At 75.4% G+C, this 80772-nt stretch carries 15 protein-coding genes and 2 pseudogenes; 14 read left to right on the top strand and 3 right to left on the bottom strand.

Annotated features, from left to right (window positions below; all coding sequences use genetic code 11):
* Positions 1-423 (bottom strand): annotated as a pseudogene (locus tag IEZ20_RS40185) (hypothetical protein); the annotation flags it as partial.
* Between IEZ20_RS40185 and IEZ20_RS36230 the strand changes: the two are divergent.
* From IEZ20_RS36230 to IEZ20_RS36260, 7 genes are all read left to right on the top strand, one after another.
* Positions 391-50028: a DUF8616 domain-containing protein gene (locus IEZ20_RS36230; protein ID WP_189306767.1), complete on the top strand. Its 49638-nt coding sequence runs from the start codon at positions 391-393 to the stop codon at positions 50026-50028. The pseudogene IEZ20_RS40185 and the gene IEZ20_RS36230 sit on opposite strands and share 33 nt — an antisense overlap.
* Positions 50025-50684, top strand: a complete 660-nt coding sequence (locus tag IEZ20_RS36235) for a type VII secretion system-associated protein (protein WP_189306769.1) — start codon at positions 50025-50027, stop codon at positions 50682-50684. The genes IEZ20_RS36230 and IEZ20_RS36235 overlap by 4 nt, the downstream gene beginning before the upstream one ends.
* 371 nt (positions 50685-51055) lie before the next feature.
* Complete coding sequence (locus tag IEZ20_RS36240) at positions 51056-52528, top strand: amino acid permease (RefSeq protein ID WP_189306771.1); 1473 nt, start codon at positions 51056-51058, stop codon at positions 52526-52528.
* Positions 52529-52943: 415 nt separating this feature from the next.
* Positions 52944-53093, top strand: coding sequence for a hypothetical protein (locus IEZ20_RS36245; protein WP_189306773.1), 150 nt, complete (start codon positions 52944-52946; stop codon positions 53091-53093).
* Between the two features lie 202 nt (positions 53094-53295).
* Positions 53296-53679, top strand: coding sequence for a hypothetical protein (locus IEZ20_RS36250; RefSeq protein WP_189306775.1), 384 nt, complete (start codon positions 53296-53298; stop codon positions 53677-53679).
* 53 nt (positions 53680-53732) lie between these two features.
* Positions 53733-54932 (top strand): cytochrome P450 family protein, encoded by a 1200-nt coding sequence (locus tag IEZ20_RS36255; protein ID WP_189306777.1) that lies wholly within the window; start codon positions 53733-53735, stop codon positions 54930-54932.
* Positions 54933-55238: 306 nt separating this feature from the next.
* Positions 55239-56804 (top strand): ABC transporter substrate-binding protein, encoded by a 1566-nt coding sequence (locus IEZ20_RS36260; protein ID WP_189306779.1) that lies wholly within the window; start codon positions 55239-55241, stop codon positions 56802-56804.
* 61 nt (positions 56805-56865) lie between these two features.
* Here the strand turns inward: IEZ20_RS36260 and IEZ20_RS36265 are convergent, their stop codons facing one another.
* Positions 56866-59712 (bottom strand): non-ribosomal peptide synthetase, encoded by a 2847-nt coding sequence (locus IEZ20_RS36265; protein WP_229896441.1) that lies wholly within the window; start codon positions 59710-59712, stop codon positions 56866-56868.
* A gap of 259 nt (positions 59713-59971) precedes the next feature.
* Between IEZ20_RS36265 and IEZ20_RS36270 the strand changes: the two genes are divergently transcribed.
* The 5 genes from IEZ20_RS36270 to IEZ20_RS36290 all read left to right on the top strand — a co-directional run bounded on the left by IEZ20_RS36270 (position 59972) and on the right by IEZ20_RS36290 (position 76446).
* Positions 59972-63910 (top strand): non-ribosomal peptide synthetase, encoded by a 3939-nt coding sequence (locus tag IEZ20_RS36270; protein WP_229896442.1) that lies wholly within the window; start codon positions 59972-59974, stop codon positions 63908-63910.
* Positions 63910-73632, top strand: a complete 9723-nt coding sequence (locus IEZ20_RS36275) for a non-ribosomal peptide synthetase (protein ID WP_229896443.1) — start codon at positions 63910-63912, stop codon at positions 73630-73632. The genes IEZ20_RS36270 and IEZ20_RS36275 overlap by 1 nt, the downstream gene beginning before the upstream one ends.
* A gap of 88 nt (positions 73633-73720) precedes the next feature.
* On the top strand, positions 73721-74761 hold the full coding sequence (locus tag IEZ20_RS36280) for a GSCFA domain-containing protein (RefSeq protein ID WP_229896444.1): 1041 nt from the start codon (positions 73721-73723) through the stop codon (positions 74759-74761).
* Entirely contained in the window at positions 74727-75491 is a 765-nt protein-coding gene (locus IEZ20_RS36285) for a hypothetical protein (RefSeq protein WP_189306783.1), read from the top strand. The genes IEZ20_RS36280 and IEZ20_RS36285 overlap by 35 nt, the downstream gene beginning before the upstream one ends.
* A 79-nt stretch (positions 75492-75570) precedes the next feature.
* Positions 75571-76446 (top strand): TauD/TfdA dioxygenase family protein, encoded by an 876-nt coding sequence (locus IEZ20_RS36290; RefSeq protein ID WP_189306785.1) that lies wholly within the window; start codon positions 75571-75573, stop codon positions 76444-76446.
* Between the two features lie 12 nt (positions 76447-76458).
* Here the strand turns inward: IEZ20_RS36290 and IEZ20_RS36295 are convergent, their stop codons facing one another.
* A complete protein-coding gene (locus IEZ20_RS36295) occupies positions 76459-77244 on the bottom strand; it encodes a SpcZ (RefSeq protein ID WP_189306786.1) in 786 nt (261 codons plus the stop codon).
* A 279-nt stretch (positions 77245-77523) separates the two neighbouring features.
* Here IEZ20_RS36295 and IEZ20_RS36300 point away from each other — a divergent pair, with 279 nt between their 5' ends.
* Positions 77524-79173 (top strand): hypothetical protein, encoded by a 1650-nt coding sequence (locus IEZ20_RS36300; protein WP_189306789.1) that lies wholly within the window; start codon positions 77524-77526, stop codon positions 79171-79173.
* Between the two features lie 311 nt (positions 79174-79484).
* Positions 79485-80621, top strand: a pseudogene (locus tag IEZ20_RS36305) (alginate lyase family protein); the annotation flags it as partial.
* Between the last annotated feature and the right edge of the window lie 151 nt (positions 80622-80772).

Below are 80772 nucleotides of genomic sequence, written 5' to 3' on the forward strand. Positions count from 1 at the left end.
GTGCGTGCCGGGGTTCCGGGTGACGGCGGGAACGTGCGGCCGGGTGCGTTGGGCGAGGTGACCGGTCCCGGTGCACGGGGTGTCGGTGAGTCGTCGGCGGCGGGTCAGGGTGCCGGTGTGCGGGCGGACAGTGTGGCCCGTGGTGGTGCGGATGCGCGGCCGGGTGTGGTGGCGGAGCGGGGTGCGCCGGGCGTGCGTGCCGGGGTTCCTGGTGACGGCGGGAATGTGCGGCCGGGTGCGTTGGGCGAGGTGACCGGTCCCGGTTCGCGGGGCGCCGGTGAGTCGTCGGCGGCGGCGGGTCAGGGTGCCGGTGTGCGGCCGGACACCGCGGTGCGTGGCGGCGGTGGTGATGCCCGGCCGGGCGCAGCCGCTGAGCAGGGTGCGCCGAACGTGCGTACCGAGAGCCCGGGGGACGGCGGCCACGCTGGACCGGGCGGCGAGCGGACCGAGGTGCGGGCGCAGCCCTCGGCAGCGTCCGGCCGCGAGGGGGAAGCCGGCGGTCCGGGCGCGGCGTCCGCCGACCACGCGACGGCGCGGCGGCACCCGGAGCAGCCCGGGGACCAGGCGTCCCCGGCCCGGGACGGCGACGGTGACGGCGGGGACGGAAAACCGCCCACGTACCAGGGCGGCGGTGAACACGACGCCGGCCTCGCGCCGGGCAACGGCACCGGGCGCTACGAGCCGTACACGTTCCACGGCGACGACCAGGGCCGCGCCCAGCGGTGGGGCCGGGAGCAGGAACGCCTGCTCGACACGCACCGGGACCGGTTCGAGGAGGAGCAGGACCGGTTCCGGCAGCAGCAGGAGGCCGACCGCCGGGTGGAGGAGGCGTTCGCCGGGCGCCTCGCCGACCCCGACCCCGTCTTCCGGGGCCCCGACGACATCGACGCGATCCGTCTCCGGATCGCCGAGGCGGAACAGCAGCGCGTCATCGAGGAGCGCGCGGCGCTCGCGGAGGACGGCGGCCGTGGCACGGCGGACGGCGAGCGCGGCGCCGGAGCGGACGTCCCCGGGCGCGCCGAGGTCACGCCGGAACTCGTCGAGCAGGTCCGCCGCCAGTGGATGGAGGAGGTGAAGTCCCGGTTCGACGAGCGCTGGCAGGAGTCCTACGCCGAGTACCGGCGCGGCGAGATCTCCCGCTCCGAGTTCGCCGAGACGTTCGACCGGCTGTCCGCCGGGCTGCACGACGAGTTCGAGCTGTCCGCCGCCGCCCACCTGGCCCGGCGCACGGCGAACGAGGTCTTCGACGGTGAGACCGCCGGACGCCGCCAGCCCATGTCGGAGGAGGAACTCCGGCAGGTCCGAGAGGACTTCGCCGACGCCGCCGCCAGCGAGGTGTACCGCGCCGCCGAGGACATGTGGCGCGACGGCGAGCGTGTCGACTCCTTCGACTGGTCCCACCTGTACCGCACGCAGGATGCCGGGATGCGGGACCTCACCCGCGGCCTGCGCACCCGCCTGGAACTGGCGGCCGAGGCCGCCGACACCTTCGACTTCCTCAGCAGGCGGGTGGGTGCCGACGGGGAGACACCGTGGGTGCGTGAGATCCGTACCGACTTCCGCGAGGAGTTCGAGGTCACGACCCGCACCCTGCCCGGCGGGGACGGCACGCCGACCCGCTGGATGGAGTACGAGCGTTTCCGGGAACAGCGCCACGCCCTGCGCGGCCAGCTGGAGAACTTCCGCGACCGATGGGAGGCGCGGCTGCGCGCCCGGGTCGCCGAGGAGGACCTGAAGGCCGCGACCGGCCGTGAGGTCGAGGCCCGGCGCGCGGAATGGCAGCGGTCCACCCGGCACGACCCGGCGGACGCCGCCGCTGTCGACACCGAGGCGGTGATCGCCTCCCACCGCGCGGATCTGACTGCCGAGGGCGAGAAGCTTCTCGCGGGCAGGCACCCGCGCGCGCTGACCCGCGAGCAGTGGGAGGAGTACGCCGCACAGCTGCGCGAGACCCAGGAGCGGCTGGCCGCCGAGCTGCCGACCCGGTTGGAGTACCAGGTCGGCCTGGACCGCGCCCTGGCCGAGGCGGACCGGATGTTCGACCGTCTGGAGGCGGAAGGGCCCGGCGCCCAGCGCGCCCGCGAAGGACTGCGGGAGGACGTCACCCGGGTCTTCCGCGAACTCGCCGGGCGCACCGAGGACGGCGCGTGGGACCTGGAGCGGGTCGCGACGGGCGTGGCGACCGTCTTCCGTGAGTACCTGCCGTCCGCGGAGCGGTCCCTGTCGGACCGGCTGCGGTTCGAGTGGGGCATGGAGCGTGCGCTGCGCGACGGCGGCACCGCCTTCCACCGGCTGTCCGGGCCGGGGCTCGACGAGCTGACCGAGCGCCCCGTGCGCGGTTACACGGTCACCGACGAGACCTTCGACCGGCTGGCGGGGGACTTCCGCGGCGACTGGGCCCGCGGCTACCACGACATCTACGGCCCCTCCGATCGCGATCTGCGCGGCTGGCTGGAGCGCGAGAAGGAGCGCGGCGACGCGTTCGGCAGCACGGTGCGCGACGAGTGGGAGGCGGACAGCGCCGCACTCCGGGAGCCGAGGGACGCCGAGGTGCGCGAGCGCGCCCAGGCGGAGAGCCTGCGGTGGCGGCAGCAGGTGGCCGCCAACTTCCAGGGCATGCTGGGCAAGGGCGCGGTGCTGGAGGACCTGGCCCGCCAGGTCGAGATCCCGCAGGCCGAGATCCGCTCGGCCCGGGTGGCCGGCGACTACCAGCGGGGTCTTTCGGAGCTGAGGTCCTGGTTCTCCCAGGAGTGGGACGCCGCTGCCCGCACCTCCTCCCCGGACGGCGAGGCGACGGTCCGCGCCGCCCTCGCGGACGAGGCACGGCAGCGGTGGCAGCAGCTGAGCGACCGGACCCGGACCGAGGACGAGGCAGTCCAGGCGTGGCAGCGCGAACCGCGGTGGACACTGGACCTGGCCCGGCTGGAGATCACCCGCGACACCCGTACCCCGTCCGAGACGCCGGCCACCGCCGACGGTGCGGTCCGGACGGCCCGGGACGGCGACGGGGACGGCCGGCTCCAGGCCCAGGAACTCCTCACCGCCCGCGAGGAGCAGCCGCCACCACCCCCGCTGTCCGCCGCCCCGCCCCGAGCGGCAACCAGCCGGACCGACGAGCCCTCGGCGCAGGCACCCGCTCCCGAGGCCCTGGCCGGGCTCCGCGACGCCGTCGAGGCGCGCGACCGGGCGTACGGCGAGTTCGAGACGCGGCTGACGCCCTACCCCGAACTGCGCACCCCGCAGGCGGCGGAGCAGGTCGCCGCCGCCCGGGAGGCGTTCGCCGACGCCTGGACCGGGGACCGTACGGCCACGGGCCCCGGCGAGCTGACCACTGCCCGCGGCGCGGCCCTGGCGGACCTGACCGCGCGGCTCACCTCCGTCCGCGAGCGGCTGGCCGCCGAGGCGGAGGCGGCGGAGGTCTTCCACCGTGACGTCGCCTCGACCGTGCCGGACACGCGGCACGGCGAAGCCTTCGCGAACGCCCAGCCGGCGGTGGCACTGGCGGAGGAGTTCCAGCGGGAGGCCGCCGGACAGCCGTCGGCCCGCCTGGCCGGCCTGGTCCAGGAGTTCGGGCGGCGGTACGCCGAGGCGCACGCCGCCTGGACCGCCGAGCGGCAGGCCCGTGCCGCCTTCGACACCGTCCTCCGCGGCGGTGCGGGCGGACGCGCCGACCTGACCGACGGCCGGGCGGAGTGGCACGGCCCGGCACGCCGCTGGTACGCCGGACAGCTGGCCCGGCTGCGACAGCAGTACGTCGCCGAACGCGCCGAGGCCATGGCCGTCGACGACGAGGCCGGGCGCCGGGAACGGCTGGCGCGGCTCGACGAGGACGTGCGCCAGGCCGCGCTGTACGCGCAGCGGCGGGCACGGACCGCAGCGGCCCACAACAGCGCCCTCGCCGACCACCTGGCGCGGTTCACGGCCGACTCGGCCTGGGACCGTGAGCTGACGGGCTGGTACGAGGAGCGGCGCCGGGCACTCGCCGCACCGCTGACCGACCGGCTCCACCTGTACAGCCCGCAGGCCCGCGAACAGGTGCTGGCCCGCTTCGACGCGCAGGCCGCCGCGCTGCGCGAGGTCGCCGCCTCCCGGCACACGGCGTACCTGGACCTCGCCCGTCAGCTCGGCGGCGCCGCCCACGACAGGGTGACGCTGTCCCACGCCGCCACGGCCGACTGGACCCGGCGCCACATCGCCGCACTGCGCGACGCCCACCTGGCCACCGCCGACCAGACCCGGTACACCGCCCTGCCCGCGGAGTTCCTCGCACCGCACCCCCAGGCCGCCGCCGAGGACGACTGGCGGGTCCCGGCGTGGCAGGAAGCGCAGCGGGAGCTGCACCGCCGCTACGCCGACCTGCTGGCGCAGGACCGTACCGAGGACTCCGCGGCCGCCACCGACGACGACGGGGCATCCTCGGGCGCCACGACGACGGAGCCGGACAACGCCTTCGACGAGGCGTTCCGCCAGTGGGCGCGGGAAGAGGCCCCGGGCGTGTCCCAGGAACGGCTGGCCGCGGTCCGCGAACGGGTCCGGGAGAATGCGGACCGGTTCGACGAGCCGGCCACGGACCGTCCGGCGACGGAGCGGCTGTGGGACGCCTTCTCCCTGCGGGCGGCCCGCGAACTGGCCGTGGTCCGTGGCGAAGAGGCGTTCCAGCGTGCCTTCCACGACTGGGGCCTGCGGCTGACCGATGCCTGGCGGGGCCGGCTGGCCGACGGCACGCCGGAACCCTTCGAGCTGGTCCTCGACATGGCCGAGTCGGTGCGCGAGCTGGCCGCCGGCGACTTCCGCGACCGGTGGGAGGGGATACTCGAGAACACCCTCGTCTCCGGCACCGAGGTCCGCACCGGTGACAGCCTGGTGGTGCGGCAGACGGCCCGGCTGCTGCGCACCCTCGTCTCCGGCCTGGACGGGGAGTTCGAGCGGTACGCGCTGCTCTTCGGCCAGCTCTCCCGGATCGACGCGGTGGTGGAGCAGCTGGCGGACGGAGCCTTCCGCGACCGGCTCGACCAGGGCACCCGTGACCTGCTCGCCGCCTTCGGCGCCGAGCACACCGAGGTGTCCGAGGCGGGCCGGAACCGGATCCGCGAAGACGCCCGCCGTTCGCTGCGGGAGGCGTTCGCCACGGTCTTCCCGAGCGCGGCGTCCGTGGCAGGGCTGGCCGACGGCGGCCGGGCGCTGCCGGGCGTCTGGCAGGACCGGGTGCGCACGGTCCTCGACGCGCTGCCCGGCCGGCTGGCCCTCCAGGCGGCGCGCGAGGCGGCGATCCTGCGCTCGCAGGAGGACGTCGCGGACGCCGTCGCCTCCTGGGCCGACTCCGCCACCGGCACGGGCCGGGCCTTCCTCGACCGGTTCCCGGTCTCCTTCGACCAGGTCCGCCCCACGCTCCGCCGCACCCTGGGCGTCTCCGTGGCCGCCGCCGTCGACGACCACTTCGAGCAGCTCTTCGGCCACGACGGCGTGACCGCCGGCCTCGAAGACGTCCGGGCCCGGCTGGAGCGCTGGCACACCGCGTACGCCGAACTGACCGGCCGGGACCGGCTGCACACCTGGCTCACCGTGCGGCACGCCCGGGACGGCGTGCTCACCGCCTCCGCGCGCCTCTTCGACGAACAGCTCGACCGGTGGCGCGCGGCCCACGGCCCCCAGGCGCTGACCGACGCCGACGTCGCCCGTGCTCGGTCCGGCCTGGACGAGCGGCTGCTCGCCGCCTTCGACGCGCTGTTCACCGGCCGCCCGGTCGCCGCCGACGAGCTGGCCGGCGCGGCCCGCCAGTGGGACGCCCTGCTTGCCGAGCAGGCCCGGGCGTTGCCCGCGCACCTCGCCTTCGAGTCCTGGTCCGACGCCGCCCTGTACGACGCCGCGCGGTCCTTCCACACCCTGCGCCCCGACGACGACACGGCCCGGCAGCGGTGGGAGGAGCACGCCGAGGACTTCCGGGCCGACTTCCTGGCCGCGTACGAACTGCTGTGGGCGCCCCAGGCGCTGTCCACGTCCTGGGCCGCCCACGAGGCCGAGTACACCGACGCGTTCGGCGTGGGCCTGGAGGCGGCGCAGCTGCTCACCCTGCGCGGCGACGACAAGGGCAAGGGACGGGCCCCGGGTGAGCGTCCGGCCGACGCGCTGCCGCCGGAACTGCGCGGCCTGGACCACGGCCGGCTGGCCGCCCTGATCGGCAAGGCAGGCCGGCTCATGCCGCCGAAGCGGACCATCAGCGGCGAGGCGGAGACCGAGGCGCTGCGCGAGGCCCACCGCCGGCGCGTGCTGGAGGTCGCCGCCGTCCTGCACACCCAGGACGAGCGGGCGGCCCGGCGTCGGGCCGCGGAACTCGGCGCCGATCCGGCGCCGGCCGGGATCCGGGCCGGCGCTCCGCTCACGGACACGACGCGGCAGCAGGCCGGTTCGTCGTCCTCCGGACACGGATCCCTCGGGCTGGTCACGCCGCATGTCGGCGAAGGCCGGCCGTCGGACGGCGGGGCACAGGAGCAGTCGGACACCCCCGTGACGGAGCTCTTCCGGGGAGACACCACCGACCCGGAGGCCGCCGAGCCGGCGCGCGCGGACGGTGACGGCATCGGCGAGACGGCCGGCGCGATGGAGCTGCGGCTGCGCCGGGAGTTCGGCCGGGACACCTTCGAAGCCCTCGCCCGCCAGGCGTCCGCCCTGCTCCAGCCCGCCGCGCTGGCGGCCGGCGACCCGGCGAGCGAACGGCTGAGGGAGACACAGCAGCGAGGGCTGCTGCGCATCGTAGAGACGCTAGGGCGGACGAACAGCGTGGCACAGGCCGTGGCACTGGCCGACCTGCTCACCGCGGAGACGCCGGGTATCCGGTCAACGGCGCAGATGCTGGGCGCCGGCGCCTTCGGCGGTGCGGCCCCGACGGAGTGGGAAGTGGGCCCGGAGGTCCGCGAGCTGCAACGCGGTCTCGCGTCCGGCTTCGACGTACGCCGTGGGCACGGCCTCGGCGGTGACCCGGACGCCGCCGCGATCGCGCGGATCCTCGGACCGGACGTCTACGGGCAGCGGCAGGCGCCCCCGGCGCCCGAGTTCCTGCGCGGCTACGACTTCTCCCAGCTGAAGGCCGCCCAGCGCGCGGCGTTCTTCGAGGCCGTGGACATGACCCGGCCGGCCCCGCGGGCGGAGGAGCTGCGGCCCTCCGCGCTGCCCCGGCGGCCTGAAACCGTGGTCGAATCCGGTCGGCGGTCGATGAGCCGTGCCACGATGCCCGTCCTGCCGAAGGCGACCAGGATCGCCAAGCTCACGCACGCCATCTGGCTCGGCGGACCGCTGCGCGACGAAGGGGCCACGAGCGGCTTCCGCTGGAACCTCGAAAGACTGGCGTCCTCCCAGCCGGACTTCACCGTCATCCTGTGGACCGACGTCACACGCGCCGAGTTCGCCGCCGCCGAGGCCGCCGCGAAGACGTCGGCCGACAGGAGGCACGCGAACCGCCGGCTGGCCGACGTGCTGGACATGCTCCAGTGGGCGCGTGCCGCACGGGTGAGACTGGTCAACGTCGACGAGATCTTCTCCGCGACGTCCCCCATGATGCTGGAGGGTATCTACCGGGCCGAGATCGCGCGGGCGGTGGGCGTGGCGTACGCGGCCGCCAGCGACATGCTGCGCCTGGAGGTCCTGGACCGGTTCGGCGGTGTGGCGAACGACCTGGACAACGCGATCGCCGGTGATCTGACCGGCGAACTCCGGCGAGTCGTCGACTCCCCGCACGGCTTCGGCATGGCGCGGCACGGAGGCCGGCCGTGGAACGCGGTTCTGATCGCACCCGCCGGGCACGCCTTCCTGGACCCCTACCGGGACGTGATCCGGGGGAACTACACACGGACGCCGGCCGAGAACATGCTGCGGTCCGTGCAGCTGCAGAACGAAGAGGTACTTCCGGACGAGCGGTCCGCACGGCGCCCGCTCGCCCCCGACGTGCTGTCCCACTCGCGGCAGACGATGCGGGACGAGGTGCTGATGCGCAGCGGTCCCAGCCCCACGGTCTGGCGGACGCTGGCCCGCCGCGTCGGCCTGCCGGACGGGCTGGACGGCGTGGTCACCATCTCACCCGCGGTGCTCACGCTCGCGTCCGCCCAGTCCTGGCTGCCGCCGCAGCCCGGGCAGGGCACGGCGGCGGGCGCGGCCACCGCGCCCGCGTACGACCGCGCGGAGGATCTCCGGGTCGCCCGCGCCGCGCTGGTCACCCTGGTCCAGGGCCTGTACCGCCAGCCCGGGAACCTCAACCTGGCCCAGGTCGCGCCGATGATCCGTAGCCGCCCCCGCCCCGACGACCTGTGGGACGCGGTCGTCGGATTCATCGCCGCCCGACCGGAACTCCGCGGCCTGGTGGCATCCGTCACCTTCAGCACGCTGGGCGGCAGCCCGCTCCAGCCGGTCGACACGGTCGTCCTCCCCCCGTGGTCACGGAGCCTGGTGCAGACCATGCCCGGTGCGCCCCGGAACGGTCTGGGCAGCCACGTCCTGCCGGCCCGGCTCCTCGACCCGGCCGAGACCGGTCCCGAGCCGCTCGACAGCGGGGCCAGGGGGCAGCGCGACGGCGTCACGAGGCCGGGCGGTGCGCCCTCGCGGCGCGCGCGCGGAGAGCTGCCCGACACCACGCCGGGGGCGGGGCCGTCGGGGCTGCGGTCCGGCGGGCGGACGGAGACGTCCGGACCGGCACCGCGCCCGGCGTTCATGCCGCGCTTCGACGAACCCCGGCCGGTGACCGGCGACGACCTGATGGCCGAGCTGTTCGGGAGAACCCCGGAGCCGGAGCAGCAGGCCCCGGACAGCACCCTCGCCGCACCGGTCGGCGCCGACCTCCTCACCGACGCCGGTGAGGCAGCGCAGTCGGAGGAGTGGCGGGCCAGGGCCTGGGACTCCACGGCAGGGCACCAGCCCTTCGAACGGCCCTTCTGGAGGCAGTGGCCGACGCAGGAACAGCGGGACGAGCTCTTCCGGTATCTCGGGGAACCACGGGCCGGCGCGGACGGGCAGCGGCTCACCTTCGGCGCGGTCGCCGACCGGGTCCGCGACACCCTGGGCCTGCGGCTGGACCGCGAACAGATGGAACGGCTGCACTGGGAGTACCGGCAGGCCTCCGTCGCGCCCCCGGCCCCGGCCCCGCGTGCCGCGCGGCGAAAGGTGTCGGAGGCGGAGTACCTGGCCGAGGCGGACGCCTATTTCCGGCGGCACGGGAACCTGGAGGTGCCGACCGATCTCGTCGTCACCACGGAAGCCGGCGAGGTGCCGCTGGGCAAGCACATCAAGAACCTCCGCGACCGCAGCCGGCGGACGATGTCCCAGCAGGACGTCGACCGCTGGGAATCGATCGGCATGCGCTGGTCGACCGCGGACGCCATGAAGGCCGCCGGGATCTATCTGAGGGACAGGGGCCGTCCCGACGCTCCGCCGCCGGACACCGAGATCCAGGCGGTGCGGGTGCCGGACTGGCCTGCTCCTCGCTTCGACCTCGCGCACTGGACCCGGACGCTCGCCCACGCCTCGCTCCTCAGCCTGACCAGACAGCAGCGCGAGACCATCCGGCAGACGCTCGGCGCAGGGTGGGCCGACCGGATCCTTCCCGGTCCCTCCGACAAGCCGGCCCGGCCGAGCGGGGCACGAAGGGCCGCAGGGCCGTCGGCGGCACCAGCCGTCGGCCGCGCCCTTCCGGCCGGAACGCAGCAGCCCTCCGGGACGTCCGCCGGGACCGTCGGCGATCCGTCCGCGAGCACCGTGCCGGGGCCGGCCGCGGAGGACCTGCGGCTCGCCGCGCTCGATGCGGTGACCCGGCAGTGGCGGGCGAGGCTCTGGGCGGCTTCCGCCCAGCCGCGCAGCGCCGACGCGGAGGCCCTGCCCCTGTCCGACGAACGGAAGAAGCGCCTGCTCGCGGACCTGCGCAAGCGGGAGCGTGACCACGCGGGGCAGCGACCGCTGACGTTCGGCTACGTCGCCGACTACGTCGGCGGTGTGCTCGGACAGCCCCCGGCGCCGGCAGCCCTGGAACGTCTCGAATGGGAGTACGTGCTGCGCTACCCGGAGCGGACGCGCCGCCCGGGTGCCCGGACCGGCCCGACCACCCCGGCGGCCGGGCAAGGGGCCGGCGACACCGGGCCGTCGGCGGCCGGTCCGTCCTCGGCCGGCACGGACGCACCGGCAGCGCCGGACGTCGCGGGCCGCCGTGCGGCTCCGCCACCCGGGGCACCGGCGGAGGACCGGATACCGCTCAGCCTGCGGAGGGACTGGAAGTACAGGGCCGCCGTGCGGTTCTTCACCGGCAAGGGGCACCTGGAGGCACCGCGCGAGTCCTGGGTCACCGACGCCTCGGGCACTCAGCGCGACCTCGGGCGCGCGCTGTACCAGCTGCGTCTCGACCGGAGGAAGCTGCCCCAGGACGAGGTGGACGCCTGGGACGCCCTGGGCATGCGCTGGTCCACTCAGGACGCGATGGCGGCGGCGAGGGCGTACATCGCGAGCAGGAACGGCGACCTCACGGTCCCGCCGCCGGACGCCGACATCGCGGCGGTGGACATCGGGCAGCGGGCCACCTTCGATCTCGCGGCGTGGATCAGGAGCCTGCAGCACAGGATCCGGCTGGGCGACGACGAACGCAGGGACATCCGGACCGCGTTCGGCGCTGCCTGGGGCGACTGGATCCTCGGCCGCCAGTCCGGGCTGCTGCCGGCCCCGGGGCAGTCCGGCGGTGTGCCGACGGCCGTCACGGCGCCGGGCGGATCCGGTACGGCCGCACGGGCGGCTGACGAGACCGCTCCCCAGGTACCCGGCCCTGGTACGGCGCAGGACAGCAGCCTGCGGGACGCCGACATGGAGATGGCACAGGACAGCAGCCTGCGGGACGTCGGCATGGAGACGGCGCAGGACTCCGGCACGGGCGAGGCGCAGGTCCTCGGCACGGGCGAAGCGGACGGCACCCTGTCCGGCCTTCTCCCGCCGGGGACGTCCGAGCCCGGCGACGTCCGGCACACGAGTGCCGGCCCGGCCGCGCCCGAGTTCGACGCCGAGGGGTACTTCGGCGCTCCGTCACTGCTCGGGGAGGCCGGTACGGTCGGCCCGTCCGGAGGTGTCCAGGAGCAGGACGCCGGGTTCGGCGGCATGTTCCCGCTGCCCGGCCAGACGGAGGCCGACCTCTTCACGCACGGGTGGCCGATGATCGGTGACCCCGTCGCCGACTACCTGGCGACGCTCGACGCGTACGCGCTGATGCCGGAGGAGGCGGCCGCCCTCACCGAGCTCGACGACTGGCTCGCCTCGCTCCCGCAGGGTGCCGACGAAACGGGCACCGGCGCGCTGCCGGACTGGCCGGCGGCGGAGCAGATGGATCTCGACGCCGTCCCCGAGCCGCTGGAGGCCATGGAGCTGCGGCTCCGCCAGGAGTTCGGCGACGCACGGTTCACGGAGCTGCTGACCGTGGCGTCCGGGATGGTCAACCCCACGCTGCTGTCGGACGGCGGCGTCGTGACCGAGCAGCTGATGTCCGCACAGCGCCGTGCGACGCTCCTGGTCCTGGAGGCGTACGGCCGGACGGGGAACGACACGTGGGCGCAGACCCTGGCCGACGAACTGGCCGCGCAGACCCCCGGCATCAGGTCCCTCGGGCAGGCGGCCCCGGGTGCCGCTCCGTCGGCCGCCACGTCCACCGCCGCCCAGCTTCCGGCACGCACGCGTCGGCTGCTCGCCGAGGCGGCCGGCCGGGCGCTGGAGGGCAGTGCCGCCGCGACGATCGGCCCCGACGCCCTGACCGACGCCCTGACCAGGGCCGCCTCCCGCAGCTGGCGCGAGGACTGGCCGGCCGCCGACCTCGCCCGGATGATCGCGGCCGACCCGCGGTGGAAGGAACCCCAGCACGCCCGGCTGCTCGACGCGCTGACCCATCCGGCTCATCTGCACGTGCTCCGGGCGGTCGTCCGGCAGCCCGTGCTGGGCGCGGTGCTCCGGGCGCGCCCGCAGCATCTGGAGGTGCTGTCCGACGCCGGCACGCTGCTGACCGGGTTGAGCCGGCTGCAGCCGGGCACCGTGAGGAGGTACGAGCGGAATCCCGAGTACCTGGACGACCTGCTCGCGCCGTCCGCCGACGGCCGACGGGAGCTGGTGGAGGCGATCGAGAGCCGGTCACCGGCCGCCGGCAAGCTGCTGATGGCGCCCGGACTGCCCAGGAGCCTCAACGGACAGGTCCCCCACATCCTCGCCGTCGCGGGCGCCGGTCCCGTCAGCGAGATCATCTCCCTCCTTCCCGGCCTCGCCGCGGCGGTGGCGGCCGGCTCCGTGGAGAGCGCGCGGGCTCTCTCCCACGAATGGACCCTGGCCCGCTCCCTGTTCGAGAACGCGTGGTCCGACGAGCCCGCCGCCGTCGACTACCCGGCGCTGATCGGCAACCGGAGACTGCGTGCCCGGCTCCAGTTGCACGCCGACCAGGTACCCCTGCTGATCCGTGCCCCCGAACTGCTGTCGGCTGTCACGCGCAACCCCGGCCTGCTGGACGTCCTGGCGCGCAGCCCGCGGCTGGTCGACATCCTCACGGACATCCCCCGTTTCGCGGAACGCCTGGCGGCCGACCCGGGAGCGCTCACGGCGGCGGTGGACAATCCGGCGGTCGCCGACTGGCTCTCGCGTGACCCGGCGCGCTTCGACGCGGTGCCGGAGGACCGTCTCGCGGATGCGCTGCGCGACGTGTCCGCGCCCGCGCCGGCCGCCACGGCGGGGCGCCGGCCGCGGGCCGCCGGAGACGGGCTGCTGCCGCGCGTCCGGGCCGCCCATCCCGGACTGGACGCCGTCCTGGCGGCCGAGCCGGGCCTGTCGGCGGTCCTCCGGGCCGACGACGGCCTCATGAAGGGTCTGCTGGACCATCCCGGTCTGCTGGCGGACCCCCACGAGTACCGGCGGCTGCTCGGTCCCGGGGCCGCGGAGCTGCGTCCGCTGGTGCGGCAGGGTTCCCCCCTGGTCGCTCCGAACCTGCTGCGGGCGGTGCTGCGCCACCGGTCGCTGCGGGACTGGTTCACCCGGGACCCGCAGGTCCTGCGAGCCGCCCCGGGCAATCCGCGCCGGGCACTCGCCGAGGCCGCCGAGGCCGATCCGCGCGTGGGGGAGATGGTCTTCTCCAACCCGGGGGCGGCCCAGTTCCTCACCAGCAGGTCGGTGCTCGCGCCCACCCGCGTGCTTCTCGACGTCTGGGCCGTGCGGCCCACCGACGAACGGCCCTTCACCCACCTCGGGCTGGCCGGATTCGAGGACATGGTGGCGCGCCCGGGGGACACGCGGCAGCTGCTGGACGTCCTGTTCCGCAACGACAGCGCCCTGATCCGGATGGCCGGTCACGACCGGCGCGTCCTGGACGTCGTCGACGACGAGGCGGTGGCGAACCTCCGCCCCCACCCGGCCGTCGTGACAGAGCTGGCCTCCCGGCCTCCGCTCCGGCTCACCACCGCCCACTGGAACACGTTCTTCCACTCCCCGGAGCTGCTCGCGGGCCTGAGCCGCAACCAGAACCTGCTGAGCCTGCTCGCCTCGGCGCCGGAGGCCCTCCGTGAGGCGATCGCGCGTCCCGGCCTCGTCGCGGCCCTGGACGACCCCGCGTTCCAGGCCGAGGTGTCGGCCGTCGCCGCGGAACGGAAGGCGCACAACGCCAGGAAGAAGAAGAGCAAGACCTGGGTGAAGGACCTGGAGAGGATCGTCACGACGTACGGCGGGGACGCCGTGCTGTCCCCCGAGGGCGTCTCCGTGACCGTGGACGACGGCTTCTGGGCCGATCTGTGGAACCTCCCGCAGGACGACGCCAGGAGCACGATCGCGAACACGGTGTCGGACCCCGCTCACCGGGAGTACCGGGACAGGTTCCTGGCCGCCGAGGACAGGGTCCGGCGGAACGCCCCCCTGCTGGCCGCCGCCCGGCGCAGCCTCGCCATCGGCTCCCGCCTGCTCGTCGACCCGGAGCTGGCGGACACCCTCGAGGCGCGGCCCGGCCTGCTGGAGCGGATCCAGGACGACACGTCCTCGCTCCTGGTCCCGCTCGTGGAGAACCCGGACCTCACCGCGGCCCTGCGGACCAACGACTACCTCTACCGGTACGTCATGCACGACCCGACCGCCGCCAGCGTCCTGACCTCCTTCCCGGAGTTCACCCGCGGGCTGGTCGACAACCCCGACCTGGCCAGGCTCTTCGTCGTGGAGCAACAGCGTTACAGAGAAGCGCGCAGGGACCCCGCCCTCGTCAGACTGGTGGACGAGGAGCCGGCCGTGACCAGCGTCCTCGCGGACGGCGGACCGGTCGCGGACCTGTTGCTGGCCACTCCCGCCCTGACCGCACAGCTGGTCCGGCACCTCACGGGCGCGGCCGAGGACACCGAGGTCATCCGGGCCGTGACGAGTGGCCTCCCGGTCGCCGAGACCGCCGCGCAGTTCCCGCCGGTGACGGAGATGCTGCGCCGGTTCACCGCCGTGGCCCGGGCGGTGGCCGACCATCCGGAGGCCTTCACCGACGCGCCCCACTTCAGCCGGTTCATGGGTGTCGGAGACCTGCTGACAGCGTTCGAACGGCACCCGGAGCAGGCGGAGGAGGTGCTGCGCTCCCCCGAGCTGCTGGAGACGGCGATACGGACCCCGGCCGTCGTGGCCGCGCTCGCGGCCGACCCCGGCCTGGCGCCCCTGCTGGCACGGCGTCCGCTCGGCGAGGCGGTGCACCGGCTGCTGCGCGGACAACCGGACCTGGTGGCGGCCCTGACGACCCCTCCGGACGGGGACGGCCGCGCGCTGCGCACGGCACTCGGCGCCATCCCCGGCCTGGCCGAGGCGATGGCCGCCGATCCCCGGATCGGTCAGGACCTGCGCGCCGCCCCGTGGCTGGAGCAGGCGCTGGTGCGTAGCCACGGACTGGCCGACCACGCGGTCCGCAACAGTCCGCTGTGGCGGGCGGCACGGGCGGCACGGGAGTTCGCCGATGCTCTGACGCCCAGGGCGGTGCGCCGGCTGGCCGGCCGTGACGCGCTCCTCGAACAGGTGCGGGAGCGGCCCGGCGACCTGGCCGGCATCGCTCCTCACGACCTCCGGCGGCTGCTCGCCGACCCCGGTCTGACCCGCTTCCTGGACGGCCACCGCTCGTTCGCCGAGCGGTTCTTCACCACACGCGCGTGGTACACCCGCGCGCTGGAGGTTCCGGACGTCGCCGGCCGGCTGAGGGACTTGGCACGCGACAGCGAAGGCTTCCGGCAGCTCGTCGCGGACCCCACCGGGGAGCGGCTGCCGGCGGCCCTGGAGTCCGCCGCCGCTCCCGGGCGGGAGCGGACGGCCCCCCAGGACGGCACGGCGCGGAACACCGCCGCACCGGCTCCCGCCCGCACCGACACGCCCAGGGTGGCGGACGTCGGGAGAGGAACGACGGAGCCCGAGCCGGGTTCCGTGTGGGCGGAGGCGCTGGCTTCCGTGCCCGAGGCCGCGGACCTGCTGCTGAGTGCGGAGGGTGCGGACGCGGCCGGTGAACTGGGCCGGCATCCGGAACTCCTGCCTCTGCTCCTGGCCGCCCCCGCGGTGCTGGAGGACCTGGCCCGGGACCCCGCCGCCTGGCGCGACTACGTCTTCGACACGTTCCTCACCCGGGACGCGAGCGCACTCACGGACTTCGACACCGACTTCCACCACTGGCTCGACCGGCTGGGCGCCGTTCTGGAGGGGGACTTCCACGGCCGTGTCAGGGACCTGGCACACCACGTATGGGACCGGGCACGCGCGCACCGGGAAGCCGAGCGGGCCGAGGAGGCGACCCGCGTCGCGGACCGGCTGGCCGCCTTCCAGCCCCACCGGCCCGACACCTGGGAGCACAGCGGCCGGCTGGTCCACGCCCGGCACGTCCGTACGGACCGGCTGACGCGGGAGCAGTCGCGGGTACTGCGGGAGGTCGCCTCGGGGCAGCGCCGGCCGCGGGAGCGGGAGAACGCGGTGGCGGCGAACCAGGCGCTGCACGTCCACCTGGACGGAGGCGACGGCGGTGCCTCGTTCGCGTACGTCCTCGCCGACGACGGCCGGGTGGACGTACTCGTGTACGCCGTCAGCACCGCGCGACAGGGGAACAAGTACCAGTGGGACGGGCACAGCGCCCGCTACGTGGACGGCCCGCTGGACATCGAGGCGGCGCGCAACGAGCCCGCCCTCGTGGCGTCGACGGCCCGCGTGAAGCAGGCGGCGGAGCGGGCCGGGCAGGTGCGCGAGGACCGCAAGGGCAAGGCCCCCGCAGGCGCCCGGGACACCCGGCCCGCCGACGAGGCGTCAGCGGCGCCGCCGGATGCCGGGCTGGCGCGGCTCGCGGACGCCCTGGCCGCGTACCACGCGGCCGTGGCCGGGCAGGACGCCGTCCGGCGGATGCGGGACAAGAGGGCCCAGTCGCGTGCGCAGGCGCAGGCGCTCGGGGCGCTGCGAGACGCCCGCCGGACACTGCGGAACCTGGGGCTGGACCCCGAGGCCCGTACGGACGCGGACGGCGTGACGGCACCGCCGCGGAACACCGAGCCGGTGCCGGCGGACACCGCGGCCTGGCTGGCGGCGCGGCTGGACCTCTCCGTCCCGGCCGCCACGGCGCTGCTGAGCAGGGCCAGCGGGTACGTGCGCACCCCGATGGTGATGGACTCCGAGACGGTGCGCGAGGAGCACCACCGGCGGCTGGCCGAGGTCGCCCGCGTCCTGCACACGGACGGCGAGGAGGCCGCCCGGCGGCTGGCCGGGCCGTACACGCGTCTCTTCCCGCCGGGCGCCGGCCCGCTCGCCGAGGCGGCGGACGCAACCGCCCGGGACGCGAACCAGGCCGGGCCCAGCACCGTCCCGGCCGAACCGGTCGTCGTGCCGGTCGACGGCACGGCGGCGGCGGAGCCGGACGCTGCGGTGTCCGGCCCGCGGCCGGACGAGCCGCGCAGTCTGGACGCCCCGCTCGACCAGGCCCTCCGCGACCGGCCGGCGGAGTCGCCGCCGGCGTCCGGGACCGGGGTGGCACCGGCGGTCGCCGTACCGGAGCCGGCGGTCGCCGCACCGGAGCCGACGGACGCCGTACCGGAACTGAGTGACCACGTCCGCACCTTCGGCTCGGCCTTCGACGGAGCCCAGGGCACCACCCACCTCGGCCTGGTGCCCGAGACGACCGTCGAGTGGCTGCGCGACCAGGTGGCCCGGCGACTGGAGGGGAGCACCGGGCGCGACGAGGACCTCCGACGGCGGATCGCCGCCAGGCTGACCTCCGCCTACCTGATCCACGAGTGGGCCGACGTGCGCAGCGAGACCGGGCTGCGGCTGCCGCTGGAACACCGTGGCGCGCGCCGGACCGTCCACGTACGGCTGCGGCTGGACGATCCCCGGTCCGCGCCCGAACTGCTGGACGGGCTGGCCGACGGCGTGCCCAACCGGGTGCAGCGCTGGGGCGCGGGCTACTCGGAGGCGGGCAACTCCTCCGGTACGGCCGACCTGCGGACCTTCCAGTTCAACTACAGCCACGTCTGGGACGTGCCGACCGCCGGTCCGCTGCGCCAGGTCGTGGTGCAGCCGCAGGTCAACGTGGTCCGCAACCAGCTGTCGACGTCCGTGAGCGCCGCGGGCGGCGCCCAGTCGCTGTCCATCACCACCACGCTCGGCGGCACGGTGCCGTTCGAGTACCGGATGCGCTGGCAGGTGCGGACCGATGCCGCGCAGGCGGCCGGTGACTGGACCGCCGAGCAGGAGCAAGGCCGGATCGCGGTCTGGTTCCCGGAGTTCCTTGCGCGGACCGAGACGGCGGACACGGGCCCGGACGCCGGTCAGGAGGTGCCGCAGGAGAGCCCGGCCGCCGTGGTCCGGTCCGACGCGGCCGAGCGGCAGGCCGCCCCGCTGCGGGCGGCGGTGCGTGAGACACCGCTGTACGCGGTGGAGACGGTGCTCGCCCCGGACCGCGTGCTGCACGCGGTGGAAGACTCCTTCGCGGATCACCTCGACGGGGCGACGGAGGCGTCCCGGGAGGACCTGCGGCGCTTCTTCGGCGCCCGCAACCTGCGCGACGCACTGCCCAGGATGCTGAGCGGATGGCACAGCTCACCGGTGCTGCTGACCGGCGACGGCTCCGTGCTGGGCCACTTCCGGGTGCACGCGGTCCTCACCGGCCACGAGGAGACCGTCGGCCCGGCGGCCCCCGAGGCGGACCTCATGCAGATGGTGGTGCGCACGGTACGGGTCACCGGGCAGGCGACCGTCACCAACGCGGCGGGCGCCGACCTGAGCGTCTCGCTGGGCTTCTCGGCGCCGCGGACCGAGAGCGTGACGGATCCGGTCGGCGGTTCGGTGTCGCTGAACGCCGGAGCACGCCACCAGGTGTCGTACGGCCTGGGCTCCGGCGGGGAGGTCACCAGATCGCAGGCGCTGGAGTGGGGCGGGCCCCTGTTCCGGGTGCGGGGCGGGGTGGGCCTCGTGGTGGAGCTGGTCCGTCCCGGCCGGGACCGGGCGTTCCCGGCGCCGGGCGGCCCCTTGGACACCCGCGTCGGACTCGGGTCGTACCCGGTGGTGTTCCAGGTGCCGTCCCGCGCCGCGCTGGAGGGCGTCACGGATGCCGCCCCGCGCCGGCTCCCACCCGAGGTGGCCGGGCTGCGCTCGCTGGGCATCTCCACCACGACCCTGCGCGTCGACGGCACCGGGCCGCTGTTCGACCTGGCCGAGCGCTGGCTGCGTGAGCACGGCTTCCTGCCCTCGGCGGCCGGGGACGGCTGGGCCGGCGAGGCAGCCCGGGCCCGCCGGCTGGTCAACGCCCGCACCCTGGATCACGCCCGCTCCGGCGAATCGCTGCGGGCCGCGGCGGACGAACTCATCGACGGAGGGCACACGGTCTGGTTCGAGCTGCCGACCGCGGCCGACACCCAGCGGGTCGCCCTCCGGCTGTCCGCCGAGCGCCGGGGCGACGGACCGGTCGAGGCGGTCCGGTCGCTGCCCGGCGTCCAGGTGAACAACTGGTCCGGGTTCGCCCGACCCGGCCAGGAACAGCGCACGGTGGCCCCCGTCGCCTGGTCGGTGACCGGGTCCGGCGCGCTCAGCAACCCGCTGGAACGCCATGGGGACCTGCCGTTGCAGGGCCTCGGATCCGAGTACTCGTACAGTCGGCAGACCGCCACGACCACCGGCACCGGTTCCCTGGTGGGCCAGGAGAAGTACGTGGTCTCCTCGGCGGACGACGGCCTTCAGGTCTTCGACGTCCCGGTGCGCCTGCGGCTGGAGCTGACCTGGAGCCACGGCCCGGCACCCCGGCCGGTCGTCGCGGACGGCACGCTGGGCCTCGCGCTGCCCACGTACCGCACCGAGACGGCACCTCGGACGGCCGGGCCCGCGCGACCCGCGCTCGAGCCCGCCGTGGACGCCTTCCCGGTGAGCGACGGGGAACTGGAGCGGCTCCGGGCCGCCGCCGACTCCGGCGAGCTGCAACGGCTTCCGGAGACGGCCTTCGTGGACCGGGTGTCGGGGGGCGGCGCCCTGGCCGACGCCGTGAGCCGGGTGCTGGGCACGGCCGCGGCCGCGCCGCGGACCGGGGAGCCGCTCGACCTGTCGGCGGCCCTCGCCGACGACCCGGAGACGGCCGAACGCCTCACCGGAGCCTGGGCGTCGGACGGCGCGGCGGGACCGCTGGGCCGTGTCGTGCGGGCCGCGGACGGGGCCTGGCGGTGGACGGCGCGCTCCGCGGTGGGCGGTTCGCTCACCGACGCGGACAGCATGGCGCAGCAGGTGCTGCGCTCCGCGCTCTCCTCGCAGCAGCTCACCGGCAACGCCCTGGCCGTGTTCGGCGACGGGTTCGTGCTGGAAGGGATCGGCAGCTACGGACTGGCCTCGGGCACCGACGTCTCGGTGACGGTCAGGGCCTATCTGACCGGCGTGCGGATGCGCGAGGAACCGCCCGCCATGAGCCTGGAGACCTGGCTGTACTCGGCGGACACCTCCTCGGTGACCCGGTCGGTGGGCAGCGGGCGGCAGCAGGGGCTGACCGTCAGCGGTGCCTACGGACCGACGGTCGGGTTCTTCCCGAGCGGGCGCTACGCGCACTCCTCGGGCACCTCGGCCGGTGTGACCGTCGCGGACAACGCGTCGAACGCGCGGGTCACCGCCGACAACAACACCCGGCTGCACCGCTTCACGGCCGACGCCACCTACGAGGTGACGGTCCGCGTGGGCCGCCGGAACGTGGTGTCCGGGACGCTGGCCGGCGGCCCCCACACGGAGCGGACCTTCGGCGTCAGGGCGCCGGACGCCGTGGAGTTCCTGCTGCCCGACAGCGAGCTGGCCGCGCACTTCCCGCTCACCCGCGTCCTCGGACTCACCCCGGCCGTGCCGGCTGCCGACCTGACCCTGCCGGCGTGGTACCGGGCGACCCACCAGATCGGGCAGGGCGCCGTCACCCGGACCGTCCTCGACGGTCCGCGCGGCGCCCTCCGGGACCGCGTCACGCGCGCCGTGGAGGCGGCGGCACCGGGGACGACCGTCCCGGGAAGCGCCGACTACGTGCCCGGCGTCGCCTCCTGGATCGCCGACCGCACCTCCCCGGTGGCCCTGCGCGCTCTGATCGCCGCGGGCCCCGAAGGACGCGTGGCGCTCCACTTCGTACACCGCGGCTGGCTGACACCGAGCCTGGTCGAGGTGCGGCTCGCGGCCCGCCCGAAGCCGGACGCCGACCTGGACGCGCTGCGCGGGTACCCGGCCCCGGACACCTCGGAGCTGACCCGCTCGGCCGCACACGGCAGCGGACGCGACGGCGACCTGCCGGTGCCCGGCGCCGCCGGACAGAGCGTCTCCCACTCCCGGGGTCACGAACTGGACGCGATGCCCGTGCTCCAGTACCAGGGCCGGCGGGTGCAGACCACCCTCGCGCTGTCCGCCGAACGCGCGGTGGGCGCCTCGGTGTCCGCCTCTCGGGAGACCCGTGTCTGGCGCCGGTCGGGCCGGCTGGTGGAGTTCCCCGACATCCCGTACGAGATCCAGGCGACCGTGCGCAGGACCCCGCTGACCGGGGCGCCCGTCGCCCGGCTCGCCGACGCGGTGGCCGGCGGCGTCGCCCTCGCGGACCTGCACGCCTCCGTCGACGCGCGCGTCACGCTCCGCTTCGACCGCACCGACCTGCCCGCCGAGCCGGGTGATGCCACCCGGCTGGCACGGCCCGTCCCCGACGTCCTCGCCCAGGACCCCTCCGCGTGGCGGGCGGCGCCCGGGGACGCGGTCGCGGTCGACGTGGAGGGCGTGCCGCTCGCCGTCCGCCCCGCCCTGACGGGCGGCCACTGGGTGCCGGAGCGGCCGTTCTCCTTCGAGGTCTTCGACGCCGCGGCGCAGCTCGCGGAGGCCCTGCGGCAGGTCGACCCGGCGCTCGCCGGTGTGGACCGGATGCACACCTCGCTGTCGCACGAGGCCCTGCTGATCCGGCTCGCCCGGCTGGTGCGGCCGGGCGACGACGACGCGGGCGTACTGCTCGACCGGAGCGCCGTCGGCCGTTTCATGGGACGCACGGGCACCAGTGACGCGACGTCCGTAAGGCTGCGGCTGTTCCCGCAGGAGGTCCTGGCCGAGGGCCCCACCGCCCTGGACGACGTCCGCGTGGCCTCCGACTCGTCCGGTACGAGCGCCTCCACCACGGTCGCCCCGGCGGTCAGCACCCGGTTCACCACACCGCTGACGCAGGACCAGACCCACCGCGTCCGGCTCACGCTGCCGAACGCCCAGAACCGCGCGGGCCAGGGCGGGTCCGCGGCGACCAACGCCTACCGGCGCGACTACCTGAAGTTCGGCGTGCCCGCGCCGGCCGGTGCCGCCGGTCCCACACCGGGCTACCTGGTCCGCTCGCTCGTCGTGCTGCGCGTCGAGGGGCCGGCCGGCACCCGCTGGGTGCTCGGCACCACGGTGCTGCGCACCCTGGACCTCCCTCCCGGCCTGACGGTGCCCCGCCCGGCCGGGGACACCGAGCGGGCGGCGCCGTCCGACGCGGAGCGGGAGACGCGGCCGGAGTCCGGGCGGACGCCGGGCGCGCGGCCCGGGCCGGTGCGTACCGAGGGCCCGGAGCCGGTACAGGACGACGACGGCCCGGAGCCGGTACAGGACGACGACGGCCCGGAGCCGGTACAGGACGACGTGCCGGGGCCGGAAGCGGTGCGTTCCGGGCGGTCCGGTGCGGCGGAGGACGACGCCGAGGGGCCCGTCGCGGCCCGGGAGGACGCCGACGGCCGGAGGACGGCACAGGACGCCGGGGCGGGAACGGTCCGGACGCCGGAGCCGGAGCCGGTACAGGACGACGCGCCGAGGCCGGAAGCGGTGCGTGCCGGGCGGTCCGGTGCGGCGGAGGACGACACCGAGGGGCCCGTCGCGGCCCGGGAGGACACCGACGGCCGGAGGACGGCACAGGACGCCGGGGCGGGAACGGTCCGGACGCCGGAGCCGGAGCCGGGCGTGGCCGGGGAACCGGGCTCGTCCCGCGCGGACGGCGACGAGCTGGTGATCGAGCTGGCCGGGGACGAACCCGCCCAGGGCTCGGCGACGGCGTCGGGCGGCGGCAGGTCCAAGCGGCGCAGGGCGGGCCGGACCGCGGAGCAGGGCACGGCCCCCGCCGCCGCGGGGCCGGCCACCGCCCCGCCGGCGGCGGAACCGGTACCGCTCACCCGGGAAGGGCGCCGGCGCCTGGAGGCGGCCGCGCGGGAGGCCGCCGTACCCGAGTTCGCGAAGCGCATCGTCGGTGAGCGGCTGATCGCCGTCGCCCAGCGGTCGGGCTGGCACGAGGAATGGCCGGTGCGGGCGATGGCCCGGCTGCTCGGCGAGGACGCCAGGTGGGCCGAGGAAGGCAACTCCCCGGCCGTCACCCGGATGCTGCGCCCCGACGCGGTCCATCTGGTCGAACAGGCCGCCGAGCACCCGGCCCTGACGCCCTTCCTGTTCGCCCACCCCGACATGCCGGAGGTGCTGGCGGTCTCGCCGGCCTTCCTCGACGTGCTGAAGACCCTCCCGGAGCGGGATCCGCACAGCGCGGCCGAGTTCGTCGACACGCCCGCCCACCTCGGCGCCCTGCTGGCGAAGTCCTCGTCGGGACGGCGGGAACTGGTCGAGGCGGTGGAGACCGGAGCGCAGTGGACCCGGTCGCTGTTCCACGTCCCCGGCCTGGCGAACGCGCTGCGCTCGCAGACGGACCTGGTCCAGGCCCTGCTGGCCGGTCAGGGCATGCATCTCGCCCTGCTCGCCGCCAAGGTGCCGGGCATCGCCGACGCGCTGCGCCGAGCCGACCGTCCCGTGCCCCGGGCCGAGGCCCTCATGCAGGAGAAGGCCCTGATCGCCGGCCTGTGGTCCGCCACCCGTACGGGCTCCGCCGCACACCTCGACCACCGGCGGCTCTTCAAGCACCATGAGGTGCGCGCCGCCCTGCGCACCCACGCCGACCAGGTCTACGCGGTCCTCCAGGTGCCCGGTCTCCTGGACCTGGCCATGGCCGACACCTCGGTGCTCGACGTCCTCGCCGGCAGCCCGCTGCTCGTCGACGTCCTGCCGGACACCCCCGGCTTCGGCTCCAGGATCTCGCGGTCCAGGGAGCTGATCGAGGCGGCGGCGGGGAACCCCGCGGTGGCCGAGGCCCTGTCGTACGATCCGCGCGCGTTCGACGGCGTCCCCGACGAGGCACTGGCCGGCGCACTGGGGGCGGCGCGTCCGCCGGCGCTGTCCCGGCCCGGCACCCCGGCTCTCGACGCGGTCCTGTCCGACCCGGAACTCGCCGGGGCCCTGCGGCGGCAGAAGGGACTGTCCGCGGTGCTCGTGCGCCGCCCCGATCTGCTCGTGTACCCGCACGAGTACCGCCGGCTGCTGCGGCCCGAAGCCGAACCCCTCCGGGAACTGCTGGCCGCCGGCGACGCCGACGAACTGCTGCTGCCCGGTGTCCTGCGCGCGGTGCTGCGTCACCCCGTGCTCAGCCAGGAGATCCACGGTCCGGGCGGTGGACCGACCCTGGAGCAGATCGGCGACGCCATCAGCAGCCACCCCTGGGTGCTGGGCGTTCTCCACTCCAACGCCGGTCTGGCGGAGTACACGGCCGCGAGCAACGACTTCCGGGAACTCGTCCTCCCGCTCGCGGGTCTGGCGCCGCGACTGGCCACCGACGACCGGATCGTCGGCTTCCTGACCGTGCCCGGCTCCGGCCTCCTGCTGCAACGGCTCGGCGCCGGCCCGGAGGTGGCGGACGCTCTCCTGGAGAACGGCAACGCGCTGCTGACGCTCCTCGGCGCGAACCCCAACGCGGTACCCGCCCTGGTCGACCGCGAGCAGCTGGACCATCTCCGGGCGCATCCGCGCGCGGTGGCCGAACTGGCCCGGCGTCACCGGCTTCCCCTCTCCGCCAACCACTGGGCGCGCCTGTTCCGGACGCCGGAGCTGCTTGCCGCGCTGGAGCGCGAACGGCCGCTCCCGGTGCCCGCGTCGGACCTGCTGCTCAGCGTGCCGGAAGCGTTCGCCGAGGCCATCGCCCGTCCCGGTTTCGCCGAGGCGCTGGACAGCGGCGGCCTCGACGCCGCTCTCACCCGCGTGGCGGAGGCCAAGGCGGCCGCGAGCAGAACGAGCCGCGCCTGGATCAACGACCTGCTGGCCGCCGTCAGGAGTACCGGCGAACCCGTGCTGTCCCGGGAGGGCGTCGCCTTCGAGGACGGCGACCTGCGGCTGGCGGGGCTGTTCTCCCGGCCCGAGGAGGAGGCGGCGCACGAACTCCGCGCGTGGTCCGGGCGACTGGGTCTGACGCCGGAGACGACCGAACGGCTGCTGACCGTCAACACGGCGATCCGCCGGCCGGACGCCCGGCCGCTCCTCGGACTCGCCACCACCCGGGAGGCGTTCGCCGTCGGCTTCCTGCGGAACACCGAGCTGTTCGAGACCCTCAAGGCCCGGCCCGCACTGGTCGACCTGCTCCTCGACCCGTCCCTCAACGTCCTGCCGCTGGTCCACGACCATCCCGAGCTGACGCGTGCGCTGCGCACCTCCGACTACTTCTACCGGGTGTTCCTCCACAGGCCCGGCACCCGCCAGTGGCTGCTCAACGCCCCCTCGGCCATCCCCTCCTACATCAGGAACCCGGAACTGAGCCGGGTGCTGCTGTACCGGCCCGAGGCCCTCGCCCACTTCACCCGCGGTGCCGAGCGCGACCTGCTGGTGAACAGCGAGGACGTGGCACGCGTCGTCGCCGACCACGGCCCGATCGGTGACGTACTGGTGACCGACCGGGCGCTGCGGCAGGAGCTCGCGCAGGAGCTGCGGCAGGACCGGGGCGCACAGACGGTGCGGGCGGCGGTGAGCAGCCTTGCGATGGTGAAGGCGCTGGCCCGGCAGCCGGACCTGCTGCTGATGCTCCGGGTCGTGCCCGGCATGGCGGAGGCCCTGGCGGACAACCCGGACCTGTTCGCCCACGAGGACGACTACGTGACGCTGCTGGGCGACAGGCCGCTCAGGCGCGCGCTGTCGGCCCACCCGCAGCAGGTGCGCACGGTACTGGGGGACACCGAACTGACCCGGACGGCCCTGGCCGCTCCCGCCCTGGTGGCGGCACTCGCGTCGGACGAGGGCATCCCCGCGCTGCTCGCGCGCCGCCCGGCGGTGCACCGGCTGCTGCGCCGGCAGCCGGAGGTGGCGGGCGACCTCGCCGGAGCGGGGCACGGGCTGCGCCTGGCCCTGACCGCGGTGCGCGGTCTCGCGGAGGCGATGACGGACCAGCCGCGGATCGCGGTGGAGCTGCGGCAGGCGCCGTGGCTGACGGACGCGCTGCTGCGCGGCCACGGCCTGCTGGAGCAGGCACGGACGGACGGTCCGCTGTGGCGGGCGGCGCGGGCCGGCCGGGTCGTCGCCGAGGCACTGACCGCTCGGCTGACGCGCCGGCTGGCCTCACGGGAGGCGCTGCTGCGCGTCCTGGCCGACCGGGCGCCGGTACCGCAGGAGACGTCCGCGGCGGAGCTGCGGCGACTGCTGTCGAACGCGGATCTCACCCACTTCCTGAACGACCGTCCGGCGTTCGCCGAGCGTTTCCTGGCCACGGCCGAGTGGCACGGGCCCGCGTCGCGGAACGCCGGCTTCACCGCCGCGCTGCGCACCCTCGCCCAGGACGCCGACCGCTTCCGGCAGCTCGCCGAGGACGCCTCACCACAGGCGCTGCCGGACGCGGTGTCCGGTGCCGCCGCCCCCGCGCGGACGACCACGGCCCCCCGGGAGCGTCGGCCCGAGGCCGCGGGCCGCGACCGGTCGGCACGGCCGGGCCCCACCGGCCGGCAGACGGCCCCGCGGCCCGCCCGGCCATCGGTCTGGGCGCAGGCGCTCGCCTCGGTGCCGGAGGCCGCGGAGCTGCTGCTGGGATCCGCGGGCGGGGTGGTGGTCAGGGCGCTGGGCGAGAACCCGGAGCTGCTGCCGCTGCTGATCGCCTCACCGACCGTGGCGGACGACCTGAGCCAGAACCCCTCACTCTGGCCGGACCACGCGTTCGGCACGTTCCTGCGCACCGGCGAGGCGGGACTGGAGCACTTCGAGAACGACTTCCGGACCTGGCTGGACCGGACCGGTGTACTGCTGGACGGCGACTACCACGACCGGGTGGCCGAGGTGGCGCGGCCGGTCTGGGCGCGGTCACGTGCGGAGCGGGAGGGCCGCGAGGCGGCGGAGGCCGCCCGGGTCGCGGAGCGCCTGGCGGCGTTCGCCCCGCTGCGGCCCGACAGCTGGGAGTACGGCGACCGGCTCGTCTACGCCCGGCACGTACGGCCGGACCGGCTGACGGAGGCACAGCGGACGGTGCTGCGCCGGGTGGCCGACGGCAGCCTGCGGCCCCGCGAGAGCGAGGTACGGGTCAACCGCGCCCTGCACGTGCACCTGGACAGCGGCAGCGGCGGTGCCTCGTTCGCCTACGTGCTGGCGCCCGACGGCCGCGTGGACGTGCTCGTGTACGCCGTCAGCACGGCGCGCCAGGGCAACCGGTACAAGTGGGAGGGACACAGCAGCCGGTACAGCGACGGACCGCTGGACCTCGACGCGGTGCGCAACCACCCCGCACTGGTGTCCTCCCTGGCACTGGTGCGCGAAGCCGCGCAGCGGGCCGAGGCGGACGCGGCGGCGGCCCGGGCCGCCGCCGGCAAGGGCAGGGGCAAGCGCAAGGACACCGGGGCGGCCCCGGCGGCAGGGCCCGCCGAAGCCCCGCCGCCCGTGGTGGACGCCGACCTGTCCCGCCTCACCGAGGCACTGGTGAGCTATCACACCGCCCTGGCCGAGGAGAACGCGGCGCAGTCGGCCCACCACACCCGTGTGCTGCCCAGGACGCGGGCCCGGCTGGAGGAGACCCGCGGCGCCCTGCGCGACCTGGGGCTGGACACCGGGGCCTACGGGGAGTCCGTGATCACGCTGGACGCGCCCGGGCGGTCGGCCGGGCGCGGGCCGTCCACGGTGCGGGGCGGCGACGCGGACGGCGCGGAAAAGGCCGTCCCCGCCTCCCCGGTGCCGGACGGCCACCTTCCGCCGGCCCTCGACGTCCGCCCCCTGTTCGACGGTTCCGGCGCCGTCGTGGGACTCGACCTGGGCGACCCCCACGAGGACCGCGGGGACGCGTCCCGTCTGCTGACGCCGCCGGACGGCTTCCTGCTGAGGTTCACATTCGACCCGGGCGTGGCACCCGAGGCCCCCGCCGTGGTGGGCCACCGGGGCGGCGAGCGGGTGCGGCTGTCGCTGGACGCCTTCGCACAGCTGGCCGCCCGCAACCGCGTCGCGGACCGCCCGCTGTGGCTGGTGACGAACGACGGTGCCAGGTACGGCCTGGACCTGGCCAGGGCGGTGGCGGACCGGGCCGGCGTCACGGTGTGGACGCACAGCGGCCGGGTCGACCTGGTCGGCAACGCCTTCGGGGCCCTGGAGATACGCACCGTCCTGGACGCGGACGGCGACCTGCCCACGGGCCACTGGATGCGCGTCGAACCCGACCCGGACGCCTCGTCGGCCGTGCCCCGGAACCGGGGTGACGACCCGGGCGACCACGTCCGGTCGGTGACCGGCGAGCTGTTCCACTTCCGTACGCTGCTGATGACGCCGTTCGCGGACCTGCGCACCGGCCGTGTCATCGGCCACGTGTCGCTGAGCCCCCGCGAGCTGGCCCGGGCCGAGTCCGCCTTCCGTGCCCTGCCGGACACCACCTCCTTCCACGCCGGGCGGGCCACGGACGGGGACACGGGCGTCACCGGCACCAACCCGTGGGGCGGCGGCGCCCCCAGGCACTTCCTCGTCGCCCACGGCCCCGTCGGCGGGGCCACCGTGCGCCTGCACACCCGGGACGGCCGCTCGGTGGAGTTCACCGGCGAGGAGACCGGGGCCCTGCTGCGCCGCCAGGCGGGATTCGAGGCGTTCCGGCGCGGCGCGGTGGACCGCGTGGACAGCGCCGTGGTGACCGTCGTCTGCTACACCGGACGTCCCGGCGCCCTGACCGAGACGCCGTACGTCCAGGGCCTGGCGGACAGCCTGGGGATGCCGGTGACCGGACCGACCGGCGCCGTCGGCTTCCGGTCCTCCGGCCGGCTGTACGTCGAGCCGTTCCGCGGCCGGGCGGGCTGGCTGACCGCGCTGCCCGGCACGGCGGGCACCACGTTCCAGGGCGACGGGACCGTCGACGTCCCCGACGGCACCGACGAGGCCTCCCCGGCCGGCGACCGGTCCGACGAGGACGTGGTGCGGCTGGCAGCCACACCCGGTACCCCGGAGGCGGAACGCCTCGACCACGCCCTGCTGGAGCCGCGCCCGGAGGCCGTGCCCAGCCTGGACACGCTCCTCGCCACCGGGGGCCCCGTGACCACCGGGGGCACCGCGTCCGCCGGGGGACCCGCCTCCGCGGCGGCCCCGCCCCCGGCCTCGCAGGAAGGGCAGACCGCGCCCGGTCCCGTCGCGCAGCCCGCGGAGGCTCGTCCCCCGCAGGCAACGGGGACGTCCGTGCCGTCCGCCGAGACGTCCGCGCGGGCCCGCGACCGCCGCGACGCCGGCCTGGTCTTCGCGCCGGCCGCCCACACCGTGTCCGCCGGCTTCCGGCACGGCACCGGCGCCGAGACGTACGCGTTCGCCGACGACCGGCTGCCGACGGCGATCCGCGAGGGGGTCCTGGCGCTGCTGCCGGAGCGGTCCGGAGAGCGGGCCGCCGACGCCCTGGCGGAGTACTTCGACAACGCCGGCCTCGCCGAAGTCCTGCGCCAGGCCGTCGCCGACCGGGTCTCCGTGGTGCTCGGGCTGCCCGGCGGCCCGGTGGCCGTCACCGTCCGGCTGCGGCTCGGCGACTGGACCCAGCTCACCGACCCGCACGGCGCACCCCTCGCCGAGGACACCGGCACCACCCCGTGGTCGAGCGGCGACCGGCGCACCCCCCAGGTGCTGGACTGGCGGGAGACGGCCTCGGCCAACCGCGCGGTCAACCACGGTGTCGACGCGGCCACCGCCCTGCCGTTCTCGCAGGCGCTCGCGCTCGTACCGCCCCTCGCCACGGCCGGCGCCGCACTGCGGACCCTGCTCGTCGGGTCCGGCAAGACCACCGACTTCACCGTCTCCTCCACCTTCGGCACCACCCGTACCCTCCGGCCGTCCTCGGACCGGGCCGTGGACTTCCGCTACGACGTGGGCGTCGACCTCGTGGTCCAGAGCCGCGGCCAGGACCCGCGGCGGTGGCAGACCGTCGTCGAGGGCTCCCTCGACGCCCGCCACCCGCGCGAGGCCGTACGCGAACTGCCGCGCCCCGACGGCGTACGGCACGCCACCGCCGCGCTGTGGCAGGAGTGGTCCGGCACGCCGGAGGCCGGCACCGCCGGGCTGCGCGCGGCCCTGGACGCCGTCCGGGACGGCCGCGCCCCGACGGCCGCCGCACACCACCACGGGGACCCGGCCGGCCGGGCGCCCCGCCCCGCCGCCGTCGGCGCGCCGATCGCCCTGCCGCCGGTCTCGTGGCTGGAGTCCGTCAGCGGCGCGGCCGAGTACCGGGCCGCCGTGTTCGCCGCGGTGGACCCGGCCCTGTCCGATCCGTTCTCCCCGGCCTTCGAGACGCTCGACGCCTTCGCCCGGGTGCGGACCCTGATGGCCGGACTGCACCAGGCCGCCGCCGGCGGATACCGGTCGGTGCCGGTGTTCTCCGGTACCGGCCGGCCCGACGCGGTCCGGGTGCGCGCCTCCTTCCACAACCCGCGCGTCGTGGCCGGCCTCGACGAGCTGACGCGGGCCGACGCGGACGACGTCCGCCTGGGCGCGGTCGGCGCGCCGGCCACCCAGTGGGACGCCTCCACCACCGGTGTCTCCGACGCCGTCTCCCTGGTGACGACCGCCGTGGGGCTCCCGATCCCGCTGCCCTCGCTGTCCTACGTGCGCACCGTGCGGTTCTCCCGGCCCGGCCAGCAGGCCGGCAGCGTGGAACTCAACCGGCTCCGTTACACCGACGAGCCCACCACCGTCGTCGAGTTCGACGTCCGGGTGGACACCCGGGGACTCGGCGGGCGCGGCGGTCCGGAGACCTGGCTCACCGCCCGGGTACGCATGCTCGTGTCCGACGCGGACCGCCTCGCGGTGCGGCGGCAGGACCCGGCCGCCCCCGAGGTGCTGGCCGCCACCGCCGCCACCCCCGACACCTCGGTCGCCGCCACAGCCGACCCCGACACCGCCGCCCGTACGGCCCCGGACCGCACCCTGCGCCTGCCCGCGCTGTTCCGCGACTGGCTGCCGCCCGCCAGCCGTGTCGACCACCTCGACGCGACAGCCGCCGAACGGGTGCGTCTGCGCGTGCTGGAACTGGTCCACGACCACTTCCCGGGCTTCCTGACGACCCGCGACCCCTGGGGAGACGTCCCCGCCCCCGAGGCCGCGGGCCCCCTGCTCCGGCGGCCCGCGGCGCCGGAGCGGCACCAGGTGCGCAACCAGCTGATCCTGGACGAGGCCCTGAGCGAGACCGGCCTGACCCGCCGTATGCACCACCTCGCCGGTCAGGGCCATGCCCTGGTGCTGACCCGCCCCGGCCCGGCCGGACCGGAACACATCAGGGTCACCGTCCGCGCCGCCTTCGACCCGGACGACTTCGCCTACGTCCGTTCCCGGCGCGGGCAGATGGACGTCTACTACGGCTCGTACTACGACCTGACCAGCTCGGCGACCCGGCTGTGGAAGCTCGCCGCGGGCGTCGAAGTGCCGCTGGCCGGGCTGCTCGCGGACACGGCCGCGGACGCAGCCGGCGGCCGTCTCGCGCCCGGCGCCAGCTGGAGCGGATCGGTCACCGAGGCCGGCGGTTTCCACGCGGGCGGGGCTTCCGGCGGCGGATCGCTGTGGGTGTCCGAGTTCAGCGGACCCGTACGGTTCGACGTCACCGTGGAGCGCCTCACCGGCCGGGGGGAGACGGCAGCCGATCCGGTCTCCTCCGGACCGTTGCCGGTCCGGGCCGGACTGCTCGTCTCCGAGGACCTGGTCATGGAGGACGACGGCGACGGCCGCGCCGTCCGGACCCTGGACCTGGAGAGCAGGTTCGACGACACGGGTGCCGCCGTCCGGACACCGCGTCCCACCAGCGGTGGTCCGGCACCCACCTGGACCCCCGGGGACGGCCGCCTGCCGCAGGACACCCTGCACATGGTGCGCACCGACCACCTGCTGCCGCACATCACCGATCTGCTGCGGCAGGCCGGCGTGCCCGTGCTGGCCCCCCTCGACGAGGCCTCGCTGCGCACCGCCGTGACCGGACTGGCGCCCCGGGTACGGGACTTCGCCGGAGCCCCGTACCCGCTGTGGACCCGACCGGTCGGCCGCAGCTCCCTCGGCCTGCCGCAGTGGGCGGAGGTGTCGGTGCGGGCCACGGCAGGCCCGCTGACCGCGCTCGGGGAGAGCGGGCACGCCTACCACTACGACCACACCCTGGGCACCGCCCTGGTCCGGCACGTGGAGACCGACGACAGCCTGTCCCTGTACGCGTCCGTCGGCACGTCCCTGTCCTTCGCCCCCGGCACGTCGGCGGACGGCGATCCCGTCGAGGGGCAGTTGCCGGACCTCAACCGTTCCGGGCCCGAGTTCCGGCACACGCGCCGGGGCCGGGTGTCCGGGGACCGCACCGCGAGCGGGCAGAGCGACCGGGTCGACCTCACGACCGGCGCGCACGTGTGGGCCGACGCACCCGTCACGTTCCACGTCACGGTGCGCCGCTGGACGGAGCGGCAGGTCGGTCTCCTCGGCCGTTCCAGCTCCCGGCGGACGGCCGAGCGGGAGGTCACCGGCGACCCGGTGACGGCGCCCGGACTGGCGCTGCTGCAGCGGGAGACAGCCCTGGACCGCGGGCTCGTGACCGCCCCGGCCGAAGCGCAGGCGGAACCGGCCCAGGAGCAGGAACCCGTACCGGCCCCCGCCCGGGCGCTGGCCCCCGCCAACGTGCTGCGCGGTGACGGCTTCGACCACGCCGCGCTGCTCTCGGTCCCCGACCTGAGGCCGTTCGTCCGGGACCTGCTGCCCAGGATCCGCGAGCTGCTCTCCCCGGAGCACGCCGAGGCGGTGGCGGCCGAGTTGTGGAAGACGGCCGCCCACCAGGGCACCAAGGCCCTGCTGGAGACCATGCTGGCGGGCCTGCCGATCCTGGTGCCCCACCGGAGCGGACTGTGGACGACGACGGCCCGGGTCACCCTCACGGCCAGGCTCACCCATCCGCGGGCGCTCGGCCAGGAGCCCGGCGGCCACGTCCTGGAAGGCCGGAGCCAGCGCGCCGTCGAGCGTGCGAGCACCCCGCTCCAGGACGGTGCCGGGCAGCCCGCCCTCGCCGACCAGCTGGCCCTGATCGACTCCGACGCCCCGCAGCGCGCCGTGTCGGGCTTCGTCCCCGCGGTCGGCCAGGCCGCCACTCCGGGCGGACAGGCGCGAACCGGCCACCGTACGAGCACCGGTTTCCAGCACGCCGCCCGCCCGTGGACGACCGCGTTCGACGTGGAGATCACCGCCGGCCTGGACCTGCACTGGGCGCTCAGCGCGTCCTCGCCGGCCATCGGCATCGGCCTGCCGCTGATCGGACGGCACCAGTACCACCGGCTCGCCACGCAGGTGCTGCCCGACTCCCTCCGCCTCGGCTACCGGGAAGAACTCACCCAGCCCCGGCCGCTTCCGGCCCCGCGCCCGCCGGCCCTGGTGGTGCCGAAGGCGCCGGTCGAGTACACACGACAGGGAGTGCGCCTGACCTCGGAGCCGCTCCGGGAGGCGTACCTGGGCACCGTCGGCGACCTGGCGGCGCTGCGGGCGGCGACGGAAGGACTCTTCGCGACGCGCGGGCCCCGCACGGGAGCCTCCCCGGCCGCCAACTCCTGGCAGGGTGGTCTCTTCGTGCTGCGGTCCAAGATCGCGGCGATCTTCAGCCCGCCCTACCTGAGCCGGTGGTTCCTCGATCTCGCCGCGCAGGGCACCCTGCACGAGCCGGTGACGGTGCCGGGCACCAGCGCCGACCTGCCCGGACACCTGGAGATCAGCGCGGACATCCGGGGACTGCGGGCGTCGGCACCGCGCGAGGACGGCGACGGCACGCTGCCCGGCACGACCGTCCAGGACGCCCAGGGCTCCCTCAGGGGCGCCGCGGGTACCGCCGGTTCGGGTGCCCGGATGGCACACGCGGCCGGCGGGTCAGCGGTCACCGGCGGGGCCTTGGTCCGGCAGGGGGACCGGACGTTCTCCCGGGTGGAGGCGACCTCGATCACCTGGCACATCGTCCACCGCCCGGCGACCGGCAGACCGCGCGCGGTCGACGTGACGGTCAGCGACGAGGCGGCCGTCTTCTACGTGCCCGTCGAGAACCTGGAGGCGCTCCTCGCCCGGGACGGCGGAGAGGACAGGTCGCGGCCCGCGGCGGACAAGGGCAAGGCGCGACAGGAGCAGGACGACGAGCAGGAGGCGGAACGGCCGCCGGGCACCGTCCGGGTCTCGCCCGACGAGGAGATCGCGGCCCGGGAGGAGCACGCCTCCGCGAACACCGAACTGTTCCGTGCCGAGTCGGCGCTCAGGGCTCTGGAGGAGCACAGCAGCACGGGTGCCCACCCGGCGGCCGTCGAACGCGTGGCGGCCGCCCGCCGCCGCGTGGCGGACGCGGAGGCCGCGACGGCGGACCTGGAATCCGGGTCCACGATGGAGCCGCTGACGGAGGAGCAGCTCCGGACCCGGCCCCGCCTGCTGGGCGGCACCCCGCTGGGCGGATTCCGCGAGCCGGACGAGGACGTCACCAGCCACCGGATCGTCTCCGACGCGGGCACCGTCGTCGGCCGAGCCTACCACAACGAGCAGGACTGGGCCGACCGCGCGCGGCACTGGGCCGCCTACGACCCCGCTTCCGAGGCCACCTACTTCCAGACCGGGCAGTGGGACAAGACCGAACGCCCGGCTCCGTGGACGGGGGACAGGCAGTACTTCCTGTCGGCGCACGGGAACGGCGGGATCCTCGCCGTCGAGGACGCCACGGGCAGCCAGCGGTACCTGTACGGCGCACAGGCGGCGCAGATGCTGCGCCGGCGTCCCAGCCTGCGGGCACTGCGGGCGCAGAACCCGCAGGCGGGCGTCGTCATGGTCGCCTGCGGGGCCGGCGCCTTCGACGACGGCCTCGCCCAGCAGTTGGCGGACCACCTCGGCGTCACCGTGTACGGGCCGACCACGTCCGTCGCCATCATGCGCACCCCGGGGGAGGCCGCCCGCCCCTGGCTGGACAGCGACGAGGGCGACGCCGAGTACCGCACCTTCCGCCCCCGGCCCGACGCCGCGACCACCGTGTCCTTCGCCGACGGCTCCAGCGAACTGACACCCGACCAGCTCACGGTCGTGGACGACCTGGCCGTCGATGTCGTCCGGTCCGTGCTGTCCGGGATCGGCACACCCTTGCTCAAGCCCGTCGTCACGGTCACCGGCTACGCCCCCGGCAGCGGCACGGACCTCCAGGGGATCGCCACCGCCCAGACCCGGGCCGACAACGTCTCCACGGCCGTCCGCAACGCCCTCGCCGACCACTTCACCGCCCTCGGACAGGACGGCGCCGAGCGCGCGGCGGGCGTCGTGGTGCTCGCGCTCTCCCGGGGCCGGGACGTGCCGGACGAGGACCTGGCGGGAGCCCAGGACCCGGCCGCCCTGCTGCACCGCGCCACGGTCACCGTCCACGTGCCCCGCACCCCCGCACCGGCGCCCCGGCCGGCCCAGGACGTGGCGGAGGACGAGGACGAGTTCGGGTACGACCGGGACCTGGAGTACGGGTACGGGTACCGCCGCCCCGACCCGCGGCTGCTCAACGCCGCGCCCACGGAAGAGGGCGAGCCGCTGTCCCACCGGATCGTCTCCGACGCGGGCACCGTCGTCGGCCGCGCCTACTTCGGTACGGCCGAATGGGCGGACCGCGCACCCGCCTGGGCGCTGTACGACCCGGCCACGACCGGTGTCTTCATGCGGCAGCGGCTCCCGTACGACCCGTTCGTCCGGGAGCCCGCGCCGTGGTCCGGCGCCGGCCACTACTTCGTGTCGTCGCACGCCGACGCGGCCTACCTCGCCGTCGAGGACGCGGCGGGCCGGCAGCGGCCCCTCTTCGGGCCCGAGGTGGCCGACATGCTGCGGCGCCGGCCCAGTCTGCGCGAGCTGCGGGCGCGGCACCCCGACGCGGGTGTGGTGCTGGTCGCCTGTGAGGTGGGCGCCCATGACGACGGCCTCGCCCAGCAGGTGGCCGACCACCTCGGCACGACGGTGTACGCGCCCACCGGGGAGGTGGACCTCAGCGGAATCGCCGAGCACGGTACGCCCCGGCCCTACGTGAAGGTCGGCGACAACGCGGCCCCGGGCGACTACCGCACGTTCCGGCCCCGGTCCGCCGTGGCCGCCACCGTGGTGTTCCCGGACGGCTCCGGCGAGGTGCCCGCCGACCAGCTGCCGGTGGTCGAGGGGCTGGCCGCCCGGGTCGCGCCGGACGCCGTACCGGGGTTCTCCGACCCGCTGCTGCGGCCGGTGGTCACCGTGACCGGCTACGCGGCGGGCACCGGTGCCGACGGACTGGGCCTGGACGCCGGCCGCCGCCGTGCCGAGGCGGTCGCCGCGCTGCTGCGTGCGTCCTTCGCCCGGCGTGCCGCCGCGCTCGGGTACGAGAACACGGGCACCAGGGAGCCCGTCGTGGTCCTCGCCGTCTCCCGCGGCGGGGAGCTGTCCGAGGACGACCTGGCCACCGGGCAGGACCGGGCGGCCCTGCTCAGCCGCGCCACGGTCACCGTGCACGTTCCCCGGGTGCCGCACGCCGGGGAGGACTTCCAGGACGACTTCCAGGAGGACTTCGGGGACGAGGACCTGGGCGAGATGTCCTTCGGAGCCCCCGGCGGCGCCGACACCGACAGTTCCGACGAGGAGTTCTCCGGCGGCACACCGCGCGGTTTCCGCCCGCTCGCCGCGCGGCCGGACGCCCTCCTCGCCGGGACGTCCGCCCTCCCGCCCACCGAGGTCGCGGAAGCCACCGGGACCCCCGAGGTCGCGGAAGCCACCGGGACCGAGGCCGCCGGGACCGTGGCGGCAGCCGACGCCGCCGAGATCCTCCGGCCCCGCCTCGAGTACCCCTGGTACCTCGACCACGGCCCGCTCGGGCACGCCTCCGTGAGCGGTACCGGCAGCTTCGACGACGCGGGCGCCCGTGACTTCGCCCGGCAGGTCGCCGCCGGGCTGCCGGACCGGAACCTCGCCGGTGACGTCGAGACCGCGCTGCACACCCTGCTGGCCACCACCGACCGGCACGCCTGGGAGGACCTCCTCACCCACGGCGTGACACTGGTCTCCCACGGCCGGCTGGTCTGGCTGCGTCCGCTCCTCGCGGAGCTGCGTCCCGCCGACGAGCGGGAGTCGGCCGTACGCGAGTACAGCGTCCGGTTCGCGACGACCAGCGGCAGCGGGGAACGCCACCGCGAGCGCACGCTCGGCGCCGACTCGGCCCTGCTGCTCGGCTTCAGCACCGCCTCCGCCGTGGCCTCCGCGATGATCCTCGGCGTACCGCAGCTGCGGGCGGAGTCGGCCGCCCGGCGCTCCGAGACCCAGCGGCGCAACGCCATCTCGGGCCGGACGCTGTTCATCGGCGGGACCAAGCCGTTCCTGGCCGGGGTGCGGGTGGACGTCTACGTGGACGGTGTCCGGCACCGCCCCGACGCCGTCCACGACCGTGGTCTGCGGGTGGAGTTCCCCGGCGAGTACACCGGCGTCGACGCGCCGCGTCCCCCCATGGACGAGCCCGCCGCGGCGCTCCCGCCCGGCGAGGCCCGGCTGGGACCGGACCGGGTCGTGCTGAACGCCGTCGACATGGGGCCGCTGCTGGCGGCGCTGCACCGGGCGGTGCTCGGGGCCGGGACGGGCGCCGGCACGGCCGAACGGTTCATGACCGAGGCGCGGGAACTGCTCAACGAGCGGGCCGCCCGCACCCGCGGCCGGTGGTGGATGACCAACGGCGACATCTCCGGGGAGATCCATGTGCCCGGCGCCGCCGGACGGCGGTCGTTCCGCGGCCGGCTGCGGGTGCGGGCCGAGATCGACGCCCTGGAGTTCGCCGGGACCACCGACGGCGTCCAGATCCGTGAGGACCTCGGCGGCGGTACGGCCCGGGGGGTCGGCAGGTCGGGCAGCGGCAGCGCGGGCATCTCCTTCGGCTACAACGCGTACGGCTTCGCCATGCCGGTCACCGACGGGGCCGCCGACCCGGCCGCCAAGGGCCTGCTGCCCCTGTTCGGCGTCGGCTTCGACCGCGGCACCGGCGCCGGCCTCACGGTCACCTCGCAGACCCTGGGCCACACCGTCCTCAACTTCCGTGAGACACAGGCCCGCTACCGGGCCCGGCTGCGGCTCACCGTCACCGTCGACTCCCCGACCCACCCGCGCATCGGGACGGTGTCCGAGACGGCCGAGGCGGAGATCGGGCTGCCCTGGCGGGACGGGCGGGGCGCGGCCGGCTTCGAGCAGCGGGTGCTGGGCGCCGTCCGCACCCCCGGCCTGGAGCCCGACGCGGCCACGGACCGGCCTGAACCGGTGCAGACCTCCGCCCCGGTTCGGGAACTGCTGCGGCAGTCGGGCACCGCGCCCGTACGGTCGATGGAGCCCCCGCGAGAGCTGCACCCCGCCCACAGGCGGGCGCCGGAAGCGGTGGACGGGGCCCAGGAGGGGCCCGCCGAGCCGCCGGCGCTGGCCGCGCGACGCGGCCTCGGCTTCGCCATGGCCGTGGACATGGCGGGCTCGGAGGTCGTCCTGGACCAGCTGAGCTGGGCACTGAAGCAGATGGTGCCGTCCGCGGTGCGGCGCTCCGCCGACTGGGCGGCGGTGGAGGCGCAGCTCGGCCTGCACTTCGGCAGGCCCGCCCTGGAGGGCAGGCTGCCGCTGGAGGAGACCGTGCACATGGTCACCGTGGGCGGGGAACGCTACCGCGCGTCGGTCAAGGCGATCCTGCTCGACCGCACGCCCGGGCGCAGCTACTCGATGACCGTCAACGCCCGCGCCGCCCGTACCGAGACGGTGACGGGCCGGCGGGGCACCGAGTGGAGCGCCGAGGCCGGCGCGGGCGGCGGCGTGCTGGTGCCGCTCGGCGGCTCCACCCGGCTGCGGGTCGGCGGCATGACGGCCCGTGGCGGTTTCGAACGGTCCGAGGAAGAGCAGTTCACCACGGCCAACACCGTCTACCGCCGGACCGAGGTCGAGGGCGAGGTCGACGAGGGGGTCTACCGCACGGTCTGGGAGCTGTCGCTGGGCCCGGAGCGCCCGGACCGGCGCCGTCCCGCGGAACGCTGGTGGATCGAACGGCCGTACCTCACCACCACGATCGTGGTGCCCCGGCACAACGCCCCCGCCGAGCCGCGCGACCCGGCCCGGATCGCCGAGCTGGGCCGCACCACCTACCTGCGCGCCTGGCCCACCGGGCAGCCGGAGGTCGACTTCGCGCGGGGCCACACCGGTGGCGTGTACCCCGCCTTCCTCGCCATGCCGCAGCTGACGCACCTGGCGGCCACCGGCTACGCCCGGCTCGCCGGACTGCCCGCGGGATGGCTGGCCGACTCCGCCAACTGGCCCGCGGAGCTGTCGGCCCTGACCGATTCCACCGCGCTCGCCGCCCGCCTCGGTGTCCTGACCGGCCCGGACGGACACGGCACCGTGCTGCCCAAGCGCGACGGCTGGAGCTACGAGGTGCGGCTGCGGCTGCGCGCGTTCTCCGGCAAGGACCTGGGCAGGACCGCGGGCGACACGGAGATCGAGCAGTACGCGCAGTCGACCGACCGCTACGCCCGCGCGGAGAAGAGCGGCTGGCAGGCGGGCCTGAGCGCGAACATCGGCCCGCAGTTCGGCGTCGGGGCCCTCGCGAGCGGCGGCGCGCACCACGAGGGCGGCTCGGTCCTGGCCCGGCAGGAGGGCGAGGAGACGGCCCCCGCCCACGGGAGCCACGGACAGGGCGGAACGGGGCTGCGCGCCGTCGCGCTGGCCCAGGCCGGAGTGCGCTGGGGACGGGGCCGCGGCCGGGAACGGATGCGGGGCGTGGTGGAGATCAGCCGCGCCACGTACCGGGAGGAGACGCACGTCGTCGAGGCGACCCCGGTCCTCCAGGTGCTGGTGCGACGCACCAAGGGCGGCAAGCAGGAGGAGTTCGTCCGCTATCTGCGCGTCGAGCACGGGCTGGAGATGCTGGTGCCCGAGCGCCGCGTGCCCGACCTGCTGCCGCCCCCCGCCGAGCCGGCGACCGCCGGGCCCGGGACCGCGGGTGCCTCCGAGGACGCCGCCCGGACCGTGCCGGACGACGCGCCCCAGGCCGGCCCCTCGCACCTCGCGCGGACGGAGAGCGGCCCCGCTCCGACCGAGCCGCCGCAGTCCGCACCGGAGCCCGGACAGGTGCGGGCCACGCCGGGGGAGTCCACGGCGTCCACGCCCGGCGTACTGGCCCGCACCCACCTCCTCGGCCGCCCCCTGCCCGGCGCCGCCCACGTGGAACGGCTGCGCGCCGACGACGTCCTGAAGACGATCGTGGCGCGGCTGGAAGGCCGCGGCGTGCTCGGCAGGAAGGGGTCGGCCCGCGAGCACCTGCTGCGGGCGCTCGGCGTCACCTTCTCCTCGGACGCGCTCCAGACCCAGTACACCGCCCTGACCGGTACCGGTGTCGCCCGCTGGTTCCCCGTCAGCGGCCCCTTCGGCAGCACCCGGTACGTGTGGGTCATGGTGACCGCCGACCTGGCCGCGCCGCACGCCCACCGCTCCCGCCCGAAGGTCAGGCTCACCCTGCGCTCGGAAGGGGTCACCGAGGAGAAGAGCGGCAGCGAGCGTTCCTTCCACGCCGGTGCCGGCCTCAGCACCCGCACCCGCATCGGCGACCACGAAGGCCACGGCGGCACCGAGATCGAGGCGTCCTACGGCATGAGCCGGGAGCGGTCGCACGAGACCGCCCGCCAGGTCGTCGACATCGCGCGGGCCAACACCCGGGAGGGCTCGGAGGAGTTCGAGCACCACCTCACCTTCCGTATCCGGCTGGGTGCGACCACCGAACCGCCCGCCGCGCTGGCGGTGCCGGCGCAGGCCGTGCGGGACGCGGCCCTGCGCGTGGCGGCGCTGCTGCGCGGTCGCGGCGCGGCCCGCCGGAGCGACCCGGTGCGGGTGTGGACCTGGCAGGACGACGGCCTCGGCGACCACGCACCGGTCACCGGCGACGTACGGCTGCTCGTCCCGACGCACCTGACGCTCCCCGTGGAACAGCCGGTGCCGCCGGTCGTCGCACCGGTGCGGCCCCAGGGGACGCCTCGCTGGACGGCGCCGGTCGAGGACCGGCCCGCGCCGCCGCCGGAGGCGCTCACCGACTACATCCACGCGTGGGACGTGCCGGCCGCGCACGCCGTGCAGCGGTGGGCCAAGGCCGCCGCGCTCACGTCCGTACGCGAACCCGACCTGGACCGCCCGGAGACGTGGGGGCTGACCGGCCTGGACCCCCTGACCACGGCCGGCATGAACTACGACCACCACACCTCGTCCACGATGCTGCGCGCCAACATCGCCGAGCTGCTGCAACACCGCTACCGGGTGCCGGTCGGCGGACGCACCGTCATCGTCGGCTTCGAGCTGACCTCGGCCAAGGTGATCGGCCCCGTCGAGGGCGTCGAGTTCAAGGCGCGCCGGTACCAGCAGGACCACACCAGCCCCAAGAGCGAGCAGAGCAGCTCCCGCGGCGGTGTGATCTCCCTCGGCCCCGAGGCGGGCGGCAGCGCGGACGGGCACCGCGTCTTCGACCGGCTGGGCTTCGACGTGTACGGCGTGCGCACCGGCCACAAGGAGGGCTTCGAGGCGGGCGGTACCCATGAGGAGAACCGGGAGGCCACCCGCCGCTACCGCCACCACGAGCTGGGCGTGACGGCGGTCGTCCAGCTGGAGAACGGTGCCCGCCGGGCGCTGCGCATCGAGGTGCCCGGCGGGCTGTACGCCATGCTCCCGCTGGACCGCGACGGGCGTCTGGCCGGCGGACTGGAGCAGGCCCTGCCGCACCTCTTCCCGCCGCCCCGGCCCACCGGCGTCCCCCGGGGCCCGGCGCTCGGCGAACCCCTCGACGTGCACCCCGCGGCCCGGACCATCGGCATTCCGCGTGCCGGACTGCCGTACGTCCCCGAGGTCGTCCGGACCCTGCGGAGCCTGGTCGGGCAGACCGGACGGAGCGTCCCGGAGACGGTCTGGGCCCAGTTGCCGCAGCGCCTGCTCAGCAACTACCGCTATCTGGTGCCGGGCGAGGGCGCGTTCGCGAACGCGGGCCTGCTCGTCCCGCTGGGCGGCGTGGAGGCGCTGATCACGCTCGACCCGCGGGACCCGAGGACGGTCACCCGGCCGGACGGGTCGTACGACGGTCCCTCGGCGCTGGAGACCATCCCGGAAGAGCCGGGGCCGGGGCCGGAGTCGGGGCCGGAGAACGCCGTGTCCGGCGAGTCCGGGGCCGACGTGCCGTCCGGCCCCCTGGGCCTGGTGCCGACCCGTGACACCGCCCCCGAACCGTTCCACGCCAACCAGGCCATCAACGCCTCCTACCTGACCGGCGCCCACGTGGAGACCCACGCGGGCCCGACCGGTGCCACACGCGCCGGGATCTCCCTCTCGTACGGCATCGGCCTCGGCCCCGGCGTGCTCCAGGTCGCCCGGGTCGGCGCGGGCGTCTCCGGCACGGCCAACGCCTCCAGCCGGTCCACCAGCCGGGTGGGCGACGCCGAGGGCGGTCACGTGGAGCTGGCCAACGCCGACTCCACGATGGTCGCCTACCGGCCGCACTGGACGGTGCGGGTCCGCACGGAGGCCCGGCGCCGCTGGGAGGACGTGCCGCCGGTCCGGGTCGCGACCGAGGGCGACCACAGGCTGCTGCTCTACGTGCCCGAGCACTACCTCCAGCAGGCACCGGAGCAGGTCGTCGCGACGGGCACCGGCGGTCTCGAACACCGGCTCCCGGCCGTGTACTACGCGTCCGGCCTCACCGGCCTGCCCGCCCTGTTCGACCGGATCGTCGCCGCCGCGCACCAGCAGGGGCTGGAACTGCCGGTCGGCAGCGTGCCCCGCGACGAGCTGCTCCAGAAGCTGTGGAACCTCGACGCCCACCTGGACGAGGCCGTCGGTGACGCCGCCGGCTACGCCTTCGCCCTGCACGACCGGCACGGCAGGCCGGTCGCGACCGTCCAGGTGCGCACGGTGCGGTACTCCCGCGGCACCCGGGTCGGCGCCACCAGCGAGAACGCCCCGATCGAGAACGTCAGGACCGCGATCGACGGCACCAGCGGCAGCCACACGATCGGCAACTCCACCACGGTCAGCCTGCCGTCGGCGGAACTCAACCTGGCCCCGCTGCCGTTCACGCACCCCGACTTCGGCCTGGGTGTCAGCGCCGCGCTGGCGATGACGTGGTCCAACTCCGACGGCAACAGCGCCGGCCGCACCGGTCTGTGGGTCGTGGTGCCCCGCTTCACCAAGCACACGAACGCCTACGAGCTGGAGTTCCTCCACTACGCCCTGGTGGCGGTGCGCGGTGACGCGGAGCCGGTCGCCACGCCTTCCGTCCTCGGCCGGGGCCTGGTGCGGGTCCGGGAGACCGAGGCGTACCGGCACGGCCTCCCGGTGGACGAGGAGGCGCTGTCGACGGACGACGAAGCCGCCACGGACGCCACGGACACCCCGGGCGCGGGGGCCGCCGAGGCCGCGGCGCTCACTCCCGCGCCGGCGCGGACCGTGCCGTACGAGCCCGACCGGATCCGCGGCACCGTCCCCCGCCCCGACGAGCACGTCGACGTACCGCCGCACGTCGCCGAGGGCCGCGGCATCGGCATGGGCATCGTCGAGTTCGAGGAGGGCACGGTGCGAGCCCTGCGGGACGGGCTGGCCCGGGAACTCGTCCGGCTCGGCTTCCTGCCCGCCGACGAGTCGACGCCGCTGGCCGGCGGGCGCTGGTGGACGCAGGCCGACGAGCTGGACAGCCTGCTGGAGAACCAGGAGAAGCTGAACAAGTGGATCTCCCTGCGCGGACTGGAGTCGCACTACGACCAACTGCACCAGTCCGGCCTGGTCATCACCATGTACCGGCGCCGTGGCGCCCTCGGCACCACCCTCGACCTGGACGCCGTCAAGATCACCCTGCGCGCGTCCAGGTCCGAGGAGAGGACGCCGGAGTACCTCGGCGCCACCGACGAGGTGGCCGTGGTGAACCTCGCCATGGGCATGGACACCGGCGGCCATTCCAGCGGCGGCAGCAGGTCGGTCGGGCTCAGCTTCCGGCTCAAGGGCCTGACCGGCCACCTCAGGGGCGCCGTCACCGGCTTCGACGTACGGCGCTCGGTGGGCGCCACCGAGGGCGTCTCCTACCTCAACAACCGTCCCGAACTGCTGGAGTACCCGGGCACCGTCCACAAGCACGCCCTGTACATCGACCTCACCGCGACCCTGGAACTCCAGCACAGCGGTCTGCGGGGCCGGATCCGGCCGGGTGCGCGCGACCCGCGGCCGATCACGCTCTCCGGGCAGCGGACCATCGCCTACCTCCCGCCGCTCGGCGGTCTCGACCACCCCGGCACGACGTCGCTGCGCCGCACGCCCGCCTCGGTGCTCGACCGTGCGGTGGTCTACCACGTCGACGTCACCGGCCTGTACGACGCGGCCACGACCGTACTGGGCGAACTCACCGGCCCGCAGGGGCACGCGGACCAGGAACTGACCTCGTCCCTCAGCACCACCTACCTGCGGGCCCACCTGAAGGAGGCGCTGAACGGGCGCTTGACCAGCGACCATTTCGTCGACACCGGCTTCCGCGACACCTTCGGCGCGATCGACGTACGGGGCCGCATGGGACGCTCCGTGTTCGCCGGGGCCACCCCGGACAAGTTCGTCCTGGGCGTGATCAAGCTGTGGATGACCCAGACCAACGCCACCGACACGTCGTCCGCGGGCGTGTCCTGGGCACAGGCCGGCGTCACCGTCGGCGGCGCGGCGGGCGACGTGTCCGTCCAGGGCGAGGCCGGCGCCTCCCGGAACTGGCAGTGGAACACCTCCGCGAGCCAGGGCCGCACCGGCGCCAAGGAGCTGATCCAGCTCGACTTCAACCGGGCGTACGCCTACCGCACCGAGGTGGACTTCGAGGTCCGCAGCCGCCTGGAGAAGACAGCGAAGCTGCTGCCGGGCACCCACCGGTCGGACCGGCAGGAGGTCACCGGCCGCACCGCCCTCTACCTGCTGTCCGAGCCGGACGCGCTGGAGCAGTACGCCAGGGACGTCCTGCCGGTCTCCGACCAGCAGCTCGTCGACGTCATGAACCGCTGGTACGACGGAAAGGTCAGGCTCAGCGGCAACACGGTCGCGGGCGTCCTGTCGCGCTGGGTGCTGGACGCGCCCGACGGCCCCGACGCCCCGGAGGCACTCGACGCGCTCAAGGCGAGCCGCCGGGACCTGGCCGGCCTGCTGGCCCGGCTGCACGACAACGGTGGCCTGCCGGTACTCGACGAGCGGACCCGCACCGCCTTCAACCGTCGCTTCCGGCACGACCTGAGGGAACCCGAGAGCCGCTTCCCCGACGTGGGCTTCCCCGAGTACCTGACCCGCCAGGACCGCGGCGGCCGGATCCTCGGCCACAGCGGGGTGCACGCGTTCGGCTACGACGACGGCCGGTCGACCTACGACATCGTGCGCGAGCTGGTGGACCGGGTCGCGCCCGGACTGCTGACCTCCCGGCCGGAGCTGTGGACCGGCGACGGGCGCAGGATCGGCCGGCTCCAGGCGAACTTCCTCCAGTCCCTGCTGGCGGAGGGCCGTGACTCGGCGATGCTGGAGGACCTGCTCTCGCCCCACGGCCACACGTTCCACCTGGTCGCCCCCGAAGGCTGGCTGACGACCGGCATCGTCGCGATCAACCTGTCCGTCGCCCTCAAGGCGGGACCGGAGGTGCGTGACTTCCGGCCCGAGACCGGCCTGGAGAACTACGGGCACGGCTACACCAGCACCGCGGCCGGCACCTCACGGGACGTCTCCCAGGCCCTCACCGCGGGCCGGCTCGGCGCCGGCGAGGCGCACACGTCCCACAGCGGCGGGATCGGCGTCGGACAGGGAGCGCACCGGGGCGTCACCCGGGCCGAGACGGGCACCACGGAACAGACGGCGTACGCGTGGAACGGCACCTATGTGGCCCGCTTCCCCTTCGACCTCACCGCCACCGTCACCCTCCTCGACATGGCCGGCCGGCCGCTGAACAACCTGCTGGCCAGGTTCTCCCGCGTCCTGTCCACCGGCCGCCCCACCACCGGCACCACGACCGCCTCCGGCGTGCTGGACCTCCAGGTGCCGCGCGGACTGGCCGAGTTCCACCCGCTGTACGGACCGCGGACCGACCGCGACCTGCGGCCGCTGCCCCCGCTGCCCGGCGACGCGTACGTCACCGGCGTCCTGCTGGACGACGCGCTGCCGGCCGCCCTGCGGCTGATGACCCGGCTCTTCGGCCCGGACGCGGACGGCGCGCGGGTGCGCACCAGCCTCACCGTCCGGCAGCTGATGAGCCGCGGCCACCTGACCAACCACCTGCTCCCGGCCACGGCCGGCGGACGCCACCTGCTCACCGACACCCTCTTCGTGCCGGGCCACTCCTCACGGCGGGCCCGGCTGTACCTGGAGGGCGACCTGTTCGACCTGGAGGTCCTCGGCCCGGTCCACGGCACCGGCACCGGCCGCTACACCAAGCACCAGAGCGGTACGACGGCCAGCGCGAGCAACGACCGCTGGCGCCCCTCCGCCAGCGCGGGCACCTCCGCGGCGGGCGTCCTGGCCCCGCACGACCCGGCACGGACACCGGACGGCCACGCCTACCCGCCGTACACCGGGTCGGGCGGCGCGTCGGCGTCCTGGAACACCGGCAGCAACCTGGGCGGCGCGGGCACCGAGAACTACCGGCGCGAGCAGCACATCAAGCAGCAGGGACCGGTTCACCTGGTGCGGCTGCGCGGGCGTTACCGGCTGGTGGCCGAGAGCTACGTCCGGAACCTGGTGGGCCGGGCGACCACCGAGGGCGACACCCTGCACAGCGACCCGTTCACCGGTGACGTGTACGCGGAGCTGTTCCAGGCCGAGGTCGAGGAGCTGCTGGACCGGCTGCGGCGGACGCCCCTCCCGCCGGCCCTCGGCGCCGGGCGCTGGGCGGCCCTGGACCGCGCCCACGCCGTCGACCTCGGTGCGCTGATGGAGCAGGCCGCGGACGAACCGGGCATGACTCCCGCCCGGCTGCACCAGGCCGTGGCCCGCGGCGTCCGGGACGCGGCCGCCGGCCCGCTCGACGCGGCGGTGCTCCGCCTGGACCGCGCGGCCCTGGAGGCCCGCGCCCGGCGCACCGTGCTGCGCTGGGCGGTGGACACCCTCCGCGCCGACCTGGCCGCCGCCCGCTCGGCGGACCCCGGCGCCGGGACACCGGAGAGCCTGGCACGGTACGAGCGCCTGCTCGACGGCGGCCGGGAGGAGCCGCCGGGCACGGACACCTCCGGCACCGCCCGCCCCGCTGACGACTCGGTCGACGCCGTGATCAGGGAGGTGAACCGGGTCCGGGATGCCCTCACCGCCCGCGAGGACCTCCCCGCGCGCCCGGCCCGCCTGCCGCTGCTGGTGCCGTTCACCGCGCTGTCCGTGGACCACCTGGTCCGCGACGTCGCCCACGAGCTGAACCTGCCGGTCCGCGTCGACGTCACCGGCCCGGACGGCCGGACCGTCAGCCGCTGGGCGGAACCCTTCGGCCGCGTGTACCCGTTCGACCCCCGGACCCGGCAGGCGGACGGCACGCTGACCGCCGGGCGCGCCCAGGCGGCCGGCCTGCTCACCCCGTCGTCCCGCAGGGCGGTCGAGGAGCTGGGACTCGACGCGACCGCACTGGGCGCGCTCCACCGGGCGTCCTGGCAGCCGGGCCTCACCCTCGACCACGCGGTCCGCACCGAGGCCGAACGCCGTCTCGGCCCCCTCCACCCCGGCCTGCCCGACCTGCTGTACCGGGCCTGGGAGGCGGCGGAACGGCCGGTCACGGAGCACACGGCCGGTGAGGCCCGGCTGGTCCTGGACGCGCTGCGTGGCGCGGTCCGCGACGCCCACGACCTCGACGACGGCACGGCCGGCCGGCTGGAGGGGATCCTGACCCGAACGGAGGCACTCCTCACCCCGTACCTGACGGCCGACGACCAGGCCCCGCAGGACGGTCCGCGGCCCGAACCCGCACCCGGCGGTGCGGGCACGCCGAGCGGGCCCCGCGCGCTCACCGAACCGGACCGCGAGGAGGCCCCGCCGGTGCGCCCGGAGCCGTCCACCGGTCCGGCGGTGGGCCGGGACACGGACGCGGCACCGGGACTGCGGGACGACCGGGTCACGCTCGCCGACGACGAGGAGGGCGGCACGGAGGTACCGGTGACAGCCGGCGCCACGCCGGATGACGGCTTCGCCGTCCTGTCCTCCGCGGAGCCCACCGGCCGGTCGGTGCCACCGGAGCCGGTCCCGGGACCGGCGGTGGCGGAGCGTCGGGTCCTGACGCGGTGGCAGAGGAGCGTTCCGGTACCCGACCCGGTGACGGTCGTGACGGACGCCGGCGCCCTGGGCCTGGACTTCCGGCAGCCCGGTGCCCGTCCCCTGGACACGGTCGCGCCGGGCGGCGACGAGGGGGAGGCCGCCCTGTGGGACTCCGCCTCGGCACCGGTGCCGTTCTTCGTCCTCGCCGGCGGCACGCCCCGGTCCGTCCTGGTACGGACGGCGACGGACCCGCAGTCCATGCGTCCGGAGGAGTTCGCGGACCACCTGGCGGCGCGTGCCGACGTGCAGGCGCTCCCCGCCGACGTGCCCGTGGTGCTGGTCATGTCACACGGCGGCGCGGGCGGTCTGGAACTGCCGCGGCTCATCGCCGCCCGCACGGGCCGTACCGTGTGGTCGTACACCGGCAAGGTGCGGCCCGGGCTCTCGACGGACAGCGCGGGCCGGCCGACCGTGGTGACGGGCGGCGGCGGTCAGCCGGACGCACGGTGGCTGCGCAGCCTGCCCGACGATCTCGTCAGCCGGACGGGAGAGGCGCGCGCCGACGTGCTCCCGCCCGGGCCCGCGCGGCTGACGACGCTGCAGGGCCGGCCGGTCGCCGAGACGGACATCGTCCAGTACACGATCCAGGACGAGCAGAACAGGCCGCTGGGACGGGCCTGGGTACCGCGGGAGGACTGGGCCGATCCCTTCGGGAACCAGGCCACCAGGTTCGGGAGCCGGAAGTCCTCCCGGGTGCGGGACCGGGTCGACGGCAGCCGCGTTCCCCGGCCCGACTCGGTCCGGAAGCTGCCGTGGAAGCGTGACCTGCCGGGGGTCACCCCGTACTTCATGTTGGTTCACGGCGCCCCCGGGCACGTCATGGTGCCCACCACGGCCGGGACCGTGCGGGTGGACGGGACCAATCTCGGCCGGTTCCTGAAGCGCCGGCCGAGCTTCAGCCGGCTGCCGGCGGAGGCCCCCGTCGTCCTGGTCTCCTGCCTCACGGGTGGCGACGCCGCGCAACCGGGCCGCAACGTGGCGCAGATGGTGGCCGACGAAATCGGCCGCGTGGTGTACGCGCCGAGCAGCAGGGCGATCGGCACCCTGGAGCTGGTGGCAGAGAGCCGCGACGAGGTTCCGGAGTGGCGGACCTTCCGGCCCCGGCGGGCAGACGCCGACGGACCGGCGCGGGCGACCGCGTCGGAGGCGTCCGGCGGGGCGGCACCGGTGGAGCGGGCCGCGGCCGACGGGGAGCGGCACACCCGGCCGGTGCCGTCCGAGGCGGTGCCCGCCCCCCGGGCGCCCTCGGCGCCGGCGCGTCCGCCGGCCGCTGTGTCCCGGCACATCGTGCGGTTCGCCGAGCAGGCGGAGGGCCTGTCGGCGGAACAGCGGGCGGAGGCGCACCGGTTCGCGCGGGAGGTCGCGCACCAGGCTCTGGCGGACCACCGGTCCGGGCTGCCCTGGCCGCGGGTGCGGGTCGAGGCCGGGGGCAACGGCGGTGTGCTGCCCCTGCCGGGCCGGGCCGACGCGGCGATGCGGACGAGCCTGCGCCGGGGCGAGGCGGTCCTGGCCGAGCTGCGGCAGGTGGTGCAGGAGACGCTGCGGGAGCTCCAGAGCGGGGCCGGCACCGTCGCGGTCATGGACGACTCCCACTTCTCCGTGGTGCCACGGGGGCGGTCGGCGAGCCGTGACGCACCGCAGGACCCGGGTGTGAGCCGTGAGGACCTGCGCCGGCAGGCCGTCGTGACGGTGCTGCGTTCCGGTGCGGGGAACGACGAGACGGGGCGCGTCGTCCAGGCACCCACGGCCCGCGCGGACCTGGGGCTGTCGCTCGCACCGCCGAGTGACCGTGACGAGGTCGCGTGGCCGGCCTTCCACTCCGGACGCCCCGAGCCCGCCGACCCCGCGTCCACGTCCGCGCCTGCACCCGCGCCTGCCCGCCGCCCGGAGCAGCCCCCGGACCGGCGGCCCCGTTCCGGTACCAGACTCCGGCCCCGCAGCCGTCACCACGACGACCGACACCGAGGAGACCGATGACGAACGCCGACGACCCATGGACGGCGCCCGGCCCGGAACAAGCGTCCGGCACGCCACCGCAGGACGACTCCCGGGCGGCCGGTGACCCGCGCGACGCCCCCGGGATACCGCCCGACCTGCGCGCGGCCGCCAAGCGGGCACCCGATCACTGGCTGGGCATGGTGGACCCGGCGTGGTCCGGTGAGGGGCCGCCGCCGTCCTGGGCGGTGCGGGGGGAGTGGCGCACGGACGCGGCGGGCGAGATCGTCGAGTGGCGGGAGAACGAGGAGTACCGGGCCTCGCCGTCGGCCCGCGGCTGGCCGCCGCCGACCGACGAGGTCGACGAGGCCGTCCAGCTCGCGGTCACCGGCTACGGCCCGGCCGAGGAGGTGACACGGCGCCTGGCGGAGGCCGAGGTGGCCGTACCGGTCGATCCCGAGGGGCGCCCGCTCCTGGCCGCCACCCCGGACGGCATCCCCGTCATCCCCGTCCACACCTCCGCCGCGCAGGTCGACGCCCTGGGACGGCTGGCCTACGAGGCCGTGCCGGTCACCCTGCTGCTCGACCTCCTGGAGCCGGAGCAGCGCCTGCTGCTCAACCCCGGCGGCGCGGCGAGTCTGCTGCTGGAGACGGACGCGCTGAGGCGGGCGGCGGCGGGGGAACGGCCGGCGGTCTGACGCGCCGGGAGCCGGGGGAGGGGAGGAGCGCCGCCCCGGCTCGCCCCCGCGGCAGTCCGGTCGGCGCTGTCCTGTCCACGGTCCGACACCTGCCGGTCACCATCCGTCCCCTTCGGGTACGCCCCCTGTCCCATCGGGCATCGCGGGACGCGGGACCGGGCGGACGGCGGCCGTCCGCCCCCAGACTGCTCCGAGCGGTGCGACCGGGACCCCTTGCGCAGCCCACGGCACGCCACCGGCGTCACGCCGTGGCACCCGGCACCGCACGTCATGAACCGGATGATCCGGCGGCCGCGTGGCGTCCGCCGGTTCCGCCCTGCGCGGACCCCGGTTCCCGCTCAGTGCAGACACCCCGAAGGTGAGCGACCACCATGAACGATCCCCTCACGACCGCGGCCGATCTCCCGCGGGCCGCCGCGACGCCGGCCGCCGGCACCCCCCACGTCGACGCGGGCGACGCCGGCTACCAGAAGGACCTGAAGTCACGGCACGTCAACATGATCGCGGTGGGCGGTGCGATCGGCACGGGCCTCTTCCTCGGCGCGGGCGGCCGGCTGCACAGCGCCGGCCCGTCCCTCTTCATCGCCTACGCCGTGTGCGGCGTCTTCGCCTTCCTCGTCGTGCGGGCGCTGGGCGAACTCGTGCTCCACCGGCCCTCCTCCGGCGCGTTCGTGTCGTACTCGCGGGAGTTCATGGGGGAGAGGGGCGCGTACACGGCCGGCTGGCTCTACTTCGTCAACTGGGCGACCACCGCCGTCGCCGACATCACGGCCGTCGCCACCTACGCCCACTTCTGGTCCGCCTTCTCCGACGTCCCGCAGTGGGTGCTCGCCCTGATCGCCCTGGCCGTCGTGCTGACGGCCAACCTGATCTCGGTGAAGTACTTCGGCGAGATGGAGTTCTGGTTCGCCGTCATCAAGGTCTCCGCCCTCGTGGTGTTCCTGCTCGTCGGCCTCTACCTGGTGGTCACCCGGCACGACGTCGGCGGCCACACCCCGGGGCTCGCGACCGTCACCGGCCACGGCGGTCTGTTCCCGCACGGGTGGACGCCGATGCTGCTCCTGATCCAGGGGGTCGTCTTCGCCTACGCGGGCGTCGAGCTGTGCGGCATCGCGGCCGGCGAGACCGAACACCCGGAGAAGATCATCCCGAAGGCCGTCAACTCGATCATGTGGCGCGTCGGCTTCTTCTACGTCGGGTCCGTCGTCCTGCTCGCGCTGCTGCTGCCGTCCTCGGTCTACGCCTCCGGGGAGAGCCCCTTCGTCACCGTCTTCACCAGGCTCGGCGTCCCGGGCGCGGCCGACGTCATGAACCTCATCGTCCTGACCGCCGCCCTGTCCAGCCTCAATTCGGGCCTGTACTCGACCGGACGCATCCTGCGCTCCATGTCCCTGTCGGGTTCCGCGCCCCGGTTCACGGGCGTGATGAACCGCGGCGGAGTGCCGTACGGCGGCATCCTGCTGACGGCCGGCTTCGGGGTCCTCGGCGTCGTCCTCAACTACGCGATGCCCGGCAAGGCGTTCGAGATCGTCATCAACTTCGCCTCGTTCGGCATCATCGGGACCTGGGGCATGATCATGATCTGTTCGCTGCTGTTCTGGAAGCGCGCGCAGGACGGCACCGTCACCCGTCCCGCCTACCGGCTGCCCTGGGCCCCCTACACCCAGGTGGTCACCCTGGTCTTCCTCGCCTCCATCGTGGTGCTGATGTGGCAGGACGGCGGTGTCTCCCGCACCACGGTCGAGTGCCTCCCGCTGGTCGTGGGGACGCTGGTGGGCGGCTGGTTCGTGGTGCGTAGGAACGTTTCCGCGCAGGCCGGGGCCGGCACGACGGGGCAGGAGTGACGCCTCGCTGCCCGAAAGGGCAAAGGGGCAGGCACGGAACGCCGCAGGCCGAGCGCGGTCGCATAGCGTCCTCGTGCGTCCGTCGATGCCGACCGGTAGCGGATGGCCGGGGCACGGATCCTCCCTCGTGACCTGACCCGCGGAAGGGCCGGCGGACGTACCCGGGTGCCCGGCGCCGCACAACGGTGCCGGCACCCGTCCCCGCCCCGGTCCGGCCGGGCGGAACCCGGGCGGGCCGCGCCGTGCGCAACCGTGCTCGACTGCGCCTCGTCGGCCTCGCCCACAGTGCCCCGTCGGGCGGCATCGCCGTCCCTGGGGGCACGCCCGGTCCTGCGGCGGTCCGCCGGGACCAGGACCTGCGCACACTTTCACATGCCCGAACAGGGCGTTCCCCGCACGACGAAAGGTCTGGACGATGCAAAGCAATCGCCGGAGGAGCCTCGGTGCTCTCGTGGGCGGTCTGATCGCGGCCGTGCTGGCGTTCGGCGCCGTGGCCACGGTCGCCGCGGTCGACCATCCCGGAAGCACGCACAGCACCGCCGGGGTCTTCCCCCCGTCCTGGTGACGACCGCCCCCGCCCGGCCGGGAGTGCGCATCTCCCGGCCGGGCGGGGTGCGTGGGGCCGGTTCGCCCGCCGGCGGACGGCTCATCCCTTCGACGCGGTCGGACGTTCCTCGTCGTGGGTGGCACTCCCCCAACGTCCCGCACATCGACCCACCGCCGGTATCGGCTGTTTTTGCGTACCACCGAACGGAACGGAGAACGTCATGAAGCTGACCTCCAAGGCGGCCCGCAAGGCCTCCCTGGCCATCGGTGCGGTGTCCTGCCTGACCGGAGCCGTGCTGGCGGGCACGGCGGGGCCGGCGTCGGCCGCCACCGCCCACACCTTCAAGGTCTGCGCGTACGGCAACTACACCGCCTACGCGACCCTCCCCCAGCAGGGCGGCATCTCCACCACGCTCATCTCGCCCGGCACGTGCGGGCAGCTCCCCCTCGTCTCCGGCAGCACGTACGGCAAGGTGTACGGCGTCTACAACACCAACCCCGACAAGAGCTTCTACGTCGGCACGGCCCACTTCACCGCCTCGAAGGGCTGGACGGGTGCCGCGAAGGGTACGACCACCAACCACTACCTGGTGGACCTCGGCTGACGCACCGCCCGCACCCGCACCCCTCCTCCGCCCCGCGTCTCCCAAGGAGCCCCATGCCGACGGCCGGCATCCTCGACCTCGCCGCGCTGGGCGAGGAGTTCGTCAACGACCCCTACCCGGTGTACGCGGCGCTCAGCGAGACCGGCCCCGTGCACCGGGTGCGGGTGCCCGAGGGCTACGAGGCGTGGCTCGTCGTCGGGTACGAAGCCGCGCGGGCCGCGCTCGCCGACCCCCGCCTCGTCAAGTCCTGGGCGCGGGCGGCACCCACCTTCTCCGTGGTGCGGCCGGCCTCCGGACCGAACATGCTCAACTCCGACCCGCCGGACCACGGCCGGCTGCGCAAGCTGGTCGCCCGCGAGTTCACCCCGCGCCGGGTCGAGCGACTGGCCCCGCGCGTCGAGGAGATCACCGAGGCGCTGCTCGACGCGATGCGGGCACGGCCGGACGGGCGGGCCGACCTCGTCGAGGCCCTGGCGTTCCCGCTGTCCATGACGGTGATCTGCGAACTGCTCGGCGTACCGACGCTGGACCGCGCCGCGTTCCGGACCTGGAGCACCGACGTGTTCTCCCACCCCGATCCGCAGGTGCGGGGGAAGGCGAGCCGGGAGATGGGCGCCTACCTCGCCCGGCTGCTGGACGACAAGCGCCGCGAGGCCGGCGACGACCTGATGAGCGCCCTGGTCCGCACCAGTGACGACGACGGCGACCGGCTCAGCCCGGAGGAACTGGTCGGCACCGCCTGGCTGCTGTTGGTGGCGGGTCACGAGACCACGGCCAACCTGATCTCCAACGGCGTGCTGGCCCTGCTCACCCACCCCGGGCAACTCGCCGCGCTGCGCGCGGACATGAGCCTCGTCGACGCGGCGGTGGAGGAGATGCTGCGCTACGACGGACCGGTGGAGGCGGCGACGTTCCGCTTCACCACCGAACCGGTCGACATCGGCGGCACGGTGATCCCCGGCGGCGGCGAGCCGGTCCTGGTCGTCGTCGCCGACGCCAACCGCGACCCGGCTCGCTTCCCCGACCCGGACCGCTTCGACATCCGCCGCCCCGCGCGGGGCCACATCGCCTTCGGACACGGCATCCACCACTGCCTCGGCGCCCCGCTCGCACGGCTGGAGGCCCGTACCGCCGTCCGGGCCCTGCTACGGCGCTTCCCCGATCTCCGCCTGGACACCAGCCCGGCGGCCGTCGCCTGGCGGCCCGGCATGCTCGTCCACGGCCCCCGGCGGCTGCCGGTGCGGTGGGGGTGACGGCACCGGAAGCGGGTGTCCGTGCACAACCGCTGCCTCTTCGGACAGTGCCTCCGCGGACGCGGGGTCCGGTGATCCGGCGGCCCTAGAGTGCTCTCGACCGGCCCTCCCGATCGGCAGTCCCGGGCGCCTTCCACGCGCTCCCGTGGCGATCAGGCCGTCCGCCCCCCCCCGTGATCCGCCGCGGTCCCCGACGGCCCGGAGCCCTTCCGGCCGGGGCCCTTCCGCGCGGCTGCGGACCGCACCCGCCCGAAGGCGACGAGCGGTCCGCGGATCAGTGAGACCCCAAGACGAGGCACACATTCGGTGAACATGCTCAACCAGTGGCCGGCCCGGCTCGCCCCCGCCGGACTGGCGCTCGCTCTGCTGACCGGGTGCACCACCCTCGGCGAGAGCCCCCGCGTGGTGGTCGGGATGTCCGACGGCGTGCTCGCCACGGACCCGGCCTCCGGCTACGACCCCGGCTCGTGGCTGTTGTTCAACAATGTCTTCCAGTCGCTGCTCAGTTTTCCCGCCGGAGGAACCGAACCCGAGCCGGACGCCGCCGACACGTGCTCTTTCACGGACGGCCACGCCAAGACCTACACATGCGTTCTCAAGGACGGTCTGCGATTCAGCAACGGAGACCCCCTGACGTCACAGGACGTCAAATTCTCCTTCGACCGCACCGTGCGCATCAACGACCCGGCCGGCCCGGCGGTCATGTTCGGTTCTCTGGACCGTATCGAGACGCCGGACGAGCGGACCGTCATATTCAAGCTGAAAGTCCCGGACGCCACGTTCCCCAGCAAAATAGCGTCCGGCGCGGGCTCCATCGTGGATCACCGGCAGTACGACCCGAGGGAGCTGCGCACGGACGGCGCGGCGGTCGGTTCCGGACCCTACAAGCTGGACCACTTCAGCAAGGGCGAGGCCGTCTTCTCGGTCAACGAGCACTACAAGGGGAACGCCAGGGTGAAGAACTCCGGCGTCCGGCTGAGGTTCTTCCACGGCGACCAGGACGCCCTCCAGCGGGCCCTCGTCGACGGCCGGGTCGACATCGCCTACCGGGGCCTGACCGCCCTGGACATCTCCGACCTCAGCCTCCAGATCGGCCACCGGGACGTCGAGGTGGTGGAGGGCAGCAGCGCCGAGGTCCAGCACCTGGTCTTCGACATGCGCGACCCCGTCGCCGGGAGACTCTCCGTACGCAGGGCCATCGCCCACGTGCTCGACCGGGACGCCCTCGTCAAGGAGGTCTACCGGGACACGGCGATCCCGCTCTACTCGATCGTCCCGGCCGGCATCGGCGGCCACACGACGGCCTTCTTCGACCGGTACGGCGGCCGTCCCTCCAGGGAGGCGGCCGCCGCCGTGCTGCGCGCCGACGGCATCACCGGCAAGGTGAGGCTGACCCTCTGGTCCACCCCCGTCCGCTACGGCCCGGCCACGGACCAGGAGATGCGGGCGATCGCCGCACAGCTCAACGCCAGCGGGCTGTTCGACGCCGACGTGAAGTCCGTGCGGTTCGACCGGTACGAGCGGGACATCGCCGCGGGCAGGTACGGGGTCTACGTCAAGGGCTGGGTGCCGGACTACCCCGACGCCGACAACTTCACGGCCCCCTTCTTCGGCAAGGGCAACGTCCTGGGCAACCACTACGAGAACCGCACCGTCACCGACGAGCTGATCCCGAGTACCGCCGCCGAGAGCCACCGCGAGGATGCCGACGAGGCGTTCGGCGAGCTGCAGGACATCGTGGCCCGGGAGATCCCCGTCCTGCCGGTGTGGCAGGCCAAGCAGTACGCGGTCGTCCGCGACGGCGTCCACGGCGTCGACTACTGCCTGGACCCTTCCACGGTGTTCCGCTTCTGGGAGATCAGCAAGGACTGACCGGGCCCCGGGGGCCTTCGCCGGTGCCCGGCCTGCCGTGCGGGCCCCGGCGAAGGCGGGGTCAGGGCCGGGTGCGCAGACCGGTGATCACCGTGGCCAGGCCCTGGACGGTCGGGGTGTCGAAGAACACGTGCAGCGGCACCTCGACGCCCAGCCGGTCCAGGATCCGTGCCGAGATCCGGGCCACCGTGACCGAGTGTCCGCCGAGGTCGAACAGGTCCTCGGTGTCGCCCACCTCCGGCACCCGCAGCACCTCGCACCAGATCCGCCGTACCGACTCCGCCACGTCCTCCTCCCGTTCCGCCCCGGAGGCCCCGTCCGTCCGGCCGGCCCCAGCCACCTGGTCCGCCCCGTCCGCGGGTGCCGGGTCCGGCGGGGACGGGAGCGCCGGGCGGTCGAGCTTGCCGTTCGGGGTGACCGGCAGGCTCCCCACGGAGACGAACACCTCGGGCACCATGTACGCGGGCAGCGACGCGGCCAGCGCGCGCCTCAGGTCGCCCGGGTCCGCCCCGCCGACGACGTACCCCACCAGCCTGTCCTCCCGTACCGCGGCGGCGGCCTGGTCCACCCCGGGCACGGCGAGCAGCCGGGACTCGATCTCGCCCAGCTCGATCCGGTACCCCCGCAGCTTGACCTGGCCGTCGGTCCGGCCGAGGAAGTCGAGCCGCCCGTCGTCGAGCCGCCGCGCCCGGTCCCCGGTGCGGTACATGCGGCTGCCCGGCGGCCCGAAGGGGTCCGGCAGGAAACGCTCCCGGTCCAGCTCCGGCCGGCCGAGGTAGCCGCGGGCGAGTCCGGCGCCGGCCAGGTAGAGGTCACCGGAGCCGCCCACCGGCACCGGTGACAGGCGCCCGTCGAGCACGTACGCCCGGGTGTTCGCCAGCGGACGGCCGATCGTCACCCGCTCCGGGTCGGGACCGACCTCGTCCGCCGTGGACCAGACGGTCGCCTCGGTCGGCCCGTACAGGTTGACGAGCCTGCCGACCCTCGGGCGCAGCCGCCGGGCCAGCGCCAGGGGGAGCGCCTCCCCGCCGGTGACCGCCGTGATCCCCGGCCCGCTGAAGCCGGCGTCCAGGAGCATCGCCCAGCCGGTCGGCGTCGCCTGCATGTGGGTCACCCGGGCCCGGTCGACCAGTTCGCGCAGCGCCGCGCCGTCACGCGTGCGGGTCCCGTCCGCCATGACCACCGTGCCGCCGGTGACCAGCGGCAGGAAGAACTCCGGTACGGACATGTCGAACGCCGCCGAGGCCGCCGCCAGCCAGCGGTCCCCCGGCCGGGAGTCCAGCAGGTCCCGCATCGACAGCAGCAGGTTGACCAGGGACCGGTGCTCGATCCGCACGCCCTTGGGGCGGCCGGTCGAGCCGGAGGTGTAGATGACGTAGGCCAGGTCGTCGGGGGACGGGGACGGGGGAGGGGACGCGTCGGCCGCCGGGGCGAAGGGCGCGGGATCCTCGGCGGCGGCCACCAGGTCGGCGTCCCCCAGTTCGCAGGCGGCTCCCGAGTCCGCGACGATGAACTCCAGGCGCTCCGCCGGGTACTCCGGGTCGAGGGGAAGATACGCCGCCCCGGCCTTGAGGACACCGAGCAGCCCGGCCGGCAGCAGCTCCGTCCGGCCCGCCCGCACCGCGACCAGATCTCCCGGACCGACGCCCTTGCCGCGCAGCCGGCCGGCGACGCGGGCCGCGACGGCGTCCAGTTCCGCGTAGGTGAGCCGGCGGTTCCCGTGGACCACGGCGACCGCGCCGGGCCCGCGGGCCACCTGCTCCGCGAACAGTTCCGGGACGGTCACCCGGGAACGGCCCGCGGGCGTGCCGCCGTGCGCGGCGAGCAGCCGGTTCTCCTCCTCCGCGGGGCCCGGCAGGGGCAGTCCGGCCAGCACCGTGTCCGGGGCGGTCGCGACATGGCTCAGCACGGCCAGCCAGTGCCGGGCGATGCCCCGGACGCCGTCGCCCGTCAGCGAGGCCGGCGGGTGGCGGAAGGCCGCCTCGATGCCGTCCGGGGTGTCCAGCACGGCGATGTCGAGGGCGTGGCGGACGGGGACGGCCCGCGCTCCCCGTTCCACCGTGGCGACGACACCGGGGAAGCGCGGCGCCGAGGTCCACCGCCGGTAGGCCAGCCGGACGGGGGCCGGGCCCGGCCCCTGCCCGACGCGGGCCGGCGGGACGTCGCGCACCCGGTGCAGTGCGCGCAGCCCGGCACCGACCTGGCGGGCGAACTCCGCGAACGGGGTGCCGCCCCGCGGCGCGGAGGAGAAGGGCAGCTCGGTGACGAGGGCACCGATGCGCGCGTGCTCGCCCGGGGTGCGCGTGTCGAGGTCGAGGGCCGTGGCCGGCGCCGTGTTGCCGTACCGGAACAGCACGGCGTGCACGGACGCCACCAGCAGCACGAAGGGGGTGACACCGATGTGCTCGGCCACCGCATGGAGCGCGTCCCGCAGCCTCCCCGCCGTCCGCACCTCCAGCGGCCCGCCGTCCCCGGCCCCCCGGACGCCCCCGGACGGCCCGGGGAGGCGCAGCTCGCCGTCGACCGGATGGTCCGCCCAGTACCGCCGCGCCAGCGGCAGGGCGGCGACGATCCGCAGCTCCTCGCTTCCGGTGGGAGGAAGCACCGGCAGGCCCGGATCGACGCGCAGCACCTCCGCGCGGTAGGACGCGGCGAGATCGCTCACGAACACGTCCACCGACCGCTCGTCGAAGACCCGCCGGGACGCGACGACCAGCAGCCGGTACGCGCGTGGTCCGACCGGCTGGAGCACCGAACGGAACAGCCGGCCACGGGTGAGGACCGGGTGCCTGCGCAGCACGGCCCCGCGGGCGCGGTCGAGTGCCGCGGTGTCGAGATCGCCGTGGAAGAGAACGGAGAACGACAGGAAGTGCTCGGCACCATCCTCGTCGAGCAGCTCATCGGGCATGGAAAAGGTCCTGTCACCGTCAGGGGAATGGAACTCGATCTGCCTGATCTTCGCTGCCGCGGGGACTATTTCGAGACTTCCGGCCGAGCCTGCCCGAATGCGCGATCGGTGTGCCCGAAAAGTCATTGACCGGCACTCCGGGCGGACCAATGATCGGTGTGTCGACGGGGCCGAAAATCGTTGCCCGAATCGTTTCCACCGTCCATAGCGTGCGTGCCCGACCGCACGAAGGTGACGAGCCCGAGGGGAAAAGCCGGCCTTGCCGCAGCACACCACCACCGCGTTCCCGTGCTCCTTTTCGCAGCGGCGGCTCTGGTTCCTGGCCCAGCTGCCCGGAGCGGGCGAGGCGTACCACATGCCGCTGGCGTACGAGCTGCGCGGACCCCTGGACCGGGGCGCGCTGGTCCGCGCGCTGGACCGGCTGGCCGACCGCCACGAGGCCCTGCGGGCCCGCCTGACCGCCGTGGACGGCGAGGTGTTCCAGCGGTTCGCCCCGCCCGGCGGGGGCTTCCCGCTGACGGTGCACGACCTGGCCGGCCGGCCGGACGCGGAGGACCGGCTCACCGCCCTCCGCCGCGAGGAGGCCACCGCCCCGTTCGACCTCGCCCGGGGCCCCCTGTTCCGCGGCCGGCTGGTGGTGCTGGCCGCCGACCGGCACGTGCTGCTGGTCACCGCCCACCACATCGTGTCGGACGGCTGGTCGACCGGTGTCCTCACCCGGGAACTCGGCGCCCTGTACACGGCGTTCCGCGCGGGCGGCGGCGATCCGCTGCCGCCGCTGCCCGTGCGGTACGCCGACCACGCCGCCCGGCAGCGGGGCCGGCTCTCCGCGGACGCGGCGGCCCGGCAGACCGCGTACTGGCGCGAGACCCTCGCGGACGCCCCCGCCCTGCTGGACCTGCCGACCGACCGTCCGCGCCCGGCCGAGCAGGACTACCGGGGTGCGCAGCTCCGCGTCGCGTTCGACGCGGAACTCACCACCGCCCTGCGGACCCTGGCCCGGCGCAACCGCAGCACCCTCTTCATGACCCTGCTGACCGGGTGGGCGCTGGTGCTCTCCCGGTGGTCCGGGCAGACCGACGTGGTGATCGGCACGCCGACGGCCAACCGCGGCCGGGCCGAACTCGAAGGGCTCGTCGGGTTCTTCGTCAACAGCCTGGCGCTGCGCGTCGACCTCTCCGGCGATCCGTCGGCGGCCGAGCTGCTCCGGCGCGTCCGCGTGGCGACCCTGGGGGCGCTGACCCACCAGGACCTGCCGTTCGAGCAGGTGGTGGAGACGGTCGGACCGCACCGCAGTCCGGCCCACACGCCGCTGTTCCAGGTGATGTTCGCCTGGCAGAACGCCGGGGGCGACGCGCCGGTGCTGCCGGACCTCGACGTGACTGCGCTGGACGCGCCCTGCGCCGGCGCCAAGTTCGACCTCGCCCTGTCGCTGGCCGAGGAGGGCGACCGCGTCACCGGCACCCTGGACTACGCGACCGCCCTGTTCGACCCGGAGACGGTCGAGCGGCACGTCCGGCACCTCCGGCGGATCCTGACCCAGATGGCAGCAGATCCGGAACTCCCGGTGTCCGCACTGGAGTTGCTGACCCCGCCCGAGCGGGCGCAGCTGCTGGACGACTGGGGGGACTCGGGCCGCGAGGCCCCCGCGGTGCCCTTCCCCGCGCTGTTCGAGGAACGGGTACGCGCCGCCCCGCAGGCCGTGGCGGTCGAGTTCGGCCCGGTGTCGCTGTCGTACGGAGAGCTGAACGCACGGGCGAACCGGCTGGCCCGGCACCTGGTCGGGCTGGGCGTGGGCCCCGAACGCCTGGTGGCGGTGGCCCTGCCCCGGTCGGTCCGGTGGCTGGTGGCGACCCTGGCGGTCCTGAAGGCCGGCGGCGCCTACCTGCCGGTCGACCCCGCCTACCCGGCCGACCGGATCGCGTACATGCTCACCGACGCCACCCCGGCCTGTGTCCTCACCGACACGGCCACCGCGCCCGCCCTGCCCGGCACGACCGCCCCGCTGGTCCTCCTGGACGACACGGCCCCGGCGGGCGCCCCGGAACCCGCCCACCCGGCGGACGCGGCCGACCTCACCGACGCCGAGCGCACCGCCCCGCTCCGGCCGGAGTCCCCGGCGTACGTCATCTACACCTCCGGTTCGACCGGCCGGCCCAAGGGGGTGGTCGTCACCCACACGGGCATCGCCGGCCTCTCGGCGAGCCAGCTCGAGCGCCTCGCCGTCACCGCGGACAGCCGGGTGCTCCAGTTCGCCTCACCGAGCTTCGACGCCGCCGTCTGGGAGATGTGCATGGCGCTCCTGTCCGGCGCGCGGCTGGTGATGGCGCCGGCGGAGCAGCTGCTGCCGGGGGAGGACCTGGCCGGGGTGCTGCGCCGGCACGCCGTCACCCACGCCACCCTGCCTCCCACCGCGCTGGCGGTGCTCCCCGACGACGCCCTGCCGGACGGCATGACCCTCGTGGTGGCCGGTGAGGCGTGTCCGCCGGCCCTGGTCGCGCAGTGGTCGCCCGGCCGCAGCATGGTCAACGCGTACGGACCGACCGAGACCACGGTCTGCGCCACGATGAGCGCCCCGCTGTCCGGAGCCGGGACCCCGCCCATCGGCACACCCGTGGCCGGCACCCGCGTCTACGTCCTCGACGCGCGGCTGCGGCCGGTCCCGCCGGGATTCCGCGGGGAGCTGTACGTCGCCGGCGCCGGCCTGGCCCGCGGCTACCTCGGCCGGCCCGGGCTGACGGCGGAGCGGTTCGTCGCCGACCCCTACGGGCCGCCCGGCACCCGCATGTACCGCACCGGGGACCTGGCCCGGTGGCGGTCCGACGGCCGGCTGGAGTTCGCCGGACGCGCCGACCAGCAGGTGAAGGTGCGCGGCTTCCGCGTCGAACCCGGCGAGGTGGAGGCCGCGCTGCTGGAGCTGCCGGGCGTCCCGGAGGCCGTGGTCCTGGCCGAGCCCGACGGGACCGGCGGCGCCCGCCTGGTCGCCGGGATCGGCCGGGGCGACGCCGCGCCCCGGCCGGCGGGCGAGTGGCGTGCCGCGCTCGCCCGCCGCCTCCCCGCCCACATGCTCCCCGAACGCTTCGTGGAGGTGCCGCGGCTGCCGCGGACACCCAACGGCAAGCTCGACCGCGAGGCGCTGCTGGCGCGGGCGCGGACGGCCGGACCGGCCCAGGTCAACACCTCGACCCCGCGTGACCACATCGAGCTGGCGCTCTACCGGATCTGGAAACGGCTGCTGCTCCACCCCGGCATCGGCGTCCGGGACGACTTCTTCGACCTCGGCGGTACGTCGATCTCCGCCATCAGACTCGCCCACGCCGTCCGCGAGACGTTCGGCGTGCCGCTGCCCGTCCGCGACATCATGCTGCACCCCACCATCGAGGCGCTCGGCGGACGGCTGCGCCAGGGTGCCACGGCCCGGCCCCCCGGCAGCCTCATCGCGTTCCGCGAGGGCGACGGGTCCCGCCACGTCGTCTGCGTGCACCCCGGCGGCGGCACCGCCTTCTGCTACCTCCCGCTGGCCAGGGCCCTCCCGGAGGACTACGGCGTCTACGGCATCCAGTCCCCGGGACTGAACCCCGGTGAGAGCTTCCTGCCCTCGGTCGAGGCCATGGCGGACGACTACCTGCGGCTCATCGAACCACTGCTCGGCGGGCCGCTCGTGCTCACCGGCCTCTCCTTCGGCGGCCTGGTCGCCCACGAGATGGGACGCCGGCTGGCCGAGGCCGGGCACACCGACCTGAGCGTGGTCCTCCTCGACACGCACGGCAGCGACGACGACGCCGCGCGCGCCGCGATCCAGCCGGTGGGGATGGCCGAGTTCCGGGAGAAACTCGTCCGGTTCAACGGCATGTACCCCGGCATCGAGGACGAGCAGATCGAGCGGTACTTCCACGTCTACAACCACAACCGGGCGGCCGCGGGCGCCTACCGGGCGCCGTCCACCCCGGCCCGGCTGGTGCTGCTGCAGGCCGCACGCGGACTCGGCGAACCGGAGCTGCGGGCGGCCGGTGACCACTGGCGCCGTCGCGCCGGCGGCGGGCTGCGCGTGGAGCGACTGGACTGCGACCACTGGGAAGTCCTGGAACCCGCCGGGCTGCCGGCCGTGGCCGGGCTGCTCGCGTCCGAGCTGGACCACCGGCCGGCGTCCCGTCCGGCACCCGACGAGGCCCGGCCCGGTCCGGCGCGGAGAACATGATGAAACCGACCCCCACCACCCCCGCCCCGCCCACCCCGGCCCCCGCCCCGTCCATGCCCGGGGCCCCCGCCTCGTCCGTGCCTGGGGCCGCCGTATCTGTCTCGGCCGCCGGGGCCGCCACCCCGGCCGCCGGCCCCTCCGTGCCCGTCCCGGCCGCCCCCGTCCTGGCCGCCGGGGCCACCGCCCCGTCCGTGCCCGGGGCCGCCGCATCCGTTGCGGCCGGCGGGGCTGCCGTCTCGGCCGCGCCGGGGGCCACCGCACCCGTCTCGGCCGCCGGGGCCCCCGCACCGTCCGTGCCCCGGGCGGCAGGTCTGGCCGCGAGTGTGCTCGCCCAGGCCCGCCGTACTCCGGACGCCGCCGCCGTGGTCGACGGCGCACGCCGCCTCGACTACGCCGGACTCGACTCCGCCAGCGCCACCGTGGCCGCCGCCCTGCGCCGCGCCGGTATCCGGCCCGGCCAGGCCGTGGCGGTCTGCCTGCCGAGGTCCTGGCAGCTGGTCTGCGCGATGCTCGGCATCCTGCGCCTGGGCGCGGTGGTGGTACCGCTCGACGCCCAGAGCCCACCCGGGCGACGCGACCACATCCTCACCGACTCGGCCTCCGTGGCCCTGATCCACACCGAGGAGCAGCCCCCCGACGGCCTGCCTGCCGGCGTGACCCCCCTCGCGGTGGCCCCCCTGCTCACCACCGCCCCGGCCACCCCGGCCGCGCCGACCACCCCAACCACCTCGACCCCGGCGGCCATGGACGTCACGGACGCCCCCCTCCCGCCCCGCACCGCGCCGGTCTCCTTCGTCTTCTACACCTCCGGCACCACCGGCCGTCCCAAAGGCGTCGAAGTACGCGACGCCGGAATCCTGCGGCTGGCCCGGCCCGGCTACCTCGATCTGCCCGAAGGCGCGCGCTACGCCTGCCTGTCCAACCCCGCGTTCGACGCGCTGAGCTTCGAGGTGTGGGTCCCACTGCTGACCGGCGGCTGCTGCGTGGTCTTCGAGGACGACGTCGTACAGACCCCCGACCTGCTCGCCGCCGAGCTGCGGCGCCGGCGCGTCGACACGCTCTTCATGACCGTGGCGCTCTTCAACGCCGTGGTCGACAGGGTCCCGGACTGCTTCGCCGGCGTCGGCCAGGTGCTGGTCGGCGGTGAGCAGCTCAACGCCCCGCTGATCCGCCGCTGGTACCGGGACAACAGCGCGAGCCCCACCCAGCTCCACAACGTCTACGGCCCCACGGAGGCCACCACCTTCGCCCTGTGCCACCCCATCCCGCGCGACTTCGCCGGCGACGTGGTGCCCATCGGCCGGACGCTGCCGGGCACCGAGGCACTCGTGGTCGCCGACGGCGTCCGCCCGGCCGCCACCGGCGAGGTGGGCGAACTCCTCCTCGCCGGGGACGCGCTGGCGGCCGGCTACCGCAACCTGCCGGACGAGACCGCGCGCCGCTTCGTACGGCTGCCCTGGCACGACGGAGGCCGCACCCGCTACTACCGCACCGGCGACCTGGTGACACGCGGCGCCGACGGTCTCCTCACCTACGTGGGGCGCGCCGACCGGCAGGTGAAGGTCCGCGGCTTCCGTATCGAGCCCGGCGAGCTGGAACGCCACATCCTGGCCCACCCGGCGGTCCGGCAGGCCCACGTCTGCACGCGCCGGGACGAGGAGCAGGGCGTCAACGAGCTGCTGGCCTACCTGGTGCCCGGGCCCGGCCTCGACTTCGACGACTTCGACCGCCACCTGGCGGCCGGCCTGCCGCCGTACATGCGGCCGCACCGCCTCCACCTGGTCGACGAACTCCCGCTGAACGCCAACGGCAAGACCGACCAGGCCGCCCTGCTGCGGCGCGACGACCACCAGCCCTGGCGGCGCGCCGAGGGCACGGCCACGGCCGCGACCGCCACCCCGTTGCAGCGTCAGGTGCTCGACCTGGCCGGCCGGGTGCTGGGCGTGGCGGGCCTGCGCCCGGACGACCGCTGGATCCCCAGCGGAGGCGACTCGCTGAAGGCCCTGCGCCTGCGCTCCGAGGTGCGCCGGCGCTGGGGCTGCGAACTGCCCCAGCGCCTGGTGCTGGGCGCCGCCATCGCGGAACTGGCCGCCGCCGTCGAGGCCGGACGCGGCACGGGCCGTTCGCCGTACCCGGCGCCGCCAGTCCCGGCCGGTGCCCGCTCCGCGCCGGCCACCTCCGAGCAGCAGCGGCTCTGGCTGCTGCACCAGCGCGACCCCGCGTCCTGCGCCTACAACGTCGGCCTGTCCTTCCGGATCCACGGCACCGTCGACAGCGCGGCACTGCGCCGCGCGCTGCACCGGCTGGTGGTGCGGCACCCGGCACTGCGCACCGCGTTCGAAGCCACCGCCGAGGGACTGCGCCAGGTGGTGGGGGAGCCGTACGACCCGTGGACGGAGCCGCCCACGGACCCGGGCGCCACCGAAGGGACCCCGGGTGCTGCCGAAGGGGCCCCGGGCGGTGCCGGGGGCGGACGCGGGGACCAAGGAGACCAAGGAGACCAAGGCCCTCACGGGGATCACAGCGACCTCGCCGGTCGCTTCTTCGCCACGCCCTTCGACCTGGCCCGCCCCCGCCTGCTGCGGGCGCGCTGGCTGGCGCACGGCGAGGGCGGCGGCGTCCTGCTGCTGCACCTGCACCACATCGCGGTCGACGGCTGGTCGCTCAACGTCCTCTTCCGCGACCTCTCCCAGGAGTACGCGGCCGCGACGGACGAGGACGCCCCGGCGGCGCCGACCCCGCTGGACTTCGCCGCCTGGCAGGCCGACTGGTTCACCCGGCCGGACTACCGGGCCCAGCGCGCCGAACTGCGGTCCCACTACGCCCGGACGGAGGCGGACGAGGAGGAAGGGGCGGAAGGGGCGGAAGGGGCGGAAGCGGAGCGGGAGGCGGGGGAACCGGTCATGTCCCGGGCGGCCCGCGCCCGGGGCCGCCTCCTGCGCACGACCCTCGACCCGGTGCGCCGTACCGCCCTGGACCGGCTCTGCTCCGAACTGGGGCTCACCCGCTTCCAGGTGCTGCTGGGTGTCTTCGCCTGGAGCCTGTACGGCGTCACGGGCCGCTCGTGGCTGCGGATCGCGAGCCCGGTCGCCAACCGTCCCGTGCAGGAGTTCGAGCGCAGCGTCGGCATGTTCGCCAACACGGTGCTGCTGCCGCTGCGGGTCGCGCCCCGCGCGACGCTGCGCGCCGGGCTGCTGCGCCAGGCCGCCGCCGCGCAGGCCGTCCTGGACCGGCAGGACGTGGCCCTCGCCGACGTCCTGGCCGACCGGGACGGCCGGGGCGACGGTACGCCGTTCGACTTCCTGTTCGTCCTGGAGAACACCGACTTCTCCGCGCTGGCGCTGCCGGGCTGCGACACCCGCCCCGCATGGCTCGCCCCGGCCCACGCCAAGTGCCCGCTGACCCTGTCCGTGGTCGAGCACGCGGACGGCTTCGACTGCCTGTGGGAGTACGCCGACGGCGCCTTCACCGCCCCGGAGGTGCAGGCGCTGGCCGGCCTCTTCCGGGACGGACTGGACCGGCTGGCCGGGGCACCCGACACCAGCCCCGCACAGTTGGCGGCGCCGTACCGGCACAGCCTTCCGGACCCCGGCCGCGGCCCCTCGGCGGAGCCGGCCTGCGTCACGGTGGCCGAGGCGTTCGCCCGCCAGGTCGGCCTGACGCCCGCCGCCCCCGCCCTGGCCTCCGGTGACCGCACCCTCAGCTACGCCCGGCTGAACACCCATGCCGCGGCGCTGGCCGCCGAACTCCTGGAGCGGTTCCCCGAGCCGCCCGGGGACGACGACGGTCCGCGCGCCGTCGCGCTCCACCTGGAGCCCTCGGTCGAACACGTGGTGGCGCTGCTCGCCCTGGCCCGCCTCAACATCACCGCCGTACCGCTCGACCCCGGCTACCCGCCGGCCCTGCTGCGCGAGATCCTGGACCGGGCACGCCCGCTGTGCGTCCTGGTCGCGCCGGACGGCGAGCCCGCACTCGACGCGATCGCCCCGCCGGACCTGCCCCGCCACCCCGTCGTCCTGTCCACCGCGCCCGCGCCCGCACGTCCGCCGCACCGGGGCCGACGGCCCCTGTACACCCTGTTCACCTCCGGCTCCACGGGCACCCCCAAGGGCGTTCAGGTGTCCGACCGGGTCCTGTGCAACCTCCTGCAGTGGCAGCACGAGTCCGGTGGCCTGGGCGCACCGGCCGTCACCCAGCAGTTCTCCATGCTCTCCTTCGACGTGTCGTTCCAGGAGATCTTCGGCACCCTGTGCGGCGGCGGCTGCCTGCACCTGGTCCGGCCCGGCTGGCGGCAGGACCCGCCCGCGCTGCTGGCCCAGCTGGAGTCGGCCGGCGTGGAGCGCGTCCACATGCCGTACGTCGCCCTGCAGCTCCTCGCCGAGCACGCCGTCCACCTCGGCCGCTACCCCTCGCGGCTGCGCGAGGTGATCACGGCGGGCGAACAGCTGCTGTGCACGGACGCCATCCGCCGGTGGTTCGCCGGGATGCCCGGCGCACGCCTGTTCAACCACTACGGCCCGACCGAGACGCACGTCGTCAGCGCGCTCCGCCTGGACGGCGACCCCCGCCGGTGGCCGGAACGACCGGCGATCGGCCGCCCCGTGGCCAACACCTGGCTGCGCGTCGTGGACGAGGCCGACCAGCCCGTCCCGCCGGGCCGCCCCGGCCGGCTGCTGATCGGCGGCCCGCTGGTCTCGCGCTGCTACCTGGGCGACGCCGAACCGAACCGCACCCGTTTCGTGGACCTGCCCGGCCTCGGGCTGTTCTACCGCACCGGCGACCGGGCCCGGTTCGACCACGAGGGGCTCCTGCACTACCTCGGCCGCGACGACCAGCAGATCAAACTCAGCGGCCACCGGCTGGAACTCGGCCAGGTCGAGGCCGCGCTGCTGCGGCACCCGGGGATCGTCAACGCCGTGGTCGTCCCGGACGGGGAGCGGCTGACCGCCTGCCTCCAGTGCCGGGACGAGCCGCCGTCACCGGAGGAACTGGCACGTCACCTGACCCCGCTGCTGCCTCCTCACGTACGGATCCACCGCTTCCGCCGCCTGCACGCGCTGCCGCGCACCCCCAGCGGCAAACTCGACCGCCGCCGAGCGCTCACCGCCCCCGGCGAGGACCTGACCTCACGCCCTGTCACCTCCCACCAGTCCCCGCTCCAGCCCGCCGGCCACTCCCCGCTCCAGGCCCGCCTCACCGCCCTGTTCGAGTCCGTGACGGGCACACCGATCGACCCCGACCAGCGCTTCTTCGACGCCGGAGCCTCCAGCCTCACCCTGATGCGCTTCCACCTGCGCTGCACCACGGAACTGGGCCTCCGGCTGACCGTCCCCGACCTGTTCGAACACGTCACCGTCCGCCGGCTGACCCGCTTCCTGGAAGACCACCCGCCCACGCCGCCCGGTCCTCCGTCCGGCAACGCGACGGACCGGTCTCCGGCCGTCGGCACGGCGGCCGGTTCCGCGGTCGCGGTCCCGCCGCCCGGGACCGACGAACCGGTGGCCGTCATCGGCATGGCGGTGCGGCTGCCCGGTGCCGACGACCTGGCCTCCTTCTGGCGGATGGTGCGCGACGGCGGCACCGGCGTCGAGTACTTCGACGCGGCGGACGGGCTCGTCGGCGCCCGCAGTCAGCTGGCCGGTCCGCTGGCCTTCGACCCGGAGCACTTCGGGATCAGCCGACGGGACGCGCGCCTCATGGACCCGCAGCAGCGCCACCTGCTGATGAACTGTGCGCAGGCGCTCGCCCACGCCGGCATCGCCGACCCGGCCCGGCGGACCGTCGGCCTGGTCGCGGCCTGCGGGGAGAACACGTACTTCCAGGCCATGCTGCGCGAGGCCGACCCGGCGCAGCTGCCCGACGGCTTCCAGCTGGCCCTGCACCACGAGAAGGACTTCCTCGCCACCAAGGCCGCCTACCACCTGGGCCTGACCGGACCGGCGTTCACCGTGCAGGCCGCCTGCGCCAGCTCCCTGGTGGCCGTCCACCTCGCGGCCGGCCTGCTGCGCCAGGGCGACGCCGAGGTGATGCTGGCCGGGGGCGTGCTCGTCGACCCCCAGCTGACCGGCGGCTACGTCTACCAGCCCCAGCACATCTTCTCCGCGGACGGGCACTGCCGGCCCTTCAGCGACGACGCCGACGGCACCATCGGCGCCAGCGGCGTCGGTGTGGTCGTACTCAAACCCCTGCGGCTCGCGCTGCGCGACGGCGACACCGTCTACGCGGTGGTCACCGGCTCCGCCCTCAACAACGACGGCGCCGGCAAACTCGGCTACAGCGCCCCGTCCCTGGCCGGCCAGCGCGAGGTGATCCGGGCCGCCCTGCGGCGCGGCGGCCGTACCGGCGCCGACGTCGGCTACGTCGAGGCCCACGGCACCGGCACCCGGCTCGGCGACCCCGTCGAGGTGGCCGCGCTCCGCCAGGCCCTGGACCTCGGCACGGCGGACAGCTGCGCGCTGGCCTCGGTGAAGAGCCAGATCGGCCATCTCGGCGCCGCGGCCGGAGTGGTGGGACTGGTGCGGGCCGCCCTGGCCGTCCACCACGGCGTCATCCCGCCCCATGCCGGTTTCCGCCGCGTCAACCCGCGGATCGGCGACCTCACGCCGTTCCACATCCCCACCGAGGCCCGCCCGTGGCCGGGGGACCGGCCGCGCGTCGCGGCCGTGAGCAGCTTCGGCATCGGCGGCACCAACGCCCACCTGCTGCTGGAAGAGCCGCGGGAGGCGGCGCAGGCACCGGCCGCACCCCCCGCCGCCCCGCCCTGTCTGCTCCTGTCCAGCAGCAGCCCGGAGGGCCTGCGCACCGACGCCTCCCGCATCGCCGACTACCTCCGGTCCCGCCCCGAGGCCTACCCCCAGGTGCTGCGGCACCTCCAGGCCGGCCGGCCCGCGCACCGCTGGCGGACGGCGGAGGTCTGCCCGGACGCCGCCACCGCGGTGGCCTGGCTGCGCACGGCCGCCGGCACCGAGGTGACACCGGGGGAGGAGAGCCTGCCCGCCGCGGACCGTACGGCCCGGGAGCTGGCCGACGCCTGGCTGGCGGGCCGGGCGATCCGCTGGCCGGACGGACCGGCGCAGGCCCCCTGGGACTTCCCGCCGCCCGCGTTCCGCCTGGACGACCACGACTTCGAGCGCGTCCCCTCCGCCCCCGCGCCGGTGCCCTCCGACGGCCCGCGACGCCTGCCCGAGACCGAGTGGCTGCACCAGCCGCACTGGGTACGGCTGCGCCGGGCCCTGCCCGCAGGACCCGGCGCACCCACCCGCGGCCTGCTGGTCGTGATGGCGGCCGAGCCGCTGCCCGAGGCCGCGCTGAGCCCCCTGCGGGCGGCCTACACCAGGGTGGTGCAGGTCGTCGCGGCAGACCGCCACCTCCGGCTGGCCGACGACCTCCACCAGGCCGACCCGGCCGACCCCGGCTCGCTGGGCCTGCTCCTCGACGCGCTGGCCGACGATGCCCGTACGGGGGTCGACTGGCTGCACGCGCTGCCCCTCGCGGTCGACGGGGCGGTGGGCGAGGAGTCACTCGACCGGGCCCACTGGGCCTGCGTCGACACCCCGGCCGCCCTGGTCCGGGCGCTGGCCGGTCGCACGGGGACGGGGCCGCTGCGCGCCTTCTGGCTCTCCCACCGGGCCCAGCCCGTGGAGGGCGCCGTGGACCGGCCGGAACTCGGCCTCCTGGCCGGCGCCTGCGAGGTGCCCCGCCAGGAACGCGCCGGCACCGGCCGCTGGCTGGACCTCCCGGGACCCGACCTCGCCGACTGGGCACCGCTGCTGGCCCCGGTCCTGACGGAGCCGGACCCCGCCACCGCGCACCCGCACCGGCTGGCCCTGCGCCAGGGCTACTGGTGGCAGCAGACCCTCCTGCCGGTCCCCGCACCCCCGCCCCCCGCCACCGCACCGCCCCTCGCACCCGACGGCGTTCACCTCGTCCTGGGCGGCACGGGTGGCATCGGCAGCGCCCTCGCGGCCTGGCTGCTGGAGGGGAGCGACCGCCGGGTGATCCTGGTCGCCCGTCGGGCGTCGCTGCCGGACGGCCTGGCGGCCTGGGCGGACCGCGTCCGGCTGGTCGAGGCCGACCTGGCCGAGCAGCCGCCGGGGGAGGTGCGGGCGCTGGTCGAACGGCACACCGACCGGCTCGACGGCGTGATCCACGCCGTGGGCGTGGCGGCCGGAGGACTCCTCGTCCGGCGTGACGCCGCCGCCATGCGGCGGGCCACCGCCGCGAAACGCAACGGCGCCCTGCTGGTCGAGTCGCTGATCGAGCGCTACCGGCCGGAGTTCGCCGCGTACTGCTCCTCCATGGCGGCCCAGTTCGGCGGTGTCGGACAGCTCGACTACGCCGCGGCCAACGGTCTGCTGGACGGCTTCGCCCGCCACCGGGCCACCCCGGCGGAGACCACGCTGCGGATCGGCATCGACTGGGACGTCTGGAACGAGACCGGGATGGCCCGCGACGCCCTGCGGTCCGACGCCCGGCACCAGGCACACCTGGCCGTCGGCATCGGCGTCGCGGAGGGCCGCCGGGTGTTCGGACGGGCCCTGCACCTGCAACTGCCGCACCTGCTGGTGTCCACGATCCCCCTCGAACAGGCCCGCGGACACTACGAGACCCCCGCCGGAGCACCCGTTCCCCCGCCGGAACAGCCCATGACGGGCCCCGAACGACCCGCCCCGCCCGCCGAACTGCTCACCGAGTACCTGTGCCGCTGGCTGGGGCAGGAGCAGCTGGACCCGGACGCCTCCCTCTACGACCTGGGCGCGGACTCGCTCACCCTGCTCGACCTGATCGGCGAGGTGAAGCGGAACTTCGGCGTCGACCTCGACCTCTCCCGCATGAGCCACCGGGTCAGCCTCACCGAAGTACTGACGCTCCTCGGCGAGCAGGCAGGACCGGCGGAAGCAACGGACGCGGCACGCGCGGCCGGAGCGGTCACCGGCGACCGCGTACCCCTGGAGGTGTGGCAGGAGGGCACGGGAAGCGACCTGCTCTGCCTGGTCCACCCCGTCGGCGGTGACATCCAGGCGTACCGGGCCCTGGTGTCGTCGCTCGGCCCGCACCTGACCGTCTGCCTGATCGCCGACCCCGCCCTGCACCGGCCCGCACCACCGTGGACCCTCCCGGAACGGGCCCGGCACTACCTCGCCGCCCTGCGCCGCCGCTTCCCGCACGGCGGGGGACGCCTGCACCTGGCCGGCTGGTCCTTCGGCGCCTGGGTGGCGCTGCAGATGGCCGCCGAGGCGGAGGCCGGCGGACGCGCCGCGGACGGTCTCTTCCTCATCGACCCGCCCCCGCCCGGCGCCGGGCCGCGCTTCGCCGACTACGACGAGTCCCGGATCGACGCGGTCTTCGCGCACGAACTGGGAACGGGCGCCACGGGCACGGCGGCCGGGCAGGCGGCGAAGGACTACGCCGAACGGCTGGCGCACTGCTGCCGGGCCAACCTCGCGAGCATGGCGGCGTACGAGCCGCCGCGCCTGACCGGCACGCCCAGCCGGCTCTGGCTCGCGGCCCGTCCGGTCCCCGGACTGCCCCCGCTCGGCGAACCCGACGACCAACTGGACCGGTGGCGGGGCCACCTGCCCGAGCCGTCGCACCGCCGCGTCCTGGACACCGACCACTACGGCATCGTCCGGCCGCCCCACGTCCGGACGGTGGCCGAGGAGATCGACGCGGCGGCGACGGCCGCCCACGCACCCCACCGCCGCGCCCCGGAAGAAACCTGAGGCCACCACCGTGCACCCCCACCAGAACCCGACCCCGGCCCCGACCTCGTACGAGAACCCGCACCCGCGCCCGCATCCCTACCGGTCGCTGCCGCCCCGCTCCTTCTGGCGTTCCGCCGTGGCCGAGCCGGAGCCCTCCGCCCTCGGGGACCTGTGGAACCCGGCGTTCTCCCTCGGCCAGGACGACCCCGTCCTCACCGCCGGCTCCTGCTTCGCGCGCCACATCGGTCCCGCCCTGCGCGACCGGGGCATGAACTGGCGCGACACCGAGCCCGCGCCGCCCGGACTCACCCCCGCCGAGCGGCAAAGCCGCCAGTACGGCGTGTTCTCCTTCCGCACCGGCAACATCCACACCGCCGCCGCGTTCCGGCAGTGGCTGTCCTGGGCGAGCGGCGAGACCGTTCCGCCCGACGAGGTGTGGCGTGAGGACGGCCGGTTCCACGACCCGTTCCGCCCCACGGTCGAACCCGACGGGTACGACTCGGCGGAGGCGCTGCTGGCCGCCCGGCACACGACCCTGGCGGCCATCGGCGGTGCCCTCGCCACCGCCCGCTGCCTCGTCCTCACCCTGGGTCTGACCGAGGCCTGGGAGGACCGGGCCACCGGCGCCGTCCACCCCGTCTGCCCCGGCACCGTGCGCGGCACCTTCGACGCCGGCCGGCACGTCTTCCACAACTCCACCTTCGCCGAGGTGTACCGCGATCTGTCGGCCGCCCTCGCGCTCGCCCACGCCGCCAACCCGACGCTCCGCGTCGTCCTGACCGTCTCGCCCGTACCGCTGACCGCCACCGCCACCGGCGGACACGCGCTGACCGCCACCACGTACTCCAAGTCCGTGCTGCGGGCCGTGGCCGGGCAACTGGCCCAGGAGCACGAGCAGGTCGACTACTTCCCCGCCTACGAGATCGTCACCGGCGCTCCCTTCAAGGCGGCGTTCTACGAACCGAACCTGCGCACGGTCACCCCGGAGGGCGTCGCCCTCGTCCTGCGCCACTTCCTCGGCGCGCTCACCCCGAGCCCGGCCGCCCCACGCCCCGCCGCCCCGCGGCCCACCCCCGGCCCCCGGCCCGACCGCGGAGAGGACGTCTGGTGCGATGACGCCGTACTCGACTACTACAACCCCCGCTAGTACAACGCCCGCTAGTACAGCGCCCGCCGGTACGACGGCCCCCGCCCGTTTCCTGCTGCTGGGCGACTCGCACGCCGGTCCCGTCGGCCGGGCGGCACAGGAAGCGGGCATCCCCTTCCGCGGCGGCCCGATCGGCGCGGGACGGGACTTCTTCGCCGAGTTCTTCGACGTCCGCGCGGGCGACCGGGACGAGGGGGGCGCCGGGGACGACATCGTGTTCCGCAAGCCCGAGGCGGACCGCCACTACCGCCGCTTCCTGGACGAGCTGGGCATCCCGGCCCTCGGCGCGCTGACCGTGCCCCTGGTGTCGACCCTCGGCTTCAGCGCCCACTTCGTCGCCACCGCCGAGAACTGGCAGGTCTACCGGGTACGCGACGGCTTCCCGCCGGGCTTCCTGTCCGGCCGGCTCTTCGACGGCGTCGTCCTGTCCATGAGCCGCGGGGCACTCGCCTTCTACCGGCACGTACGACGGCTCGGGCTGCGCACGCTCGCGGTGATGCCGCCCCAACGGGTCCCCGGCCACGCCGATCCGGAGGTCTTCCGCGCCGCGCAGGACACCCTCCGCCGGGCCCTCCTCCCGCTCGGCGTGGAGATCGTCGACCTGCGCGAACGGGCCACCGACTCCACGGGCGTCCAGCGCCCCGAGCTGTGCGAGCCCGACGACACCATCCACGGGAACCTGGCCTTCGGCCGGATGATCCTCGCCGACCTGCTGGCCCGCGGCCTGTGACCCGGCCGGCCGCACCCTCCGTCCCCCCCCGGGTGGACCGCACTCCCCGCCCCGCAGAAGGAAGACGCAGAAGACCGCCATGGAGAAGTTCGTACGCGACGCCGTCGCACGCATCACCACCAGGCCGAGGACGGTCTACGACACGATCGCCGTCGACCCGCTGACCCCGGTCGTCGGCGCCGAGATAGCCGGCGTCGACCTTTCCCGCGAACTGCCGGACGCACAGCTGGAGGAGATCCGGCACGCCTTCCTCGAACACCACGTGCTCGTCTTCCGCGACCAGCGGCTGACGGTAGAGGACCACAAGCGTTTCGCCGCCCGCTTCGGCGAACTCCGCCCGCTGCCCGTGGCCGTCCCGGAGGGCCGCGACCCGGTCGTCCTGGAGATCAGCGCCGACGGGAACTCCACCGACGTCGACGGCCACGGCTGGCACGCCGACGGGACCTCCAACCCCGAACTGGCGCTCGGCTCCATGCTCCACATCACCCGCACCCCGGACATCGGCAGCGGCGGCGACACGCTGTTCGCCAACATGCACCTCGCCTACGAGATGCTGTCCCCGGCGATGCGGGCCTTCCTGGACGGCCTGACCGCGGTCCACGACGACGCCGTCGCCTGGCAGGGCCACACCCCTCCGGAGGGCTACGTGCTGCCCAGGAACGAACACCCGGTGGTGGTGCGCCACCCCGAGACCGGCCGCAAGCTGCTGTTCGTCAACCCCGCCTACACCTCGCACATCGTGCAGTTGTCCGGCGGGGAGAGCCGGGCGCTGCTCGGCATGCTCTTCGACCTGGTCGCCCGCACACCGATGCTGAGCTGCCGGGTCCGCTGGACCCCGGACACCCTGGTGTTCTGGGACAACCGCAGCGTCCAGCACCACGCCGTCTGGGACTACTACCCCCACGCCCGCCACGGCCGCCGGGTCGCCGTCAAGGGCCGTCGCCCCGAGGCGTGAACCCGGTTCGGGTCAGGACACCGCCCGGGTCAGGCTGTCCACCAGCCCGTCGGCCAGCCGCCGGCAGGCCGACCGGAACCTCTCCCGCTGCTCGTCGCCGCCCTCCTCCCGGGCAGCCGCGCGCTCCCGGCCGGCCCAGGCGAGGGCGTAGACCCGCACGTGGGCGAAGGGGCAGGCCTCCGCGTAGGCGCGGGCGTCGGACGCCGCCCACGCCGCCGCTGTCGCACCGGCGTTCGCCAGGGCGTTGCCCTCGGCGAAGGCGGCCGCGTTGGCGCCGGTGTTCGACTCGGCGTACTCGCCCGCGAACTCGGCGGCCCGCTCGGCGCCGTAGTCGTGCGCCACGGCGTAGGCGTGGGCCCCGGCGTACGCCTGGGCGAAGGCGTCGGCGTAGGCGTAGGCGAGGCGGTAGGCCTCCCGCAGCACCGGGAGCAGCACCGCCTCCCACTCCGCCGCCGTGACCGTCTCGCCCGCCAGGGCCCGCAGGTGCAGGTCCCGTACCGCGTCCTGCGGTTCCACCGGCCGGCCCCGCCGGAGGCACGCCTCCGCCAGCACCGGCGCGACGGTGCCGGCGTGCCAGTCGTGCACGACGGAGAACGGCACCCGGCCGCCCAGCCGCGCCAGTTCGCCGTACAGTCGCGCCGCCCAGTCCCTCGCGGCGGCGGCGTCCTGCCCGTCGTACAGCACGGTGGCCACCTGCCACAGCCAGTCCGGCAGACCGGGACCGGCCGTGCCGGCTTCCAGCCGTGCGAGCAGACGGTCGTACGACGCGGGGACGGCGGCAGCCGGGGAGCGGTTCATACCGTTCTCCTCAGGGACGTCGGGGAGGGGCCGGGGCGGTTCGGGGAGGGTGCCCCGAAAGCGGAGCACGGCCGGCCCGCGGGCGGGGCGCATCCTGCCCGAACGGGCACGGTCTGTGCCCGCACGTCAGGAAGGGCCAGGTCACGCGAGGCGGTCGCGGAGCGCGCGGTTTACCGGCGGGCCGGCGTGTTCCTAGAGTTGGCCGCCGGTCTCCAAGGACGGCCGGCCGGGCCCCGCCCCACGGCAGGGGGACCCGCCCTCTCAGGGAGAAGCAAGCGCATGAGCGGCAGCCAGACAGGAGCGCGGGCCGGGACGCTGGTGGTGCCTTCCTCCCCCGACGCGCACCGCGTGCCCAGGCCCCCGGCCGGACCGGCGACGGTCCGCCGGACAGCCTCGGCGAAGGAGCCGGACTCCCGGCGCTCGCCGAAGCCGACGTGGCAGTCCGCCCTGCCCGACCGGCCCCGGCCGCTCGGCACGGCCGTGGCGGAACCGGTCGCCGCCGGCGTCTGGCTGCGCCCGGCGGGGGAGGACGGGCTGCGGGACGAACACCGGACGCGCCTGTCCACCCTGCCGGTGTCCGCCGGACCGCTCGTCGTGGTGGGCGTTCCCGGGGCACCGGCGCTGCCCGTGGCGGACGTCGCCCGGCTCTGGCAGGGCCTGTCCCCCGGGGTACGGCCGACGGTGCGGTTCCTGTGCTACGGACCGGCCCGCCTGAGCGGGGGCCGGCACCTCGGGGACGTACTCGCCCAGGTGCTCGGGGAACCCGTACGTCTGTACAACGGACTGCCCGGGGACGGCGAGGTGCTGCGCGTGGCAGCGGACGGCTCGCCCGGCCGTCCGCTGCTGGGGCAGCAGTTCGTGCACCTGCCGCCGGCCGCCGCCTCCGCCGGCCCCCCGCCGTCCCCGTTCGCCGTGGCGCACCGCTGGCCGCTCGACGGCCTGGAGGAGACCGGCCCCGGCACGTACCGCCTCGCCGACGACGCGGTCGTGGAGGTGGTGCGCAGCGGACTGTGGGTCCGCGGGCCGCAGGACCCCCCGTACGCGGCCGAGGTGCGGGCCGGCGACCCGGAACCCGGCCGGGAACGGATCCTGTGCGACGCCCGCTCCGAGGAGGCGCTGCCCCGGCTCAGGCAGCTCGCGGCGGACCTGGTAGGGACGTTCCCGCCCGAACTGCGCCGAGCGGTACGCCTGGGCGTCTGCCGCCCCAGCGTCGCGGCCGCCCGCGCCGGCCGGGCCCCGGCGAGACCCGCCCCACGCCCCGGCGGGCACACCGGCGAGGCACGGCGCACCGCCGTCGCGGACACCGGGGAGGCACGGCCGCGCACCGCCGTCGCGGGCACCGGGGACGAGGGCTTCCTGTCCGTCGCGGCCGAGATCCTGCGCAGGCATCCCGACCTCACCCCGGACCCGCCCGGTCCGGACGCCGTCACCGGTCTCGCGGCGGTGCTCCGCCGGCTGGCGCGGACCCCGGAGCCCGACGGCACCGGCCCGGACGGGACACCCGGCCCGCCCGGCGCCGAACCGCTGCGCGCGGGCCTGCGCCTGCTCCCCGTACACCGCGGGGCGACCGGTCTGCGGGCCACGCTCGACGAGGCGATGCGGCAGTGGTACGCCGGACAGCCGCTGGTCGTCGACGCGGACGCGTGCGAGGCCTCCGCCGTCGGCCCCGGCACCGAACCGGGCAACACCGACTTCCTCATCTGGTCGGTGGACGGCCGCCGTACGGACCTCCTCGACCCGCTGTCGCCGCACCGGGTGCTGTTCCTGCCCGGCTCCCGCTTCCGGGTGCTCGGCCCCGGCGTCCCCGGCGTCGTCATGATGCGCGAGATCGGCCCCGGGGAGGCGGCGCAGGACCCGGAACTCGACCGTGCGGCGGTACGTGAGCTGACCCGCGCCTGGCGGACCTGGCAGGGCGGCAACCCTGCCTGACGGGGTGTTCGGACAGTTCCCCTGGCCTAAGGGGCACGGTGGTGTCCGCGCTCTGGCGGGCCGCGGCCACCGGCCGGAAGGATGACGGGCGGAGGCGGCTCTCTCCATCGGGCACCGGCGCGATCCCGGCACCCGGAGGGAGCCGCTCTCCCTGTTCCCGGCCGGTGGCCCGCCCCCGGCCGGTCCCCGACGAATCCGGCCACCGGCTTCTGGAAGGCGTGCCCATGTTCAACGCACTTCTCCGCCGAGTACCAGGGCGCTGTACGGAGAAGCAGAAACGAGTCGCCCTCGGCGCCCTGATCGCCACGCTCATGACGGCGGTCGTGGCGGTCCCCGCGCTCGCGGGACAGGACGCGGACCCCTCCCCGCCCACCGCGTTCGCGCACCCGGGGGTGCTGGAGAGCAGGCCCCAACTGGACTTCGTGCGCGAGAAGGTGCGGGCGGGCAGCCAGCCCTGGAAGGGCGCCTTCGACCAGATGACGGCGAGCCCCTACGCGTCCCTCACGCGCACCCCGAACCCCCGGCAGACCGTGGAGTGCGGTTCGTACTCCCGGCCCGACAACGGGTGCACCGACGAGCGGCAGGACGCGATCGCCGCGTACACCGACGCCCTCGCCTGGTACATCACGCAGGACGACAAGTACGCCCGGAAGGCCATCGAGATCATGGACGCCTGGTCGTCCACGATCACCTCCCACACCAACAGCAACGCGCCGTTGCAGACCGGCTGGGCCGGCTCCGTGTGGCCGCGGGCCGCGGAGATCATCCGCTCCACCTACACCGCCTGGCCCCAGGCGGACCGCTTCGCCACCATGCTGCGCGACGTCTACCTCCCCGAGGTGATGAAAGGCTCGCAGAGCAACGGCAACTGGGAACTGAGCATGATGGAGGCCGCCGTCGGCATCTCCGTCTTCCTCGACGACCGGGCGAGCTACGACCAGGCGGTGGCCCGCTATCTGAAGCGGGTCGCCGCCTACGTCTATCTGGACTCCGACGGCGCCCTGCCCAAGACCGCGACGGGAGCCGAGGGCGACAGATCGGCGACCGTCGGCTTCTGGCAGGGCCAGTCCGCCTTCACGTCCGGCCTGACCCAGGAGACCTGCCGCGACCTCACGCACACGGGGTACGGCATCTCCGCGATCTCCCACGTCGCCGAGACCGCCTGGATCCAGGGCCAGGACCTGTACGCCCAGGTGGGCGAGCGCCTGCGGCAGGCACTGGAGTTCCAGTCCAGGTACGCGCTGGGCGCCGCCGTACCGTCCTCCCTGTGCGGCGGCAGCCTGAAGCAGGACCTGGGGCCGGTCACGGAGGTCGGGTACAACGCCCTGCACACCCGGCTGGGCCTGGACCTGCCCGAGACCGGCAAGCTCACCGAGCGCAACCGCCCCGCCGGCACGAACGACCTGTTCGTCGCCTGGGAGACCCTCACCCACGCCGACAACCCGGCCGGCCCCGCGACCGCCCAGCAGCCGTCGGCCACGTCGTCCGCGTCCCCCGTCACGGGCGCGCCGGCCCCCTCCGGCAAGGGGGCCACGGGTTTCCCGTCGCGGTATGCGGCTCCGTACGTGGAGACCTGGGGGTCGCCCTCGGATCTGGAGA

The sequence above is a fragment of the Streptomyces cinerochromogenes genome (assembly GCF_014648635.1).
GTDB classification, from domain to species: Bacteria; Actinomycetota; Actinomycetes; order Streptomycetales; family Streptomycetaceae; genus Streptomyces; species Streptomyces cinerochromogenes.

Excerpts from the sequence above, each read along its gene's own strand:
- IEZ20_RS36235 (WP_189306769.1), top strand. The coding sequence starts at position 50,025 with ATGACGAACGCCGACGACCCATGGACGGCGCCCGGCCCGGAACAAGCG.
- IEZ20_RS36240 (WP_189306771.1), top strand. The coding sequence starts at position 51,056 with ATGAACGATCCCCTCACGACCGCGGCCGATCTCCCGCGGGCCGCCGCG.
- IEZ20_RS36245 (WP_189306773.1), top strand. The coding sequence starts at position 52,944 with ATGCAAAGCAATCGCCGGAGGAGCCTCGGTGCTCTCGTGGGCGGTCTG.
- IEZ20_RS36250 (WP_189306775.1), top strand. The coding sequence starts at position 53,296 with ATGAAGCTGACCTCCAAGGCGGCCCGCAAGGCCTCCCTGGCCATCGGT.
- IEZ20_RS36255 (WP_189306777.1), top strand. The coding sequence starts at position 53,733 with ATGCCGACGGCCGGCATCCTCGACCTCGCCGCGCTGGGCGAGGAGTTC.
- IEZ20_RS36265 (WP_229896441.1), bottom strand. The coding sequence starts at position 59,712 with ATGCCCGATGAGCTGCTCGACGAGGATGGTGCCGAGCACTTCCTGTCG.
- IEZ20_RS36275 (WP_229896443.1), top strand. The coding sequence starts at position 63,910 with ATGAAACCGACCCCCACCACCCCCGCCCCGCCCACCCCGGCCCCCGCC.
- IEZ20_RS36285 (WP_189306783.1), top strand. The coding sequence starts at position 74,727 with ATGACGCCGTACTCGACTACTACAACCCCCGCTAGTACAACGCCCGCT.
- IEZ20_RS36290 (WP_189306785.1), top strand. The coding sequence starts at position 75,571 with ATGGAGAAGTTCGTACGCGACGCCGTCGCACGCATCACCACCAGGCCG.
- IEZ20_RS36295 (WP_189306786.1), bottom strand. The coding sequence starts at position 77,244 with ATGAACCGCTCCCCGGCTGCCGCCGTCCCCGCGTCGTACGACCGTCTG.
- IEZ20_RS36300 (WP_189306789.1), top strand. The coding sequence starts at position 77,524 with ATGAGCGGCAGCCAGACAGGAGCGCGGGCCGGGACGCTGGTGGTGCCT.